This window comes from Blastocatellia bacterium (assembly GCA_035275065.1).
Classification (GTDB): domain Bacteria; phylum Acidobacteriota; class Blastocatellia; order UBA7656; family UBA7656; genus DATENM01.
The window spans coordinates 57,672-167,892 of the sequence record DATENM010000028.1; the positions used below are offsets into that span (position 1 = coordinate 57,672).

The window sequence follows — 110,221 nt, forward strand, 5'->3', positions numbered from 1 at the left end:
CGTGACATCACTGCGTATCATCTGCCCGCTCGCGGCCCGTTCGCACGCCTCTCTAAACCAGACGCGCGCCTGAGCGTCATAGTTCCACCATGAATAATCCCAGAACTTTTCGCTGTCGCTTGCAATCGGCTGTATGCCGCCGGCTTCCAGGGGAGCGTGGCTCATTTCAATGAGCGTCCCGTCAGGTGCCAACACGGCCACGAACGTCAAAAGCTGGTTGAGGACATTTCGTAGCTGTTTCTCGCCGCCCGGCATGGCCGCGATAGCCTGAAGGCTGGCGGTGACATCTTCATGTGCGACCAGAACTCGAAGCGCCTTGCCGAGCCCGGCCGAGTCGAATTGCGCCGCGCGCAGCAGCGCCCAGTGCGGCGTTAGCGGACCGGCGCAATAACATTGCTTTTGAAACACCGTCATTTCGCCCATCAGAATCTGTTGAATACCTTTAGCTATCTCATCCGCCTCATCCGTAGCCCCCGCCACCTCTTGCCAGGCGTCGACGTAATTCATTCCGCGGCGGTCGGCTTTAATCCCGGAACGCTCGGCGTAGCGCTCCCAGGCTCTATTCACATGAAGAATAGCCCCGGTCTCATCTAGTACCGCCAGGCTGGTCGGGTTGACATCTAAAATTGCCTGCATGAGTGCCTCTGCCCAATCAGGGCTTTGCTCACGCGCCCCGGCTCCTATGCCCGAAGCAGGCTGAGCCGATGCCTGGCCCTCACCTTGCCAGTGAGGAGTAATGGTCTGCTTTTTAATGGACAAGACTTGCCGCAGTTGATCTTGCACCCTGAGTCGAGGCAAGACAGTCTTTTGCTGTAGGCGCTTCGTCCTCCTCAAGGACTTATGGCGCAGGGATCCCGCCAATCGCTCATCGTTACGAAACATCTTTATACCTCCTTCGTAACACCTGGCTACATTGGTGGTATAGGGGCATACCTGCAGCGTACAAGGCAACAGAGGGACGGGCTTTTTCTTATTAAATTGTTTGAAGCCGCCTCAACTATGCACTCTCTAGCTAACCCGCCTCGGCAGGGGTAGCAGAGCCATTTGATTCCGGCAGGATTTACTTAAGCAACTAGCGTACACAAAGCAATTTGAGGCGGTTAGCGCAGGAATTTCATCCATTTGGAAGATAACAGGCCCGATAAATGGTAGGTGAATCCCTAGAAGGAATAAAGGGAAACCCTTAAATCAGCGGAATACCGCGGGTACTGCGGTATTGCACGGCGTAGAGGAATCCCTTAGCCCGCAGAATCCTGGAGAATCCCGCGGATGCCGTTGGATTTCGCGGTATGAAGGAAACCCTTAAATTCGCGGCTTTCCTTAGCAGTTCCCGAGCCTTGCCAGCGTCGTGAAACGCGCGGCTGAGCGGATTTCAACACCCACGGAAGGAAATAAACGCAAGGTTTGCGCCACCGTCGGTCGAGGTTGCAGGTCTTATCCGGCGAGGGCCAAAGTCATCCGAGCATATATCAGCCAGCAGCCAATCTTTCGGGAGAATGAGCGGCGGGCGCCGCGCGGCAAAGCTTCATAGCTGAAGCCTGCCGCGCGCGGCGGGCCAGGACTTGCGTCAGTAATGAGCTTAGCGATTGGGAGTGGCGACAAGTATGCTGCCGCCTTTGTCTGTCGATTTTTGCTTGCCGAGGCCGGCGTGGTATTCGTAGACGAAAGCCTTGAGCGTGGCGTGGCTGACCAATCCTTTTTCAAATTGAAACTGCTTCATCTCGGTGAAAGCCTGATCGGCGCTCCAGTCGTTGTGCATCATTCGGTAAACCGCCGTCATCACGCCCGTGCGGTGGCGTCCACCATGGCAGTGAACAAATACCGGCTGATTGGCCGGGTCATCGACAATCTTAAGAAAGGTTCCGACCTGTTGCTGATTCGGCTTGTCTTTGGTGTTCATCTTGATCCGGTAGAACTTCATTCCGGCGGCTTCGACCAGTTGCGCTTCTTTGGCCTCGCCCTCTTCTTGTAGATCGATCACGGTCTTGACGCCGAGCGCGGCCAGTGCCGCATAGTCCCGCTCTTGCGGCTGAGCGCCGCGAAAATAATTATCGTTAATACAGCCGAAATTCTTAATTTGAATCGCTGCCAGTTTTTCACGCCGGGGGGTCTCGGCAAACACGCACACCGAAAGCGCCAGGATGACTACAGCCATCAGGGCACGATGTCCATTCGTGATTTTATGCATACTACACCTACCTTAGAATCTGAAATGGATCTTTGTTTTGGCGCGTGGAATGTAAAAGATGATACTCCGGGCGACAAAACAAAGGCAAGGAAATTCGCTAGCGGCTTTTCGGACGAGCTTGCTCAGTGAACCGGGTCGGCGGCGCGCGGCGGGCAAGTTCGTTGCCCCATTCACCCAATAAAATGGGCCGACAGCGACATGAGGCAGAGCCAAACGGGGCGCTTTACTTCAAGTTCTGGAGCTGGTTGATGCGGGCGCGCAAGGCGCGCAGGTAGATGGCCGTTTCTGTCTGGTCGAAGCCGCCGGCGCGAAAGGCGTCCGACAGTTGTTGATCCGAAAGGCGGGCCAGGAGATTGCCCATCCAGCGGGCGTTCTCGACGCGCACCCCTTCGAGGGCGCGACCGGCCCGCTGCCGCTTCTCGTGAAACGAAACGACGCCCTGCGACACACCGGCGATGAAGCGATGCTCGGCGAAATCTTTTGGACGACCTTGCGTTCCGGCGGGCAACTCTCCCCATAGCGGCAGGCTGGTGAACCACTTTCCCGTCGAGCCGAGCGTCGCGCCCAGATCGCTCACGTAATAAATGAGCCTGGCGGGGTCGTTGCCATTCTTTTTCGAAGGCCGCACGATCTTGTTGTTGAGCGTCTTGAGATCGAAATTATTCAGCAGCGCCATCAGGACCTTCAGGCCGTCCAGCTCGCGCGTCCCGACGAAGGGGTTCGAGTCCCAGGCCCAGCGCTCGACCTTCTTGAAGCCATCGTTATCGCGTTCGAATCGGACATCTTCTATGGCGTCATCGCCGTACCCTTCGATGTGGGCGCGCTTGACGAAGTAATCCTGATCCGTGTGAAAGCCGACGGCCCAGACGATGCGGCTGGCGACAGTTTCGGGCCGGGCTTCCGGCCCAAACTTCACGACCCAGCGGCGACCCCGGCTGTCTTCGACATCGATCTTCTTCCAATGGCCGGTGGGGTGTTTCTGAACAAAAGTGAAGCGGGCGGACAGGTCCGGCTCGCCTTTCTTGCCGCCGGTGCCGTAGAAGAGGTCGCGCTGCTCAATGTCAAAGGGGTCTTCCCACATCACCGCTGAGCCGATCACCGCTTCCCCGGCCTCAGGCTTCTGGAGGTCTTCTTTCGTCGGCTTCTGCGGCGCGAGCCGCGCCGCTTTCTGTGCGCCGAGGTCGGACGGCGGGCCGCCGGCGGCGGTCGCGCCGATCATCAAGCACAGGGTCAGAAGCGTTGCGATGATGCTTTGCTTTTTCATGCTCGCCGGCATGCTTTCAAGATCGTCGTCGGCCCGCCCCTAGAAGGCTTCGCCGACGCCCATCGACAGGGTGTGGCCGACTCTGCCGATGCCGTAATCGATGCGGAAGTTGATCGGGTACTTTTTCGTCAGCCGGAAGCGCAGGCCGGCGCCGCCGCCCGGCAACAGGTCATCGAAGGCCATGTCACTCAATTGCTTGCCGACCCAGCCGACGCCGCCAAAGCCGACTACCCCCAGCCGCTCGGTCAAGCCGATGCCCAGAAGCTTCGGCAGTTGCACACGGTATTCCGCCTGCGTCGCCCACATGCGGCGATCCTGGAAGCGGCCCGCCGTGTAGCCGCGCACGTAGTTGCGCGCCCCGTAAAGGCAGAGGTCATAAAACGGCACGCGGTCGCCGGCGGCGGCGCAGCCGAGCGCGCCGAAGGCCAGCACCTGGCGCTCGCTCAACCCGTGATAGCCTTCGAATCTCACCTGGTAGACTTGATAGTCGAACTTGCTGCCCAGCGCCTTTAAGAAGAAGTCGCCGCCGACATTCAAGATCGTTCCCCCGGTCGGATAAAACGTATCATCGCGGGTGTCGCGCTGAAGGTGCGGCCCGATGGCGACCGTTCTCGTGCTTAACAGGCCGGCGACCGCCGCGACAATGTCCGCCCGCAGTTGGTCGTTCTCTTCCGGCAGGCCGCGCGACTTCAGGTGGCTGAAATCTATCCCGGCATTCATCTGGCGCAGTTGAAAGCGCGGGCCGAGGTAAACATGCTTAGCGATGCGAACCAGCGTCTGCGCGCCGAAGCCCTTGCCTTTGATGTTGATCGGCAGGAATAGGCCGCGGGCGCCGGCGAGCTTGCCGACGCCGTAAAAATCCCAGTTGACGTTGCCATCGGCGATGCCGGCGACGACTCGATACTTGTCCTGCTTGAGGTGAAAACTGCCACCGACCAGCGCCCCCCAACTGCCATTACTGGTATACATGCCGACCGTGCCAAAGAACGAAGGCGGCGTGAGCTTATCTTCCTTATTCATCCTGAAGACGTAACCGACCACCCACTGGAGCCCGGTGCCAAGGGCCGGGCTGGAGATCGGATATGGCGCGATGACCAGCTCGCCGTTCTTACTTTGTCCGTTGTCCGGGCTCCCCGGCGCTTGCGTCGTCGCCGCCGCCGCTTGCTCTGTGGAAAGAGAAGGTTCAGAAGTGACTTTCTCGGCCTCCTGTTTCTGCTGCGCTTTCGCCTGTGCCCATGACGAGATCGGCATGGCCAGCGATAAGCCCATCGAGCAAACGAGAATGAAGGAGTATCTTGCGAATCGTTTCATAACGCCCCCGGTTCTTACTGCTTATCATCCGCTGGTGTTTGCAGGGTCGCTCACGCTCCAGCGATAATGCCGGTCAGGCTCGATTGTATCGGATGATTGCCAGGCCGATAACTGTCAGTTTTGACAGTGACCGACTACAAAAGACGGCGTTGTGAGGATGTGGCGATGGCGGTTTGCAAATGCGATTAGCCTGAGCTACGAAGGCACGAAGACTCATGATCGCTTTTGTGTTTCCTGATCTCATCATGCCTTTGTGGCGCTTCCCCTGGCTAAATTCATCTGCAACCGATCCGGGGCAGAAGTTTGTCGGTCGGGTGGCGCGCTCACCGCTCAGATTCAGTCCGCCGCCCGACCCGATATCTGACCCGATAGGGCGGGTGCCTTGGTTTCCGTACGTGATGGACCCGACACCACAGCGGGCGCGAAGGGGAAACAAACTTTGAAGGTCGCCCCCTGCCCTTTGCCGGGACTGAGCGCCATGATCTTGCCGCCATGTTTTTCGACCAGATGCCGCGCGATAGCCAGTCCTAGCCCGAGGCCCTCCTGCGCGGTCTGGGTGCGTCTCTCTTGCCGGAAGCGCTCGAAGACATAGGGCAGAAAATCGGCGCTGATTCCCTGGCCGCTATCGCTCACGGTGATCTCGACGCCGCCCTCCGAACGTCTGAGCCGGACTTCGATGTGGCCGCCGTGCGGCGTGAACTTGATGGCATTCGACAGCAGGTTGGTAAAGACTTCTTCCAACTGAACGGGATCGCCGATGATCGAGGCGGCAGGCGTTTCGATGTGGGAGGTCAACTGGATCGTCTTCGCAAGCGCCTGTGGGGCCATCGTCTCGATGGCGTCTTTCATGATCGGCACCAGCGCAATGGATCTGGCGTCATCCCAGAGGTCGGTGCGCTGCTTTCTCGAAATGGCGAGGAGCTGGTTGAGCAGCCGGGCCTGGAGCCGCCCGTTACGCCGAATAACTTCAAAGCCCTTCAACATCGCTTCGTCGGAGGGCGCTCGCCGGCACAGCAGTTCGGCCCAGCTAAGAATGATCTGGCTGGTGTTGCGTATTTCGTGCGCAATCATCGCCAGGGATTCATCCTGATTCCAGGTGTTGCTGCCTGACGGATCGTCCTTCAGCTGTTTAGAGCGTGACTGTTGTGCCATCGTCCACCTTCCCGAAATGCCTAATCTGACAAGGGCCTGACTGCATGTGAAAAATGCCGCGAAAACCGGGCGCTAACGGAATTCAGCATGACTGCGCGCTTTGGAGCGCCCGGTGGCTAACTTGGCAAACAACCGCAGCCAGTCCTCGCGCGTCGCCAGGCGAAGATTCATCCCGTTGGGCATGACGACGAACTGCGCAGGCCGTTTCTGCTTGAGTCGAATCTCGCGGTCAAGGGCGACATCATGAGCGCCGGGCTTATCGCCCTGCGACAGGTAATCGAGGCCAAGCGCCAGCCGGGCGTGCGCTTCGGCCAACTCGTGAAAGGTCATCTGAGCCATCGGCATCAGGCGCCAGTTTTCGAGGTTGAACCAGCAGACATCTGTGTCTATGGCGACCATTGAATCAAACCCCTGCGGCGGGCATTCCCTGTCGAGCTTCTGACCCTTGGGCCGCAGGGGATTGATGCGGCTGTCAAATCGGTTGTCGAGATTGAGCAAGCCATAGTGACTGATGCCGCCGGCCCGCGTCGGGGCCAGCGGGCCGACGTAGAGCAAGATGCGGTATGGCCCTCCCGTCAACTCGGCCAGAAGCCGCAGCCCCTCATCGGCGCGCACGAATGACGCGACGCGCGCCCGCTGGTCAGCAATGGTTCCCGACGAGCCTCCCGCGGCACTGGCCAGTACCGTCAGGTCGAACGTAACCTTGCCCTCGCCGTCTAGCTTGAGCAGCCCCGCCGGCTGGTTGCCGGCCATCCAGTGCAGGTGTGTGAGCCCCCCGGCCGTATTCCCGGAAAGCCAGAGCCCGCCGGGTGCCGCCGTTCCCCTAGCGGCGACATCGGCGAGCCCTAGCAGCGCCGGGATGGTGCCTGCCGACGCATTCGCGTCGAGACAGGGCTGATCCGTAGGCTGAAGTGATAAACCGTCTGCCGATCCGTTCTCGCTTGTCTGAGCACACGCCAAAACCGCTTGCGCCATTAAGGTGAAGACCACCCTGAGCAGCGTCGTCAGTCTCCGCTTCACGATATGATTGAATCTCTCGGACATCGCTGTTCCCCTTGTCTAGCGCCGTTTTCGATTGCGTTTGCCATTAGCGCAAGCTAACCGCTTGCGCTACACCCGAATGAATACCGCTCTAGCGCCCAATGTTTCGTAGTAACCCAGATCACGCGGGTGACAGACTGAACGCCTTTTATTTCTTCTGTCGCCTGCCACCGCGCGTGTCTGGTTATGGCGGCGCTTAGTACCACCCGGTGACCGAGGCGACGTTGCTCTGAGAGGCATCGGTTGTCCCGGTGGCCGGCGTTGGATTGGTCAGGGAGTCGCCCTGCTGCTGCGCCATGCCGCATCGGGGGGCCGCAGCCAGGCCGTCGACAACCGCCATAGCGGCCAGCGTGACGGCCTTCCGTGTTAACGCTCTCTTCATCCTGATGCGGCCTTCCATTGTCTCTACCTTCCGCCGTTCATTTGAGGAGCTAGTCGCGCTATTGGGAAACCTTCAGGCCTAATAAGGAGGGCGATCAAGCGCCCAGAGCCGACCTTTGGGTTGGCCTGGCGGCTATGATTCGAGCGCAAAGGCGCTCACCTTCACCGCCCGGCTCTACGACTATCGAGGTTCATTGTATTGAAGGAACACAGGGGAAATAACTGTCAAAACTGACAGGCGTCGCAGAAAAAAAGTGAGAACCGGCGATAGAGCGTGTCTGAAAAGTCCCTTAGGGACGCGATGTTTATCGTTACAGGCATGAAAAAGAAACAAGCCCCGTAGGAGCGCAATGTTGACATTGCGCTCCTACGGGGCTTGATGAATAAACCGACCCGTGACTATAAATATCATGCTCCTAACGGAGCTGACTTTTCAGACACGCTCTAACCGACGCCGATGAGAGGGAGGCGGGCAACAAGCAGGCCGAGATTAGCGCGGGTCGCCATCTGGCAGGGCGAGCAAGGCCGGCGGTGCGCCGTCAGCGTCGCCTCTGAGACGGGCAGACGCTCGTCCCACCTTGCGCTACACCCGATTGAAATCCGCTCTAAGACGAGTCGCCGGCGCGAGCGCCGAAAGCCGCGGCGGACGAGGACGGCGAGACGAATTGCCGACCGGCCAGCGCTTCGCAAATCGCCTGGCGCAAGTCTGAAAGCAGTCGCGGCTTCAGCACGTAGCCGATTGCGCCGGCATCCAATGCGGCCTCCAGAAAGACCGCTTGTGAATGCGCCGTCAAGAAGATGATCTTGGTGATTGATCCGCGCCGCCGAAGGCGAATCGCCGCTTCGATGCCGCTCAACACGGGCATCGCAACGTTGACCACACAGATATCGGGCTTCAATCGGGGCTCGGCTTCCAGTAAGGCCGGGCCGTCACTGACTGTGCCCACGATTTCGAAATCCCGCTCCAGGATGCGAACGATAATCGCCCGCATCTCTCGGTGATCTTCTGCTACTAATAAACGGGGTCGTGCCATGCCTGTTTACCTCTCGGTTGGAAATGACGCTGGTAGAATCGGGGGCGCGCCGCGATGGCATGCCTGCAAAACGGAGGGGAGGCAGTACTAGGTTACCGTTGACGGCCCGGTGTGACTACTGTCAAAAGTGACAGGTCCGAAAAAAATTGCCGGGCGCGGCCCGCTACGCCTGCCCTGCGGGCGCTTGCGGTAGCGTGTAACCGATCTAGAGCGGTTTTCATTTGCGTTTGCCATGTAGCGCAAGCTAACCGCATTGCGCCACACCCGATTGAAATCGGCTCTAAAGGCTGATCCGGGGAATCTGGCGGGCTTGCTGATGCGGCAGGAAAGGCACAATCACGGTGGCTTCGCTAAGGCTTCCCATTCATACCCTTCTGTATTCCGAGTTTCGCCATCCGCGTGCGCAGCGTGCTCGGGTTAAGTCCCAGAACCCGCGCCGCGCCTTTCGGCCCTTCGATCCGCCAGTCGGTTTGTTTGAGGATGCTGAGGATGTATTGGCGCTCCATCTCTTCGAGGGTCTGCCGCGACGAAGACAACTCGACCACCTGCGGCCTGCTGAGATCATGGGCCAGGCGCAGGGTAGTGTCTTTGGTATTGACCATGGCTCTCTCGATGACGTTGGCCAACTCCCTGACGTTCCCCGGCCACGGGTAATCTTGCAAAGTCCTGAATGTCGCCGGCGTGATGCTGGTGATAGTCTTGCCCAGTTTCTTAGAGAACTGGCGCACGAAGGTCTGGACCAGCAGGGGAATGTCTTCTTTGCGCTCTCGAAGCGGCGGTATGGTGATGGGGAAAACGTTGAGGCGGTAAAACAGGTCTTCGCGGAATCGCCCCGCCTTGACTTCCATCTCAAGGTCGCGGTTCGTCGCGGCAATGATTCGCACGTCCACCTTGATGGTCTTGCCGCTGCCGAGGCGCTCGAACTCGCCCTCTTGCAGCACGCGCAGCAGCTTGGCCTGCAACTCCAGCGGCAGGTCGCCGATCTCGTCCAGGAAGATGGTGCTGCCATTGGCCAGCTCGAAGCGGCCGAGCTGGCGGGCCGTGGCACTGGTGAACGCGCCCTTCTCATGGCCGAACAGCTCGCTCTCGATCAGCGTCGCCGGCAGCGTGGCGCAGTTGACCTTGACCAGCGGCCTGTTCTTCCGCAGGCTCGTGTTGTGCAGGGCGCGGGCGACCAGCTCTTTGCCGGTGCCGGTCTCGCCGCTGATGAGGACAGAGGTGTCGGTGGCCGCCACCTGTTCGACCTTGAACAAGATGGCGCGGATCGCCTCGCTGTTGCCGATGATCTCGTCGAAGTTGTGTTCGAGGAGTATCTCTTCTTTCAGGTAAATATTCTCCGCCTCAAGTTGCGCCTTGAGCTCGCTCACCTGGGCGAACGCCTCTTGCAGTGCGGCCTCGGCGCGCTTGCGGTCGGTGATGTCATGCAGCACTGACAGCACGCGATCTTTGCCCTCAAGCACAATATGTTTTAAGCTGGCCTCGACCCAGAACTCGCGACCGGACTTATGCCTCGCCGGCCATTCAAAGTGCTGCGGCTCGCCGGCGCCGGCTTTCCTGATCAACTCTTTGGCGGCCTCTTCGGTGTAGGGCGGCTCGCCGGCGCTCAGGACCTCGGCGGAGTATTGGATGGCCTCCTCTTCGGTGACGCCGAACATCTCGCACATTCTCTGGTTGACGGCAATGATCTCGGCGGTCTCTGTGTCGTGGATGAAGATGGCGGCGTCGACGCCGTGGAAGATTTCGCGGTAATTGACCTCCGACTGCTTGAGCGCTTGCTCGGCTCTCTGGCGGTTGGTGATGTCGCGCAGGATGACGGTGTAGAACTTCTCGCCCTTCAGCTCGGTTTGCGACACGGAGGCTTCAATGGGGAACTCCTCGCCGTTGACGCGCCGCCCAAAGATGTTGCCTCGCGTCCCCATAAAGAGGCTGACGATGCCTGACTTTCCGAAATCACGGACACGCTCTGCATGGCTTTCGCGGAAGCGCTCCGGGACGAATTGGATGATGGACTGGCCGGTCACCTCTTGCGCCGAGCAACCGAACATCTGTTCAGCCGCCGCGTTGAAGAGGACGATGCGCTGGGCTTCGTCAATGGTGATGATCGCGTCCATAGCTGAGCCGATGATCCCGGCCAACTGCGCCTGGCTCTCGCGCAGTGCCGCTTCGGCCCGCTTGCCGGCGGTGATGTTGCGCACGACGGACAAGAACTGGTTGCCTTCGGTCTGAGTGATGCGCGCCTCGAACCAGAGCATCTCGCCTTGAATGGGCAGCGTGTACTCAACGACCTGTAGCTCGCCGGTCTCGGCGGCGCGCTGGAAACAAGCGGCCATGACTTCGCTCAGCTCTGTCGGCAGGACGTCCCACATCGACTTGCCGAGGAATTCGGCGGGCGGGGCGAGCAAGTCGTCCGCATACCGGGCGTGGTAATCCAGGTACGTGCCGTCAGCGGACTGAAGAAAGACCAGGTCCGGCAGCGCCCGCAGGATGGCGAGGTTCCGCTGTTCACTCTGGTGCAGCGCCTCTAGCGCGCGCTCGCGTATGCTGATGTCTATGGTGACGCCACGCATGCCGACGACCTTCCCCGCCCCATTCAGGATCGGCGTGACGTGCGCCTCGGCCCAGAGTAAGCGCCCGTCTTTGGCCCGCCAACGAAATTGAAAGAGCCGCTCCTTGCTGCCTGCGAGAAATGCCTTGCGCTGGCGCATGAATATTTCGCGGTCTGCCTCATGAATAATTGATTGAATGAAATTGGGGGTGGACAACCACTCCTCGATGTTATAGCCGAGCGCCTTCTCGGCATAGCTGTTTACGAAGTCTATCCTTGATGTTGTGCTGTCAGGCTCGAACCTCGTTTCCCAGACGAGGCCCGGCACGTTCGCGAGCACATTCTCCAGCCTCTGGCGCTCCTCTTCGGCGACCTGCGCCAGGCGGCGGCTTTCTTTTTCGGCCTGCCGGCGGCGGGCGCGCTGCAACAGCAGCGCGGCGATGAGCACCCCCTCAAGAAGGGCCACGACGATAAAGAAGCTGACGTACCAACGGTAGAGTTGCCAGAAGGTCGGTTCCCTGAACTCGACCGTGCTACCTGGAGGCAGATGGCGCTCGCTGATGCCCCAGCGCCGCAGCGCCCGCCCGTCAAACATCAGAGCGTTGGGCGCGTGTTGCAGAGGGATGTCCTGTGGACGCTCACCGTTGAGGACGCGCAGCGCCAACTGGCCGAGACTGGCGCCGTCAGCGTCGAAATCCATCAAGCTGCCGCCGACGATGCCATTGCCGAAGTGCGTTTGCGCGGTCCCGTAGACGGGGGCGCTCGAAACCGAGGCGAGCGAAGAAGCCTGCTCCGGCCCGGGAAAGCTCTTGCCGGCGCTGTCCAAAAAGAGGGAGAGCAAAATCACGATGCTCTTTGGCGGCAAGGCGGCCACCTTCTGCCGAAATTCCTCCATCGTCAGGTCGGTCAGGTAGGTTATCTCCTGCTTGCCTTCATACCTCGCGAACTCCTGCCGAGCCTCTGACAGAATGAACTTGTCCAGGCCAGCGCTGCCGGCGACGACGAAGATATTCTCAGTCTCGGGCTGTAAAGCCAGGGCAGTCTCCAGCGTCTTGCGGTAGTCGGACCTTGACCGGACCCCCGTGACATCTGGGTCAAGGTGGCGGGCGGTCTCTTCGTCTCCAGCCAAATAGTAAAAAATGATCGGCGTACCGGGTAGTAGCTTATCCCGGTTATTCGCCACTATCCGTAACGCCGGAGGCCCATACGCGATAATCAGATCGATCTTCTCCCCTTCATACTTGCGCTTCAGAAAACGGACCAGCTCCTCGGCATACTTCTCCTCGGGAAACCGATAGGCGTCCATAGCCTCCTGGTAGAATTGGAAGCGGTCCGATGAATTATTTCTGAAGGTGCTGCGGAGGGCCTGACTCACCCTGGCCGGGCCGGGAAGCGTGAGGTCTTCCGAGGAAACGATCAGCACTTTCTTCGGCGTTTCGTCTTGGGCGGGCTGCGCCTCTGCCGCGCCAGCCGCAGTTAGCGACAGCAGGGTCACGAGCAAGGCAAAGACAAAGATCAAGCGACATGGAGGCCAGGGCATGAACTGGGGAGTTCGTTTATTCATTAGCCCACCTACTGTGGAAACTACCTGGTGAACGGCTGAAGGTCGGGCCGCGTTAAGTCGTCACACAGTCGCCTGGGGGCTAGCGAGTCGGATTGACATGATGCCGAAAGTTTCTATAACTGGTTCGGCTGCTTGAGCCAATTCGTGTTGGACACCGCTCACGTTCAGTTTTGGAACTTGGCTTCCCTGGAAGATGGACTACTGAACGCAAGAGACCACGAAACGGCAACAGCGGCAATATAACATAGGGTGAAACCCCTATGCCACAAAAAACGCCGCCGCAACCGCCTCACATTGGTCTGAGCTTTTTTCAGCATAATTGGAATATGTCTTATATTTTTGATTAGCAAACAGGACAGTCGAAAGCCGATCACCCTTCCCCCATTGCTGACGATTTCTTACCTCAGAGCAGTTTTCGATTGCCCTACATCCAATTGAAAACCGCACTAGATAATGGCCCGGAGGACGGGCAAAACTCGTCAGCCATGCGTTTGGGAGCGGCAGACGAACTTGCCACTCCCTCTTCGTCAAACTGCCTTTCGGGCCGGTGGGCACGGGTCCGGCAATGAGCGTTGGTCATTTTTCAAATGCGAAAATGGTATTGAAATCACTCTTCATGCTGACGACGGTCCAGCCGCGCGCCTGCGCCGCCTTCATCAGCTTATCGGTGTTCTCTTCGTAGGCGAATTCGCGCTCGCCATCGTCGTGCCGCAACACCAGATTCAGGAAGGGATGATTACAGCCGGCGGCCATCATCATCATGGCAAGATCGCCATTCGTATTCCCCGCCACGAAGATGGGCCGCCGGCCGATGTGCAACTGAATGTTTTCGGCTTTCCCCGCCTTTTCGTTGAAGATATCGATATTCGACTTGCGGGCCAGATAGCCGCCCTCCGGCCCCTCTTTGAACTCATACTCCGGCGTCGTGCCGATGACGCGGTCGCGCGGAATCTCGTAGACCGATTCCGATAGCTCGCGGACGAAATCGGCTCCATAGTTGGTCACGATGTAAATCTTGAAATCATGCGCCCGCAGCAGCGCGAGCAACTCAAGCATCGGCTGGTAGGCAACCTCGGTGAACGGCCTTTTGAACTTCGGGTGCTTCGCCGTCTTCAGGAAGTCGCGGACAACCGCGCCGAACTCCTCGACGGTCATGCTGCCGTTGGTTACCCGCAGCAGGTCGAGCATATTCCACATGTTCTTCAAGGACTCGGCGAGGTCTTTGTCGTCGTCATCGAGAATGAACCGGAAAGGCTCCTGGTATTTCCAATGCAACCGCAGCTCGGAATCCTGCCTGGCGATGGCTTTGACGCGCTGGCGCGCAAAGACCATCTGCGGTTGATTCTCATAGATGGGCCACTCGCTCGACAGGGTGCCGCCGTCGTCGAAGGTGGCAATGCGCTCTTCGGGCCTGACATAGCCGGGGCTTGCCTTATCGGTCACCTGATGGACAAAGCTGAGAACCCGCGTCTTGGCCTGGCCGTCTCGCCACGAAGGCAAGGGATCGTTATGCTCTTGAGCCTGCAACCGTGTGGGAACGGCCAGCGCGATAAGCATCATGGCTGCCGCCAGGCCGCGCGCGGCGATGGGCCATCGTTGAGCGTTCATCTCTCTTACCTCCGCTGCGCCGCCTCTGGTCGCAGGCCGCCCTGGCATACGGCCAGTTGCGCGATCACGGATATGTCCTTGCCGGCCAATTGCTGCGCCAGCAGCAACGCCCGGTCATAGTCGGCGCGTGCCAGCGATGTCAAAGAACCGGCCAGACCCGACCGTAATGACCCCTCGGGCTCGGCATCGAGCGCACAGGGAATGTCTTGCTCAGGATTGAACGCCTGGGCTTCGCCCGCAACAACCGCGTTTAAGGAATTCACGGCTTCCTGCATGGCCGCAAAAGCGCGGGGTGAATCGAAGGGCGCAAAGCCCGTCACGATGGCCAGCAGCAACCGGGCGCGCGCCGCCGGTCGCTCGATCTTTAGCGCCTCAAACTCGGCCAGCTCCAACAAGCTCTTCGCGCCGACGCTGTTGCGCAAAGCGGAAGCGGCTTGCGCTAACCTGACGAGCAGCTCGGTCTTGGCAACTTTGTCGGCTAACAGCGGGACGATCTGCATGGCTTCCTGATTACGAGCTTTTGACAACAGCCGCCGGGCGACGGCGACGAGCACGCGGTCACGCATCTCCCGGCTGGCAATGTTTGTGGCTGCCTGTTGAGCGGCTTGCAACTCGCCATTGGCTAACCACCCGAAGGCCGTTTTCGCGTAAAGCTCGTCACGGTCGCCCGGCTCTGCGCTCTTGCGCGCAGCCTGCTCAATAGCGTCAGGCTGAATCGGCGGCGTCGGACGAACATCGCCGGCGGGGCCGGAGGTCTGTTCAGCCCCCAACTCTGCGAGTCGGGGCCGTATCTGCGCAGCGCGTGCCGGCAGATAGCGCGGCAATAGTTCCAGAAGATACTTGCCGGTGCAGTAAAGCTGGAAGGACGAATCAGTGGCGTCCCGACGAAGCGATTCGACCTGACCAACTCCGTCGCCGCTCATCACCAGATCGCAGGCGAGATTGAGGAAGCGGACGACGGCGGCTCGCGGCGGGCGGTCTTTGTCTGCCGATCCGACCGCTGACATCAAATATAGACTGAGCGTGTGGGCATCATTGGGCGAGATACGTCGGCTGTGTTGCAGATAATCGACCGCGTCGGAGAAGAGCTGATCGGCAAGCGCCGGGTCGCGCTCGTCAAGGCGCATCAGCAGGCGATCAAAGTATGGCGAGACGCCGATTGCAAGACTCATCCTGGCGAGCGCCAAGGCGCGCTCTTTGTCCACTTCAGCCATCTGCATCGCCACACTCACCAGCAGCTCGCGGCTCTCGGCCTCAAGTCGGCCCTGAACGGCGGCCCACGGCGGCAAGCCTGCGGATGGCGTGCGGCGCGCCCCCTCATTGCTGACAGCGGCAGAGGGGAGGACAAATGAGCGGGCCAGCGTATCGGCCATCTCCGGGTCATAGATCACAAGATGGTCGAGGAACTCAACTCTGAGCTGTTGCCTGCGGGCCGCGTCAAACGCCGAAGCCGGCTGGAAATCAATCGGCGAGCGCATTAGCGGTTGAAAGGCACGCCGAAAAATGGCGCGGGCCTGTTCGCGGTCGTAAGGCAAGAGCAGCAGGCCCGCCCACGCTTGAGCGCGCGCGGCGACGACGGCATCTGATGAAAGCTGTGCCTGGTCAGCCATCTGGACGATCAATTTCATTACCTGATCTTCATGGCGGCTGGATGCGGCAGGCGGATTGGGCGAAGCATTGGGCGAGCTCGCACCCATAACCGCCATGAAGAAGATCAACGAAATCAACTGAACGCTGCGCCAGGCGCGGGCGATATGCCGACGGAAGGCCAAACCGGTCGTTTGTATTAAGGGACTGGTCATCGGTCACCTCCTCGTTCCTTCGCCCTATCAGTCGGTGCCTGCTCCCTCAACCCCGTTAGCCGCGCCGGTCGTCCTGGCCGCGCTCGGCAAGCCTGCCGGTCAGCGCCGGCGACCACCGCCGCCGCGAAAGCCGCCGCCGCCGCCGCGGAAGCCACCGCCGCCTCTGGAAAAGCCGCCGCCGCTGAAGCCGCGATAGCTCCCGACGTTACCGCCGCGGTTTTTGTTGTACTTTTTGAAATCGCTCGTGCGTTTGGAGCCTTCGAGACGGGCGGCGCGGTCGCCTTCAAGCTGCTTGTAGGTCGAGCGGTCCAGCTTCGTGTTGTCGCCGCGGTCCTTTAATGGGTTGACTTGTTCGGGCCTCTGGACCTGATCCCAACTGCCGTTCTCCCACTTGCTCCAGTTGCCGCTGTCGTCGCGGCGATAGACGTTGCCGTCGCGCCCGGCATAGACGTTATCCTCGCCTTTGCCGACAAAGCCGCTGCCGTCTTCGCCCTTGCGACGGATCATCGCGCCATTTTCGGTGCGCGTCGCGCGGGTCGTGTTCCCTGTGCGGTCGTTCGTGAAGCGTTTGGTTTGCGCCCACTGATCGCCCCGCTTCACGGCGGTCGAGCCCCAACTGCCGTAGACGCCCGACCCCTGGCGCGTCGAGGCAAAGCTGCCGGTGCGCGGATTCCAAACTTGCGCCGCGCCACGCGCCCCGTTCGGCCCCCAGGCCATCGCCCCGCGCGCATAGGTGCCGGTCGAAGGGTTGTAGCGCGCGCCGAACCCGATGCCGCCATATGGGCCATAGATTCTTCCGGCGCTGCCATAAAAACCTGTCACCGGGTTATACCAGGAGCCGTAGCCGTAGGTCCTCAGCGGCGGGTAATAGATGGGGTAACCGCCGCCGTAGCCATAGTACGGGTCGTAGTACCAGCCCGACCCCCACCACTCGCAGCCCCAGGCCGTCATCATTCCCCAGTAGCCCGCCATCGCAGCGTACTCTACCCACTCGTCGTCCTTGTCCTCGTCCTTGACGGTGACGTAGGTGACGTTATGCGACGGCGAGCTGATCGGGATTTCATAGATCTCGCCGGGCACCGAGCTGGCCACCGTCCATGCGCCCGTCGGGCTGCTGCCCATGAACCAGACGCCGTCGAAGCACATGTAATACATGTCACCGACCTTGATGATCTCCTTGTCGCTGTTGATGGCGCGGGCGAGCGAAGTCGTTTCGATGGGCTTGAACTGCGGCTCGCCATCGTATAGCACCTGTGGAGCTTTAAGCTCATTTTTATTGACGCGGGCGGTCTGCGGCACTTGCGCCAGCATGACGGCCTCGGCGGCCTGACGGGTGCCGGGCACCGAGGCCAGCACACGCGAGCGCGGATGTTCGAGCGGGATCATCTTGAAGTCGGGCGGCAGATTCGGCGTCGCAAAAGTCCAGGGCCCGGTAAAATCAGGTGCCGTGAACCAACGGCCTGCAACCAGGTAGTAGACCGGGCCGTTCTCGCCGAGGCGAAAGAGATCGCTTTCGGTGTTGCTCACCCACAGCAGTTTCGTGCCGGCTCCCGAGACCAGAAAGTATTTCGGCTCGCCCTGGAGCGCGATCAACTCGGCGGGCTGCGAGCTGACGAAGACCGTCGGCACGGGCCCCGTGTGCTTGCTCTTCAGGTGGTTGCGCACCTCTGTCCAGTTCTCTTCATTCGGCAGTTTCTTGAAGCTCGAAGGCAGCTTGTCGGCCGCCACCCACGGCCCTTTAATGTCGGAGGCTTGCAGCCAGGTCGCCTCATCGCGCAGATAAAAGGTGGAGGTCGGCCCGTATTGGAAGAGGTCCCAGTTGGTGTTGACGGCGAATTTCAAATCGTTTTCTCGAATGGGACTCCAGATGGGATCGCCGTCGATATTCAAGAGGATGGCGGGCGTCTTGCTGAAGAAGACCGTCGGCGGATCGGCTTTGATGCCGGGGACATTCTTGGGAATGATGCGGCTCTTGTCGAGCGCCGCCAGCACGCGGTCCAGCGCAATCACACGATCATAGTCGGGGATGGCCTTCTCGACCTCCGAGACGATCTCGCGCGTCTGCTCTTTCGCAAGCGACTGAAAATTCGCCTCGGTGATCTTGAGCACAGAGAAATTGACGAGGCGGTCTGCTAAGGAAACCTGTGTGTCCGCCTCGATCTTGAGGGTGCCGCGCGCCGGCTTCTCGACATCGCCGGTCGGGATGTACGAGACCGCCGCATAAGCGACCATGTGCTTCTGGTCGTCCCAGCTCGCGGCCTGTGGCTGATAGATCGTAAAGCTGGCGCCGCTCGGCGCTTTGTAGTTCCGCGGCCAGGGTTTTTCGACCTGCGGCCGTACGGGCGCGGCGGCAGCCTGCGGCGCAGGGGACGCAACCGGCGTGGGCGGCTGCTGCGCGAAGCCCGGCAGCGCGGGAAAGACACTGATCAGGCTAACGACCACAAGGGGAATCCATACTCGTTTCATAGCAATCTCGCTTTCCTTGTCCTATTGCCGGCAGGTTGAAACCTCGGCTCGCCTGCTTCAACGACAGACCGCAAGAACACAAGAACGGAAAGAACCGCCTCGCCAATTGGGCGAATCGCCGGGCCCAGATGCCGGCGATCCGCCCGGCCCCTGCGGAATCTACTTGCGCCGCGTCACGCCCATAACCTTGGATGGAAAACTCCCGAAGTTTTCCAGCTCCAGTCGGAGTTGCTCGGTCTTTTTGTCGGCCTCGATTTTGACCTGGGCCAGCCCAATGAAGGTGCCGGAGCCGCGCCCCTTCTCGTCGAAATAGATTTCGATGATCGAGAAGGGATAGTCGAGTGAGCGATTGCCGCTGCGAACTTCCCAAAAATTCTGCCAGCGCTCGAAGGCGGCGATGATGCGGCGTTTGCCGTTGACCTGCGCCTCGCGGACGACGAGCAGGTCACGGCGCGTCTGTCCGGTGGCGGCGATAAAGCCGAGGTTGTTCTTGTGAACGGCCTTCATGAAATCGTCCTGGCCTTCGCGGGCGAGGACGTTCAGATACTTCCCCGCCTCCTCGTCATTCGTCCGCGCCGTCAACGTCATAGTGAAGCCGATGGTTGCCATCCTGCCGTTCGTGTTGACGATGGTTCCCGTATAGACTTCCTTGGGATAGCCCTCTTCATTGTTTCCCGTCAGCTTCTCTTGCGCCGCCGCTGATACAGACAACAGCGAGCCGCAAATCAGTAGGAGGAGTGACCTGACCATTCGTTTCATCGCAAGCCTCGCTTTCACAACAGGTCGTCAGACAAGCGTGGGGCCGCTGAATGCTGCCTCGCGCCGCGTGCCTAAAAGCCTGCTCCACAGTCATTATATGGAGGGTCGAAGCGAGCCGGTAACTGTCAGTATTGACAGGACGTGTGCAAGAACCTGCGGCAAGGTTCGAGTCAAAGGCTTTCCTCTTGAGGGTCAGTTGGTGATTAAGGCGTTGGCGATGGTGCCGCCCAACGGAATGAATGCCGCTTCGACGATCAGCGGCTAACGGACGATGACCACCTGCCGCCCGGCGATCAGGGCGGCGATGATCCAGACGAGGAAAGGCACACTTCCTACTTCAAGCCGGCCATCCGGCATTTCGTGTGAGCTGCCGCCGGCCCGCGCGGCTACGATATATTTGCGATGCCTTTGTTGACGAGCAGTTGAATCTCGACGCGCCGGTTCTTGGCGCGACCTTCGGCGGTCGTATTCTCTGCCGCCGGCTTATCCTCTCCATAGCCAAAGGGCTGAACCAGCCGCTGCAAAGGCAGGTTGTGCTTCGTCACCAGGTAACCGATGACGGCGTTGGCGCGACGCTCACTCAGTTTGCGGTTGGCGGCGGTATTGCCGGTGGTGTCGGCGAAGCCGACGACCGCCACGACCCATCCCTTGGTGTTCTGAGTTTTGACCCAGGCGGCGGCGGTGTCAATTGTAGCCTTGCCTTTCGGGCCGAGAACCGACGAGCCTGTGGCGAACAGCACGGTGATCGTTCGCACGGGATCGTAATCGTCGAGGCCGTTGATACGGTTATGCGCCGAGGCGGCGGATTGCTTCGCCGCCTCGGCGGTGAGCTGCGCCTTCTTGGCGGCGGCGGCATTCTCCTCGCTCTCGCGGGCCAAGCGCCGCGCTTCTTCTTCGGCGGCGGCGAGGCGCTTGGCGTTATCTTCAGCAAGTTGTTCAACAGGATCAACGCGTGCCTTGAGCGCCTGCGCGGTCCTCAGGTCATCTTCGTCAAAGCGGATTTTGTCGGCGACGATCTGGCCCTGCGCGTTGCCGACGCCGCTGACTTCCAGGCGCAAGCCGCGCAGGATATAGCTGACGCCATACGCTTTGCCGCCGCGAAAGACGCCTTTCTTGTGGGTTTTCACGTCGGTATTCGGCGTCAGCGCCACCTCGCGCTCGACGCCCGTCTGATCACGAAAGGTGAATGAGTCGGCGTGGCGCTTGATGACGATGCCGATGATCTTCACCTGTTGCCCGTTGGGAACGGATTGTCTGAGCGAAATCGTCGCGGCCTGCGCACGGCCCGCCGGATTGCCAGACCCCATCAGCGCCCGCCCGCCCGCGATCAGCACGAAGGCGAAGGCGATTGCCGCCAACCACCTGATAATCTTTTTAGTCGTCATGGCCGCTCCTTCTCGTTGGGTGAAGGTCGAAGAGGTGGTCAGTTGCGTTTCGGTTTACCGTGAGCCAAGCAGGCAGATGATTCATCGGAAGATCAAGCCGCAACGTTTAACCACTCAAGCATTACCTCTCGCCTTCAGCCGGTTGCTGCTTTCTCAGCTCCGGCCTCAAGCTGGATTCCCAGCCGAGGCTCTGCCCTCGATTCTATGACCGGCGGCATACGGCGGAAACTGTCAAAACTGACAGCCTGGAGCGGTTTTCAATCGGGTGTAGCGCAATCTGTTAGATTGCGCGAGACAGTGCGCAAGCTAACAGATTGCGCCACAACGCAAACTCAATCGAAAACGGCTTCAGGCGGAAAAAAAGAAAGCGGCGACGATAGGCTTGCTTACAATGTCGGGCTGGCTGGGCCGACTGTGCCTCTGAGCGCGGTTGCCTGAGCCGCCTCCGCCTTCGGACCGTGCAGGCGTCGCCAGCTCAGGTAGGAGAGCGACATGATGGCGTTCACCATGAGGTAAAGCAGTAACGCCGCCAGTACGAGCCGCTGTTCGGGAAAGCAGGCGCCGGCGATGGCCAGCGCCACCGCCGGGTGCCGCGACGAGGTCGAGAGCGCCAGCACGACTTGCTGTTCGGGCTTCGGGCCGCCGAGCAGGTGGCCGGCGGCCAGCCCTAGAACGGCGAACGCCGTGATTGCCGCGAGCGTGCCGCCGCCGAGCAGCGAGACGGTGGCCGGCGACACAACGATCGGGATGGGCAGAAAGCTGACGCCGAGCATCACGATGGCCAGCCGCGATACCGGCGGCGCAATCCGCGCCGCAACCGCGGGCGCGCGATGTCGAATCAGCATGCCGGCGGCGAGCGGCACCATCACCGTGAGCAACACAATCTGCGCCACCGCCGCGGGCGGCACCTGCGCCGGCACATCAAAGGCGCTCGCACAGACCCAGACGCCGATGGGCACGAACAGAATCGCCAGCGCCGCCTCGGCCACCAGCAGGCTGAAGGTGAACGGGACGCCGCCGCCGGCCTTGAGTCCTTGCTTGGGAAAGAAGGGAGGGGCGGGCGAGAGCGAGAGCGCCACCAGCACGACTTTCACTGCCGGGTGCAGGTCGAACAGCGCGACCAGCGCCACCGTCACCAGCGGCATGACGACGTTCATCGCCAGCAGCGAGCGCAAAAACAGCTCCGCCCTGCGCCACAGATAGGTGAGATCATGAACCGTCACGTCGAGACCGAGACCGAAGACCAGCAAGACAATGCTCGCTTTCAACACCAGCGATGTCAGAGTCGCCAGTTTCATCAATGATGCTCCGCGCGTTGGTGTTTTGGTAAGCCGTGGATACTCACCGGAGGCAATACTCAAGTCCATCCTACAGGCCATCGGCAGCGGCGAATACTGTCAGCTTTGACAGGCGGGAGATAATCCGGCGGCCTTCGCCGGCACTGTCAATAGTGACAGTACCGGCTCACGGCCAGCGGCAATAGAATATGGCCGTCCGATGCTGCGAGCCGGAAGGGAACGAGTCGGGTGGTGAAGAAGTTTTCAAAGGCGGTAGGGAATGGGGCGCTGGCGCGAACACGCCTCGTCCTCGACGCGCTCCTGTTGATCGCCCTGATCACGCTGGCGGTCACGGGCTTTCGCCAGCCGCAGCCCCAGCAGGCCGATGTCATTCGCCCGGACCAATCCGCCGACGCTTTTCCCGGGCAGGCCCGCTATGCGCAGGCCAGGATCAAAGATCAGGGTGATTTCAAGCTCTGCTACGAACCCCGGATGACGCCTTGTCCGGGGGAGGCAACCCCGCGTGTCGCCATCCATCAGGCGGCCATCGAGTGCATCGTTGATTCGCTCAACGAGCGAATGGCGCTCCCCTATGACATCACTATCACCTTCAAAGAATGTGACGGGCCGGACGCGTCGTACGACGACGCCACGCATCAGGTTACTGTCTGTTACGACTTGATTGATGATTACTACGAGCTGTTCTCCACAGAGATAAAGGATGAGGCCGCACTCGACGCGGCCGTCAAAGGGGCGCTCGCCTCGGCTCTGTTTCACGAGCTGGGGCACGCGCTCATGGACGCCTGGAATCTGCCGATCACCGGCAAAGAGGAGGACGCCGCCGACCAGCTCTCGACGCTGATTCTCATCGAAGAGACCGAAGAAGGCGAGCAGATGGCGCTCGACGGCGCGCTCGCCTTCAAGCTTTACGCCGCGCTCGACGGCGGCGAAGAGAAAGCCTACTGGGACGAGCACTCGCTCGACGAGCAAAGGTTCTATGGCATCCTCTGCATGCTCTACGGGCATGACCCTGAAAAATACGAGCAAGTCATTAAAGACGGAACGCTGCCGGCGTCGCGCGCCGAGATGTGCAAAGACGATTACGCGAAGTTGAAGAAATCCTGGCAGACGCTGCTCGCCCCTTTTGTGAAAACCTCGCCGGAAAGCGTCGCCAAAATCCGCATGCGCTGACCGTAAACGCCGCTGTCCCGACATTCGACCGGCTCAATCGCCCCACCCATCTTGAGCGGTTTTCGATTGCGTTAGTCCTGTAGCGCAAGGCGGTTAGCTTGCGCAGTGACTCGCGCAAGCTAATAGCTTGCGCTACACCCGACTGAAAACTGCTCTGGCCGCTCAGGCAAAGGGTGGGGCCGATTTTTTTCGCCGAAACCTGTCACATTTGACAGTACCCTCTGCCGCCCACCGCTTTTATCATTGGGGTCGGCTAGCCGTTGTCGAACCCGGCTGAGCACGGTCGAAGGCCGGTCGGATCGTTAGGTTTAAGAGGCTTGTATCGCATCGCTCGCAATCAGATTTTGTTAAGGCACTCAGGCTGATCTGCACTCACAACGCCAGAGGCGAGAGGCAGCGCCGCCGCACGCTGCTGACTTGAGCGGGAGCCGGGTGGAGAGTCGTTCCGAAGCGTCCGGGTATTCATTGTCCTGATCGACCTCAGGAATTCGGGCAAGCTTAAGCAAAGCGGTCAAGAGGGCGCGGCAGCCTCTCGGCCTCGGTCACGGATCGAGCCACGCTCGCGACAGGAGTTGAAGATGAACAGTCTACTCAGATGCAGAATTATGGCTTCCGTAGTGGCGGCGCCGGCGCTGGCGGCAGTGCTGATGAGCGCGGCGTGTAAGGGCAAAGAGATCGCCAAGGTGGGCGCTGACGTTACGGTGCCCGCCGTCGTCGTCTTCGACGTACCGCAACGCACGGTGCCAATCTACAGCGAGTTCGTTGGCCAGACGCGCGCACAGGAAACCGTCGAGCTGCGCGCCCGCGTCGAAGGCGTGCTCGAAAAGATTTACTTTCAGGAGGGGCTGCCGGTGAAGAAGGGCGACCTGCTCTTCACGATTGATAAGCGCCCCTTCGAGGCGGCGCTGCAATCGGCCAAAGCGATCCTCGCCAAAGCCGAGTCCGACCTCGCGCAGGCGCGGCAGCGCACAGACGTGCTCAAGGCGCAGGCCGAGTTGGCCGACGCCGAAGCCGTGTTGAGCAAGACCGATCAAGACCTGGCTCGCGTCCGACCACTGGCTAAAGAGAAGGCGGTCACCGAGCTTGAGCTGGACGCCGCCATCGCCGCCCAGAAGTCGGCCAAGGCCAACGTGGATGCCCGGCAGGCCAATCTCACCAACCTCGAAGCCTCTGTCAAATACACCATCGAGCGCGCCGCCGCCGAAGTCTCTGCCGCCAAGGCGCGGGTGACTCAGTCGCTTCTCGACCTCAGCTATTGCAGCATCACCTCGCCGCTGAGCGGCATCATCGGCTTTAAGGCCGTTGACGAAGGGAATCTGGTCGGGCGCGGCGCGGCGACGCTGCTGGCCACGGTATCAGTGGCTGACCCGCTGCTGGTGGACTTCAACCTCAGCGAGATCGATTACCTGAAACTGACTGACCCCGCGACGACTCGCCAGCGGGTCGGCAGCCTGAGATTCGAGATGATCCTTTCCGACGATAGCGTCCACCCGCATCCCGGCTCCTTCAAAGTCATAGACCGCACGGTTGACCCGACCACCGGAACCATGAAGGTCGAATGCAGCTTCCCGAACCCGAAGAGCTACCTGCGGCCCGGCCAGTTCGCCCGTGTGCGCGTCGCTGTCGCCGAACGCGAGCACGCCATCCTCGTCCCGCAGCGCGCCATTCAGGAGCTGCAAGGCGCCAAGACCGTGCTGGTCGTTGACGCCGAAAACCGCGCCGTGTTGCGGACGATCACCGTCGGCGACCGCTTCGAGAATTACCTGATCGTGCTCGAAGGGCTTAACCCCGGCGAGCGCGTCATCGTCGAGGGCATGCAGAAGGTGAGGCCGGGCGGCGAGGTCAAACCGTCAACCGCGCCCGCCGCCGGGGAAGCCACCCAGCCGACGCAGGGGAATTGAGTCATGGCAAACTTCTTCATCCGGCGGCCCATCGTCGCTATCGTCATTTCTATCCTGACCGTGATGTTCGGCAGCGTCGTCATCCGCGGGCTGTCGATTGAGCAGTATCCCTTTCTTGCGCCGCCGAACATCCGCGTCACCGGCACCTATCCGGGCGCGTCCGCCGAGGCCGTCGAACAGTCTGTGGCGACGCCCATCGAGCAGGAAGTAAACGGCGTTGACCGCATGATCTACCTGAAGTCGTCGAATACCTCGGACGGCCGCATGTTGCTGGACGTCAATTTCGAGGTCGGCACGGATCAGGATACCGCCAACGTGCTGACGCAGAACCGCGTTTCGACCGCCGCCGCGCGATTGCCGGCGGAGGTCAACCAGCAGGGTGTCACCGTTAAGAAGCAAAGTCCCAGCATCCTGATGGTGATCTCGCTCTTCTCGCCGAAAGATGCCTACGACGCCAACTTCCTGATTAACTACTGCGGCATCAACCTGCGCGACCAGATTCTGCGCATCCCGGGCATCGCCCAGGTTGATCTGTTCGGCGGCACCGATTACGGCATGCGGATATGGATACGTCCCGACCGCCTGGCCAAGCTCGGCCTGACGCCGTCGGATGTAATTTCGGCGATAAAAGAGCAGAACCTGCAAGCGCCTGCCGGCAAGGTCGGCGCCGCGCCGACGCCGAAAGATCAAGAGTACACCCAGACGCTGAGCGCGCCGGGCCGGCTGGTGACGACCGAAGAGTTCGAAAACATCATCATCCGCCAGACGGCGACCGGCGCGGTGGTGCGCGTCAAGGACATCGGGCGGGCAGAGCTTGGCTCGCAGGATTACAACTCCTTCGGGCGGCTCAACGGCAAGCCGGGCGGCGCGATGGCCGTCTACCTGCTGCCGGGCGCCAACCAGCTCAAGGCTGCCGAGACCATCTACGAAACCCTGGGTCACGCAAAGACGCTCTTCCCGCCCGACATGGATTACAAGATCGTCTACGACACGACGCCGGCGGTCGAAGCCTCGATCCACGAAATCTTGAAGACCTTCGTCGAGGCGTTGATCCTGGTGACGCTGGTGGTCTTCATCTTTCTGCAAAACCTGCGCGCGACGATCATCCCGATGATCACGATCCCGGTCTCACTGATCGGCACGTTCATCTTCTTTCCGATGCTGGGATTTTCGATCAACACGCTGTCGATGTTCGGCCTGGTGCTGGCCATCGGCATTGTCGTTGACGACGCCATCGTTGTGGTCGAGGCGGTCATCCATCATCTTGAGCACGGCATGACGCCGAAGGAGGCGACCGTGCAGGCGATGAAGGAAGTCTCCGGCCCGGTCGTCGGCATCGCGTTGATTCTGTCGGCGGTCTTCGTGCCGGTGGCGTTGTTGGGCGGGCTGGTCGGCAGCATGTATAAGCAGTTCGCGCTGACCATCGCTATCTCTGTGCTGCTGTCGGCCTTCAACGCGCTGACGCTGACGCCGGCGCTCTGCGCGCTGATGCTCAAGTCGCCGAAGCCCATGCGCGGGCCGCTCGGCGCTTTCTTCCGCGGCTTCAACCGGGTGTTTGACGTGACGACGAATGGCTATGTGAAAACGTCGCGCCTGCTCGTGCGCCGCGCCTTCCTGACCATCATCATCGTCGCCGGCGTGGCGGTCGGCGCGGGCTACTTCGCGCGGCAGATCCCCGCCGGCTTCATCCCCGACGAAGACCAGGGCATCTTCGGCGTCAACGTCCAGCTCCCGCCCGGCGCGTCGCTTGAGCGCACCAGTGTCGTGCTCAAGAAGGTCGAAGAGATTCTGGCGAAGACCGAAGGCGTAGACTCTTACCAGACCATTGGCGGCTATGGCGTGGTGACGAACACCTATCAGCCGAACTACGGCTCGCTCTTCGCTCGGCTTCATCCCTGGGAGGAACGCAAAACCGCAGAGTTGAAAGTTAAAGGCGTCATGGCAAAGCTCCAGCGCGAGTTCGCCGACATCCCCGAAGCGGTCATCTTCCCGTTCAACATCCCGACCCTGTCGGGGTTCGGCGCGGCCTCGGGCTTCAACTTCCTCATACAGGACCGCAGCGGCACGATGACGGTTCAGCAGCTCGGCGAAGAGATGCGCAAGTTCATCGCCGCCGGGCGACAACGGCCTGAGCTTGGCAACCTGTTCAGCTCGTTCGACCCGAACTACCCGCAGGTCAAAGTCGAGCTCGACCGCGAGAAGGCGCGCACGCTGGGCGTCCCGGTCAACGAGGTATTTCAAACCATGTCGTCGGCAATGGGCGGCGCCTTCGTCAACGACTTCAACCGCTTCGGGCGGCTCTATCGCGTCTACGTCCAGGCCGAGGCGGCGAATCGATTAAAGGCGGAAGACATCGGCAGAATCTATGTGCGCTCGCAGACGACGAACTCGATGGTGCCGCTGTCGACGCTTCTGACCATCACAGACATTGCCGGGACCGAGCTGACGACGCGCTTCAACCTGCTGCGCTCGGTCGAGCTTCAGGGATCGCCGGCGCGCGGCTACACCTCCGGGCAGGCGCTGGCGGCGCTTGAACAGATCTTTGCCGAGACCATGCCGAAAGAGATGGGCTTTTCCTACTCGTCGCTCTCTTACCAGGAAAAGATCGCGCCGCCGCCGGGGCCGACTCTCATCCTCGCCCTCCTCTGCGTCTTCCTGTTGCTGGCAGCCCTCTACGAGAGCTGGCGGCTGCCCTGGGCGGTGCTGCTGGGATCGCCGCTTGTGGCTCTGGGAGCCTTTTTCGGGGTGTGGCTGATGGGCTACGACAACAACGTCTATGTCCAGATCGGTCTGGTCATGCTGATCGGTCTGGCGGCCAAGAACGCCATCCTGATCGTCGAATTTGCCAAGGCCAAGCACGAGGAAGGCGTGGAGCTGGAAGAGGCCGCCTTGACCTCTGCGCGGCTGCGCTTCCGGCCCATCCTGATGACCGCCTTCGCTTTCATCCTCGGCGTCGTGCCGCTGATGCGAGCCAGCGGCGCGGGCGCGGGGGCGCAGAACGTGATGGGCACGGGCGTCTTCTGGGGCATGCTGGTCGCCACCTTCCTGGGCGTCTTCATCATCCCCGGCAACTTCACCTTCGTCGAGAGCCTGGGCCGGCGCAAGCACAAGGCCATAGAGACGCCGCAAACGCCGTCGCCGCCCGCCGTGGTCATCGCCAAGGCTGCAAGAGGTGAACACCCATGACTAAGCGATTGTTTGTCTTGCTTATCCTCTTCAGCTTTGCGAGCGCCTGTACGGTCGGCCCCAAGTATCAGCGACCGCGGGTGCAGACGCCGGCAGTCTATCGCGGCGTTGCCGACCCGGCGGCCCAACCCGACCCGCAATCGCTCGCCGATGCCAAGTGGTTCGAGGTCTTCAAAGACGATCAGCTCCAGCGGTTGATTCGTGATGCGCTCGCGAGCAACTACGACCTGCGCGAAGCGGTCGCGCGCATCAACGCCGCCCAGGCCAATTACGGCATCACCCGCTCCGAGCAGTTCCCAACGATAGGCGGCAGCACCGATGCGACGACGAGCCGCATCTCAAAAAGCGGCTCGGTGAACCTGCCCGAAACCTTACCCATCCAGCGCGACCGCACCTTCGGCGGCGTCCTGCTCAACCTGCTGACCTTCGAGGTTGATGTATGGGGCCGTCTGCGGCGGGCGACCGAAGCGGCGCGCGCCGAGTTGCTGGCGAGCGAAGAAACGCGCAAAGCCGTTATCACCACGCTGGTCAGCGACGTGGCGACGGCTTACTTCAACTTGCGCGAGCTGGACTACGAGCTTGAGGTGGCGCATCGCACGCTGACGTCGCGCCAGGAGTCCCTACGCATCATCAAGCTGAGGCAAGAGCGCGGCGTGTCGAACATGCTCGAAGTGCGGCAGGCCGAGCAGCTCGTCTACAGCGCGACGGAGGTCATCCCGGCGACCGAGCGCGCCATCGAGCAGCAGGAGAACTTTATCAATTTCCTGCTTGGCAAAAACCCGGCAGGCGTCGCCAGAGGGCTCGGCCTGACCGAACAGCAGATGCCGCCGGCAGTGCCCGCCGGCCTGGCCTCGGACCTGATCGAACGCCGCCCCGACATTCGCGCCGCCGAACAGAACTTGATCGCTGCTAACGCAGAGATCGGCGTCGCCAAAGCGGCGTACTTTCCGCGCATCACGCTGACCGGGTATCTGGGCTTCGAGACCGCGCAGCTCACCAGGCTGTTCAGCGGTGACCGCAGCCTCTGGGCGTTTACGCCGGAAGTGACCCAGCCGATCTTCACCGCCGGTCGCCTGCGCTCGAACGTGCGCCTGACGAAGGCCCAGCGCGAGATTTTCCTGATCGATTACGAGCGCACCATCCAGAATGCCTTCCGCGAAGTGTCGGATTCGCTGGTCGCTTATCGCAAGGTCAAAGAGGTGCGCGCGCAGCGCACGCTGTTGGTCGAAACGCTTCAAGACCGTTCGCGCCTCGCCTACATGCGTTACAACGGCGGCGTCTCGAATCTGCTTGAGGCGCTCGACGCCGACAGGGACCTCTTCGACGCCGAGCTGAGCCTTGCCCAGGCGCACCGTGATGAGCTGTTGACGGTGGTGCAACTTTACAAGGCGCTCGGCGGCGGCTGGCAGCTATGAAGGAACGAGGCGACAAAGGCCCGCGGCTCGATGGCTCGGAAAGGAAACGCAGATGTTTCGTTGACGGCGCGAGCCAGCGGGATCACTGGAGGAACTGTAGCGATGAGTTTTGCTCTTGAAGAAAGCGAACCGATTCCCGCCGCGGTCAGACGCCTGGCCATCGAGCAGATCGCCCTGGCCCAGAGCCATCTCGGCACGGCTTCCGGCAACCTTAACGAAGCGGTTCACGCGACGCGGCAGTGTTTGAAGCGGCTGCGGGCGCTGGTCGCGCTGGTGCGCGGCGAGCTGGGCGGCAAGGTATTCGAGCGCGAGTGGAATTGTTATCGCAGCGGCGGGCGCTTGCTTGCCGGCGGACGGGATGCGGCGGTCGTGGTCGAGACTTTCGATGCGCTCATCCGGCGATATGCCGACGAGCTTGACCCGGAGTCATTCGCCGCCGAGCGCGCTTTTTTGGAGCAGCGCCGCGACGCGCGGCTCAAGATCATGGTCGAGGAGGGGGCACTACAAAAGGTCGCGGAACTGCTGGCCGCGGCGCGCGACCGCGTTGATGGCTGGCCATTGAAGCATTCAGGCTTTAAGGCGCTAGGCGACGGCCTGCGGCGCTCGTACGGCGCTGGCCGTCAGGGCCAGCGCCGCGTCATCCGGCACCCCAGCCCGGCCAACTTTCACGACTGGCGGCGGCCCGCCAAGCTGCTGTGGCATCAGTTACAAATCATCACGCCCATCTGGCCACCGGTGCTGAACGCCCATGCCGGCGAGTTGCGCAACCTGTCCGATTGGCTGAATGAAAATCACGACCTCGACGCCCTGCGTCAGCCGGCGCTGTGGGCCGAGTTTGCCACGCCACCGCGCGACCCGCAGGCGCTCATCGCCTTAGTTGACCGCCGCTGCCGCGACCTCGAAGCCCAGGCCGTGCCGTTAGGGGAGCGGCTCTACGGCGAGCGCCGGCGCTGGTTTTGTGCGCGGCTTGAGCGTTACTGGCAGGCGTGGGAGCACGCCGAACAGAGCGCCGCGATAATGGCCGGCGCGGCCGAGACAATGGTTGTCGCGGCGGCGGCGGCGCTGCCGCCGATCTTACGAACCTTACCGGAGCATGCATGACTGAAGAGACTATCGAGACCAGGGCCTTTCAACGCGCCGCGCTGAGCAGCGAGTCGCATCGCATCATCGGGCTGCTGTGGATCCTCGGCGCCTTGATGATCGCCGTGATCGCCAACAACATCGCCAGCGGGCAGACGGCGCTGCTTTACGTGCAGACACTGGCGCTCGGGCTGACCATCGCCTGCGAGATTTTCACGCTGGCGGCGGTCAATCGGGCGCTGCGCACCAACGAGCGCGTGCCGCGGATCATCTGGCTCATCGACGTGTTGATCGATAGCGGGCTGCCGACGCTTGCCCTGCTGCTGCTCATCAACAGCCGCTACATGGACCCTTACCAGGCGCTGGTCGCGCCCGCCGTGCTTCTCTATTTCCTATTCATCAGCCTTTCCACGTTGCGGCTCAATCCGAGCCTTTCCGTTTTGACGGGCCTGCTTTCGGCTCTGGGCTATCTCGCCGTCAGCGCCCACGTGGCGGGGCTGTATTCAGGGCCGGATGCCGGCTCGTCCGCTATTCCACTGGTCACGTTCATCTACGCCGGCTTGATCCTGATCGGCGGCATCGTCTCGGCGGTCGTCGCCAGCCAGATTCGCCACCACGTTTTCGCCGCGTTGCGCAAGGCCGAGTTGCAGAGAGAGCTAGAGCGTGTGCATAACGCCCTCGACATCGCCCGCTCGATTCAGCAGGGCCTGCTGCCCAGTCGCCAGCCGGACCTCGGCGGCTTCGAGCTGGCCGGCTGGAATCAGCCCGCCGAACAGACCGGCGGCGATTACTTTGATTGGCAGACGCTGCCGGACGGGCGGGTCGCCGTCAGTCTCGGCGACGCGAGCGGCCACGGCATCGGGCCGGCGCTGGTCACCGCCTCGTGCCGCGCTTATGCACGGGCCAGTTTTCTTTCCGGCGGCACAGACGGCCTGCTCGACAGACTCAACCGGCTGCTGGCCGAAGACCTTCCCGCAAACCGCTTCGTCACCTACGCGGTCGTCCTTCTCAGCCCCTTCGGCTCGCATGTGAAAGTCCTCTCCGCCGGCCAGGGGCCAATACTCTGGTATCGCCATGCCGACGACAAGATCGAGAATCTTGAGGCTCAGGGCATCCCCCTGGGCCTGATGACCGGCGTCAAGTATGGCCGCGCCAGCGAAGTCCGTCTGGCGCCGAACGACCTGCTGGTGCTGGTTACCGATGGCTTTTACGAATGGGCGAACCCCGACGACGAAGAGTTCGGGCTGGCCCGGCTGGAAGCGGTCATCCGCGAATGCCGCGACTGCCCGGCTCAGGAAGTCATTGTGCGCTTGCGTTCAGCCGTCGCCAGTTTCTGCCGGGGGACCGAGCAGATGGACGACTTGACCGCGGTGATCCTCAAACGCAAACCGGCATGACGCGAGTCAGCAGCCGGCGCCCGCAGGCCAGGCGAGCCACCAGGAGGTTGCAATCATGAGCAAGACCACTTCAGTTCCGAAAGAAGATGCGTTGCAGACCGTTTCTCGATTACTCGACATCGGCAAGCTCGACACGCTTTACCGCGACCTTTACCTGCAAAGGGCCTATGAGTTGATGGAGCCGTCGCTCTCCTACGCGCACTACACGCAGATCAAAGAGAGCCTCGCCTCGCTCGGATGGGTCGAGCGCCAGTTGAAGGCCGCCGTCGAGCGCGGCGACTGGGCGAAGACGCGCGAGCTGACGGAACGGGTCCGCGCCCTCAAAGGGACGGCGGCGGCGGGCGGCGACCGCATGCGCATCGCCGCGACGCTTTACGAAGAGGCGGCAGACATCCCGATTGATCCCTTCTCGCCCGGCCTGCACGCCTTCGTCGGCGGCTCGACGCAGCGGCTCCAGCAGATGCAGGATCAGGCCATCGAGCAGCTGGCGACGCTTCAGCGCCTCGACCCGGCCCGCAAGGATTTCTACAAGCGCCGCGGCAGCGCCTTTCAAACGCTTTCGGTCAAAGCGCCCGCCGCCGACCAGCCTCAGGAGAAGAAGCCGACCGTCACCGCCGCGCAGCTTCAGCAGCAAGCCCTTGAGGCGCTCGAATCCGGCAACCTCTCGCAACTCGATCAGGTGGCGCGGCAGTTGATGGAGAAGCCCACCGCGGAGGAAGCCAAACAGGAGCCCGCCGAGATCAAGCTGGCCGAGGCCGCGGAACTCGGCGACGACCTGCTCTACGAGTTTTCGCCGGCGACGCTTGCAGCCGCCAGCCGCTTCGGGCTCGTGCCGGCGCGCACCGCGTCGCGCCGCCAACTGGCTTATCTCATGCCGCACCGCTGGCAGCCGCAGTTCCTGAAGGAAGCGGTCAAGCTGAGGTCGAAAGATCAGATCGAGCGGCTGCCTTACCCTGCCGACACCGCCGACCCGCAGAAGGCGGCCATCGAGTTCTTCCTGCTCAACCCGTTCATTACTTCGGGCGGCACGCGCTACGAGGTCTGTCTGGTCGTCGAAGACCTGCTGCTTGAGGACTTCGACGAGCCGGAGCCGAAGACGAAGCTGCCGCGCACAGACTTGTTGGCGGCGCTCGGCCTTGAGAGCCGCTGGGGGCTGTCGCGCATAGACATCGAGAACGCGCTCGTCCGGCATGGCCCGCGCCTTCTGCGAGACGAGCTGGCGCTCGACCCCGAAGCCTTCCGCCTGGTGGCCATACCGGCAGACCTCTACACGCATCTGGCCGCGAGCCACGGCTGGGGGCAGCAAGAGATGTGGACGCATTTCGATGGCTACCGCGTGCGCGAAGACGGTAAGTTGCACGCCCTGGCCGGGGGCGACCAGCGATTCGGCGGCACCCACGACGTGGTCAGCTTTAACCCGGCTTACACGCAAGAGAAAGTGCTGGCGCGCTTCGCGGTCGTGCAACGCCGGCGGATGATGACCTGGCACCGGAATTGACTGGCCAGCCGCGCCGGTAGCGCAAGGCGGTTAGCTTGCGCGAGTCCTGGCGCAAGCTAACCGCCTTGCGCTACTTGGCAAACGCAATCGAAAACCTCTCTAAGGAGATCCGTGTGAAGCAAGATGATGATGTCATAGAAGTGCGCGAGCCGTTTGAATCGGGTCAGGCCGCTGCCGCCGCGCCGGCGATGGCGACGACCACTTCTTCCCTTTTCCGAGTGGATATTGCGGCGCGCTCACATCCGGGCAACCTCGCCCGCCTCAACGAGGACCACTACCTCGTCGTGCGCGTCGAGCGGTCTCTGCAAACCGTATTGTCCAACCTGCCTGAGTCTATATTGCCGCGCCGTTTTGACGAGACGGCTCACGGGATGTTGGTCGCTGACGGCCTTGGCGGGATGCCTGCGGGCAACGTCGCCAGCGCGGCGGCCATCTCTAAGCTGGTCGAATTGGCGGTGAACACGCCCGACTGGATCATGCGAATGAGCCGGCGAAAAGCGACGGTGGTCAAGCAACGGATGGTTGAGCGCTTCCGCAAGGTGGATGAAGCCCTGCGGCAGAACGCCGACGACGAGTCGGGAATAACCGGCATGAGCACCATAACGGTGGCTTTAAGCCTCGGCCCCGACCTTTTTCTTGCGCACCTCGGCGACTCGCGCGCTTATCTGCTGCGCGGCGACAAGTTCCGCCAGTTGACGCGCGACCACACGCTGGCCCAGGCGATGATTGACGCCGGCATTGGCGAAGCGGAAAACGCCCTGGTGCGCGGCATGCGCCGGGTGTTAACAGCGGCGCTCGGCATGGCGCAGGCGCAAGTCGAGCCGGAGGTCCAGCATCTGCAACTCCAAGATGGCGATCAGTTGCTGCTTTGCACAGACGGCCTCATCGAGGCTATAGACGAGGGAGTGATCGAGTCTATCGTGCGTCGCGCCGGCTCAGCCGCCGAAGCGTGCGAAGGGTTGATCGAGGCCGCCCTGAACAACAACGGCGCTGACAACGTCACCGTCATCGTCGCGCGCTATGGCTTCCCGCAACCCGCTTGAAGGCGACCGCCGCGAGACCCGGCGCGCGCCGGGTTTCGGTTATCGGCAGGCGGCTATGGCTCGCCGCTGCTAGCCTGGCTTCGCAGGGTTTGGCAGAGGGCCATGTCAGTTGATGGGGGATGAGCCGGGCTTCAGCTCGTAGGCAATTAACAGCGTGTGGCAGCGCGCGCAGTAGTAGCAGAGCCAGACAGCGTCCGGTCGTCGCTGAACATAAACCGCGCTCACATGCTTTTTTTCCTGCGCCACGTACTGCGTCTTCTCGTTCAACACGAACGCGCCCAGGTGCGCGATGTCTTTGTCCTGGTATTTCCAGATCGCCCCCTCGTCATTGAAGCCGATGAACTGGACAGGCAGTATCTTCAGCTCCTGCCATAGCTCGTAGCCGTCGTGGCTACAGGCCCTGGCCGCCGGCTCTTTCGCGCTCGGCAACTGTTGCCCATGCGCCGCCGCGAAGGCCAGGATAAGAATTGCCATCAAGGCGAGAAGTAGTAAACGTTTAAACATGGCCAACCCTCCTTGTTCAGCAGTTGTCCGCGCCCTCGGCTTCCCGGTTTAAGAGCGCACACTCTAATTGATGATGAGCCCGGAGGCTGGCGATTCGTACTGTCATCTCTGACAGCCGGCGGGTGATAAATTGACAGGTGAGTTTGCCGCCACCGGCTCGGCGGAAAACGTTCAGGTCAGGAACCGGACGCGGCCCGATGCGCCTGCCGCCGTTCTACGGCGCGAGGTAATCGATCTTTGCATAACAGCTCGCGTCTCCCATGATGAAGACAAAGTCCTGAGTGCCGATCATCACATGCGCGATTCCCTCGGGCTTCATCTTTTTGTCGAGCGGGGTCTGCAATTTCGGCCTCGCGCCTTCCCTGGTCTGATTGCCCTCGCCGCTCCAGGTCCAGAGCGTGAAGTCCGTCTTTTTTTCGGTTTCAGGAGCGCCGCTGATAATCAGGAAAGCCCGCAAGAGGGGGTCATACTCCATATCACGTATGGCCTGGCCGTTGAGGTTTAGCTGGATGGCGTTCGGCTCATCCATCTCCAGGTTTTCGAGCGACAGGGGTGCCAGGCGGTCGCGTAGTTTAAGCGGCACGATTAGCGCATTGCCGTTGAGGAGCGGGCCGCGCAGGCCGAGCAGTATGCGCGGATGCTGGGGGTCGGGATCAACTGCGATGCCTTCGATGTTCAGCCCCCCCTGAATACTGACCTTGTCCGTCCACGCCTTCAACTCCGGCACATTGTCGAAGAGGAACTTCCTCACCCCCGTCAATAGCACCGCTCTGGAGACCGTCTGCGTCGTCGGATCGAAGTCAAACGAGGCCACGCCTCCCATGGTGTTCGATTCCGGCGTCGCCAGCGCGCCGACTATCAAAAAGTGTGTGCCTAGCTGCGTGATCCCTTCAGGATTCTCGACGCTCACGCCCAGCGGGATGGGCTTGACCGGCCCTTCCTGCTCGCCCAACTCGTTGAGCGGCATGTAGAAGACCTGGTCCGGCTTGGAATCGTCAACAAACAAAACGCCGTGGGCATCGGGAACGGCGGCGACGCCGGAAGCTTCAAACGTCCCGCCGCTGATCCTGCTGTAGCCCGAAGGGCTGGCCAGCTTCTTCGCCGCTTGCGGGCTACCGTAAGCGACCGGCGCGCTCTGCATGCTGCCCATGCGGGTCACCAGGATCGAAATCGTCACGGTCAGAACGACGCTCAGCACCGTAGCGATGATGCCGCCCCAGGCCCTCACCTTGGCCGCCCTGATGCGGTCGTCTTCTATGCTTTTCGCCGGCCTGGTTTTTTTCTTCTTCACTTCGGATTTCCCTTCGCTTGAGGGCGCTTTGGCTTTGGCGGCCGCAGCGCCCTGCCCTTCGGCCTTTGCCTGGTGTTTGTCATGCTCATGTTCTTTGTGTTTCTTCTTGTGCTTCTCTTCCGATTCGCCGTTGGGTGCTGGCACCGCCGCGGCGACCGGTGAACCGTTCTTGCCGTTGTGGCGCTTGTGCGCTTTGCCGCCGTGCTTGAGCCTGAAGGTGATCTGCGACTGGCCGATACGGATCATGTCGCCGTCGGCGAGTTTTCTGGGACTGCTGACCCGCTCGCCGTTGACGAGCGTGCCGCCTTCGTCCGATTCATCGGTGATGATATAGTCGCTGCCATCGGAAGTGAGCATCGCATGTCGGGTCGAGACTTCAGGGTCAAGGACCAGTATCTCGTTGCGCGGCCCCCTGCCGATATGGCTCTCGGCTTGATTCACCTTGCGCTTAAAAGATTCCCCGGTCGGCAGCAAGATCCGCAGTCTCGCCTTCTTCGGGTGCGGCTCCGTATGATGCTTTGACATAAGCCGTGTCTCCTCTCGCCGTAGCCGATCTACGGCGTCATTACGGGCGCTCGCTTCTACCGCCTTCGTGATGACTGACTTGCATTGAAACCAGCCTCGCAATCAGCACGGCGGGAAAGAGCTGTCCGGTGAGCGCTTCGAGCAGGGCCAGGGAGCGCGCCGCCGGATGTACCGCCGTGACATCGCCATAGCCGACGGTGGTCAGCGTCACAAAGCTGAAGTAGACGAGCCTGGACATCAAGGTTGTCTCGTCGCCGCCGGGCGCCGGGTTGAAGGCCGCCGGCGCCAGATGGACGACCAGCCTGTAGCCCCCTGCCCATATCACTCCGAGCAGCAGGTAGACGGCCACCGCGCCCTGAATGTGATGGAAGTTGATCGTGCCTCCGCCGAATACACGCACCAGAATCATTCCGGCCAGCAAGGAGAAAAAGAGAATCCACATCACTAAGCCGGGCACGATCAGCCCTTCGCGCGGCGCGTATAATCTCAGCCACCCGACGACCCCCGTGCCGACCGCAAGCAGGGTGGCCAGTGCCATCACCGTGCGGTTGCTGGCGACCACCGGCACCCCTGAGATCAGAATCAATGAGAAGAGCGCCTGGAGCACGACACTGATAAACCCGCCGCGGTCGCTCATCGGGTAGAGGACGAAAACGACAAGCAGCAGCAGGCCGAGCAGAAGGCTCAGATAACGGTCGGTTTTCCAGAATTGTGAAAGGACCTTGACCGGCATAACCTGTCCCCACTCATGCATAGATGGCAAAGCGCTCAACCGGTCGGTCAAGAGGGGAAGTCACACCGATTCAAGGCGCCAGCGCCGGGATGAAGTAGAACATGAGCGCAATGATGGCATAGACGGTGATCAGTTGAATGCCCTTGTACCAGTTCGACTGGCCATCGCCGCAGACCATCGCGCCGATCAGCACGGCGATAAACAGCGAGCCGATCTCGGCCCGGTTGAATGCCAGGTCGAGCGGCTGCGGCGCAATCAGGTAGCTGACCAGCACGAGGGCCGGCGCGACAAACAGCGCGATCTGTATGCAACTGCCGAGCGCGATGCCGACCGACAGGTCCATCTTCTTCTTGCGCGCCATCGCGATGGCCGAGCCGCTCTCGGCGGCGCCCCCGACGATGGCGAGAAAGACGATGCCGATGAAGACCTGCGACATCCCCATCGCCTTGCCTGTGCCTTCAGCCGCGCCGACGAGAATCTCGCTCATCCACGCCGCCATCACCGACGCGCCGAGCAGGCTGCCGATGGCGCGCGGCAATCCCCACTGCTCCTCTTCATGACTTGCGCCCGGTTCGCTCGCGACGCTGGCAAAGGCGCCGGGGTGCGTCTTCAGCGAGAAGAGCAGGTAAAGCCCATAGGCCAGCAGCAGCAAGCAGGCAACGCTGACGTTGAGCAACTGCTCCTGCCGTATGCTGCCTTCGGGGGCGAAGTAGCGGCTGAAGGCGCTCGGCACGGCGAGGCTGACGGCGGCAAGAAACATCGTCGTGCTGTAGGCGCGCGTCGCCGCAGGGTTGAATCGCTGATCGTGATTGCGCAGCCCGCCGAGCAGGAAGGCCGCGCCGAGCGCCAGCAGCAGGTTGGCGAGAATGGCTCCGACTAGCGCCGCGCGCACCATCTCCAGGTAACCTGCCCGCAGCGCCACCAGCGAAATGATCAGCTCCGGCGCGTTGCCAAAGGTCGCGTTCAGCAGCCCGCCGATGGCGTCACCCGTCCTGGTCGCCAGTTGTTCGGTCGCCCGCACGATCAGCGCCGCCATCGGGACAATCGCCAGCGCCGCCGAAAAGAAGATCACCGGCGCGGGCACTTCGCCGGCATGTTCTAAGGCCACCGTGACCGGCACAAACACCAGCAGCCAGTTCACGCGGTTGCGCAAGAACTGATTGATCGGTGTGCCAAGATGTAATGAAGCGGCGTGACTCATCGGCTCTCCTCCGCAGTGCCCGTCCTTCACGATTCTAGTTTGCGGGGCATTGGTTTGGTACTGGCAGAATTGACAGGCGGGATATTCGAGGTGCCTGCGATTCATCAAAGGAAAGCTTTCCGGTAGTCCGTCGCGTCAGTTTGCATTCAGTCCGGCGGTCTGGAACTGCGCGACCACTCGCTGAATCACTTCGGGAGTGGCCGGCTCGGTTTCTTGAAGCGCGTAGTTGAGCCCCAGCTCTTTCCACTTGAAGCGGCCCAACTGGTGGAAGGGGAGCACCTCGACGCGCTCGACGTTGCCGAGGCCGGCGGCGAAGCGGGCGATCTCGGCGACCTCTTTCGCGCCGTCGGTCAGTCCGGGCACCAGCACGAAGCGCACCCAGATGGGTTTTCGCAGTTTGGCCAGGCGGCGCGCGAAATTGAGTGTCGGCTCGCTCCCCCTTCCGGTCAGGTGGCGGTGGCGTTCCGCGCCCCAGGTCTTGATGCCGAGCATCACCAGGTCAATCGCTTCCAGCTCGGCGTCGCTGAGGCGGTCGCTCAATTCGCCGTTGGTCTCAATCGCGGTGTGGATGCCCATCTTTTTGGCGGCGGCTAACACCTTGACGGCGAAGCGGTCCTGTAAGAGCGGCTCGCCGCCGCTCAAGGTGAAGCCGCCCGACATGATCTTCAGCCCATGACGGTACTTGCCCAGCTCTTCGATGAGGCGCGTGAGCGTCACGGGAATGCCGTTGGTTAACGTCCAGGTGTCCGGGTTGTGGCAGTAGAGACAGCGCCAGTGGCACCCGGTCGTCCACGCCACCACGCGCACGCCCGGCCCATCAACCGTCGAGCCGGTGGTGAAGGAGTGAAGGAATCCCATCTCGCCGCTCGCGAGCGCCTCGCGCACGGTTGTCTCCGGCACACCGTGGCCCAGGTTCACGCGAAGCTCATAGGGGCTTCTCGCCTCAAGCTCTACGACTTTCTGTGGCTGTGCGTCGCTCATGTCGTCACCTGCTCTCCATGGAATGTCCGGTTAATCACATCCATCTGCTGCTCGCGAGTCAGCCGCACGAAGTTCACGGCGTAGCCCGACACACGTATCGTCAGGTGCGGGTAATTCTCCGGGTGATCCATCGCGTCGAGCAGCGTGTTGCGGTTCAAGACATTCACGTTCATGTGGAAACCCGTGGCGCTGAAGAAGGCGTCGAGCATGCCGCGCAGGTTGGCGATGCGGTCTTCAGCGACTCGCCCCAGCCCCTCCGGCACCAGCGTCGCCGTCAGCGAGATGCCGTCGGCAGCATCTCGATAAGGAATCTTGGCGACCGACGCCGCCGAGGCATGGATGCCATGCGTGTCGCGCCCGTGCATGGGGTTAGCGCCCGGCGCGAACGGCTCGCCTTGCCGTCGGCCATCGGGCGTGTTGCCTGTGGCTTTGCCATACACAACGTTCGAGGTGATGGTCAGGATGGACTGCGTGTGCAACGCATTGCGATAGGTCGGGTATTTTCTCAGCTTGTTCATGAACGTGGAGACGACCCACACGGCGAGGTGGTCAACGCGGTTGTCATTGTTGCCGAACTGCGGGTAATCGCCTTCCCGCTGATAGTCGATTATCAGCCCGGTCTCGTCGCGGACCACACGCACCTTAGCGAAACGGATGGCCGACAGCGAGTCGGCGACGACCGACAGCCCGGCCATGCCGAAGGCCATCGTGCGCAGCGGCGCGTAGTCGTGCAGCGCCATCTCGACCCGCTCGTAAGCGTACTTGTCGTGCATGTAGTGGATGATGTTCATGGCGTTGACATAGACAGAGGCGAGCCAGTCCATCATCTTCTCGAACTTGTCGGTCACCGTGTCGAAGTCGAGTCGGTCGCCCTCGATGGCGCCGATGGCCGGCCCGATCTGCTCGCCGCTGATCTCGTCCCTGCCGCCGTTGATGGCGTACAGCAGGCACTTGGCGAGGTTGGCGCGGGCCCCGAAGAACTGCATCTGCTTACCCACCAGCATCGGCGACACGCAACAGGCGATGGCGCCGTCGTCGCCCCACGAGCGGCGCATGATCTCGTCGCTTTCAAATTGAATGGAGCTGGTATCTATGGCCACTTTCGTCGCGAAATTGCGGAAGCCATCGGGCAGGCGTGGGCTATACCAGATCGTCAGGTTCGGTTCCGGGCCGGGGCCGAGATTATAAAGCGTCTGAAGAAAACGGAAGCTCGTCTTTGTCACCAGCGGCCGCCCGTCGTCGCCCATGCCGGCAATTGACTCGGTCACCCAGGTCGGGTCGCCGGCAAACAGCTCGTCGTAATCCGGCGTCCGCAAGAAGCGGACGATGCGCAGCTTGATGACGAAATCATCGATGATCTCCTGCGCTTGCTCTTCGGTGATCGCGCCCGCCGCAAGGTCGCGCTCGAAGTAGACGTCGAGGAAAGTCGAGGTGCGGCCCAGCGACATCGCCGCGCCGTTCTGTTCTTTGACCGCCGCCAGGTAGCCGAAATAAAGCCACTGCACGGCCTCGCGTGCCGTGCGCGCCGGCACAGAGATGTCGAAGCCGTAGGCGGCGGCCATCTGCTGTAGCTCTTTGAGGGCGCGAATCTGCTCGCTCAGTTCCTCGCGGTCGCGGATGCTCGCGTCAATCGACATGGCCGAGTCAAGGCTGCGCTTCTCTGCCTGCTTCTGCTCGATGAGCCGCGCCACGCCGTAGAGCGCCACGCGCCGGTAATCGCCGATGATGCGGCCACGCCCGTAAGCGTCAGGCAGCCCTGTCAGAATGTGCGAGCTGCGGCAACGGCGGACGTCCGCCGTGTAGGCGTCAAAGACCGCGTCGTTATGGGTCTTGCGGTATTTCGTGAACGTCTCGATGACATACGGGTCGGGCTCGTAGCCATACGCCTTCAGCGCGCTCAGCACCATGCGCAAGCCGCCGTTCGGCATGATGGCGCGCTTCAATGGCGCTTCGGTCTGAAGGCCGACGATCACTTCGTTGTCGCGGTCGATGTAGCCCGGCCCATGCGAGGTGATCGAGCTGGGAATCTGCGACACGTCGAGCACGCCTTTGCGGCGCTCTTCCGTAAACAGCGCGTTCAGCCGCGCCCAGAGGTCCCTTGTCCGCTCGGTGGCGCGCGCCAGGAACGCCGCGTCGCCGTCGTACGGGTCGTAGTTCTGCTGAATGAAATCACGGACGTTGATCTGCTTCTGCCACTGCCCCGGCTTGAAGCCTTCCCATGCGGCAGGCGTCTTTTGGCGGGCGATCTCTTGTGCAACCTTAGTAGCCATGATGTTCTCCTTGCTTGTTCGTTTAAGACGCCCTCAACTGAGGCCGAGCAGCGCCCCTGTGTGGCGGGCGATCATCAATTCCTCATTGGTGGGGATCACCCAGGCCGAGACCTTGCTGTGCGGCCCGGAGATGCGCGGGCCTTTGCTGTTGTTCGCCTCTGTGTCGAGCTCGACGCCGAGCCAGCGCGAAGCCTCACAGATGCGCCAGCGAATTTCGGGCGAGTTTTCGCCAATGCCTGCGGTGAAGACCAGCGCCTCAACGCCGCCCAAAACCGCCGCCAGCGCGCCGATCTCTTTGGCCGCGCGGTAGACGAAGTAGTCGACGGCCAGCCGCGCCTGCGGCTCGTCGTGAGCGAGCAGGACGCGCATATCATTGCTGATGCCGGAGATGCCGAGCAGGCCGGACTGCTTGTAGAGAATCGCCTCGACGTCTTTAGGGGAGAGGTTGAGACTTTGAAATAGATAAAGCAGCACGCCGGGGTCAATCGCGCCCGGCCTCGTCCCCATGCATAGCCCGTCGAGCGCCGTGAAGCTGAAGCTGCTATCAACGCTCTTGCCTTCGTTCAAGGCGCAGAGACTGGAGCCGCTGCCGAGGTGGGCGACGATGACGCGCCCGCCAGCGATCTCCGGGGCTTCCTGCGGCAAGACTGAGGCGATGTATTCGTAAGAGAGGCCGTGAAAGCCATAGCGTTGCACCTCGGTTCTGCAGAGGTCGCGCGGCAGTGGAATAACCCGCGCGACCTCTGCAAGGGTGCGATGAAAACTCGTATCGAAGCAGGCGACCTGCGGCACGTCCGGCAGCCGTTCGAAGACCGCCTCAATGGCAGCCAGATTATGCGGCTGATGGAGCGGGGCCAGCGGAACCAGATCGTAGAGTTCGGCCAGCACTTCGCGGGTCACCACGGTCGGGCCGGTAAATTGCGCGCCGCCATGAACGACGCGGTGACCGACGCCCAGCACCCGCGCGCCGCCGTAGCGCGAGCGTAACCAGATGGCCAGGAAATCGAGCGCGTCGCGCCCGTTGCGAATCTCTTCTTGCATCCGCCCATTGCCAAAGGCCCTGCCGTCGGCGTCTTTGACCGACAGGCGCGGTGCGGTGCCGATGCCTTCGATCTGGCCGCGCGCCTCCAGCCGCCAGCTTTCGACCAGGGGCCGGCGATAGACGCAGAACTTCAAGCTCGACGACCCGGCGTTGAGCACAAGCGCATAATCGTCCATGTCAATCTCCTATTGCCCGCGTCGGCGCGCGTGGGCGGCCAGCATGGCGACAGCGCAACTGGCGATGCGGGACCGCACGCTGTCGGCCCGACTGGTGAGGATGATCGGCACTCTGGCGCCCAGCACCAGGCCGGCGCTATCGGCGTTGGCCAGGAAGCTGAGCTGTTTGGCGAGGATGTTGCCGGCTTCGAGGTCGGGCGCCAGCAGGATGTCCGGGTCGCCTGCGACCAGCGAGCGGATGCCTTTGGTCTGGGCCGCCTGCTTGCTGATGGCGTTGTCAAAGGCGAGCGGCCCATCCAAAATAGCGCCGCCGATCTGTCGGCGCTCGACCATCTTGCAGAGCGCGGCGGCGTCAATGGTGGCCGGCATCTTTGAAGTCACGTTCTCGACCGCCGCGAGGATGGCGACCTTCGGCCTGTCGAGGCCGAGTGAGCAGGCCAGGTCAATGGCGTTCTGGCAGATGTCAACTTTGTCTTCCAGCGTCGGGGCGATGTTGATCGCGCCGTCGGTGACGATCAGCACCTTGTGATAGGTGGGGATGTCCATGACGAAGACGTGGCTGATGCGGCGCGCGGTACGCAAGCCGCCTTCACGGGCGACAACAGCGGCCATCAATTCGTCAGTGTGCAGGCTGCCCTTCATCAGAAGTTCGGCCTTGTCTTCGCGAATCAACCTGACCGCTGTTGTCGCCGCCGCGTGGCTGTCCGCTACGTCGATGATTTGAAGTCCGCCGATGTCTACGCCGGCGCTTTGGGCGGTCGCTTCGATGGCGGCGACAGGGCCGACAAGAATGGGCACGATCAGCCCCAGGTGCGCCGCCTCGACCGCCCCTGCAAGCGCGCTGGCTTCGCATGGGTAAGCGACGGCGGTAGGGATTGGCTCCAAATTCTTACAGCGTTCGAGCAGCCGTTCATACTTTCCGGTTCCGGTTGCCTGCTTCATGTCACGACCTCCGCCTGGCCCCGGCGGCCTGCCCGCGGACTGCCGTGCCGGTTTCCTTCAACATCAGAGCGAGGACGAGGGCGATAGCGACACCGACCAGCAGCGGCACGAAGGCCGCCTGGTAATGCGCCAGCTCCATTTGCGCGGCCCCGCCAGAGATGCGATGCAGCAGCCCGGCGAAGACCGGCCCAAGTAACGCGCTGAAGGTGAAGTTGATAAAGTTGATGACGCCAGTGGCCGTGCCGCCATACTGCGGCGGGTTGGCTTCTTTAATTATTGTATAAGGAATCATGGCCGCTCCCGACGCCGTTCCGGCCACAAGCCCGAGTAAATATGGCGGGAAGGCGTCGGTGCGACCATAGAGGATCCAGGCCATGCAGGCCAGGAGTACGATAGCGCCTGTGATGATCACAGGTTTGCGCCGCCCGATGCGGTCTGAGATGAAGCCGAGCAAAGGGCAGCCGATAATCCAACCGAGCGGGACGGTTGCCGAGCGCATGACCGCTTCGCCGTAATCGAAGCCATGCCCTTCCTGCAAAAAACGCACGCCCCAGATCATGTCAGCGATGGTCGTCGGGATGAAAAGCAACCCCGAGATTAACCCGCACAAGATCGACTGCGGGTTCTTGAAGACGACGGCAAAGGCGGCGTTGGCGCTTTTCAGCCAGTTGTCGGGCGGGCGCGGCATTTCGTCCTTCGGCAGAAGCAGAAAGAGCAGCCCGCCGATCAACAATCCGCTTATGCCCATGCCGACCCAGAAGCTGCTCCAGGCCATGCCCCCGCCGATCAGCGGCCCGACAACGAACTGCCCGGCTGAGCCGCCGGCCATGCCGAACATCTGCGTCGCGCCGATCAAGGTGGCGGCGACCGAGGCGGGAAAGTTTTTGGTGGCGATGTAGATCGCGCCGACCAGCGCGAAGACGCCACCGGCCCCTTGCAGAAATCTGCCGATGCTGGCGGCGGCGGGGCTGCCCGTGGCAAACAGCAGCGCTCCCAAACCAACCACCACCGCCGCAGCCGGCAGCAACCGCCGTGGCCCCAGCCGATCCATCGCCGCACCGGCGACCAGGCTGAAAGGCGAATAGCCGTAGTAGAACAACCCGACAATCGAAGCGACGCCCAGGGCGCTGAGGCCGAAGGCTTCCGACAACTGCGGCATCATGACCGCCGGCGCCGAGCGCAGCGCGTACTGGTAGAAGTAATAGACCGCTGCCAACAACCAGGCGACAGTGGCCATCCTTATCCCGGTGTGCGCCGTGGGCTTGCCGATCAGTGCGGTCGTTGCTGGCGCTCCCATTACAGATCTCAGTCCTTTCGCTCTGCGGAGCCTTGCCGCTTCCATAGAGCCTGCTCGATCAGCAGAGTGTCACGGAGACGGCAAGTCCGGCCTCGCTGGTCTCTTTGTACTTGCTGTTCATGTCCTTGGCGGTCTGAGCCATCGCGGCAATCGTTGCGTCGAGATCGACGCGATGCCGCGATGCGATCTCATTACTGGCGATAACCCAGGCGGTCCAGGCCTTGACGGCACCGAAGGCACATCGCTCAATGCAGGGAACCTGCACGAACCCTGCGACCGGGTCGCAGGTCATGCCTAGATGATGCTCAAGCGCCGACTCCGCCGCATTCTCGACGACCCGGGGAATCGCGTCGTGCGCCGTCGCGACCAGTGCCGCGGCCATCGCCGACGCAACGCCGATCTCCGCCTGGCAGCCGCCCTCTGCGGCAGCCAGCGTCGCGTTGTGCTTGCACAGGTAACCAATCGCCGCCGCCGCAAGCATGCCCTGGCGAATCTTCTCTTGCGGAAGCTTGCGGCCTCCCTCGCCCAAGCCGTAGACGAGGGCCGGCAGGACTCCGGCAGAACCGCCTGTCGGCGCGGTGACGACCAGGTGACCACGCCCGTTTTCCTCCGACCCCGCCAGCGCGTACGCCGACAGAGCGCCGATGCCACGGTCTGACTGGAACTGGTCATCCATGGCTCGCTTATAGACGGTCGCCGCCTTGCTTTGCAGCTTGATCGGCCCAGGTAACACACTGTCTTCCGGCGCGCTGAGCCCCGACTTCACGATGGCCACCATCGCGTTTGTGATCTTGTCGATGAAGGCATAGACCTCCTGTTCGCTCCTTCCGGCAATCGACATCTCGTTGGCCAGGATGACTTGCGCAATCGACAAGTTGTTTTTCTCGGCGTGTTGCCGCAATTCCGTCATCGTCGAGAACGGGTACTTGGGCGGGTTTTTCTTGGGAGGCGTGTAGCCTTTCCACTCGATGAATCCGCCGCCCACTGAGTAGTACTCCTGCTCGAGCAGCACCTCGGTTCCGGCCAGGAGTTTGGCCGTCATGGTGTTCGGATGTGGGAAGTCGCCTTTGGGGGCGTCGTAGATGATGTCCTTCAGGCTCACATTAAAGGTCGTGGTGCCGAGCTTCACAGGAAACGTCTGGTCAGGGTTGTCGCGGAGGCTATCGAGAAATGCGGGATCGATGGTTGCCGGTTCTTTCCCAATCACTCCTGCCAGCGAGGAGCGCTCCGTGCCGTGCCCTTTGCCTGTGGCGCTGAGGCTGCCGTAAAGGTGAACTTTCAATCCTGTCGCCTTCGCGAGTTTGTCCGCGGGCAGTTTGGTACAGCGCTGGTAGAAATCGTAGGTGATGCGCATTGGGCCGATGGTGTGCGAGCTCGAGGGGCCGGGTCCCACTTTGTAGAATTCGTCCAGCGTCGTCATCACAGGCCCCTTCGCTTGCTTCACGACATTCAGATTGGAATCCAGCTTCGTCGGCGTCCCCGTGGCGATCAGCGGCGCCCCCGTGGCCCGCTCTGTTCTCTGCTGGGCGGAGATACTGTGCCCGGTAATCAATGCCGTCGCGCCGACCACGGCGCTTCGCATCAAGAAAGTACGGCGATCCATACCATGTGGAATCTCTTGAGAAATCAGCTGGTCCGAGCGGCTAAGCGGATCTTGCTGATCGGCTTCCTCTAAGCGCTCGCTTGCGCTGGGCTCATCATTAAGCATCTCGACTTCTTTAGACATGTCACTCCCTCCTTTTTCAGAAACGTGCTTAGTGGCGCGCGTCACATTCTGAAATTCCGGTTCTGGTCAGCATTTCCTCATCGCGAGCGGAGCTGGATTTGCGATGAACCAATCTCCTTCGCAGGGCAGGCGCGTCGGCTACGGCTCTTTGACAGGACTCCATGTCTTGTCCGGGTTGAAGAGTTCCATCTGCTTGAAGGCGGTTGCGGTATTCGGCCCGAAGTCCTTCTCATAGACGACGCCGTCGTGACTGACCATGAAGGTCTTGACGCCGGTGACGCCATACTGGGCGGGCGCGGCCACCAGCGCGAATCCGCCGATCATGACGCCTTTGACGACAAAATCCATTCGCCCCATCGGCGCAGCAGGCCCCTGCCCTTTAAGCACCTTGAACATGTAGCCGTGGAAAGGCTGCGGCTGACCCGTGTTCGTGTAGCCCTGTTGAATGGCGCGGGCGGCATTCTCGCCTACGGGGCCGTCCCATGTGCCATCGGCGTTCTGCCAGGCCAGGCCGTCCTGTTTGCCGGGCGTGGCGATGATGCGCTGCGCGTATTCGTTGACGCCATAGCCTTCACGTTTCTTCAGCGCGTATTCATGCTGCGCCTCGACATAGCCGCGGCATATCTCAATGACATCCAGCTCGTTGCGGCCAACGCGACGGTAGAGGACTTCCTGGCGGCCTGCCTTCGAGTCGAAAGACCAATGGCCCGCCTGTCTGACGATGGGGACAGGGAATGGCCAGTTATCCTTGCCGACGTTGAGAAACGCGCGGTTTGGGAGACGGCGATTCACAACCACATTCTTCTGCTCGCGCGCCAGCGCCGCAAAAGCCGTAGCCTGTTCGCGGTCGCGGGCCGCCTCGCCGGTCGAGATAATGTCATGGCCGTCAGGGCCGAGAATCGCTTCGAGTGCGGCGACATCATACTTTTCCGCCGCGTCAATGAGCGCGTCGGCGGCCTGTTGTGGTGTCGCAAACGTCCTGGCTTTCGCCGCCGCCTTCTTCGCAACCGTCTGTCCCGCCGCGACCAGCGCCAGCAGACACAGAAGGGTGATCAGGCTTCCGGCCCACAGGAGCCTTGAAAGAGCCGAATTCCGAGTTGACGATTTCATGTTGGTTCTCCGGTTCATGTTCGTTACCTCCTGCGGCCGCCGCCGCCGCCTCTGGACCCACCCCCACCTCTCGACATGCCGCCGCCGCCGCGCGAGCCGCCGAAGCTGGAAGAACCGCGGCTGCTGCTGGCCCGCGCGCTTGAGCCGCTGAAGCCGCCGCCGCCGCCGAAGGCGCTGCGACTGCCGCCGCCGGAGCTGCGCGAAAGGTCACGGCTGCCGACGCGATCACCACCGCCGGATCGGCTACCCAGACCGCCACTACTGGAAGAGCGGTCACTCACGCCGGGGCGGTCACTGCCACGGCCTGAACTGCTGCGGTCAGTCATGCCCGCCGTGCGCGAACGGTCACTGGCCCCGCTTGTGCGCGACCGATCACCGGCCCCGCTTGTGCGCGAGCGGTCACTGACGCCTGCGCCAGCATTGCTGCGATCACCGCCGCGACTGCGGTCTGTGCGGTCACCTGCGATACCAGAGCGCGGGCCGTTATCTGTTCCGCCGAGGCGGCTGCGGTCGCTCACGCCCGGGCGTGAGCTGCTGAGGTTGCCGCCTTGCCGCCCGATCTGCTGCCGCGCATTTGACTGACGATTGCTCAGCGAATCGCCGCGCGCCGTGCCGCCATAGCGATTCGCCACCCTCTGGTTGGCGTAGGGAGCGCCGCCGCGGTGTGTCGGGTTGTGCTGCCATCGGTTACCATTGCCGATGTTGTTGCGGTTGCCGCCGTTGATGTTGCTGTTGCGGATGAAGTTATTATTGTTGTTGATGTTGATATTGTTGCCGCCCCAGCCGCAGTTCCATCCCCAACCGCCGCCGCCCCACGCCGCGCCCATCGCCCAGCCGACGCCGAACGAGATGGCGCTTGCGGCGACGATGCCCGCGGGGTATGACGGGTAGTAGATCGGCGGGTAGGGATAAACCGGCGGGCCATAGACGTAGGTCGGATCATAAGACGGCACATAGACCACCTGCGGGTCCGACTGTTCGATGACGATGACCGACTTGCTCTCAACCACCTGCGTCTCGACCTTCTGCTGCGGAGTGGTTTGCAGCGCGCCGGTGCCCTGCGCCTTCTGGCGCATCCGTTGAATGGCGTCCATCACGTCGCTCTGCTGCGCGAGGAAGGCGTTGCCGAGGTCGGTGGTCCATTGAAGATCATCGGCCAGCCGCTTGACGACATCCGGCAGCACCGCCATGGCCTGAATGCTGGGGTCCCAGGGCTGTTTCGCCGCCGCGTCCGCCAGCGCCTTCTCCTTCAGCCCTTTGTTTTTATCCAACCACTGCTGAAGCTGGACGATTTCCAGCGGATAAGTCGAGGCTACGAGCGTCTGGCTGAGCAGCGGGTCGGGGTAGAGCGCGATGGGGGCAACCAGCGAATCGAGCTGGTCGGGCGGAATCAGTGCCGCGTCCTGAGTCGCCACGTTTGTCGCCACGTTGACCGCCGGGGTCGCCGGCAGCGGCGCGCTCTTGGCGCAGCAGATTTGCCCCGGCGTCAGCAAAGCTGCGCATAAAATTGCGACCGAGTACCGGATGAATGCTCTAGAACCTGATCGAGTGCTTCCTCGTTTCATCTTGAACCTCCTTATGATTCCCGCCGGGCTGCTTCTCCGCCCGCCCGGGCCGCATCCTCAACGTGGCGAAGGATGCGCGATCCTGCGGCACTGTGACGCGCCTTGATGGTTGCGCTGCGCGGGTCGCGGGCGAAGTGGCCGGCGCGGAATCACGCAGCCAGTTTTTGCCCGGAAATATCATGTCGATTACTAAAATCGCCGCCACAACGAATGCGCGTCGCATAGTATCCTCTCGTCTAGCTCTCGACCAGCGAGGGCTCGACCGTTATCCACCTGTCCATTTCATATCCTCGTAGAACGGGGGGGCACCTGGAGACTTAGGCGACGGCTGATGCCCGTTCTCATCGCTGCTCGGCGTCGAAGGCGGCTGTACGCTGCGCCCGACTCTGCTGGCGAGGCCGTTGCCGGGGCCGTTTAACTGTGCCCCAGCTACATTGTATGGAGTGTCAACCCGAGTCAGTAACTGTCAGAATTAACAGCTAGACCAGAAAGAATTGACTAGAGCGGTTTTCAATCGGGTATGGCAAACGCAATCGCAAATCGCTCCGGTGCGGTCAGTATTTTGTTGAGCGGCGCCACTGGCGCGCGCTTTTTCCGACGCCCTCATCTGCGGCCTGGCTGCGACGGTGGGGGCTCCCGATGCCCCCGCAGGGGCCTTTGGCTTGGCATCGGGAGCCGTGGAGGGAACAGCCCCAGTAAGACGCGACTCTAAAGTGGTCACGCGTTCCTGGAGATTTCGAGTGAGCTGCAACAGCTCGAAGCACTCGCTGTCGGTGAGGGACGCTGTGTCGTTCGCGGATTCGGTCGCGCAGCCAGCTTCGACGGGCGCTCGATGGTCGGCGGTCGCCGGCTGAGCCAGGCCGAGCGCGGGGATCATTGGCGATATGAAAAAAAAGGCGGCACCGAGCAACGACCGTTGATGCCGCCCCGAGGGTTCGCGCAATGACAGACAATCGATTGCCATTTCAGTCTTCATTCCCGGAATCGGGATTTGTCCTCTGAACTGGTAACGGGTCAAGGTTGAACCGTCCTTTTCATACCCACCGGACGCGGAGAGAACACATTGTAATCCAGCTTACTGACGATGTACTCAATGACCTTCTGCGCTTTGACGCTGTTGCCGGCTTCGTCCAGCCGCGGCGCGAAGCCGGCGATGGCGCCCTTGCCGGGGATCACCGCGACGATGCCGCCGCCGACGCCGCTCTTGGCCGGCAAGCCGAGGCGCCAGGTCCAGCCGCCTGAAGCGTCATAAAGCCCCATCATCGTCGAAAGAATGTAGGGAATGTCCTGGCGCTTGATTACCTGCTCGCCCGTCCTGGGATTGACGCCGTTGTTCGCCAGCGTCGCGCCCATGCGCGCCAACTGCTCGGCGTTCACCCCGACCGAGCATTGCCTGGTGTACACGTCGACCGACTCGAAGGGATCGGCGTAGATGCGCTCGTACTTGGCCAGCAGCATCGCCAGCGCCTTGCTGCCGGCGTTGGTCGCCGCTTCCGACTTGTAGACATCCTCGATGAGCGACAGGTTGTCGCCGGCGGCTCGGCAATAGAAGGCGAGTATCTTGTTCCACTTCTCGTCGGCGTTCTTGCCGGAGATCAAACTGGTCGTGGCGATGGCACCGGCATTAACCAGCGCATTGCCGATGTGCGTCGGCATGTCGACGACGGCCAGCGCCGAGTTGAAGGCGCGGCCCGTCGGCTCAGAGCCGACCCGATGAATGACCTTGTCAGAGCCGAGCTCTTCTATCGCCAGGGCAAGCGTGAAGACCTTCGAGATCGATTGGATGGGGAAGGCGTAATTCACGTCGCCGAGCGTGAAAACCTGGTTGTCGGTCGTCACCACGGCGATGCCAAACAGCCTGGAATCAACCTGCGCGAGGTAAGGGATGTAGTCGGCGTTCTTGCCGCTCGTATCGCTCTTGAACTTTTCGTAAGCCTCGCGCACCGCCATCTCAACCCGGTCGCGTCGGGGAGCGACCGGGTTGATTTTTTGCCCCGGCGTGGAAAGCGGGGCAAAGGCGGAATTCACCGCGATGAGCAACGCCACCAGAAGCCTGTTTGTGCGCCTTCTTGTTGCTGACATGATGCTGCCTCGTGAGCCCTGTCTATTGACTCAACAGGTCGCTCGCCGTTTACTCGCTGGCTTCAAAAGCTGAAGGCTTTCGCAAAGTTGTATTTGAACGAGAACTGGATGCGGTAATCGTTCGCGGCGAAGCCGTCGCTAAAGTTTTCGCGCCGGCCATACTGAAACTCGCCGCCCACCATGACGTTGTCGTAGGGGTAGAAGAGCAGGTTGCCGAGCGCATAGTGACCGCGATGATAGGCATTGGCCGCTTGCCCGTCGGAGTTCTCAATGTTGATCATCGAATAGCCGAGGGCGCTGCTGAAGCGCTTGCTCCAGGTGTGATCCAGGAACGTTGATAGGCCAAACACCGGCAGGGCGACGCCTTTAATAGGCCGCGTTGGGTCCAACGGGTTGAGCCGCTTGATACCGATGTCAACCGGCGCGTCATTCATGTAGTTTTCAATCCCTTCACCATAAGTAACCTGGAAGCGGCCGACGTCGTTCTTGCCAAATTTGGGGGCTGAGCTGACAGAGACTCCCCAGCCGACGGCGCTGCCGCTGAAATCAAACTGGTCGTTGGTTATGTCTACCCATCTGATCCTTCTGACGATTCCAGCCAACTGCACATGTCCCCAGTCGCGCGTGAAGCGCACGTTACCTGTGAGATCGGGCAAGTCGAACTTGGGCCGGATGCCTTGTAACTCGATGCGGTCTGCGAACACCCCCTGATCGCCGCTGGCACCCGGACGCTCGAGGGCGAGGGTCACGGAGTTGTTGCCTTTGAGCGGCATCCAACGAAGCTGTATGTTGCGGAACCAGACCAACCCGTTCGGGCCCCAGTATTCGAGCGAGTTCGGGTAAGCATCGGTGTCCCCGAAGACGGTCCAGTACTGACCGGCGCCGAAGTGCCCCAGTTCGCCATAGGCGTGGCGCAGGCGGAAGGTCGTTTGCCCCGCATCAACGCCGCTGCCGAATAGCTCAAACTCGAAGGTCGTCTTTAACTCGCCCAGCGGGGTCGCCGTGGTTGATTTGACCCCCAGGCGACTCTGCCTGACGCCGAAATAGGTCTTGCCATCGGGGGCGAACTCATCTTTGAAGGATGGCAACTTTGTGATACGAAGCGTGTCGAACCAATCGGGATGGATCTGTTTGAACTCGTAGCCCATGTCGAGCATTGCGAATCCGTAAACCTGAAAGCTGTTCTCCGTTCCCTTATCCTGGCCTTTATTGCTGTTATTGCTGTTTGCCGGGGGCGGCTCGGTTGCCGGCGGGGTGACCGGCGGAGTGGGCCTGGCAACGGCGGGGGCGATATGTGGCTGCTCAATCTCGGATAATTGCGATTTTAACTCCTGAACGGTTTGCTCCAACTGCTTGAGCCGGTCTTTTAGTTGTTGAACTTCCTCGCTCGCCTTTTGCGGTTCCTGGGTCTGTGCGGCGACCGATTGCACCGCGAATGCCAGCAGCGCAATGATCGTAAAGGTGCCGCCAGCTAATAACACACTGCGCAATAGACGAGCTAATTCCATACTTCCTCCCTGGGTGCCATCCGCTAGATGGCTCGAAATCATCGGGGATGAGTGTAAGGTGATCGCGCAAGACGCGTAACTGTCAAAACTGACAGGCGGCGCCTGAAAATAACCGGGGATGATGGGCGGGATTAAATCGCTCACATTTGTGCGGGGATCAGCGAACGAAAAAAACCGACGCCAGCTCTCGCTCAGATGTTGCACGAGAGATGATGTCGGTTTTTCGTTCGCTGGCTCTTCAGCCGTTAAAGGACGGGGATTTCTTATGACGCGTCCGGTACGCCCGTTGAATCGAAGACAAGCACTTTGCTGCTGAACACCAGCCGCTTCAGGACTCTTGTGTTGTCGGGCAAGCTAGACATCTCAATCTTGCGGTCCGGACTTTTTTCAAGAACGAGCCGGGCCGGAGCTGTGGCTACGGTCTTTCCTCCTTTAATGAAACTGACCTCTACGACAGGCCCGTCCCCAGTCCAAGCGACGTGGTAGAGGCCGGGTTTCAACACCACATTGCCGACCATTATTGGATACTCGAAGCTGATCTCTTTACTGGTGGCGAACGCCGGTGCGGCGAGCGTCAGTAGCGACGAAAGCATCGCCGACAGCACCAGCGACAACAGTATTACTCTATGTTTCGTTCTCACGTAATTTTCCTCCTTGAAGTCTCGTTTCAGGCCAATCGACAGACGCCTGGCAAGATCGCTCTTGTCAATCAAGGCATCTTTTGTTCTGACTCATGACTATGGTATTCGGTCGCCGGGCGGAGCATAACTGGAAGTTTTGACAGGGCGAGGAAAAAGCGACCGTGTGCAGGCGAGATGCGATATCTAAAACGCCGCGGATAACCGATTAGGTCGCGCCGTGGGGGATTGCACGGCACGACCTAATCGGTTGACTGGCTCAGGTGGGTTCGTTGGAGGCACAGCTAAGCTGTGGCCTTCATGACTGCCCGGCGTATCTGAGTGAGACGCCGTAGTCGCTCGGCGAAGGCGAATTTCTCTGCAAGGCAACTCTCAAGCAGTGCGCCAACACTATAATGGCCTGTTGCATCGGCTGCCGCGATGAGCGCCATATACTCACCGATGCGAAGATGTAACAGAGCATTGGTCCTGGCCAGGATGAACAGATGCCTCGCGTCTACCGGCTGTATCTCACCGAGTTGCGCGCGGAAGTTTTCAACAAACATCTCCAACATGCGTCCGTTGAGCAACACAGGCTTCTCGCCGATGAGCTTGAAGCTGGCGCTGAACGTCTCGGTAATTTTGTCGGATAGGAAGACTCGCGCTTCGAGAGCCTCCTGGATGTCCCGATCCTGGACGAAGGGAACTAGTTCTTGGAAGAACTGGTTGGCCCTCTCCGCACCCTGCCACAAATCGCTAAGCAGCAGGACGAAGAGTTCCTTCGAGTTACTGACCTTCATTTTCCCCTCCTTTCGTTAGGCCACCTGAACCAGTCAAAGCTCGAACCCCTGGCTGGTCTGCGTGCGCTTGCCGCCTCGCCTCATCGGCTTTCAAAGCGCCGAAGGCTTCGAGGGCGGCGACACGGATAAGCTTTTCAATTGTGCGGCACGTCCGCATAATAGCCCTCTCTGATTTTCGGTTTGAGATAGGTGTATTCAAGATAGTGGCCGAGCACCGCCCGCGCGTCGGCCAGGATCACGCGCTCGACGTTCGGGATGAAGGCGTCAAAGGCGATGGGGATGCCGTTGGCGGCGAGCGCCGCGGCGATCCGCTGGATGTCCGCTTCGCCGTTCATCATGAATCCGAAATGGTGGTGGCGGATGGCGAAGCCTTCGGCGGGAAGCAAGTCGCGGTAGATGTCGTCGTCGCCGCTCAGCGGATGAATCAACTCGATCTGTAGCGGCCCGGCAAAGGCATGCGCCTGGTCCATCAACATCGCCGGCATGCCGGGCAGCGATGAGGTGCGGCGCGAGATGCGAAACTTGCTGACCCCGTAGCGTTCGGCAAATTCCTGCGTGGCCCGATCTATGTTCGTCGTGACGTAGCCGATATGGTATGGCTCAGACAGGGACAAGTACAGGGATGGCGGTGGCATCGAGAATTGCTCTCTCTTCATTCTCTGCTCTCCCCTTCGCAGGCGTTTCGCGGCAGCCCGCGTGTAGGTGACGGTTGCCCGTCTCGGCATCTCGTCCTGTTCTTCGAATACCCACATCGTTGTCGCGTACCTTTCCTAGCCCGGCCAACTCCTCCTGAAATGACTGCCCTACTATTGAGCCTATCGAGATTGGCGCAGGCGTGGAACTGTCACTATTGACAGACGGCACGAGTGAGAGGGGACGGCGGCGACAAGGCGGGCGTCCGCCCGTCGCGCGCGGGCCGTGGGCGTGGCGCCGCGTGCTCGGCCAGGGGACTGGCCCTGCGGCCTACGCCGCTTCGCGACTTCCGGGGGTGGTCAGCGCCGGCCCTTGCTTGAGCGCCAGCAGCTCGGCCAGTGGCCCGGCCAACGACCTGACGGCGGCGGGCCGGTTGATGCGAATGTAGCGCAGCAGCATGCCGAGGTCGGATGGGGTCAGATCGTCAAAGCCGGCCGCGGCGATGCCGATGATGAATAGTGTCGAGCCGACTTGCACACCGTGCCGCGCCAATCCGTTCAGCAATCGCCGCCGCCACACCTGGCGGGTGGCTTCGTCGAGCGTTGAGAAAGCGCTCTGCACTTGATGGCGCAGGTCGTCGGGGGTAAGCAAGTGTGCGGCAACCGGCGCCTGCGGCAAGGGCAGGCTGTCGTACACCACCGGGCATGTGAGGACGTGTCTCTTTTTCAGCATGGGGCACCTCCGGGCGAAGGCGGCGCCGGCAGCTCGAAGTCATCGGCTAGCGGTTCCGGCACCTCCGCCCGTGTCGTTGCGCGAATGGTCACGGTCGGTTCATTTCCGTGATTGTCATTTCTGCTGGGCTAGCGATCCGTCGCGTCCGGGCAATCGGAGCAGCAGCGTCGTTGCGCTGTGCATTAGAGGAGACCGGGTACTGAAGGGGGTCAGTACTCGATCTCCTGGGGGAGCGACGTCAAGCATGCACGGGACGGCCATTGACATGCGGGCTTTACGTCAATGGTTAAGATCGGGATCATTCCTATGGCCCAGGGCACCCGATCTCCTGGTCGCCCAACAGCCCACCTCACTTGCTAGAGGCTGAGACCGGCTCCTTGGCGGCCAGCCCCTTGCTGACGAGCAGCTTCACTTCGGCGCGGCGGTTCTGCATGCGTCCGGCGCGCGTCTTGTTGTCGGCGATGGGGTTCGTCTCGCCGCCGCCATACGGGTCGACAATGCGACGCGGCGCGACGCTGCCTTTGGCAATCAGATAGTTTCTGACGGCCTCGGCACGCGCCTCACTCAGCCGGTAGTTGGCCGACGTCGCGCCTTCGGCAGAAGCAAAGGCAGCCACTTCGACGACGTAGCCTCTGGAGGCAAGCACCTTCGACGCAAACTCGTCGAGCTGGGCCTTGGCCTCCTTGGTCAGCACGGCGCTGCCGGCCTTGAAAGTCACGGTCAGCGCTTCGGCGGTGTCAAAATCGTCAATCGCCGCGATCTTCTCGTGGGCGCTGACGGCGATTTGACGCGCCGAGGCGGCATCGGTCTTGGCCGCGTCAGCCGTGCTCTGCGCCTGATCCGCACTGGACTGCGCCTTATCGGCACTGTCCTGCGCCGCCTTCGCGGCGTCCCTCGCGCCGGTTGCGACGGTGGTCGTCTCGTCTAACTGCCCCGCCATGCGGTCCTGTTCTTTCTCTATAGGGACGGCGCGGGCGTCAACGGCCATCGCGGCTTTGAGGGCGGTGTCATGGAAGCGGATCCACTTGGCGACCAGTTCGCCCGCCTCGTTGCCTTTTCCTTTAACTTCCAGCGTCAGGCCGATCAGCAGCGCGCCCTGGTTGTGGGTCTTGGCGCCGCGGAAGACGCCTCTGCGGTGCGTCGTGATGTCGGTCGCGTTGTCGATATGCACGACGGTTTCGGCCCCGGCCATGTCACAGACGGTGATGGTGTTTTCGCTCGCCTTAGTCACATTGCCCTTGATCCTGACCGATTGGCCATTGGGAATGGCGCGGACGCTGGTGCCCTTTGTCACCCTGCGTGGGCGCACTGCGTTGGCTTGGTCATCCTGCCCGAAAACGACTTGGGCGGAAACCGCCAACAAGATGCCCAGGAGCATCGTGTAGAAGAATGTGTGTCTTGTCTTTTCGATCATATGAGTAACCCTTTTTCCTTTCTTCCAGATCTTCCAATCCCGGTACGGTTCACCGAGCTTTGCCTCGCAACCCTCGCACTGATCTCCAGGTCAAATCAGTGCCGTTCAGATGGCGCTTGCTTGGCCATCCTAGAAAAATTCTAAGACCGGCCTCGGGGGGTGAATACTGTTACAAGTGACAGGATTGCGAAGAAACAAGTGACAGGGTTGCAATCAGCCAGGCACCACGTCGCGGCGCGCGCATCGCCCCGTGACGCAAGCGGCAAGCATGCGCCTCGCGGCGCGGCTGTCAGTTTTTTCACCGACCCCTGTGAATACTGACAGTATCTCTTCGATCAGGGCCTCTTTAGACTTTCTTCAGGAGTTATGCAGTTGAGCGTGGAAGAATCTGCCGACTGCCTACCTTCCCCTGGTGGGGATTGCAGATTCCAACTGCCTAACTCCTCTATCACTCCGGACGCTTGAATATAAGAGGACGCTTGAACGCCACCGGACGGTTTGCGGGCCGCGCGGGCGACCGCCGCAAGCCGCTTCAGCTCACGACGCTGTAGACCGTTGCGGGCCCGCAGCAAGGAAACAGAGGAGAGGCCATGAGATATGTAACAGGCAGGGCGCTCAATCTCGGCGGCTGCGTCATTGCGGTGATGCTGCTGATGCTGTCGACTGCCGCGGCTCAGAACCGCGGGCAGTACATCCTCGGGACCACCGGTCTCAACTCAGGCGTGCAGCCACGCCCGGGCTTGAGCTATACCAACATCTTCACGCTTAACACCGGCGGCCAGCTCGTTGACGCGGGCGGCCAGGAGCTTGCCGGCCTGCGCACTCCCGGCCTCGCCGTCGATCAGAACATCTTCGCCTACACGACCGGCTTCAAGATTTTCGGCGGCAGCTATGGCGTCAAGCTGGACGTCCCGATGGCTGACGGCGCGATTGCGATGAGCCGCCCCGGCGCGCGCTCGGTGGCCCCGGCGCTGTCGGATATTTATATCGAGCCCTTCAATATTGGATGGCACCTGCTGACCGCCGACCTGCGGGTGGCCTATGGGTTCTTCGCCCCGACGGGGGCAAACCGTGTCACCTCGGATTACTGGGGGCATGACATCACGGCAGCCGCCACCGTCTATTTAAATGAGAAGAAATCAACCTCCTTTTCTTTGAACGCCATCCTCGAGCTGCACCAGAAGAAGCGCCATCAGGATGTCCGGGTGGGGAACAGCCTGAACGTGGAGTATGGCGTTGGCTCTGTCGTCCCTGTGGGCAAAGAGGCAAAGACCTTTCTGCGTCTGGGGGTCGTCGGCTACCTCCAGTGGCAGCTCGCCAGGGACAGTGGCCCGAACATCCCCGTGCGTACCGACAACCCGCGCGACCAGGTCTTCGCCGTCGGGCCAGAGGTCGGCGTGACCGTCTCGCCGTGGAAGGCCAATCTCTTGTTCCGCTACGGCAAAGAGGTCTATGTCCGCAACCGCGGTCAAGGCCAAACCTTCGCCGTCAGCTTTTCAAAATACTTCTAAGGGTGTTGCCGGTCAGGGCGAGTAAATCAAGGCAAAACGGAGGGGCGCTATGTCCAACGGTGATCACAATGCCGCAGGAATGGTAAGGCACAACCGGCTGACTTCAGCCGCGATTGAGACACGCCGGAACGGCGGCCCTGGCGGGACCGTTCCGGCAGCCACCCCTTCGACCAGGCCGCGCGGGCCGAGCCGGTTCTCGCGACTCTTCCACCACCCGGCGCTGCGCCTGGGCGTCTGCCTGATCGGTCTGATCTTAGCGCTGCTCGTCCCTAGCCGGTTGCTGGGCCAGGACCACAGCTCCCTCTTATCGAATATGTTTGAAGGCAAGTCAGAGGAGGTTCAAGTCGTCGGCTGGGTTCAAAAGGTCATGACGATGAGCTTCCGGCTGGCGCTCGCCGCCTTGCTCGCCACCTTGCTGGCGTTCCGCCCGCGCCGCGCGCTACCCATTTCCCACCGCGACCCGTACGTAACACAAACCCACATCCTGCTCGCCGTGGTGGCGGCGGCGCTCATGATGATTGTCGCAGACAATGCGGTGCGCGCCTTCGGGATATTCGCGGCGGCGTCGCTGGTTCGCTTTCGCACCAACATTCGCGACCCGAAAGAGATCACCGTGTTGCTGATCAACCTGGGCATCGGCCTGGCCGCGGGCGTCGGCCACTGGGACCTCGCCATTGGGCTGAGCCTGTTCGTCTTCCTCCTGCTTCAGCTGCTTGAGCATTTTGAATCGGAGCAGGCGCTGCGGGCCATGGAGCTGAGGGTGAAGACGCACCACGTCGACGCGACAGACCAGGCGCTCAGAGAGATGTTCGAGAGGAATCATCTGAAGGTCGAGGTCCGCACGCTCAACCTGGAAGACCCAAAACATCCCCTGGGAAAGATCGTCTACCGTATAGACGTGAGCCCGGCCTTCAGCACCGACCAGTGGGCCGAAGAGATACTGGCATCGGACCCCTTGAATATCGATAGCATTGAATGGCATCAGAAGAAGATGTCTTCTTATGTCTATCGCTAGTCGGTCGAAGGCGGCCAATCCGGCAGCGGCGATCATGTTCAGCGCCCGACTCCGAGTCGGCACCGCCGGCAGCGTTACGCCATGCAACGGCAAGCCGGGGTGCGACAGTTATGGCGACGCTGCTTTGTGGTGACGCTTCGATGAGTGGAACGCCCCGGCGTGGTCGCCGCGCCGGGGCAACGGATGAGGCTGACACCATGTCCGGCTTAATGAGTGTCAAAATGTTTTGTTTGCTTCTGGGCTTCTCGTTCTGCCCCGTGGCGCTGGCGCAAGACGGGCGGCGCGCCCTGCCCGACCACGGGCTGACCCCTGGCGACGCCGCCGAAGTGACGGCAGCCGATATTTGTAAGGTTGAATACGAGAATCCCGACAGCAATGTGCCGACCGTCTTGAAGCATCGGGTGTATAGCCGGTATCGCGTGAGTCGGTACGAGGTCGGATATAATGTTGATCACCTGGTGCCGGTGAAGCTGGGGGGGACGAATTCGATAGAGAATCTCTGGCCGCAGCCGCTTTCGGGCGAATGGGGCTGGCATAGAAAAAACACGCTTGAGCAGAGGTTGCGTAAGCTGGTTTGCAGTGGGAGCTTGCGCCTTGAACAAGCGCAGCAAGAGATCGCAACGGATTGGATCAGCGCCTACAGAAAGTATGTCGGCGAGCCCCGGTAGAGAGAACCCAATTAGTCATGACCGGCCGGCGGTTGCCGCCTCAGAGGGGGGTCCGCTACTACGCAAACAACAACCGCTTTCCGACACGAATCGTTCCACGAAAATGACAGCTATTGAAAACCACGCCCGGTAGCCTTCGCAGAAGGCGCTGAGTTCCAGACCACACCTGAAAATGCAGCCCGCTTGAATTCAACATCACTGATGATTCCTTTCATAAGGTGATGTTGTCCATTCCGCCGTTTTCAACGGCTTCATAGTCGTGCCTGAAAAACTGTTCCGATGAGCCAAAAGTAGACTTCAAATGGCTACTTTTTATTTTCGCTGGGCATGACTCAGAGTTACAACCGCTTGAATTTTTCGGCGCGGTGGCATATAACCGCGAATGCCCACTCAATCAGCCGGGTTCTGATCTGCGCTATTTTCCAATTGAATAAAAACGAACAAGCGGGCGGGCGTAGGGAGCAAGAAGCCTGCCACAGAGTCGTGTGCCGCTCAACACCCTATCAGGTCAACACAAGGAGAGTCCCATGAGAACCAAACGCGCTTTACGTATGCTTCGCCACCCGGCATTGCCACTGGCCCTGGCGCTGCTGGCGCTGCTCCTGCCCATGACGGCGCGGGCGCAATCGCAAGCCACAACCGGTGTCATCGAAGGCATCGTCTATGACCAGAACACCGCCGTCGTCGCCGGCGCCACGGTCACCGTCAAGAATAAAGACACAGGCTTTGAGCGCACGGCGACGACCGACGACAACGGTCGCTTCCGCGCCGTGCTGCTGCCGCTCGGCACCTACAGCCTCGACGCGCAGAAGCAGGGCTTCACCCGTGTCGTCCGCGAGAACATCGAATTGGCCGTCGGCCAGACGCTCAACTTCAACCTGACAATGCAACCGGCGGGCACCAGCGAATCGGTCACCGTCACCAGCGAAGCGCCCATCGTCGAGACGACGCGCGCCGAGCAATCGACGCTCGTCGACAAGCGCTCGGTCGAGAACCTGCCGATCAATGGGCGCGACTTCACAGGCTTCATCAAGCTGGCGCCGACCGTCTCTATCGTGCAAGGCCCGGACGGCGCAGAGATCACCATCAACGGCCAGAAGGGCATTCAGAACAACATCTCGATTGACGGCTCGGACGCCAACAATCCCTTCTTCGGCGAACAGCGCGGCGGCCAGCGCCCGCAGTTCACCATCTCGCTCGAAGCCGTCAAAGAATTTCAAGTCGTCTCCGACGGCGGCTCAGCGGAATTTGGCCGCTCGTCGGGCGGCTTCATCAACGTCGTCACCAAGTCGGGCACCAACGCCTTTCACGGCTCGGGCTTCGGCTTCTACCGCGCCGAAAAGCTAACCGCGCAGAACCCCGACGCCGTGAAAGCGCAGTTACCGACGGACGACTTTCGCCAGTACCAGTTTGGCGGCAGCTTCGGCGGCCCCATCAAACGCGACCGCGCCTTCTTCTTCGTCGCCTATGACCAGAACGCCGGCAACAGCAAAAAGCCGAACCGCATTGACCCGGTGCTGGCCAACATCTTCGCGACGCGCTTCAATGACCCGAACGAGCAAGGCGTCATCGAGCGCACCAACGACGCCAACGCCCTGATCGGCAAGCTGGACTGGAACGTCAACGCCAAGAATTTGCTGACCGTGCGCCACAACTACAGCCGCGCCGAGCAGGTCAACGGCACCTTCGACGTGCCGACCTGGGGGACGAGCGCCAACGGCCGCGAGACCGACAACTCGAACGCTTTCATCTCGCAACTGGTGACGACCTTCTCGCCGTCGCTGTTGAACGAGTTCCGCTTCCAGTACGCGCGCGAAAACCGCCCGCGCTTTTACGACGGGCCGGACCTGCCCGACGTCGCCATCGCCGGCAACGACCCGGTGACCGGCGAGTTCACCGCCTTCCGATTCGGTCGCCCGTTCTTTTTGCCTGTGCCCGAAACCGACACGCGTTTGCAGTTCACAGACAACTTCTCTGTGCTGCGCGGCGCGCACTCGTTCAAGTTCGGTTTCGATTTCAACCGCACGCACACCAGCCAGACCTTTATCGGTTTTGGCCGCGGGCGCTACATCTTCGGCTCGGTGCAGGGATTTCAGAACTACCTGAACAACCCGGCGAACTCAAGCGACCTGTTGCTCTACTTACAATTCGCCCCCTTAGGCGGGCGCACCGTCGAAGAGGCGGGCACGCAAGCGTTCACGCAGATCGAGCCGGAATTCTACGTGCAGGACAAGTGGCAGCCGCGCTCGAACCTCTCCATCAGCTACGGCCTGCGCTACTACGCGCAGATCGAAGACCAGCCGATCCTGCCGTTAGACCAGCGCCGCTATGGCCAGTTTGTCGGCACGGCGGGCTTCCCTTCCGACGGCACGATTCCTTCAGAGAAGCGCGGCTGGCAGCCAAGGTTGGGCGTCTCTTGGGACCCGACCGGCAGCGGCAAGACGGTGATTCGTCTGAACGCCGGCATCTTCTACGCGCGCATACCTGGACTGGTGCTTGCGGGCGCGCGCAACACGGACGGCTCGATTGCCGGCAACATCTTCACGTGCTGCGGCCTGCCTTTCTTGCCGACGCCGCCGGCGAACCTCGGCATCTATACGAACACGGCGTTCTTCTCGCCATTCAACCCGGACGTGACCGTGTTCGACCAGAACTTCCGCAACCCGCGGACGCTGCAATGGGGCGCTTCAATCGAGCACGAGGTCGCCAAAGACCTGACGCTGACGTTCGGCTTCAACTACGCGAACTCGGTCCATCTGACGACCTTCATCAACCGCAACATCCCGGCCTTCATCGGCCACACGGCAGCGGATGGGCGCAGGCTGTTTGACGGCCCGCAGCCGTTCGCCAAGGCAGACGGTTCGGGCATCGGCGCGCTCAAAGACACAGATTCGTCGGGCCGCTCGCTCTACCGCGGCTTCGTCTTTTCGGCCAACAAACGCTTCAGCAACCGCTTTCAGTTCCAGGTCAATTATGTGCTGAGCTGGGACTATTCGAACGACGACAACGAGCGCGACCCGTTCACGTTCCGCTACGCCGACGTGACCAATTTCAAGCCGGAGTACGGCTTTTCGGACCGCGACCAGCGCCACCGCTTCAACGCCTTCGGGGTGTTCGATATCCCGTATCACTTCATCCTGACGGCGATCTTCCAGGCGCGCTCGGCGCAGCCCGATTCCATATTGCTGCCGAACGACGCCAACGGCGATGGCAACACGCTCGACCGCCCGTTTGTCGGAGGCAGTGATATCGGGCGCAACACCATCCGCAAGCACAATCAGTTTTACTCGTTCGACTTTCGCTTCAGCCGTGTATTTAAGCTCGGCGAGCACGCCCAGCTTGAGCCGATTGTCGAAGTCTTCAACCTGTTCAACAACACCAACCTGATCTCTGTGCCGCGCCCGCTGTTGTTCAACTTTGACGGCACGGTGCGCTCAGGGTTTGGCGATCCGCGCCAGGCACAGCTCGGCCTGAAGCTGCGCTTCTAAAGAAGGCAAAAGGCAAAAGGCAAAAGGCAAAAGGTCGGCAGAGGAGTCAATAGATAGGATCGTTCGCTCCCGTCACCCACGTTTGCCTATCTTTTCAATCCGGCTCCGCCACTTTTGCCTTTTGCCTTTTGCCTTTTGCCTTGCGTCGCTCCTGCCGTTTGTCAGATTATCCTTGACCGTCGCGTCCTGCACGCTCACACTGAAAGCGCACCGCAGCCGAGTTACACTGATTGCCCCCGCGCCGGTGCCGCTCAGGGTGCAACACCATGTTTTTCATTCTGATTATTTTTGTGATTGCCTTTGCGGGAGCGGCGGCGCTAGCCTTCGCGGTCTACCGCCAGGGCCGCGCGCTGCCGGGCCGCGCGGCGCAAGCCGAACTGCCGCGCCAGCCGGTGCTGCTCTTTGCCGACGAGTCGAATGAGACCGATTCACCGGCGCCGCCGCCTGCGCCCGACGCTTCATTGATTGAGCGCGCACGGCAAGGCGACTTGAACACCCTGCGGGAAGCGCGCCACGAGGCGCAACTTTATCAGGACGTATTGAACACGCTGATCGATGTCTGCGAGCGTCAGGAGCGTATCGCCACGCTCGTCCGACAACTCGCAAGAAGCGACGATCTGCGCGCCAACGTCCGCTTGGCCGAGCAGGTCATCAAGGCGTGGCAAGCGGCGCCGGATCGTCGCTCGACCGTTGACATGCTGCACATCGCCGGGCTCGCCGATGATGCCAGGACCTATCGCCGGGCGGTGAATCTGGCCATCGAGGCATTCCAGAATGGCCGGCTCGCCGGCTTTTCGGCGGACGAATTGCTCGCGCTGCTTGAAAGCCAGTTCTGGCTGCTCAACACCGAGGCGCAGCGCGGCGGCGACGGCTTCACTTTGAAACAGAGACTGGCGGAAGCGCGCCGCGAGCTGGCTGCGGCCGCTTCCGCAAAGTAGCCGGAACCACATAAACACTTTGCCAGCTTGTGAGGTTCGATTATGAAAATTGACGCAAACCTTCTGCCCTGGATCATCCTCGGCGTCATCGCCTTCATCATCCTGCTGACCATCTTGCGGCGCATCTTCGTCAACGTCGGCGCCCGCGAGATCGCCATCAAAGAGCGCCGCTACTTTGGCCGGCGCATGCCGCCCGGTCGCGTCGTCGCCACCGAAGGCGAGGTCGGCATTCAGGCCGATGTGCTCAAGCCCGGCCTGCACCTGATCAAGTGGCCTTTCGAGAAGGTCGTGCGCAAAGTGCCGCTGATCGAGATCGGCTCCGACGAGATGGGTATCATCGAAGCCGTTGACGGCGAGCCGAACCCGCCCGGTAGAATTTTCGCGCCTGACCGGGCGCAGAACGCGCACAACAACTTTCAGGACCCGATTGCCTTCATCAAACAGGGCGGCGTCAAAGGCATCCAACTGCGCACGCTGCCGCCGGGCCTGTGGCCGATTCACCCTTACCTGTTCCGCGTCTCGGTCGCCAAAGCGACCGTCATCCCGCAGGGCAAGGTCGGCATCGTCACGACTGCCGACGGCGCGCCGCTCGATGGAGGCCGGCTGCTCGGCAAGGCGATCAAGGGCCACCGCAACTTTCAGGACGCCGAGCTGTACATCGCTTCCGGCGGCCACAAAGGCCCGCAGGTCGAAATCCTCACGCCCGGCACCTACCGCATTCTCACCGACTCGGTGCCGCTCGAAGGCGGGCAGGAGCGCAAGCTCGGCCTGTTCTTCATCCGCCTCTATGACGCGACGGTGATCAGCGAAAACCAGATCGGCCTGGTCGAAGCCCTGGACGGCGCGCCGCTCAACCCGCGCGATTACGTCGCCGCGCCGGTCGAAGGCCACGACAATTTCCAGGACGGCAACCAGTTCATCAATGCCGGCGGCCAGCGCGGCCCGCAGAAAGACATCCTGCTGCCCGGCACTTACTACATCAACCCGATGCAGTTCAAAGTCATTCCTGAGACGGCCAAGGAAGTGAAACCCGGCGAAGTCGCCGTCATCGTCTCGAACGTCGGCAAAGATCCCGGCGAAGACGTGCGCCGCGCCATGGCCGCTAAGATTCGTGAGCGATTGGAGCGCGAAGAGGCCGAGCACATCAATCAGGCGGCAGCGCGTCTCGACAAGCTCGACGATGAAGACCGCACGGTTGCAGAGATCAAGCAGGAGTTGGCAGCTGTAGACCCGGCGGATCGGCGTCTCGATCAAGGCGCGCACGAAGCCTACGTCGTACCGGACGGCTATCGCGGCATTCAGGAATCGGTCGTCGGGCCGGGCCGCTACTACGTCAACACGCTGGCGGTGACGCCCATCGTCATCCCGACCACCAACCAGACCGTCGAGTGGACGGCGGGCGAAATGACCAACACCTTCAACCCGTTCGAGGTGATCTCGAAGGACGGCTTTACGATGCAGCTCGAAGTGCGCGTCGTCTTCCGCGTCAAGCCCGAAGACGCGCCCTTCATGGTCGCCAAGATCGGCTCAATCGAAAAGCTGATTCAGAACGTCATGCACCCGCTGATCGATTCGATCTTCCGTAACCAGGCGTCCGAGTCTTCGGCGATGGCCTATCTGCAAAACCGCCACGAAGAGCAGGAGCGCGCCGAGGCTCGCGTCCGCGCCCACCTGTTGAAGTATCACGTTGACGTGGTGAACGTTTTGATTTGCCACATCCGCTTGCCCGAAGAGTTGATGAAGACGCAGACCGAGAAGATTCTGGCCGAGCAGAAGCAGAGCATGTTCAATGCCCAGCGCGAGGCCGAAGACAGGCGCATTCAACTGGAAAAGACCAAGGCGCACGCCGACAATCAGCGCGACCTGATGGCGGCAACCGTCGGCGTCGAAATCAGTGGCAAGCGCGCCGAGCAGCGCAAGGCCGAAGCCGATGGCGAGGCGCATTACATTCTGGCGACGGGCCGCGCCGAGGCCGAAAAGGTGCGGCTGATGGGTGAAGCGCAGGGCGTCGCTTACGCCGAGCAGGTGAACGCCATCGGCCCGCAGGGCGTGGCGATGGTCGAAGCCTTAAGAGTCATCGGCGAAAAGGGTGTGCGCATCACGCCGGACGTGCTGGCGTCGGGCGGCGACAGCGATGGCACAGGCAACATCGGCACGCTGCTGTTGTTGAACCTCTTCCGCGAGCGCTTGCAGGTCGGCGACGGCACGGACGACAAAGCCGCTAGCAACGGTGGATTGCAAGCGATGGCCAAACGGTAAGCGCGCAGTGTGGCGCAAGCTGTTAGCTTGCGCCACATCCAGACGATTCGCGCCGTCGGCTGCCGATCAGGTGGCCGGCGGCGTTTTGATTTCGTAGAGCTGCGCTGTCGTGACCGCAACGCCCAACAGCTTGAGGTAGAAGAAGAGCTGGTGCTTGTGATTGATGAAGTGCTCAAGGTTGGTGAGCAGAATCGTCAGCGCGGCCTCGCCCGCTGGAACAAAAACTGTAGGCCAGCGGCGCGCCAGGTCTGCATCATCGAGTGTGGCGAAGCCTTCGCGGAGATGCGCCAGGTAATCGCTCAAGCGCGCGGCGGCTTCTTCGACACCGCAGCGATGATTGACCGGCAGGCCGCGCAGTCGCTCGAAACCGGCAAGCTCCTGCGGCTTGAAACGGTAAAGCGCGGCACAGAACCCGGCGGCGGCTTCGAGCAGATGACCGAGCAGTTGATTCAAGCGAAAGGTGTTGGCCGCCGGCTGCCATTCGAGCTGATCGGCGGGGACGATGGCTACCAGAGCGATGGCCAGCTCGAACTGCTGCTCGATCTTTTCAAACAGCAGCGATGTAAGCGCCGTGGTATCGCTCATGGCTTGCCGAAGAGTTTCTCTTTCAGCTTGCCCGGCAGCCCCAGAGCCATGTCGCCAATAGGCAAGGTGCCGCTGAACGACGTCTGCATCTTGCGTGTGAAGAGGCCCAGCAGCGGCACATCGAATTCGACGGCCAGCTCATAATTCAAATTCAGCCCATCGGCAATCGTGCGCCAGGTGACGCCGGGCAGCGCCGCCAGATTCACCGTCAGCGGCAGGTCTACGGTGACAGAAGATTCGGCGGGCACGTTGATGGCTTCGTCGTGATGGCCTTCGGCGGCGTCGTGATCGTTCAGCTTGAGCCGGTAGCTCGCCCCTTTGATGATGAATGCCTGGCCGGGATTTTCTATCTCAATCGTCACCATCGTGTCGGCGACCAGACTGGTCACGTCGAGGTGCTTGAGGGCGATGCCCTTCAGCTTAATTGCCGGCTGTTTGTCTGCGGCGCGCGCCACGCCGGCTAACGCCAGGATCAGCAATAATGCGCCGGAGATTTTCAGTTTCAACAGCATAAGCTAACGGCTTTAGTTCCTGTTTACCCAACCCAGTATAGCACGATTATGACTGAGAGCCGCCTGCTAGACTTCGCCATTCGGAAGTGATATAGCTTACCCGGCACATAGGTTGAAAGCTTATGGCAGACACACAATCGATTCAGGAAAAAGCTCGCGAGATTATCGAGCGCGCCCGACGAGAGCAAAGTAAGGAGCTCGAACTTGCAGACTATTGGTTGGGAGGCAAATTGGAGGAGATTCCCGATGAGATTTTTGATCTTCATCATCTGGAGACTCTGAGTCTATATGGTCAGAACATCCGCGAGGTGCCGGAGCGGATTCGCGAGCTGGCGAATTTAAAGCAATTGAATCTTATCGGGAACCCTATTGAGAAAGTTCCTGATATTCCAGGGCTGGCCTTGGACTGGAACGGCTACCTGCGATGCCGAAAAAATTTGTCACGCCAGAATGTGACCTGGATTTGGATAGGTATTGATGACAAGCCATCTCTAGCTATTGAGCCACAGCTTCAACGGGAGCTGGCTCTCCTGCCAAATCTGCGCAATCTTTCTCTCATTCCATACAATTTCTTGGAGGGCAAGATCTATAGACCAGCGCGAGAAATACTTGACCTCATCGATCATCTCGGCCAGTTTCACCTCCTTGAAACCTTGGGGTTCTACAAGGTCGCACTTAAAGATATGCCTGCCGGAATCCGCAACTTGAAGAGCCTGCAAGAGCTCTCTATTTCAGAAGCAGGAATTGGGGAAGTTCCTGATTGGTTAGGGGAGCTTCGTCATCTCCGTTACCTCGGTCTTTCGAGGAATGATCTCAGAACTCTTCCAGCTTCGTTAGCAAATCTATCTGAACTCGAATCAATCGATCTGAGCAATAACCGATTCACGGAGATTCCAGAAGTCGTGTTTCAAATAAGGAACTTGCGCGGCCTGAGCCTTTTCCGTTTCAAAGATAGCAGAAGCTCCATCAAGCAAGTTCCTGCCAAAATTCTACAACTGCAAAAGCTTGAGCACTTCAGCGTATCCGGCCAGCCTATCGAGACACCGCCGCTGGAGGTTGTTAACAAAGGCGTTGAGGCAATCAAGAACTATTGGCGTCAGCAGCAAGAAACCGGCATCGATTACCTGTGCGAAGCGAAGCTGATCATCTTGGGAGAGGCCGGCGCCGGAAAGACGACGATTGCCAAGAAGATCAAGAACCCCGACTACCAACTGGAGTCGCAGGAGCCTTCGACCGAAGGCATTGACGTGATCCGCTGGAGCTTCCCAGCCGCCATCCGCGTCAAGCGAGATGCCGGAGAGGAACTGCACCAGACGGACTTCAAGGTCAACATCTGGGATTTCGGCGGGCAGGAGATTTATCACTCTACCCACCAGTTCTTCCTCACCCGCCGCTCGCTTTACGTCCTGGTGGCGGACGACCGCAAGGAAGACACAGACTTCAATTACTGGTTGCACGCGGTCGAGCTGCTCAGCGACCGCAGCCCGCTGCTGATCGTTCAGAACGAAAAGCAGGACCGCCAGCGCGACATAGACATCGGGAACCTGCGCGCCCGCTTCCCGAACTTGCGCGATGCCTTCCGCACCAACCTGGCGACCAAACGCGGCCTCGTTGAACTTGAGCGTGCAATCCGACAAGAGCTGGAACGCCTGTCGCACATCGGCACGCCGCTGCCTAAGACCTGGGCGCAAGTCCGAACCGCTTTGGAAAACGACCCGCGCAACTACATCAGTCTCGACGAGTACCTGGCGATCTGTCAGGAGAACGGCTTCAAGAGGCGCGACGACAAGCTGCAACTGAGCGGCTACCTGCACGACCTCGGCATCTGCCTGCACTTCCAGGACGACCCGGTGCTGAAGAATACCATCATCCTCAAGCCGAAGTGGGGCACGGATGCCGTGTACAGCGTGCTCGACGACCGCACGGTGCTGAACAACCGCGGGCGGTTCGGCCCGGATGATCTGGCGAGGATATGGTCTGACGAACAGTACGCCTCCATGCGGGACGAGCTGTTGCGCCTGATGATGCGCTTTCAGCTCTGTTACCAGTTACCGGACACCGAAGCCTACATCGCCCCGCAACTGCTCTCGCCGACCCGCTCGGCTTACGAATGGGATAACCGGGACGGGCTGGTTGTGCGCTACGATTACGACTTCATGCCGAAGGGCATCCTCACCCGCTTCATCGTGGCGGTCAATCACCTGATCGCCGACCAGAGCCTCGTCTGGAAGTCTGGAGTCATCCTGGCACGTGAAGGCGCGCGCGCCGAGGTAATCGAAGACTACCCGCGGCGCAAGATCACTGTGCGGGTCAATGGCGCGGACTCGCGCGGCTTACTGGCGATTGTGGATGATCAATTGGAGCGGATTCACGCCGCTTTCCGCCGCCTGAAATACGACAAGTTCTTACCCTGCAACTGTGAGGTCTGCCAGACGCGCGACGAGCCGTTCGCCTACCCGCTGAGTGAGCTGAAGGACTTTGCGGCGCAGGGCGACAAAATCCAATGCCGTGTCAGTCGGAAGCTCGTTGACGCCGGCTACCTGATCCGAGACGTGCTGCCTTCGGCGGCTCGTTCATTCCGGGAATTCGCGGGCCAGCCGCTCGGCTTTCGTCACGAGACCGGCCCGCCTGTGGAGCCCGCGCCGCGCAAGGAAGTCTTCGTCTCTTATGCGTGGACAGAAGAGAGCACGGCCATCGTTGACCAACTCCAGACAGCCTTTAAGGGGCGTGATATCGTTCTCGTCCGCGACAAAAACAATATGCAGTACAAAGATTCCATCCGTGATTTCATGCGGCGCATCGGTCGCGGCAAAGGCATCGTCGTCGTGCTATCGAAGAACTACCTGGAGTCCAAAAGCTGTATGTTCGAGATGACCGAGATCGCCGAACGCGGCGACATCCGTGACCGTGTATTCCCAATCGTGCTCGAAGACGCAAAGATTCACCATGCCATTGATCGCTTGCGCTACATTAAGTTCTGGGAGCAGCAAAGGGAAGAGCTCGATGCCGAGATGAAGGAAGTGAGCGGCGAGTATCTTCAGGGCATCCGTGAAGAGCTCGATCTCTTTGCCAAGATCCGCAACACCATCGCGCACATCGTCGACACCCTCAGCGATATGAACGCGTTGACGCCCGAGCAACATCAGGGAGCAAACTTTGGCTCGCTCTTGCAAGCACTGGAAGCTCGGCTGGCGGACTAAGAGTCCGCTTGACGCCCCCTGCCCGATTAATTGACTTCGCCTGCGGAAGTGGATAGACTCGCTTGCCGCAAACCGCTTATGAATCGCAGAGACTCGCTCAAAGGGCTGGGCTTACTGGTCGGGGGAAATCTATTGGCCCCCTCGCTGCTCGCCAGCTTTTTACAAACCGCCACCGCGATCAAAGAAGGAAAAGAAAAATGGCAGCCGCGCTTGCTCTCTGCCGAGCAGGCCGCGCTGCTGCCGGAACTGGTCGAAGTCATCATCCCCACGACCGATACGCCGGGGGCGAAAGCGGCGCTGGTTCATGTCTTTGTTGATCTGTACGCCGCCGACTGTTATCCGAAGGCGCAGCAGGAACTCTTCCTCAAGGGGTTGGACACGCTCGACGACGTGAGCCGCAAGCAAGCGGGCCGCGCCTTTTTGAAATTATCCGCAGCCGAGCGGCTCGGCCTGCTCAAACAGTTGGAGAAGGCGAGCTGGGAAAGCAATGAAGCGGTCGAACAGTCCTTCGTTCGCATGTTGAAGAACCTGACGCTGATGGGCTTTTTCTGCTCGCAGCCCGGCGCCACCAGGGCCGCCGAGTACCAGCGGTCGCCCGGCCCCTTTGAAGGTTGCACGGACCTCAAGCCCGGACAAAAAGCCGACGCGCTGCCGTTCATCTAAGCCTCGATTGGAGACGCACACTGATGTCCGCAAAAGACGCGAACACCTATGACGCCATCGTCGTCGGCTCCGGCATGTCGGGCGGCTGGGCGGCAAAGGAATTGACCGAGAGGGGCTTGAAAACCCTCGTCCTTGAACGCGGACGCCACGTCGAACATATCAAAGATTACCCGACCGCCGATAAAGACCCCTGGAATCTGCCATACGGCAACGAGCTGACCGTCAGAGATCAGGAAGAGTATTTCATTCAGAAGAAAGTCTACAACTTTAAGCAGGACACCAAGCACTTCTTCGTCAAAGACACGGATCATCCTTATCAGCAGATCAAGCCCTTCAACTGGATGCGCGGCTATCAGACTGGCGGCAAATCATTGATGTGGTCGCGCCATTGTTTCCGCTGGAGCGACCTCGACTTTGAAGCCAATGCCAGAGAAGGCATCGGCATTGACTGGCCCATACGCTACCGCGACATCGCGCCCTGGTATGACCACGTCGAAGAGTTCGTCGGCGTCAGCGGCGAGAATGCCGGTCTCGCGCAACTGCCCGACGGGCGGTTGCTGCCACCGCTGGAGATGAACTGCCTTGAGCGCCATGTGAAAGCGCGCATCGCCGATCACTACAGGGATCGCCGCATGATCGTCGCCCGCGTCGCGGTGCTGACCCGCCCGCACAATGGCCGCGGCCGCTGCCGTTCGCGCAACATGTGCGCCAGGGGTTGTCCCTACGGCGCATACTTCAGCAGCAACTCGGCGACGCTGCCGGCGGCGTCAAAGACCGGCAATATGACGCTCAGGCCCTTCTCCATCGTTCACAGCCTGATTTATGACGCCGAGAAAAAGCGCGCCACAGGCGTCCGCGTCATCGATGCCGAAACCAAAAAGACATATGAGTACTTTGCCCGGATCATCTTCCTCAACGCCGGGACGTTGAACACGACGCTGATTCTGATGAACTCGACATCGAGTCATTTCCCCGAAGGCTTCGCCAATTCCAGCGGCGTCCTCGGCCACTACCTCATGGATCATCAGGAAGCGGGCGGCGCCATCGGCGTCTACGATGGCTTTCAGGATAAGTATTACCGTGGCCGCAAGCCCAACGGCATGTACATTCCGCGTTTCCGCAATCTCATAGACAAGCGCGCGGATTACCTGCGCGGCTTCGCCTATGAAGCTTATTCGGGGCGAGAAAACTGGCAGAGAGGTTTCTCCCGGCTAGGGATGGGCGCGGATTTCAAGAACGAGATGGCGCGGCCCGGCGCGTGGTCTATGCTGCTGGTCGGTTATGGCGAGTGTCTGCCTGACGACAAAAATCGCGTCACGCTGAACAAAGACGAGCGCGACCAGTGGGGATTGCCGACGCTCAACCTGGACATGCGATACGGCGAAAACGAGTTGACCATGCGCAAAGACATGCAAGCCTCAGCCGAAGAAATGCTGGCGGTCGCCGGATTGAAGGAGATCAGATCTTTGCAGTTGGAGCCAGTCCCCGGCGGCTGCATTCATGAGATGGGCACCGCGCGCATGGGACACGACCCGAAGACCTCTGTGTTGAACCGCTTCAATCAATGCTGGGACGCACTGAACGTGTTCATCACGGATGGCTCTTGCATGGTCTCGACAGCCTGCCAGAACCCGTCGCTGACTTACATGGCGTTGACGGCGCGTGCCTGCGACTACGCCGTGCAAGAGCTGAAGCGCGGCAACCTTTAACCTCCAGCCTGAACGATCACACGTCGAAGTACATCTGGAATTCGAGCGGGTGCGGGCGCATGCGCACCGGGTCTACTTCCTTCTGGCGTTTGTAACTAATCCAACGCTCGATCAGCGCCTCGCTGAAGACGTCGCCTTTGAGCAGGAAGTCATGATCGGCTTCGAGCGCGTCGAGCGCCCGGTCGAGCGAGCCGGGCAGCGTCGGCACGTTCTGCAACTCCTCCGGCGACAGGTCATAAATATCTTTGTCTAACGGCTCGCCCGGAGCGATGCGGTTCTGGATGCCGTCGAGCCCCGCCATCATCATCGCCGCAAACGCCAGATAAGGATTGCACGACGGATCGGGGAAGCGCACCTCAAGCCGCTTGGCGCCCGCCGACTGCGAATACATCGGGATGCGGATGGCCGCCGAGCGGTTGCGCCGCGAGTAGGCCAGATTGACCGGCGCTTCATAGCCCGGCACCAGCCGCTTATAACTGTTCGTCGTCGGCGCCACCAGCGCCGCCAGCGCCGCCGCGTGCTTGAGGATGCCGCCGGCATAATGCAACGCCATCTCGGAAAGCCCGGCGTAACCATCACCCGCAAACAGCGCGCGGTCGCCTTTCCACAGCGACTGGTGACAATGCATGCCGCTGCCGTTGTCGCCAAACATCGGCTTCGGCATGAAGGTTGCCGCCTTGCCGTAATAGAATGCCGTGTTCTTGACGATGTACTTGAAGACCATGACGTTGTCGGCGGTGCCGAGCAGCGTATCGAAGCGGAAATCGATTTCGCACTGACCGCCGCTAGCGACTTCGTGGTGATGCATCTCCGGCTTGAGGCCGACGGTTTCGAGGTTCTGCACGATGTCCGAGCGCAGGTCGTGCAAGGAATCAACCGGCGGCAGCGGCACGTAGCCTTCTTTGTGACGCACGCGGTAGCCGAGATTGTCTTCCGGGCGGCCCGAATTCCACAGACCTTCCGCCGAGTCGAAGCGGTAACCGGCGCTGTTCGCCTCGTTGTGATAGCTGACGTGATCGAAGATGAAGAACTCGGCTTCGGGGCCGAAGTAACAGGCTTCGGCGATGCCTGTGAAGCGCAGATAGCTTTCGGCGCGCGCCGCTACCGAGCGCGGGTCGAGCTGGTAGCCTTCCTTGGTCAGCGGGTCAACGACATTGGCAAACATGGTCAGCGTCGGCTCTTCAAAAAAGGGATCGACCCAGAAGCGCGAAGGGTCGGGCATCAACAGCATGTCCGATTCGTTGATTGACGCCCAGCCGCGCAGGCTCGACGCGTCAAAGCCGATGCCGGAATCGAACGTCGCTTCGTTGAACGCGCCGATGGGGATCGTCACGTGATGCCAGGTGCCGGGCAGATCCGTGAAGCGCAGGTCAACGAATTTTATCTGCTCGTCAACCGCGTACTGCATGACTCGTTTGGGATCCATTTTCGTCGCTCCTTTGTCCGTCGTGCGGGATATGAATTTAATGGCGTGCGTCTCTAAGCAGTCAGCATAAGGCAACGAAGTGACAAGTGACAAGTGACGAGTAGAAAGTGATGAGTGACGAGTAGAAAGTGACGAGCGATGAGAAGGTGCTTGGGATACCGCGCTTGCCGTACCCATCACTCATTACTCATCACTCATCACTTTCCTGAGTCTCGTAGGATTCGCTGCCGATGGTTTCGTAGAGCGTGGCGGCTTGCGCTTTCGCGGGAGGTTTCAGCGGTACAGTGGCGACCCGCACTGTAGTCAGGCGCCCGCGCTGGCGGATGACGATCTCGTCGCCGACGCGGACTTCGCGGGCGCTCTTGGCCGGGGTGCCGTTCAGGCGCACCGCTCCGGCTTCGCACATCTGCTGCGCCAGGGTGCGGCGCGGCACCAGGCGCGAGTACTTCAAGAAGAGATCGAGGCGCATCTTTGGCGACGCGGCGAAGGCGCGACGCGGCGGCGCGGCGATGAATTGCGCAAGCCCGGTGGCGGCCTCAAGCAATCAATCGCCGCGCCGCCGCGTCGCCGCGTCACTCCTTCTGGGCTTTCGCCTGCGCCGGCAGGTAGCCTTTGGCGACTTCGACGAAGGCGTCTTCGCGCAGCTTCTTCAGGTACTTTTTGCGCGCCTCTTCGGCGCGATCCATGGTCGCGGCGCGGGCGACCATCTCCTGTACTTCTTTATCGTCGTAGGGGCGCACGGTGGCGGCTTTGAGGGCGTCTACGCGGATGATCTGGAAGCCGTCCTGCACGCGGATCGGCTCGGTCACGTCGCCGGCCTTCAGCGACGAGACGGCGGCGGCGATCTCTTCTTTCAACTCGTCGGGACGGAAGGTGCCGAGCTTGCCATCCTGGGCGCGCGAGGCGCGGGTCACCGGCGTGTTGGTCTTGACCGCTTCCGCAAAGTTGCCGCCGGCGCGCATCTCGGCGACGACCCGGCGGGCGCGCTGCTCGACTTCAGCCGCCGTGTGGCCTTCGAGCGGGATGAAGATTTCCGACAGCGTCACCTCACCGGGGACAACCAGCTTGTCTTTGTTCTTCTCGTAGAAATCGCGCTTCTCTTTTTCAGACAGCCGCTGATAGATCGGCACCAGCACTTCGCGCTGCACGACGTACTGTTGCTGCAAGCGGCGGCGCAACGAGTTGCGAGCATTTTCGGGGTCAACCCCCTGGTTGCGCATCGCCTGTTCTAACTCGGCCAACGTCTTGAGCTGGCTCTCCTTCATGATCTGCAACATCTGCTGGTTGACTTCGGCCTCGACGTCAATGCCGAGCTCTTTGGCTTTCTGTTCGAGCAGCAGGTCTTCGATCATCATATCGAGCACGGTCGGGCGGAGCTTCTCAAACTCGGCGTTGACCTCCGCCTCGCTCTTGCCCTGCATCTGCCGGCGCAGCTCTTCTTTGAAGGATTCGAGCGACGCCAGGTAATCGGTGCGCGTAATAATGTCGTTATTGACACGGGCGACGATCTCGTTGACGAGTTCGGCCTCCTGGGCGCGCGCGGCGGTCGCAAGCCCCAATATGCACGCCAGAGCTAAAGCAGTGACTACTAATTTCATACTGCACATCCTCTCAACAGTTAATGACGAACGTTGAAGAATGAATGATGAGTGAGAAAAATCTTGCCCTCTTAATTCACCCTTCGTCATTCATTGTTCATCGTTTGATTCGGGCTGGTTGCGTAAAGTTCAATTATGCCTGAGTTGGCCCGCGTATGTGAAGCCTAGAGTGGCGTCGTTGATCTGAATGCTGGCTTTTTCGAGCATTTGCGCGAGCGCCGCGTCAATGGCCTGTTGATTCCTTTGCGCGATCAGCTCCTCTGTGAGCCGGGCGCGGCGGTCGTCGAGCTGGGCGCGGCGCTCTTCGGGGGCGTGCGGCTGGATGCGCTGTTCGAGCTTGAAGAGATGAAAGCCATAGCCCGATTCGACGACCGGGCTGAGGTCGCCGGGGTGGAGCGGTTTAATTGCGTTTTCGAGAATGTCGGGCAACTGCCCTTCGTCATAGCGGCTGAGGCCGCCGGCTTCGGCGTTCGGCGCGTCCGAGTGCAGCCGCGCCAGCGCCGCAAAATCACGCTTGCCCTCGGTCAGCTCGCGGCGCAAGCGCTCGGCCTCGTCGCGCGTCTGCACGCGAATCTCGCGCACCAGAAAGCCGGGCCTATCCGTCAGCCGCGACTGGTTCTGTTCAAGGTATCGCTGCGCTTCTTCAGGCGTCACGCGCACGTTACGCAGCACGACCTGGCGGTAATACTTATCGATGAGCAGGTCACGCCGCATCTCTTCGCGCGAATCGCCGGCGGCCAACAGCGCGCGCAGTTGCGGGTTCTCTTGCGCCGCCTGCTCGACTTCGACCTCGGCGACCGTCAGCCCCGCGCGCTCGGCTTCGGCGAGCAGCAGCCGGCGGCGCAAATATTCGTCGAGCATCTGGCTGCGCAACAGGTCGGCGCTATCATTGCCGGAAACTTCGCCGAGCTTGGCCGCCACGAAATGCTCGAACTCGGCGCGGTGAACCTCTTCGCCGTTGACCGTGGCAATGACCGGCGAGCGATCCGCGTTCTTCTTACAGGCTGCCGCCAGCGCCAGCAGGCAGCAAATAAAGATGACCAGCTTGCGTCCCATGCACAGGATGGTTTAACAGGTCGTGCGGCTGATTTCAACGCCGGCGCACCCACCGCGCGGCGAGGGTCGCTGTGACCGCTCGACCGCGCGACTTTCAAGCGCCCGGACGAATTTCCGCTGCTCACGGCTCCCTCTGGGCGCGCTTGCTTCGCCAACCCCACACGCGGCTGCCCGATGCCGCCGCGTCGTTTGGGTTCAGCGAAGATGGCTGTGCCTGCGACTCAAGATGGTCGCTGGTGAGTTGCGGCGGCTTGACGCCAAGGCGCTTGCCCGCAAAGGTGGCGCAGCAGTCCCCGAACAGCAGATGGCCGTCGAGGTCGTAGACGTTGATGTCGACGACGCCGGTGAATTGGTCGCCGGCGCTGTTCAGCGTGACGGTGGCGTGCTCTTCCTCGCTGGCGACTTGCTGAAAGTGCTCGTCGAAATCCTGTAGGAAGTAGGTGATCGTAAATTGCGATCCGCCGGCGTGCTCCCCTTTGCGACCCAGGACCCGCTCGAAGCCGGGCAGGCGCTCAAAGTGGACGCGGTGCTTGATGGCAGCATTCAGCAGGCGGCGGGCCGCGTGCGGGTGACGTTGCGGCTGTTGCAGGTCGCGGACGGCAAGGCGCTATGGACGTATCAATGCGACGAATACTGCACAGACCTCTTCGCCTTGCAGGATACCATCTCGCAGAAAGTGACCGAGGCGCTGGCCCTGAAGCTGACCGGCGACGAGCGTACACGGCTGCTGAAACGCTACACCGACAACGCTGACGCCTACCAGGCTTATCTCAAAGGCCGCTACTACTATAATCGCATCAACGAAGACGACCTCAACAAAGCGGTTGAGTCCTTCCAGCAGGCGCTCCGCCTAGACCCTGACGACGCGCTGGCCGATGCCGGACTGTCGGCGGTTTACGCCTGGGGGACGCAGTTTTACTGGCGTGCGCGCGAGGCCATGCCCAGGGCGCGCGAGATGGCCGAGCGGGCGCGGGCGCTCGACGAGCAACTGGCCGAGGCGCATGCCGCGCTTGGGCGCGTGTATGCCTATTATCACTGGGACTACGCGGCAGCAGAGCGCGAATTCAAGCGCGCGCTTGAGCTCAACCCCGGATCGGCTGACGCGCATTTGTGGTATGGCGAATACCTCGCTTTGATGGGACGCTTTGAAGAATCCGTCGCCGCGATGAAACGTGCCGCGCAGCTCGACCCGCTGACGCCCTTCGTGGTGATTCATCCGGGATTCCCCTCCTACCTTGCGGGTCGCTACGACGAGGCGATTGCCTACGCTCAGAAGGGACTCGAAATAGACCCGAACGTGCGGATGATCCACATTGACCTCGGCCTCTGTTACGCGATGAAAGGGGACGCTGTCAGGAGCATTGCCGAGCTACAGCGGGCGATTGAGTTAGGCGACCACAGCCCGGCGGCGCAAACCAATCTCGCCTTCGCCTACGCGCGAGCCGGCGACCGCGCCACCGCCCAACAGAAGCTCAAGCAAGCCCTGAGCTCGGCCAACGGTTACGTCGTGCCCTACTTTGTGGCGACCGTCTACGCCGCGCTGGGCGACCGCGAGCAGGCGTTCGCGTGGCTGGAACGGGCTTACACTGAGCGCAGCAATTACCTGGCATGGCTGAAGACCGACCCGCGTTTGAATGACTTGCGCGCCGACCCGCGCTTCGCCGACTTGTTGCGGCGCGTCGGATTCGTGCAGTGAGTGAATCGTGTCGCTGAGGGCGCTTCGCCGTTGCGCTCGCCGTTCAACGCAAGCGGTCGAGCAGGGCGCGCACCTCGGCAAAGATGGTCGCGTCGTCCGCGGCGGCAATCTGGACGCGCAGCACGCCGCTCGGCGTGAAGCTCGCCGCGCCGGCAGAGACCAGCGCAATCAACTTGTCGGGATCAATCCTCGCCCCTTCGGAAAACTTCACCGCCAACCGGTCGCCTTCACGGTCTACAGACAGGACGCCGAGGCGCGAGGCTTCGCGGCGCAGGCGCGAATACTCGAAGAGGTTCTCGACCGTTTCAGGTATCGGCCCATAGCGGTCGGCGGTCTCGGCGTGGATGTCGGCAAGCTCGGTTTCGCTCTCCGCCGACGAGATGCGCTTATAGGTGCGCAGGCGCTGGCTCATGTCGTAGATGTAATCTTCCGGGATGCGTATGTCTATGCCCAGATTGATCGCCGCCGAGACCTCGTCTTCAATCGGCTCGCCCTTCAGCTCGCGCACCGTGCGTTCGAGCATCTGTGTGTAAAGATCAAAGCCGATGGCATCGATGTGGCCCGATTGCTGGCCGCCCAAAAGGTTGCCGGCGCCGCGCAATTCCAGGTCGAGCGCCGCGATGCGGAAGCCCGCGCCGAGGTCGGAAAACTCGCGAATGGCCGCCAGCCTGCGGCGCGCAATCTCGGTCAGGCTCTCTTCGGACGGAATCATCAGGTACGCATAAGCGCGGCGGTTCGAGCGCCCGACGCGACCGCGCAACTGATAAAGCTGCGACAGGCCATACTGGTCGGCGCGGTTGATGACGATGGTGTTGGCGAGCGGAATGTCTATGCCGTTTTCGATGATCGTTGTCGCCACCAGCACGTCCAGCTCGTGACGAATGAATTTCATCAGCACGTCTTCGAGGGCGCGCTCATCCATCTGCCCGTGGCCGACGCCGATGCGCGCTTCCGGCACCAGCCGGGCGATCAGCTCGGCGATGGTGAAGATCGTCTCGACGCGATTGTGGACCAGGAAGACCTGGCCGCCGCGTTGCAGCTCAAGCTCGATGGCCGAGCGGATCACGGCTTCCGAGAACTGCACGACCTGCGTTTGAATTGCCAGCCGGTCGCGTGGCGGGGTTTCGATCACCGACATATCGCGCAGGCCCGCAAGCGACATATTGAGCGTGCGCGGAATCGGCGTCGCCGACATGGCAAGGACATCAACTTTTTTGCGCATCTGCTTGATGCGCTCTTTGTGAGCGACGCCAAAGCGCTGCTCCTCGTCAACGATCAGCAGGCCGAGGTCTTTGAAGCGAATGTCTTTCGACAGCAAGCGGTGTGTGCCGATGACGACATCAAGCGCGCCGGCCTCTAACTGTTTGACGATCTCTTTCTGCTCTTTCGTCGAGCGGAAGCGCGACAGCATCTCGATGCGCAGCGGGAAAGCGGCAAAGCGTTTCTGAAAGGTCTTGAAGTGCTGAAAGACCAGCACCGTGGTCGGCGCCAATACGGCCACCTGCTTGCCTTCCATCACCGCCTTGAAAGCGGCTCTCATAGCCACTTCCGTCTTCCCGTAACCGACGTCGCCGACGATCAGGCGGTCCATCGGCTGCGGGTCTTGCATGCCGGCTTTGACGTCTTCGATGGCGGCTTCCTGGTCGGGCGTCAACTGGTATTCAAAGGCGTCCTCGAACTCGGCCTGCCAGGGCGTGTCGGTGCCGTAGGCATGGCCGACGACGAGCTTGCGCTCGGCGTAGAGCTTCAACAGCTCTTCGGCCATGTCGCGCATGGCGCGCTTGGCCCGCGCCTTGGTCTTCTGCCAGCTCAAGCCGCCGAGCCGGTCGAGCGGCGGCTTGGCGCCTTCGCCGCCTGAAAAGCGCTGCACCAGATCGAGCCGCTCGACGGGAACATAGAGCTTGGCGCCTTCGGCAAAGGTCAGCAGCATGAACTCGCGCACGTCAGCCTGAGCGCGCTCGATGCCGGCGGCGACGTTGCCGGTGGCGGCGCCGGCGGTCGTCAATTGCTTGAGCCCCTGGAACTGGCCGATGCCGTGATCGATGTGAACGACGTAATCGCCGACCTTCAAGTCGCCGAGGTCGGAAAGAAACGCCGCCGCCTTGCGCTGCTTGCGCGCCCGTTTGGGCTGCGTGCGCGCCAGCGGCGTGCGCTCGGTTTCGCCGAAGACATCGCTCTCGGTCAGCACTTCGAGAAACGCCGCCGGCAGCGTGAAGCCGTTGGTCAGCTTGCCGACGGTCGCAATGCGGGTCGCGGTGAGCGCCGCGCCCGGCTCGCGCTCGCGGCGGTTGAGCGACGCGAGCAACTCCGCGGTGATCTCGTATTCGCCGAGCATTTCGCGTGTGCGCTCGGCAAGTCCCAAACTCGGCATGACAAACAGCGTCGTGCGCCCCGTGGTGTCGTTCTCAAGATCGCGCGCCAGTTCATGCACGCGGCCGTGATAACGGCGCGGCGCTTGCGAAAGGATGGTGATGTCGGGCGTCTGGTCGTTGACCGAAAAGAGAAACAGGCTTGCCGTGCGCTTGCGGCTCGCCGCAAAGCTCTCTTCAAGCTGCGCGCTCGCCGCTGTCGGCTCGTCCGTCTGGCGAATGATGGCCGGCGCGTCGTTGATCGTCAGCGCGTCGATGCGAAAGCGCTCGTCGGTCGCCGCCGCGGCGCGGCCGAGTAAGCGCATCTCGATGCGCGTCGCTTGATCGAAGCGTGCGCGCAGCTCTTCGCCGGTCAAAAAGAGCTTGGCCGGCTCTAAGGCCAACTCGCCGGCATCGTCGGCCTGCGCGAAACGCTCGTCGAGATAACCGAGCAGCTCCGAAGCGCGCTTGTCGATCTCTGCCGGCTCGTCAATCACCAGCACCGCGTCTTTGATGTAATCAAACACCGAGCTGGTCATCGGGCGTGTGAGCGGCAACAGGTACTCCCAGCCGGGGAAGGCTTCGCCGCGCGCCGCGAACCCCAGCCGCGCCCGCAAGTCGCGGCGAAAGCGGTCGCCCTCCCAGTGGCGTTCGGCTTCATCGGCCCACTGCATAAACTCTTGGCGGCGCACCGCCAGCTCGCGCATCGGCACGATGAGCGTTTCCGCCACTCGGCCTACGGAGCGTTGCGAGTCGGCGTCGAACTCGCGGATCGAATCAACCGTGTCGCCGAAAAACTCGATGCGGTGCGGCGCGTCGTGCGCCGGCGAAAAGAGATCGAGGATGCCGCCGCGCAGACTGAACTCGCCGACCGCGCCGACCGGTTCCTGGCGCACATAGCCGCTGGCGATCAGCAGATCAACGATCAGCTCGGGCGGCATGTCTTCGCCGACGCGCAAGCTGATGCTTGAGGCTTTCAGCAAGTCGGGCGAGATGGTGCGCTCGGCGAGCGCGCCGACTGAGGTGAGCAGGATGCGCGCTTCGCCGCGGGTGGCGCGGTAGAGCGCCAGGGCGCGCTGTTCCAAAACTTCGGCGTGCGGCGAGGTGCCATTATAGGGATCGGTTTCGCTGCCGGGGATCGTCAGCACCGCCGTCTCGCACGAGTTCACGCCATTGAGCGCGCAATAAAAGAATTCGATGTCGGCTTGAAACTCTTCGACTTCGCGGTTCGAGCGCGTCACATAAACCAGGCGTCGCGCCGTCAGCCGTTCGAGCGCCGCAAGCACCAGCGCGCGGGCGCTGCCCGTCAGTCCCGAAACCACGACGCTCGGGCGACCGGCGCGGATTTCGCGCACCACCTCATTCAACTCGCCTGAAGCGAGCAGCGAGCCGAACAGCTCGACGTAATAAGTTTCGGGCGGGACGTTGATAGCCATAATGTGAAGGTTGATTGTAGCAAGCGGCGAATCAGTGAGGCAAAAGCGGGCGGCGAATCCGCTTTTGCCAGAGCGCCGGCGGCGATATGATCATGGCAGCGGACTATTGATCGAGGTAGAGCATGTTATTTCTCTGGACAGCGCTGGCGGCTATTTTTCTTCTCGTCCTCAATATCGTCTTTATCAAGTATTTTTATTGGGGGCCGGGCGGCAAGCCGCCGTCGCGTGAAGACGAGTCAAAAAAGACAGCCGCGCCGCCGCCTACACGGCCCAAATGGTAAAGCCGGATTGATGATGCTGAAACCGGCCAGGCGGCGACCGTCAAGATAACGGCCCTGTGCGTTGACGCGCGCGGGCGAGTTTGTTATGACTTGCTGACAGCTTCACCAGCAGAGGAGAAAAGCGATGAAAAATCTGAGCGACCGCGTCGCCATCATCGGCATGGGCTGCACAAAATTCGGCGAGCATTGGGACAAGAGCGAAGAAGACTTAATCGTCGAAGCGGCTTATGAAGCCTTCGCGGATGCCGGCGTCGAACCTTCGCAGATCGAAGCCGGCTGGGTCGGCACGCTGACTTCGGGCATATCGGGCCAGGCGCTCTCAAGGCCGCTAAAGCTGCAATACATCCCGGTCACGCGCGTCGAGAATATGTGCGCGACGGGGCAGGACGCGCTGCGTAACGCGGCGTTTGCGGTCGCCGCCGGCGCTTACGACGTGGCGCTCGTCGTCGGCTTCGAGAAGCTCAAAGACAGCGGCTACTCAGGGCTGCCCGGCGCGGCTTCGACCGTCATCGGCGCGGGCAACACCGCACCGGGAGCCTTCGCATTAGCCGCCAACCGTTACTTTCATCGCTATGGCGCGGACAAAGAAGACCTGGCGCGAATTTCGGTGAAGAACCATTACAACGGCGCGCGCAATCGCAAGGCGCATTTTCAAAAAGAGATCACCCTTGAGCAAGCCATGAAAGCGCCGATGATTGCTTCTCCGCTCGGCCTGCTCGACTGCTGCCCGACGACCGATGGCGCGGCAGCCGCCGTCATCACGCGCACAGAGCTGGCGCCGCAGTTCACCAAAGATTTTGTGACGATCAAAGCCATGGGGCTGGCGGTCGGGCCGGGCACAGGAAGAGTGGACACCGATTTTGACTTCACGAGCTTTCCCGAAACCCGCATGGCGGCCAAACAGGTTTACGATCAGCTCGGCATCCGCGACCCGCGCAAAGAGATCAGCATGGCCGAAGTCCACGACTGCTTCTCGATCACCGAGATGATCATCTATGAAGACCTCGGCTTCAGCGAGCCCGGCAAAGCCAAAGACGACATCAAGGCGGGCGCCTTCAGTTTGCAAGGCGATCTGCCGGTGAACACCGATGGCGGCTTGAAGTCGTTTGGCCATCCCATTGGCGCCAGCGGCTTGCGCATGCTCTACGAGATTTATCATCAACTCCTCGGGCGCGCCGGCGAGCGGCAAGTGAAAGACATGAAGGTCGGGCTGGCGCACAACCTCGGCGGCAATCCCGGCTCGTTCACCTGCTCGATCATCGCGCTCGGAAATGCATAAAGAAGAAGTCAGGAGTCAGGAGTCAGAAGTCAGAATAAGCGCAGGCCGGTGTGCGCCGACTTTCTTCTTCATTCTGACTTCTGACTCCTGACTCCTGACTCCTGATTCCCTATGGCCTACCTGCTGAACGACGAAGAACAACTGATGCTGGCGACCGTGCGGCGCTTTCTTGAGCGCGAGGTCGCGCCGGTCGCAAGCGAGCTTGAGCATCGCAACGAATACCCGACTGCCATCGTCGAGCGCATGAAAGAGCTCAACCTCTTCGCCGCCAACGTGCCGGAAGCCTATGGCGGGCTGGAGCTGAGCTACACCGTCTTTGCCATGATCTTTGAAGAGATTTCGCGCATCTGGATGGGGCTGGCGGGGATACTCGGCACGCATACGGTATTGTGCGACGTGCTGGCGCGGTTCGGCACCGCCGAGCAGAAGCAGCAGTACCTGCCGGTGATGGCGCGCGGCGACAAGCGCGGCGCCATCTGTCTGTCAGAGCCGCACGCCGGCACCGACCTGCAAGCCATCAAGACGACCGCCGAGCGTCGCGGCGATGACTATGTCATCAACGGCTCGAAGATGTGGATCACCAATGCGCGCCGCGCCGAGCTGTTGTTGATCCTGACAAAGACCGACGCCAAAGCCGAGCCGGCTTATAGCGGCATCAGCGCCTTCATCGCCGAGAAGGGCGGGCCGGGCCTGACCGTCAGCCGCGATATCGATAAGCTCGGCTACAAGAGCCTGGAAACCTGCGAGGTGCTGTTTGAAGAGTTCCGCGTCCCGGCAACGAACCTGATCGGCGGGCGCGAAGGCGAAGGCTTCCGCCAGGTGATGACCGGGCTTGAGGCCGAGCGTTTGAACGTCGCGGCGCGTGGCCTGGGCGTCGCCCGCGCCGCGTTTGAAGAAGCGATTCGCTACGCGCAACAGCGCCGCACCTTTGGCAAGCCGATCTCCGAGCATCAGGCGATTCAATTGAAGCTCGCAGACATGGCGACACACATCGAAGCGTCGCGGCTGTTGATCTATGCGGCGGCGGAGAAGAAAGATCGCGGCGAGCGCTGCGACCTGGAAGCCGGCATGGCTAAACTGTTCGCCACCGAGACGGCGCAAGAGTGCGCGCTCGAAGCGATGCGCATACTCGGCGGCAACGGCTACGCCAAAGACTTCCCCGTCGAGCGTTATTACCGCGACGCGCCGCTGTTGATCATCGGCGGCGGCACCAACGAATTGCAGCGTCTGGTGATCGCCAAGAACTTGCTCAAGAAGTATTCGATCAAAGGTTCATAACTGGAACGACCGCCGGTCAGCCCCGCTTGCTCGGCTGCTCCCGCCGGTAGAGAGACGGGCGCTCATAACCCTCCGTTGTAGTTTGCCTTTCACTGCCGCTATAATCCTGCCGATTCAACGCCCGGCGAGGAGCGCCCAATGGCAGCCGAAGATGTGCAGAAACAATTCGATGTGTTCATCTCTTACAGCCACAAGAATGCTGAATGGGTGCGCGATGTGCTCGTTGCCCGTCTGAAGCAGGAAGGTATCACGGTTTGTATTGATGAAGAATCGTTCGACATCGGCGTGCCGGCGCTGGTGAATATGGAAAACGCCATTGCTGCAAGCCGTCGCACGTTGCTTGTGCTAACTCCCGCCTGGGTCGCAAGCGACTGGACAAGGTTTGAGAGCTTGCTGATTCAGCACACTGATCCCGGCGGCGTGTTGCAATGTACGCTGCCTTTATTGCTTGAGCAGTGTGACGTGCCCCAGCGAATTGGCATATTGACGCGCGCGGATTTCACCGGCAAGGCAGATGTCGAAAGAGAATTTGCCAAATTGTTTGACGCCATTCGAGGCAAACGCCGGTTGTCAGGCCCAGAGACAAAGAACTCAGTAGAGGAAGAAAAGACAAAAGCGGGTTATGCACGGGTCAACTCGGCAGTGCCGCGCCCGCCTGCTGTCGGATTCGTCGAGCGTCACCACAAAGACGGCAGCGAAATCGTCGCGCGACTAGAGGACGAACTTGCGCCCGCAAAGAATCAACTGGTTGTCTTGTGGGGCGATGGCGGTGTTGGCAAGACAACGATTGCGGCGGAAGCAATGCGACGGATGAACCGTCTGTTTGCCGGTCGCATTGTCTGGACGAGCGCCGTCGGTCGTCAGGACTACTCGCTGTCAACGCTGCTTGATGAGGTCGCCACGCAGTTGGACCACGCGGAATTGCGCAAACTGGCGCTTGCGCCGAAGAAAGAAGAAGTGCCAGCGTTGATTGCTTCGCTGGATGGCGCGGCGATGATCGTCCTGGATAACTTTGAAACCATTGCGCCCGCCGAGCAAAAGCTTTGCGCCGAGTGGCTGATGCAGCACGCGCCCTGCCCTGCGCTCATCACGACGCGCGAGCGCATCAACGGCCCACGTAACCTTTCGATTGATGTAATGTCATCTGCGGAAGCGCACGAGTATCTGGATAAGCTGATTGCGCAGACGGCCAACCCGCAGACGTTTGCAGGCATAGACCACAGCCGCATCATTCAGGCAGCCGATGCCAATCCGCTTGTAATGCAGTGGGTGATCGGGCAGATCGAACTGGCGCAGCATCCGAACGATGTGTTTGATGAGTTGGCGCAAGGCGGCGGCGATGCGGCAGACCGCGTCTTTGACCGGTCGTTTAACCTGCCACAGTTGGGCGACGACGGGCGCGATGTGCTGCTGACGCTTTCGCTTTTCGTGCCGAGCGCATCACGCGCGGCGCTGGCAGAGGCCGCCGGATTCGGTGATGACCTGAAGCGAGTGAGAGAGGCGATAAGGCATCTGGCTAGACTCCGGCTGGTAGAAACGACGGAAGCGGGCGAGCGGTTGGTTCTTCGGGGGCTGACGCGCAGCCTGGCCAGGGCACGTCTGTCGAAAGACAGCCGGGCGGATGAATTCCGCCGACGATACATTACTTATTTTGTCGGCTATGCCAAATCGCATGCGAAAACATCGAAGGAAGATTTCGACGCCCTTGAAGCGGAACGAGAGAATGCGCTGGGCGCGCTTGAATCAGCTTTCGAGTTAGCAGAATGGGAGGCGGTAATGCAGATTCGCATCGCACTGGAGGAGTTCCTGGACACGCGCGGGTATTGGAATGAAGCCATAGGATATGGCCAGCAAGCATTGGCGGCGGCAAGACGGGCAAAAAATGATGGGCGCATCGGGATGTTTAGTCACAACATCGGACGCATCTACAGTAATCGTGGCGAATACGATCAAGCCCGCCGCCTGTACAACGAAAGCATGGAGATCAAAAAGCGGCTCGGCAACCAGAGAGGGATTGCTATTACCCTGCATCAATTAGGAAGGCTTGCGGAGCAGCAAGGCGAGATCGAGGAAGCCCGCCAGCTCTACAACGACAGTTTGGAGATTGCAAAACGGCTCGGCAACCAGAGCGGTATTGCTATCACGCTGCACCAGTTGGCAATGCTTGCGCAGGAGCAAGGCGAGATCGAAGAAGCCCGCCGGCTCTACAACGACAGTTTGGAGATCAAAAGGCGGCTCGGCAACCAGAGAGGGATTGCGTTGACAACGTGGGGTCTAGCAAACCTGGCTTTAGGCGCTGGCTACCTTGACGAAGCCAGAAAAAGTTATAAGGAAGCCTTGGATATATTCGATGAGCTTGGCGACCAGTACAATACTGCCGGCGTTTTACATCAGTTGGGTAGGCTCGCAGAAATTGAAGGCAAATACACAGAAGCTAGCCGACTATTTCATGAAGCCTTGGATATCTTTGAAAAACTCAAATCGCCGAATGCGGCAATCACGCGGCGTTCGTTAGAGAGGATACAGGGCAAAGCCTGAGCCAGAGCCTCAAGCTATATCATTCCATCGCCAATCGCCAAATCGGCAGGACGTTCAGACAGGGGGATGTTGCTCGAATCATCTGAACCGGCGGGCGGCGCTTGACACGCACTACGGCAAGGCTTATAAGCCATTACCGCAATCCGTATTCATCACATCGCTTCACACGGGAGGGATTATGCTCGCTCGTCACCGAGTCGCCATCACTATCGTTGCGCTCTGTCTGCTGGTCAGCGCCTCGCAACTGGCTCACGCCAATGGCTTCACGCTCGAACAGGTTCTGTCGTCGCCGTTCCCGTCCGACCTGATTGCGTCGAAACAGGGCGACAAGCTCGCATGGGTCTTCGATCATCTGGGCCGGCGTAATGTCTGGATCGCCGAAGCGCCCGCCTTTAGCGGACGCCAGCTCACGCATTACAGCGCCGACGACGGGCAGGAGATCACCGAGCCGGTCTTTTCACCCGACGGCAACTGGATCGCTTACGTGCGCGGCGGCGAGGCCAACAGCGACAAAGACATTCCCAATCCGACCAGTGACCCGGCGGGCGCGCGCCAGGAAGTCTGCGCCGTCAACGCCCGCACCGGCGTCGTGGTGAAGATGGGCGAAGGCAGCGCACCGATCTTTTCGCCGCGCGGCGATCAGGTCATCTTCACCAGCGAAGGCCACCTCTGGTCGGCAGCCTTGCCCGTGCCGCCGCGAAAGACCGCCACGGAAGCGAAAAAACTCTTCGAGATTCGTGGCCGCGTCGAATCGCCCGCGTGGTCGCCGGACGGCTCCTTGCTGGCCTTCGTCTCTGAGCGCGGCGATCACAGCTTCATCGCCATCTTCAATCCCAAGCAAGCGAGCATACGCTTTCTTGAGCCGAGCGTAGACCGCGACATCGAGCCGCGCTGGTCGCCGGACGGGCGTAGCCTGGCTTACATTCGCGTCTTCAACGTCGCCGACGTGTATTCAGCCGACCGCGAGCGCGTGCTGCCCTGGGCCATCCGCGTCGTTGATCTCGCCAGCGGCAAGGGGCGCGAGGTCTGGCGCTCGGGCGAGGCCGAAGCGGATTCGTTTTCGCGGTTGACGCTCGGCAATGACATCCTGCAATGGGCGGCGGGCGACCGACTGGTCTTTGCGTCCGAGAAAGACGGCTGGGCGCACCTCTACGCCGTCGCGGCGACGGGCGGCGCGGCGACGTTGCTGACGCCCGGCGCTTACGAAGTTGAAAACGTCGCATGGTCGCCCGACCGCTCGTTTATGGTGGTGGCGGCAAACAAAGCCGACATCGATCACCGCCATCTCTGGCGCGTCAACGTCGCGGGCGGCGACCTTCAAGGGATCACTACGGACAACAGCATCGAGATGGCGCCGGTCATCGCCGGCGGCGGCCAGCGGCTCGCCTTCCTGCACGCGACGGCCTTCTACCCGCTCCTGCCTTACATCGCCGACATCAAAGGCAAAGGCGCCAAAGCGCTGGCGGGCGATGCCTTGCCGAGTGATTTTCCTTACAATAATCTGGTTGCGCCCGAAGTGGTGATTTTCAAAGCGGCGGACGGCCTGGAGATTCATGGCCAGTTGTTCAAACCCAAAAACCTGCAAGGCCGCGCCCCGGCAGTCGTCTTCATGCACGGCGGGCCGATTCGCCAGATGCTCCCCGCCTGGCATTACAATTACTATTACCATAACGCCTACGCGATGAATCAGTACCTGGCGAGTCGCGGTTATATGGTCTTGTCGGTGAATTATCGCAGCGGCATCGGCTACGGTCGCGCCTTTCGCGAAGCCAAGCATCGCGGGCCGCGCGGCGCCAGCGAGTACCAAGACGTCGTCGCCGCCGGCAAGTATCTGAAAGCCCGCGACGACGTGGACGGCAAACACATCGGCCTGTGGGGCGGCTCGTATGGCGGCTATCTGACGGCGATGGGACTGGCGCGCGATTCCGACCTGTTTGCGGCAGGCGTTGACCTGCACGGCGTTCACGACTGGAGCCGCCGGGTCGGCGCATCGCCGTGGGCGACGGGCGATCTGGTCAAGCTGGGCCGCGAATCATCGCCGCTGGCGTCGGTCGAAAAATGGAAATCGCCGGTGCTGTTGATTCATGGCGACGATGACCGCAACGTCGCCTTCAATCAAACGGTCGAGCTGGTGCGCCGCCTGCGCGAGCGCCACGTCGAGTTCGAGCAACTGGTCTTTCCCGACGACGTTCATGACTTCCTGCGCCATGAAAACTGGCTGCGCGCTTATCACGCCGCCGCAGACTTCTTCGACCGCAAGCTGAAGTGAACGGGCCGGCTTACTCGCGCCTTGCCGCAACGCGCAGGCGGCAATAGTCGGCGTACCAGGTGCCATCGCGGAACAGTGCGGGGCGCAAAGCGTCTTCGACGGCGGTGATAATCTCGGCGTGCCGCTCGGCGGCAACATGGCTCATAAAGTGATCGCTGAAGACCGCCAGCCAGTCGCGTAAGCCTGCCGCGCCGCCTTCAAGCGCCGTCGGGCGCGCGAACCATGCGGCAAGCGTCACCCTGAAGCCGCTGCCTTCGAGCAGCAAAGCATACTCGCCGACGGTCGGGAAGTAATAGTAAGGTTCATCACTGACCGCGTAGCCGGCCTGTTGGATGGCATGACGCAAGGCGGTTTCGATGCCGCGGATGTTGCCCTGACCGCCGAACTCGGCGACGAAGCGCCCGCCGGGTCGTAACGCCTGATAGATGGAAGCGGCGACCGCCCGCTGGTCCTTCATCCAGTGAATCGCCGCGTTTGAAAAGACCGCGTCGAACGGCTCGTCGAAACGCAAGTGCTCGGCGAAGCGCAAGCGCTCGGCGTCGGCGACCTCGAATCGCAGGCGCGGATAATTCCGCCGCGCCGTCGCAATCATCTCCGCCGAGCGATCAAGGCCGATGGCTTCGGCGCCGCGTGCGGCAATCTGCGCGGTCAGGTGGCCGGTGCCGCACCCCAGATCGAGAATGCGCTCGCCCGCTTCAGGCGCGAGCAATTCAATCACCCCCGCGCCGTGCTTCCAGACGAATGAATAGGCGTCGTCATAACGCGACGCATCCCATTGTTTGTCTATCGATGACATAAACGAACTGACCGACGACCGACGACCGACGACCGTTGTTCTGCGGCGGTCATCGGTCATCGGTCGGCTTCACAATCCGCCGGCGACTTCAAGCACCTGGCCTGAGACATAGTCCGAAAACGGCGAAGCGAAAAAGAAGATCGCGCCCGCGGCCTCTTGAGCGGTGCCGGCGCGGCCCATCGGGATCATCGGCGTGGTGCGCGAGAGCCGCTCGCCGGGGATGCCAAGCGCAATCTCTGTGTCGCCGCGATGAATCGTTTCGCCCTTCTCTTTGGCCTGCGTCAGCCGCGTATCGATGCGCCCGAAAGCGACGGCGTTCACTTGAATGTTGAACTGGCCCCATTCTTTGGCGAGGGTTTTGGTCAATCCGATGACGCCGGCCTTGCCCGAAGCATAGTTCGCCTGGCCGGCATTGCCGCGCGTCCCCGAAGTCGAGCTGACGTTGATGATCTTGCGGGCGCGCGCCTCGCCATGCTCCGTGTGCTCGCGCTTGGCGGTCTCGCGCAGATAAGCCGAGGCGGCGCGGATGATGCGAAACGGCGCCGTCAGGTGGACGGCCAGAATGGCTTCCCATTGCTCGTCGCTCATCTTGTGAATGACGGCGTCCCAGGTGTAGCCGGCGTTGTTGACGATGATGTCGAGGCCGCCGAACTGGTCCACCGCGCCGCTGACGATCAGATCGGGAAAGGCCCGGTCGGTGACATCGCCGACAACGCTAATGGCTTCGCCGCCTGCCGCGTGAATGGCTCCCACAGCCTCTTCGGCGGGGGCGGGGTCAATATCGCTTAAGACGACGCGCGCCCCGTGAGCGGCGAACAGCTCCGCCGCGGCGCGCCCGATACCGCGCCCCGCGCCGGTGATGATGGCAACTTTTCCTTCAAGCAATCGCTCCACGTTCTGGCCTCCTGTCGAATGAGAAATGATCGCGCCGAGTCTATCACAGCATTGCCCAATGTTCACCGCTCGAATATGATTTGTCTTCAGAAACTCAACCGGAGAGACGAATTATGAAAGGCATTGTTCTGGCGGGCGGACTCGGCACCAGGCTGTCGCCGTTAACTCGAATTACGAACAAACATTTGCTCCCTGTTTTCGATCAACCGATGATCCACTATCCTATCCGCTGTCTGGTCGAAGCCGGGATCAAAGATATTCTCGTCGTCACCGGCGGCAATAGCGCCGGCGACTTTTTGAAACTGCTGCGCAACGGCGCCGAGTTCGGCCTCAGCCGTATTCATTACGCTTACCAGGAAGGCGAAGGCGGCATTGCGGCGGCGCTAGGGCTGGCCGAAGACTTCGCCGACCGCGAGCCGATCTGCGTCGTCCTCGGTGACAATATTCTCGAAAACAGCATCGCCGGCTTCGTCAAAAAATTCCGCCACCAGGGCTCGGGCGCAAAGATTTTGTTGAGCGAAGTGTCCGACCCGCACCGCTTCGGCGTGCCGGTGATCGAGGACGGGCGCATCCTGCGCATCGAAGAGAAGCCCGCCGATCCGAAATCGCCTTACGCCGTCATCGGCGTCTATATGTATGACAACCGCGTCTTCGACATCATCAAGACGTTGAAGCCGAGCGGGCGCGGCGAGCTTGAGATCACCGATGTGAATAACCAGTACATCGAGTGGGGCGACCTGTCGTGGGATATCATTGAGGGATGGTGGACGGACGCCGGCACCTTTGACAGCCTGCTGCACGCTTCGAATCTGGTCGCCGAAAAGCGCGACGCCAAAACCACCCGCGGCGCCAGCGGCAGTTAATGGCGAATGGACTCTCAAATGCCAAAGATTAACCGTTGATGGAAGAGGCAAAAATGTCTTCGCTGACTTCAAAAATCCTGGATTGCTCAGAAGAGAGGCGCTGGATTGCAGAACATCGTAAAGCGTATGCGGGCCAGTGGGTAGCGCTCAAAGGCCATCGTCTGTTGAGTCACGGAATGGATGCTAAAACGGTTTACCAGGAAGCTCGAAAACTCGGCGTTGAATCTCCGGTTGTTGTGCAGATTGAATCTCCTGATGAATTACCGTTTGGAGGGTGGTGATCGATGCACACCCTCGACTTTCAAACCCTACATCTTTATGAGCCTACCAGCTCTGGAATCACCATCCCTGTTGAGTTAAGTGTTGGGCGGGAGCGCGTGACAATTTCAAATGCCAAACTCGACACGGGCTCAAGCTTCTGCTACGCCTGTTCTCTTCAAAGATCACGATTTTTATCCTGCGGCTTGCCGTGTGATAGAACTTCAGTCGAGGCCGCAGTGGTCTCGGCTCCGAGCCACGAGTCGAGCACCGGCTCGTTCTGATTGCTCACCGCATCTTCAATCTGAGCCAGGGCGGCGGCGCGCATCTGGCGCTTGATGCGCCCGAAACTGGCGCGCGGCAACCCGGCCATCTCTTCGGCAATCTCTCTGGCCCGCGCCAACAACTGCTCCGCCGGCTGCAACTCGTCTATCAAGCCTTGCTCAAGCGCCTGCCGCGGGTTGACGTTGCGCGCCAGCAGCACGGCACGGCGCGCCGCTGGCCTCGACAGTTCGCTCTGCACAACCGCCATCGGCGCGACGGGAAAGACGACGCCGACGCGCGCTTCGGTCAAACCAATTTTGTAATCGCCCGCCGCCGCGATGCGGTAATCGCAGCAGAGCTGGACGATCACGCCGCCGGCAATTGAATGGCCGTTGACCGCGGCGACGACCGGCAGCGGCAGGCCATACAATCGCCCGACCATGCGGTTCAACTCCATAGCCAGCAATCGCTGCTCGGCGGCGCTGTAGGCGGGCACGGCTTTCAAGTCCAGCCCCGCGGAAAAAAATCGTCCCGTGCCGGTGACGATCAGCGCGCGAATGTCGCCGTCGGTTTCGAGCCCGGCAAAGGTGTCCGCTAGCTCCGTCAGCAACTGCAAATCCAAGGCGTTCGCGGGCGGGCGATTGAGCCGCAGGGTTGCGATGCCGGCGTCGGTTTCAAGCTGAATCATTTCGCTCATCGTTCCACTCACTCATGCCGCAGCGCGGTGATGGGGTCGAGGCGCGCCGCTTTCATCGCCGGCCACAGGCCGAAGACCAGGCCGACCGTCACCGAGCCGAAGAAACCGAAGGCCGCCGCCCACAGCGGAATCACCATGTAGAGCGCCGGCACCAGCAGCGTCACCAGCTTCGCAAAGCCCCAGCCGATCAACAGGCCGGCCAGCCCGCCGATCCCTGTCAGCGTCACGGCCTCGGTCAAAAATTGCCAGATGATGTCCGCGCGCTTAGCGCCGACCGCTTTGCGGATGCCGATCTCTCGGGTGCGCTCGGTCACCGCCACCAGCATGATGTTCATCACGCCGACGCCGCCAACGATGAACGCCACCATAGACATGATGATCATCACGACAAAAACCAGCCGCACGATGTCGTCAAAAGTTGAGATGAACGATTCGGGCGTGCCGACCTCGAAGTTGTTCTCCTGCGCGAGCGACACGTTGCGGCGGCGGCGCAACACCTGCTCGATGCCTCGTATGCCTTCCTGCATTCGCCCTTCGCGCATGCGGACGATGATGAAGTGATCGTCAACGGTCGGGTACATCTTGTGGAAGGTGTGATAGGGCACAAAGACGTCGTTGTCTTCCTGGTTCTCGGAGCCGAACGGGCCGGCCTTCTGCTTCTTGACGGTGCCGACGACGGTGAACTCCTGGCCGCCGACGTTGATCGTTTTGCCGATGGGGTCTTCGCCGGGAAAGAGCGCTTCGACCATGTTGAAAGCCAGCACACAGACATACGCGCGATGCTCGTTCTCAGAGTCGGTGAAATAGCGGCCCTCGTCGACCGGAACGTTCATGACCAATTCGGCGACCGGGAAGTTGCCGACCAAGCGCGTGCGGCGGGTGACGTGATCTTTATAGCGCGATTCGGGCGGCAGCGGCGGCACTTCGCCGGGCATCGGCAGGCCGTAGATCAGGCCGGCGTAAACATGCTCGACCGCCGCCACTTCGTCACCGATGGCCTGCGCGTCGTCGAGCGTCAGCGGCTTGCGGTTGAGAACTTCGGCAGGCGGGCGGCTGGTCATAATGAACGGGTAGCGCCAGATGTAGACGTTGCGCGTGCCGAAGCTCTCGGCCTGATCCAGCACCGACTGGCGAAAGCCGTTCAGCACCGCCGCCATCGCCACAATCACCAGCACGCCGATGAAGACGCCGAGGATGGTCAGCGCGGCGCGGAACTTGTGCGCCGACAGCGTCTCCATCGCCAGTTGCGTGTTCTCTTTGATGCTCGAAAAATTCATAGCCGGTGTTGGGTGTTGGGTACTGGAGCGGGGCGCGGGATTCTACCTCTCCCTAACGCCCGACACCCAACACCTATTTTCATTCGGAACGAAGCGCCTCAATCGGGTCTAAGCGCCCGGCGCGGCGGGCCGGGTAGATGCCGAAGAAGACGCCGATCAGCGTGCAGAGCGCAAAGGCCACGAGCGGCGCCCACAGCGGGAAGGCGCTCGGCAGCGGCGTGTAGGTTGCCATCAGCCACGAGATGGCCGCCGCGATCAGCACGCCCGCCAGGCCCCCCGCGCAGCACAAGACGACCGATTCAACCAGAAACTGGTTGACCACGTCCTGCTGCCGCGCGCCGACCGCCTTGCGAATGCCGATCTCCTTGGTGCGCTCGACGACCGAAACCAGCATGATGTTCATGATGACGATGCCGCCGACGACCAGCGAAATGCCGACCACGAACAGCGACACCAGAAAGATGTTCGTCGTCAGCATGGCGAACAACTGATTGACCCCCTCGGCGGTGATGACGCCGAAGTCGTCGTCTTCATGATAATTGAGCTTGTGCAGCGTCCGCATCTGGAGCCGCACCTGGTCTTCGGCCTCCTGCATCTCGCCTTCGCGCGCCTTGATCGAAATATTCACCGTGCGCCGCGCCCCATAGTTTTTCTGATAAGTCGAAAGCGGCACCTTGACGTAATTGTCCTGCGAGAAGCCAAAGACCGAGCCGCGCCGCTCGCCAATGCCGACGACCGTGTACCACTTGTCGTCTATCTGTACCTCTTTGCCGATGGGGTCGAGGCCGGGAAAGAGCTTGTCGGCGATGTCTGCGCCGATCACCGTGACGGGGCGCGAATGCTCGTCTTCCCATTCGACGAAGTTGCGCCCGGCATCCACCTTCTTGCCTTCGATGTCAAAGATGTTCGGCGTCATGCCGCCGAGGTCAATGGTGTCGAGCGACTGCTTGCCATAATGGACGCGAACTTCGCGGTGGGTTTCGACGCCGATGGCTTCGCAGGCCGTGCAGGCGCGGCGCAAGCGCTCGGCGTCCGCGGCATGGACTTCCGGGTTGCGGCGGATGGCTTCGATCAGCTTGTCGAAGTCGGTAATGATCGGGTACTGCGTGATGACGAAGGTGTTCGGCCCGAAGTTGGATATCTTGGTCTTCCAGTAAATATCCATGCCCTGAATCAGCGAGATGACGGCGATGATCGAGCTGATGCCGATGGTGATGCCGAGCAGGGTCAGGAACGAGCGCAGCTTGTTGGCGCGCAGCGAATCAAGCGCCACGCCGACATAATCAAAGAAGCGGGCATGGCCCTGGCGCGCGTCGCCGACGGCGCTTTGACCGGCGTTCGTCACTGGGGCGGAAGTCGTCGCCATAACATTCACAACCGTTATAACCGGCAGCCGGGTTTGGGTCAATCGGGGCGCAGGCCATCAGGGCTTACGAGGTGCGACGCAAAAAAGTTGAGCCATTTGCAAAAACTTGTCTCACGCATCGTCGCATACGCCGCCAGCCTTTACAATACCTCGGCGGGTGTGCGATTGTACCCGCACCTTGAGACATTCGGCGGTTGTCACACCCGACAGCAGAGCTCACAGATGCGCCGCGCGAAGTGGCGACAACCGTTAGAGAGCGCGAGATGAACATCGTCGAAGGGCTGCGCCAGATTGCGGCCTCTAATCCCGAAAAACTCGCCGCCATCTGCGGCCACACGCGCCTGACGTTCGGGCAGACCGCCGAGCGCGTCAACTGCCTGTCGAACGCGCTGGCCGAGCTTGGCATGACGGGCGGCGACCGCGTTGCGGTGCTGGCGCTCAACTGCCACCGCTTCTTCGAGCTCTATTACGCGGTGCCGCAGATGGGGGCGGTGATCGTGCCCATCAACTTTCGCATCCCGCCCGCCGAGGTCAAATACATTCTCGACCATTCCGGGGCGCGGGCGCTTGCGGTTGACGAGGCGCTAACGCCGCTGGTTGATCAGATTCGCCCGCGGCTTGAATCGGTCGAACATTTCATCTCAATCAGCGACACGCCTCGGCGTGAGTATTTGAGTTATGAAGCGCTGCTGGCCGACGCGTCGCCCGATTATCCGGTGGCGCCGCTTGCGGGCGACGAGCTGCTCGGTCTGTTCTACACTTCGGGGACGACGGGAGAGCCGAAAGGCGTGATGCTGACACACGCCAATGTCATCGCCAACGTCCGGCACATCGAAGCTTCGGCCAGCTACAGCTCCGAAGAAATCTACCTGCACAGCGCGCCGATGTTTCACCTGGCCGACGGCGCGGCAACCTTCTCGAACGCCAATCGCGGCTCGACGCAGGTCTTCATCCCGCGCTTCGAGCCCGTCGCGACGCTGACGGCCATCGAGCGCGAGCGCGTCACGCACGCCTTGCTGGTGCCGACGATGATTAACTTCGTGCTGCAAGTGCCGGACCTTGCGGATTACGATCTATCGTCGCTGCGCTACGTCACCTATGGCGCGTCGCCGATTGCCCCAGAGGTGTTAAGGCGAGCGATGCGCGCTTTCGGTTGCGACTTTGGCCAGGGCTATGGCCTGACGGAAGCCGCGCCGCTCTTAACCGTGTTGAGCGCCGACGATCACCGCCGCGCCATCCAGGGAGACGAGCGCTTGCTCGCCTCGTGCGGCAAACCGGTCGCGGGCGTCGAGGTGCGCGTCGTGAAGGTAGACGGCAGAGACGTAAAGCCGGGCGAAGTCGGCGAGATCATCGCCCGCGGCCCGAACATCATGCGCGGCTACTGGCGGCGCGATGCCGACACGGCAAACACCGTCATTGACGGCTGGCTGTACACCGGCGATCTGGCGACGGTTGACGAGGAAGGTTATCTCTACCTCGTTGACCGCAAGAAAGACATGATCATCACCGGCGGCGAGAACGTCTTTTCGACAGAGATCGAGGCGGCGCTGTACGCTCACCCGGCGGTGAAGGAAGCGGCGGTGATCGGTGTGCCCGACGCGCAGTGGGGCGAGGCCGTCCATGCCTGCGTCGCTTTGAAAGACAATCACGACATCAGCGCCGATGCGTTGATCGAATTCTGCCGCCAGCGACTGGCCAGTTACAAAGTGCCGCGCTCAATTGAAATCATCGAAGGCGAGCTGCCGAAAGGCGGCACCGGCAAGATATTGAAGAAGCAGTTGCGCGAACGCTACTGGCAGGGCCGCGAGCGGCGCGTCGGCTGAACCGTGAGCCATCATTCTTAATCAGATAGGGAGACCGAAACAGATGAACCTGACCTTAACCCCTACCCGTTTTCTTGAGCGCGCCCGCCAGCTATTCGCCAACAAGGTCGGCATCGTTGACGGCGACGTGCGGTTGACTTATGGCCAATACGCCGAGCGCTGCGACCGGTTGTCGAACGCGCTCGGCCAGCTCGGCATCCGTCGCGGCCAGTGCGTCGCGTGGCTCGGCTACAACAGCCACGAGCTGCTCGAAGCCTATTATGGCGTCGTCCAGGTGGGCGCGGTGCTGCTGCCGCTCAACATTCGACTGACGCCGCAAGAGCTGACGTTTATCCTGAATGACGCCGAAACCGTGGCGCTCTTTTATAACCGCGACTTTGCGCCGCTGGTCGAGGCATTACGTCCGCATGTGCCGGGCGTGAAGCATTACGTTGCGCTTGAGCAGGGAACTGGTGATGCATATTACGAAGACTTACTTTCGGCTGCCGAAGCCGATTTCACGCCGCCAACGGACATCAAAGACGACGACCTCGCCGAGTTGTTCTACACATCGGGAACTACTGCGAATCCGAAGGGCGTGATGATGACGCACAGGAATTTATACCTGCACGCCTTGCAGGTGATGGCCGGCTCGGCGATCAAAGACATCAACGTCCAGCTTCACACCATCCCGCTCTTCCATGTCAATGGCTGGGGCACGCCGCACACGATCACCGGCGGCGGCGCGCGCCATGTCATCGTCCGTAAGTTCGATCCGACCGAAGTGCTCGACATCATCCAGCGCGAGCGCGTTACACACTTCTCGATGGTGCCGACGATGGCGGTGGCGCTGCTCAATCACCCGAAGGTTGCCGATTACGACCTGTCGAGCGTCGAGTTCGTCGGCATCGGCGGCGCCGCCTCGCACGCCGGCCTGATGCGCAGCATCGAAGAGAAGCTCGGCTTTCGCGCCTACGGCGGCTATGGCCTGACGGAGACAACGCCTGTGCTGACTTTCTCGTACATCAAAGAACACCTGAACGACATCTCTGAAGACGAACGCTACCGCCGCCAGGCGATGGCCGGTTATCCGATGCCCGGCGTCACCCTCGACATTTTCGATGGCAACGATCAACCCGTCGCGCACGATGGCACGAGCGTCGGCGAAGTCGTCGTCCGCGCAGACAACGTCATGGCCGGTTACTGGAAGCAGCCCGAAGATACCGCCAATGTCATGCGCGGCGGCTGGTTCCACACGGGCGACATGGCGGTGATTGACGAAGAGGGTTACGTCTTGATCGTTGATCGCAAGAAAGACATCATCATTTCGGGCGGCGAAAACATCGCTTCGATTGAGATCGAGACGGCAGTCTACGCTCACCCGGCGGTGCTGGAATGCGCGGTCATCGCCATCCCCGACGAGAAGTGGGGCGAGGTGGCGAAGGCGCTGGTGGTCGTCAAGCCCGGCCAGTCGCTGACTGCCGACGAGCTGGTGGCGCATTGCCGCGGCAGGCTGCCGGGCTTCAAGGTGCCCAAGTCGGTCGAGTTCTTCGAGGCGCTGCCGAAAGGCGGCACCGGGAAAATCCTCAAGAAAGAACTGCGCGAGAAGTACTGGGAAGGCTACGAAAAGCGCGTGCATTGATAGGGGGCTGCTCATGCGTAGATCGAATCACTGCTCACCGCATAACGCCTGGATAACTTCGGCGTTGCTGGTTTGCTTTCTGACCGCTTCGGCATTCGCGCAAGCGACGAAATCGCCGAGCAGCGGCAAGCGTAACAATCGCCTCGTCATTCGCAATGCGATGGTGGTTGACGGCAACGGCACGCCGGCTTCGGGGCCGAAAGACATCGTCATCGAAGGCAACCGCATCACCGAGATCGCCAGCTTCGATCCCATCTCGGCGATGCAAGGCACGGCGCGGCGGCCCGCGGCGGGCGACGCCGAGATCGACGCGACCGGCAAGTATGTCCTGCCCGGCTTGATCAACCTGCACGGCCACATTCAAGACGAGCGCGGCGGCGTGCCGATGCCCGTAGAGTATTGCTGGAAGCTCTGGCTCGCCAACGGCATCACCACGGTGCGCGAAGTCGGCGGCACCTTGCAGAAGTCGCTCGCCTGGCGCGAGCAGAGCCGCAAAGGCGAAATCACCGCGCCGCGCTTTTTCATCTACGGCGTTTATAATAACGCGCCGACGCCGACGACCGCTGAAGCCGCACGCGCACGCGTCCGCGAGTTGAAAGCGATGGGCGTTGACGGCATCAAGTTCTTCGCCATAGACCGCGACCTGATGGCGGCGATGCTCGACGAAGCGCACAAGCAGGGCTTGCGCACCGCGCATCACTCGGCGGTCGCCGAAACTAATGCCTGGGACGACATCAAATTCGGCACGACCAGCATCGAGCACTGGTACGGCATCCCCGACGCGGCGATTGTGAGCGGCAGGCAGAACTTTCCGGCGAGCTACAACTACGACAACGAGGTGGATCGCTTCCGCTATGCCGGTCACCTCTGGCGCGAGGCCGACGCCGAGCGGCTGACGAAAGTGCTTGACGCGATGATCGCGGCAGGCGTCGCGTGGGACCCGACGCTCGACATTTACGAAGCCAGCCGCGACCTGCTGCGGGCGCAGAATCAGCCGTGGTTTCAAGAATACCTGCACCCGGTGCTGGAAGAGTTCTTCCGCCCGAACCCGAAGAATCACGGCTCATACTTTCTGGGCTGGACTTCGACGGATGAGACGTTCTGGAAGGAAAATTACCAGATATGGATGCGCGCCGTGCGCGAGTTCGCCGAGCGCGGCGGCCTGGTCGGCGCCGGCGAAGACGCCGGCTTCATCTATCAGATGTACGGCTTCGGCTTGATCCGCGAGCTTGAGCTGCATCAGGAGGCGGGCTTTCATCCGCTGAAAGTGATTCAGCACGCGACCGGCAACAACGCGAAGATTCTCGGCGAAGAAGAGCGCCTGGGCCGCGTGCGCGCTGGCTTTCTGGCGGACTTGATCGTCGTCAATGGCAACCCGCTTGAAAACCTCAAGGTGCTTTATGCGACGGGCGGCGACGAAGTCCGCGATGGCCGAACGGTGCATACGGGCGGCGTCGAATGGACGATCAAAGACGGCATTCCCTTTCACGGGCCGACGCTGATGAGAGAGATCAAAGAGATGGTCACGAAAGCCCGCGGCGAGCGCGCCAGCAAATCGGCGCGGCAGTAATGAAAGCGGTTTTCTTAGGTGTAGCGCAAGGCAATCGAGAATTGCTCCAGGCTACTGGCTGGCGCTTTCGAGTTGAAAGAGCCGCTTGAAATTCGCCGTGGTTATGCGGCCAATCTCTTCGCCCGACAGCCCGCGCAGCGCACCGATGGCGCGGGCGGTTTCGACGACATAAGCCGGCTCGTTGCGCCGACCGCGAAAAGGGACGGGCGCGAGAAAGGGCGCGTCGGTTTCGATGAGGATTTTATCGAGCGGCAGGCTGCGCGCCGTCTGCCGCAAGTCTTCGGACTTCTTGAACGTGACGACGCCGGAAAACGAAATCAGAAAGCCCATCTCGACCGCCGCTTCGGCAAACCTCTGTGTGCCGGTGAAGCAGTGGATGATGCCCGGCAGACCCGCGCCCACCCATTCTTCCCGCAGAATCTCTAAAGTATCATCTTCGGCTTCGCGTGTGTGAATCACCGCCGGCAAGCGGCGTGAGCGGGCCATCTGCAACTGCCGGCTGAAGGCGTGGCGCTGCGCCTCGCGCGGCGAATTGTCGTAATGATAATCGAGGCCGATCTCGCCCCAGGCGATGACCTTCGGGTGCGTGGCCAGCTCGGCAAGCCGCGCATAGAGCGCTTCGTCGAGCAGGCGCGCTTCGTGCGGGTGGACGCCGACCGTGGTGTAGATGAAGTCGTATTGTTCAGCAATCCGAAACGCCGCCGCGTGCGAGTCTTTCGCCACATCGCCATTGCCGACGGCGACGATGATCTCGATTCCCGCCTCGACGGCGCGGGCAATCATGGCGCTGCGGTCGCCATCGAAGTCTTCGCTCTCGACGTGCGCGTGTGAGTCTATAAACATAATCCGTCTCTCGCGAAGCAATGATAACATAGGCGGGCGGCGGCATCTTGCGCGGCGATCACGGACGGCCGCTTGACTCTATACTGCGGTACAGGGTGCAGAATCAATGAAGGCGTGAAGGGAGGGCGGATGCGAATCGGCGAAGTCGCGACGCGCGCCGGAGTCAGCGTGCAGGCAGTGCGCCTGTACGAGCGGCGCGGCATCCTGAAGCGTGTCGCGCGCCAGCGGTCGGGATACCGCGATTACACGCCCGACACGGTGGCGCTCGTGCGCTTCGTCAAACAGGCGCAGCAGCACGGCTTCACGCTCAACGAAATCAAATCGCTGATTGATCTGCGCGGCACACAGGGCTCCGGCACCGGGCAAGCGCGCCGGCTGGCGGAAGCCAAGGTGGCGGCGCTCGACGCGCAAATCAACCGGCTCAAAGCCCAGCGCGACGCCATCGCGCACGGGCTGGGTTGCTGCCAGTGCAGCGAGATGTTTCCGCTGTGTTTGCTCGCGCAATCGGGCGCGCGCGATTCGCGCAGCGAGTGAACGGAGGCCGACATGAAAAGACGGACATGGCTACTGAAAGTCGCGGCGCTCGCCTTGGCGCTGCCGCAAATCGCTCTCATCATGGCGTCGGCGCAGGCTAGTGAGGCGTATAGGCCCACTCGGGGAGAGGCAAAGATGAAGGCGCAAAACAAAGCGGCAGATGAACAGCCCTTCTTTTGCAACCTGTCGGCGCTTGATGCCGGCCAGCGAAAACATCATCGCCAGTTGACGGCGCGGCTGCGCGAGTCGGTCGAAGAGGTGCGCGAGCTGGCTGATGGCTATGGCTTTCGCCTGGCGGCGGACATCGCCCACATCAATCTGGTCGCTGAGTGGGTCTCACTGGAGCGTTTGTGCTGCCCGTTTTTCGCCTTTCAAATTGATGTCGGAAGCGAAGGCCGGCCGCTCTGGCTACGCATCACCGGGCGCGAAGGGGTGAAGCCATTCATGCAGTCCGAGTTTGATATTAAGTGATCGGGCGCTGATCATCAGCCGGGGATGAAACGCTCGACATTCGCGCCGGCATGGTGGATTGGGCGTCGAGCCCCCACTTGAAGACGGCCTGCATCAGCGGCAGCAGGCGATGACCGGCGACCGCGTTCATGAAGAAAAGCTCATGCTCACGCTCGACCTCCGCCATGCGGCGCAGCGCGGCAGCAAATTCCGTGAGGCCGAGCGCCTCTGCATGCGAAGCCGCCTGCACATACTCATCAACATTGCCGTGTTCGAGCCGGCCCGCAAAGTACATGGGCAGGAATCTCCCCGTGCAATGACAGCTCAGGCCGATGACGCGCCCGATGAGCCAGAGTTGCGCTTCCAGGCGTTTGATGGGGGACGCGCCGAGTTGTTCTAGCATCCGGCCAACGGCTTCGCGGTGCGCCCACTCTTCGCCTTCGATCTGCCGGATTCGCCGGCGCTCCGTCGCTTGTTGCACAGAGCGCCAGTGGCCGCGGTACGCATAACCGGCGGCGCATTCGCCCGAATAGGCGCGTTGCAGGATGTGGATGAGTTGCTGGCGGTGCAGGCGCGTGTCCATACGGCTCGCCTCCTCGATGCGAGTATAACGAAGCGCACGGACACGCGCACTTGAGTGACAAGTGACAAGTGACAAGTGACAAGACTTTGTGATGCGGCGTGCCGGTAACCGTTCAGAGGGCGCACTACTCTTGTCACTTGTCACTTGTCACTCGTCACTCTCTTAGCTGGAGCCGAAGGTGAAGCCGCTGCCACCGCCACTCGATTGCGATGGGAAGAAGGGCTTCATCAACCCGGCGAAGGCCGCGAGGTTGCGCGTCTGGATCAACAGCTCGCCCGGCCCCATGAATTCGGCGACGATGCCTTCGCCGCTAGTCATGCTGCGGAACCAGCCGGCGGCAGCTTTGCGCAAGGTGTACTGCGTGGTGCCTTCCCAGGCCACCAGATGGCCGGTGTCAACGACGTAGCGCTCGCCCGGCCCTAACGTCTTGCGATGGATCGCGCCGAACGACGAGACCAGCAACAGCCCGGCGCCGCGCACCTGAAGGACGAACAGCCCTTCGCCGCCGAAGAACGATTTGGCGCCGCCCCACTTGGTATCAACCACGAGGCTGCCATCGCCGGCCAGGTAAGAGCTCGCCTGCACGAAGAACATCTGATTGTTCATCTCGATGGCGGCGATGTCGCCGGGCGCGCCCGGCGCGAAGGTCACTTCGCCGGGGCCGCCGCGCGCCGTGAAGGTCGAAACGAAGGCCGACTCGCCGCCCACCGCGCGCTTGAGCGCGCCCATCAAACCGCCTTTCATCTGCGACTGCAACTCGACGTTGCCCGACATCGAAACCATCGCGCCGGCTTCGGCCTGTATCGACTGCTCGGGTTGCAGCTGCACGACGGCCAGCGAGAAGGCCGGCTGGTGCAGAATCTCGTACTGGTAGCCGCGCCCGGACCCGCGCCCGTCGGCGTCTATGTGTATGCCCTGGCCGGGAGGGTAGCCGGGCGGTGCGCCGCCATAGTTCGGCTGGCCCTGATTATAATTCGGCTGGCCCTGGCCATAGCCCGGCGGCGGGCCTTGCTGATAACCGGGCGGCGGCGGCGGCGGGTAACCGGGTGGCCCCTGTTGATACCCCGGCGGCGGCCCTTGCGGGTAGCCCGGCGGCGGCGGCGGATAATTCGCCTGCGCGTCGGGCGCACTGATCGGGCTGCCGCAAGAGGTGCAGAACTTCGTGTCCGGCGAAACCTCCGTGCCGCATCGTTGACATCTCATAATGACTCTCCTTGTAGATTAATCGTCACTCGTCCGCCTATGGCTCCATCTCTCACATGAGGCTGACCGGGTCAACTTCGATGGCGATGGAGCGCGGGTTCGCGCCGCGCGCCAGCATCTTCGTCATCGCCGCGTCCAACGCCTCGCGGGCGCGAACGCGGCTGCGCGCTTTGATCAACACCTGAAAGCGGTGCTCGCCCTTGATGCGCGAGATGGGCGCGGGCGCGGGCCCCAGCACGCGCATCATCGAATCGCCGGCCGCCTCGCGCAACGCTTTAGCCAGGTCGGTCGCCGTGTTGTTAGCCCGGTCGAACTCTTTGTCATGCACGCAGATGTTGATCAGCGCGTTGAACGGCGGGTAATGCATCGAGCGGCGGAACTCGATCTCGCGCCGGTAGAACTCGTCGTAATCCTGCGCCTTCGCGCAGACCAGCGAGTAGTGTTCGGGGTGGTAGGTCTGAATCACCACGCGGCCCGGCCGGTCGCCGCGCCCGGCGCGCCCCGCCACCTGCGTCAAGAGTTGGAACGTGCGCTCGGCGGCGCGAAAGTCGGGCAGGCACAGCCCCGCGTCCACGGAGATGACGCCGACCAGCGTGACGTTGTGGAAGTCGTGGCCTTTGGCGATCATCTGCGTGCCGACGACCAGATCAATCGAGCCGGCGGCGAACTCCATCAGCAGGTGTTCGAGGCTGCCGCGCCGCCGCGTCGTGTCGCGGTCAATGCGGGCGATGGACTTATCCGGGAACAGCTCGCGCAGCTTGGCTTCGAGTTGCTCTGTGCCTTCGCCGACGTATTGAATGTATTGCCCGTCGCAGGTCGGGCAGACGCGCGGCGCGGGCCTGACGTAGTTGCAGTAGTGGCATTGCAGGCTCTGGTTGTAGCGGTGGTAGGTCAGCGTCACGTCGCAGTTCGGGCAGTGGATCGCGTCGCCGCACGAGCGGCACATTGCGAACGACGAGTAGCCGCGCCGGTTCAGCAGGACCATCACCTGCTCGCCGCGCTCGAACGTCTCGGCCATCGCCGCCTTGATCTCGTCGGAAAACGTCACCTGCTTGCCGTGCCGCTTGAAGACTTCGCGCATGTCAATCGTCTCGACCGCCGCCAGCGCGCGGTTGCCATAGCGCGTGTCCAGCCGCATGTATTCGTACTTACCCGTGGTCGCGTTGTGAACGGATTCGAGCGACGGCGTCGCCGAGCCGAGCACGACGATGGCCCTGGCGTCGTGGGCGCGCATGATGGCCGTGTCGCGCCCGTGGTAGCGCGGCGTCTCGTCCTGCTTGTAGGAAGTCTCGTGCTCCTCGTCAACGACGATGACGCCGAGGTTTTCAATCGGCGCGAAGACGGCCGAGCGCGTGCCGATGACGACGCGCGCCTCGCCGTCCTTGATGCGCCGCCACTCGTCCGTGCGCTCGCCCTCGCTCAAGCTCGAATGCAGGATGGCGACGGCGTCGCCGAACAGGGCGCGCAGGCGGCGCGAGAAGACCGGCGTGAGCGCGATCTCCGGCACCAGCATCAGTGCGCCCTGTCCCCGCCGGGTCGCCTCGCGCATGGCGCGGATGTAGATCTCGGTCTTGCCGCTCCCCGTGACGCCGTGCAGCAGGAAGGTCGCGTAGCGCCGCTCGTCCAACCGCGCGACGATGCGGTCGAGCGCCGCCTGCTGGTCGGCGTTGAGCGTGACGAGATTCAGCTCCTGCTGCTCGACGTGCGAGAGCGGGTCGCGGCGGACTTCGCGGGCGAAGACTTCGACGAGGCCGCGCTTCTCCAGCGTCCGCACGACCGACGCCGACACGTCCGCCATGTCGAGCAAGTCGCCGAAGGCGAGCGGCTCGTCGCTCTCTTCCAGCGTCTCGATGACGCGCTGCTGCGCGGGCGTCGGCGCGTCGCCGTTGCCCCCCTGGAAGGCGTGCGGGGTGAGCCGGACGGCGTTTTGCAGCTTGGGCTTCAGACGGCTCTCGCCGACGCGCTCGGCGACGCGCACGAAGCCCGCGCGCTCAAGCTGACGGATCAAGGCCGACGTGTGTGATTTCGAGAGGCGGCGCTCCAGCTCGCGCGAGCCGAGGTGCCCGTTCGTGGCGACGAGTTCGAGGGCTTGCAGCTTCGACGAAGACCAACTGAATCCGGCCGACACCTGCGCCAGCGCCGCGCGGCCGGCCTCGGTGATGGTCAGCACTTGTTCGGTGGCGACGGTCGCGCCGGCCGGCAGCGCCGTGCGCAGGCACTCGCCCCACGGCGCGTGGTAGTAATCGCTCATCCACTTCGTCAGGCGCAGGATGTCGGGCGAGATGATGGGCGACTCGTCCACGAGTTCTTCAACGTCTTTAATGTCGCTCGCGGCGAGTTCGCCGGCCGGCTCGGCGTGCAGGGCGACGATGAAGCCGGTCAGCAGCTTTTTACCGAACGGCACGACGACGCGGCAGCCGGCGTGCGCGCGCTGCGCCATATCGCCCGGCAGCCGATAGCTGAAGGTTTGCCTGACGTGAACCGGAACCGCGACCTCTGCGAACATCGCCGGGATTGTACACGGCGCGGTGGCCAGTTGTCAGTGGCCAGTTTTCAGTTTCGAGTTTTCGGTTGTGTATCGCCGCGGTTTTTTGGATAGTTGTCCGTATGAGTCCAATAAAACCACTGAGCGAAGTCATCAGGCCGACGACCCTCATCGAAGCGCCGCGGTTGTCGCGGCGGCTCGGCGTGCGGTTGACGGTTGCCAGCGAGACGTTTCAATTCACCGGCAGCTTCAAGTTCCGCGCCGCCTACAACCTCGCCGCGAAGGTGAGCCAGCAGAAGATCGTCACCGCCTCTTCGGGCAACTTCGGGCAGGCGATGGCCTACGCCTGCCGGCTGCTCGGCAAGTCATGCACGGTCGTCATGCCGGCCACGTCTGCGCGCGTGAAGGTGGACGCCGTGCGCGAGTTCGGCGGCGCGGTTGACCTGATCGACGTGCGCGAAGTCAGCCGCGCCGCGCGCGTGGCGGCGCTGGCCGAGGAGAACCCTGACGCTTACGTCGCCAGCGCCTATGACGACCCGCTGGTCATCGAAGGCAACGCCAGCCTCGGCGCGGAGCTTGCCGCCCTGCCGGACGAGTTTGACGTAGTGGTCGCGCCGGTCGGCGGCGGCGGCCTGAGTTCGGGACTCATCAAGGGCTTGCGCGAGGCGGGGAGCGCGGCGCGCGTCATGGGCGCGGAACCGTCAATCGCTAACGACGCGGCGCGCTCGTTGCGCGCGGGCCACATCGTCACCAACGAGGCCGAGCCGCAGACCATCGCCGACGGCGCACGCACCGTCAGCGTGGGCCGACACAACTGGGCGATCTTAGAAGCCGGCCTGGCGCGCATCGTCGAGGTGCCGGAAGAGAACATCCGCGAAGGCGTGCGACTGTTGTACGGGTTGGCCAACCTGAAGGCCGAGCCGACCGGCGCGCTCTCCGTCGGCGCGCTGATCACTGAGCCGGAGTTGTTCCGCGACCGGCGCGTCTGCTGCGTCATCAGCGGCGGCAACGTGGACGCGGCCGTCTACCGCGAGATTCTTGCCGAATAACGGACGACGCCGGCCCGTACTCATTGCGGGCCGGCGTCACCTGCCAATATCAACCTGATGTCGATCTTCTCAATTGAGCCGGGCACGACCGGGGCGTGTCTCGCGCCTCTTGATCCGTTTTAGTGTCGTGCGCGACGCATGCAGTCGTTGCGCTCGCGGCGCGCTTCGTTCATGCGTATGCGGCGCTGGCGGTAGGGGAGGCCGCGCGCCGAGCGAACCGCGTCCCTGTAGGTAGCTTCACACGCCCTGTACTCT

General features: G+C 61.4%; 81 protein-coding genes (1 of these 81 running past the window's edge). 31 read left to right on the top strand and 50 right to left on the bottom strand.

Annotated features, from left to right (window positions below; genetic code table 11):
* The 15 genes from VJ464_05240 to VJ464_05310 form a co-directional block, all read right to left on the bottom strand.
* Window positions 1–882, bottom strand: the 5' portion of a protein-coding gene (locus VJ464_05240; GenBank protein HKQ04512.1) for a PAS domain-containing protein. It extends 801 nt beyond the left edge of the window; only the first 882 of its 1,683 coding nucleotides appear in the window; its start codon is at window positions 880–882; its stop codon lies off the left edge, out of view.
* A 697-nt stretch (window positions 883–1,579) separates the two neighbouring features.
* Window positions 1,580–2,155 carry a tyrosine-protein phosphatase gene (locus tag VJ464_05245; protein ID HKQ04513.1) on the bottom strand — a complete coding sequence of 192 codons (576 nt, stop codon included), beginning with the start codon at window positions 2,153–2,155 and terminating at the stop codon, window positions 1,580–1,582.
* Between the two features lie 256 nt (window positions 2,156–2,411).
* Window positions 2,412–3,452 (bottom strand): hypothetical protein, encoded by a 1,041-nt coding sequence (locus VJ464_05250; protein HKQ04514.1) that lies wholly within the window; start codon window positions 3,450–3,452, stop codon window positions 2,412–2,414.
* 39 nt (window positions 3,453–3,491) lie between these two features.
* Window positions 3,492–4,763 carry a BamA/TamA family outer membrane protein gene (locus VJ464_05255; protein ID HKQ04515.1) on the bottom strand — a complete coding sequence of 424 codons (1,272 nt, stop codon included), beginning with the start codon at window positions 4,761–4,763 and terminating at the stop codon, window positions 3,492–3,494.
* Window positions 4,764–5,099: 336 nt separating this feature from the next.
* Entirely contained in the window at window positions 5,100–5,915 is an 816-nt protein-coding gene (locus tag VJ464_05260; GenBank protein ID HKQ04516.1) for a HAMP domain-containing sensor histidine kinase, read from the bottom strand.
* A gap of 72 nt (window positions 5,916–5,987) precedes the next feature.
* Complete coding sequence (locus VJ464_05265; protein ID HKQ04517.1) at window positions 5,988–6,959, bottom strand: hypothetical protein; 972 nt, start codon at window positions 6,957–6,959, stop codon at window positions 5,988–5,990.
* Between the two features lie 193 nt (window positions 6,960–7,152).
* The gene (locus VJ464_05270) at window positions 7,153–7,338 is read right to left on the bottom strand and encodes a hypothetical protein (protein HKQ04518.1); all 186 of its coding nucleotides are present in this window, start codon (window positions 7,336–7,338) and stop codon (window positions 7,153–7,155) included.
* Between the two features lie 604 nt (window positions 7,339–7,942).
* The gene (locus VJ464_05275; protein ID HKQ04519.1) at window positions 7,943–8,371 is read right to left on the bottom strand and encodes a response regulator transcription factor; all 429 of its coding nucleotides are present in this window, start codon (window positions 8,369–8,371) and stop codon (window positions 7,943–7,945) included.
* 350 nt (window positions 8,372–8,721) lie between these two features.
* The gene (locus VJ464_05280; GenBank protein ID HKQ04520.1) at window positions 8,722–12,480 is read right to left on the bottom strand and encodes a sigma 54-interacting transcriptional regulator; all 3,759 of its coding nucleotides are present in this window, start codon (window positions 12,478–12,480) and stop codon (window positions 8,722–8,724) included.
* Window positions 12,481–13,056: 576 nt separating this feature from the next.
* On the bottom strand, window positions 13,057–14,088 hold the full coding sequence (locus tag VJ464_05285) for an HAD family hydrolase (GenBank protein HKQ04521.1): 1,032 nt from the start codon (window positions 14,086–14,088) through the stop codon (window positions 13,057–13,059).
* A gap of 5 nt (window positions 14,089–14,093) precedes the next feature.
* Complete coding sequence (locus VJ464_05290) at window positions 14,094–15,890, bottom strand: hypothetical protein (GenBank protein HKQ04522.1); 1,797 nt, start codon at window positions 15,888–15,890, stop codon at window positions 14,094–14,096.
* A 99-nt stretch (window positions 15,891–15,989) separates the two neighbouring features.
* Window positions 15,990–18,356 carry a hypothetical protein gene (locus VJ464_05295; protein ID HKQ04523.1) on the bottom strand — a complete coding sequence of 789 codons (2,367 nt, stop codon included), beginning with the start codon at window positions 18,354–18,356 and terminating at the stop codon, window positions 15,990–15,992.
* 159 nt (window positions 18,357–18,515) lie between these two features.
* On the bottom strand, window positions 18,516–19,115 hold the full coding sequence (locus VJ464_05300; GenBank protein ID HKQ04524.1) for a hypothetical protein: 600 nt from the start codon (window positions 19,113–19,115) through the stop codon (window positions 18,516–18,518).
* A 386-nt stretch (window positions 19,116–19,501) separates the two neighbouring features.
* The gene (locus tag VJ464_05305) at window positions 19,502–20,500 is read right to left on the bottom strand and encodes an OmpA family protein (GenBank protein HKQ04525.1); all 999 of its coding nucleotides are present in this window, start codon (window positions 20,498–20,500) and stop codon (window positions 19,502–19,504) included.
* Between the two features lie 386 nt (window positions 20,501–20,886).
* Entirely contained in the window at window positions 20,887–21,798 is a 912-nt protein-coding gene (locus tag VJ464_05310; protein ID HKQ04526.1) for a Na+-dependent transporter, read from the bottom strand.
* Between the two features lie 231 nt (window positions 21,799–22,029).
* Between VJ464_05310 and VJ464_05315 the strand changes: the two genes are divergently transcribed.
* The 8 genes from VJ464_05315 (at window position 22,030) to VJ464_05350 (ending at window position 34,488) form a co-directional block, all read left to right on the top strand.
* Window positions 22,030–22,968 carry a DUF4344 domain-containing metallopeptidase gene (locus tag VJ464_05315; protein ID HKQ04527.1) on the top strand — a complete coding sequence of 313 codons (939 nt, stop codon included), beginning with the start codon at window positions 22,030–22,032 and terminating at the stop codon, window positions 22,966–22,968.
* 605 nt (window positions 22,969–23,573) lie between these two features.
* Complete coding sequence (locus VJ464_05320; GenBank protein HKQ04528.1) at window positions 23,574–24,869, top strand: efflux RND transporter periplasmic adaptor subunit; 1,296 nt, start codon at window positions 23,574–23,576, stop codon at window positions 24,867–24,869.
* A gap of 3 nt (window positions 24,870–24,872) precedes the next feature.
* On the top strand, window positions 24,873–28,055 hold the full coding sequence (locus VJ464_05325; GenBank protein HKQ04529.1) for a multidrug efflux RND transporter permease subunit: 3,183 nt from the start codon (window positions 24,873–24,875) through the stop codon (window positions 28,053–28,055).
* Window positions 28,052–29,470, top strand: coding sequence for an efflux transporter outer membrane subunit (locus tag VJ464_05330; protein HKQ04530.1), 1,419 nt, complete (start codon window positions 28,052–28,054; stop codon window positions 29,468–29,470). The genes VJ464_05325 and VJ464_05330 overlap by 4 nt, the downstream gene beginning before the upstream one ends.
* A gap of 102 nt (window positions 29,471–29,572) precedes the next feature.
* Window positions 29,573–30,571 carry a CHAD domain-containing protein gene (locus VJ464_05335; GenBank protein HKQ04531.1) on the top strand — a complete coding sequence of 333 codons (999 nt, stop codon included), beginning with the start codon at window positions 29,573–29,575 and terminating at the stop codon, window positions 30,569–30,571.
* Entirely contained in the window at window positions 30,568–31,947 is a 1,380-nt protein-coding gene (locus VJ464_05340) for a SpoIIE family protein phosphatase (GenBank protein HKQ04532.1), read from the top strand. The genes VJ464_05335 and VJ464_05340 overlap by 4 nt, the downstream gene beginning before the upstream one ends.
* A 55-nt stretch (window positions 31,948–32,002) precedes the next feature.
* Window positions 32,003–33,445, top strand: a complete 1,443-nt coding sequence (locus tag VJ464_05345) for a hypothetical protein (protein ID HKQ04533.1) — start codon at window positions 32,003–32,005, stop codon at window positions 33,443–33,445.
* A gap of 113 nt (window positions 33,446–33,558) precedes the next feature.
* Window positions 33,559–34,488: a PP2C family serine/threonine-protein phosphatase gene (locus VJ464_05350; protein ID HKQ04534.1), complete on the top strand. Its 930-nt coding sequence runs from the start codon at window positions 33,559–33,561 to the stop codon at window positions 34,486–34,488.
* Window positions 34,489–34,593: 105 nt separating this feature from the next.
* Here VJ464_05350 and VJ464_05355 read toward each other — a convergent pair whose 3' ends face one another.
* From VJ464_05355 to VJ464_05445, 19 genes are all read right to left on the bottom strand, one after another.
* Window positions 34,594–34,992 carry a hypothetical protein gene (locus tag VJ464_05355; protein HKQ04535.1) on the bottom strand — a complete coding sequence of 133 codons (399 nt, stop codon included), beginning with the start codon at window positions 34,990–34,992 and terminating at the stop codon, window positions 34,594–34,596.
* A gap of 214 nt (window positions 34,993–35,206) precedes the next feature.
* Window positions 35,207–36,808: a DUF3616 domain-containing protein gene (locus tag VJ464_05360; GenBank protein HKQ04536.1), complete on the bottom strand. Its 1,602-nt coding sequence runs from the start codon at window positions 36,806–36,808 to the stop codon at window positions 35,207–35,209.
* 40 nt (window positions 36,809–36,848) lie between these two features.
* On the bottom strand, window positions 36,849–37,541 hold the full coding sequence (locus VJ464_05365; protein HKQ04537.1) for an ion channel: 693 nt from the start codon (window positions 37,539–37,541) through the stop codon (window positions 36,849–36,851).
* 70 nt (window positions 37,542–37,611) lie between these two features.
* Window positions 37,612–38,742 carry a calcium/proton exchanger gene (gene cax, locus VJ464_05370; GenBank protein ID HKQ04538.1) on the bottom strand — a complete coding sequence of 377 codons (1,131 nt, stop codon included), beginning with the start codon at window positions 38,740–38,742 and terminating at the stop codon, window positions 37,612–37,614.
* Between the two features lie 135 nt (window positions 38,743–38,877).
* A complete protein-coding gene (pflA, locus tag VJ464_05375; GenBank protein HKQ04539.1) occupies window positions 38,878–39,723 on the bottom strand; it encodes a pyruvate formate-lyase-activating protein in 846 nt (281 codons plus the stop codon).
* Window positions 39,720–41,993, bottom strand: coding sequence for a formate C-acetyltransferase (gene pflB, locus VJ464_05380; GenBank protein HKQ04540.1), 2,274 nt, complete (start codon window positions 41,991–41,993; stop codon window positions 39,720–39,722). The genes pflA and pflB overlap by 4 nt, the downstream gene beginning before the upstream one ends.
* 33 nt (window positions 41,994–42,026) lie before the next feature.
* Window positions 42,027–43,211: an acetate/propionate family kinase gene (locus VJ464_05385; protein HKQ04541.1), complete on the bottom strand. Its 1,185-nt coding sequence runs from the start codon at window positions 43,209–43,211 to the stop codon at window positions 42,027–42,029.
* A 9-nt stretch (window positions 43,212–43,220) separates the two neighbouring features.
* Window positions 43,221–44,153, bottom strand: a complete 933-nt coding sequence (locus VJ464_05390) for a phosphate acetyltransferase (protein HKQ04542.1) — start codon at window positions 44,151–44,153, stop codon at window positions 43,221–43,223.
* Window position 44,154: 1 nt separating this feature from the next.
* Window positions 44,155–45,450 carry an MFS transporter gene (locus VJ464_05395; protein ID HKQ04543.1) on the bottom strand — a complete coding sequence of 432 codons (1,296 nt, stop codon included), beginning with the start codon at window positions 45,448–45,450 and terminating at the stop codon, window positions 44,155–44,157.
* A gap of 58 nt (window positions 45,451–45,508) precedes the next feature.
* Window positions 45,509–47,176 (bottom strand): L-serine ammonia-lyase, encoded by a 1,668-nt coding sequence (locus tag VJ464_05400; GenBank protein HKQ04544.1) that lies wholly within the window; start codon window positions 47,174–47,176, stop codon window positions 45,509–45,511.
* Between the two features lie 138 nt (window positions 47,177–47,314).
* Window positions 47,315–48,304 carry a DUF2950 domain-containing protein gene (locus VJ464_05405; GenBank protein ID HKQ04545.1) on the bottom strand — a complete coding sequence of 330 codons (990 nt, stop codon included), beginning with the start codon at window positions 48,302–48,304 and terminating at the stop codon, window positions 47,315–47,317.
* Window positions 48,305–48,309: 5 nt separating this feature from the next.
* Window positions 48,310–49,779, bottom strand: coding sequence for a DUF3300 domain-containing protein (locus VJ464_05410; GenBank protein HKQ04546.1), 1,470 nt, complete (start codon window positions 49,777–49,779; stop codon window positions 48,310–48,312).
* 1,086 nt (window positions 49,780–50,865) lie between these two features.
* Window positions 50,866–51,933 (bottom strand): glutaminase A, encoded by a 1,068-nt coding sequence (glsA, locus tag VJ464_05415; protein HKQ04547.1) that lies wholly within the window; start codon window positions 51,931–51,933, stop codon window positions 50,866–50,868.
* A gap of 62 nt (window positions 51,934–51,995) precedes the next feature.
* Complete coding sequence (locus tag VJ464_05420; protein ID HKQ04548.1) at window positions 51,996–53,441, bottom strand: DcaP family trimeric outer membrane transporter; 1,446 nt, start codon at window positions 53,439–53,441, stop codon at window positions 51,996–51,998.
* 263 nt (window positions 53,442–53,704) lie between these two features.
* Window positions 53,705–54,082: a hypothetical protein gene (locus VJ464_05425; GenBank protein HKQ04549.1), complete on the bottom strand. Its 378-nt coding sequence runs from the start codon at window positions 54,080–54,082 to the stop codon at window positions 53,705–53,707.
* Window positions 54,083–54,363: 281 nt separating this feature from the next.
* Window positions 54,364–54,858: a DUF892 family protein gene (locus VJ464_05430; GenBank protein ID HKQ04550.1), complete on the bottom strand. Its 495-nt coding sequence runs from the start codon at window positions 54,856–54,858 to the stop codon at window positions 54,364–54,366.
* 134 nt (window positions 54,859–54,992) lie between these two features.
* Window positions 54,993–55,514, bottom strand: coding sequence for a VOC family protein (locus tag VJ464_05435; protein HKQ04551.1), 522 nt, complete (start codon window positions 55,512–55,514; stop codon window positions 54,993–54,995).
* Between the two features lie 307 nt (window positions 55,515–55,821).
* Window positions 55,822–56,223, bottom strand: a complete 402-nt coding sequence (locus VJ464_05440; protein ID HKQ04552.1) for a hypothetical protein — start codon at window positions 56,221–56,223, stop codon at window positions 55,822–55,824.
* Window positions 56,224–56,572: 349 nt separating this feature from the next.
* Window positions 56,573–57,637: an OmpA family protein gene (locus tag VJ464_05445; GenBank protein ID HKQ04553.1), complete on the bottom strand. Its 1,065-nt coding sequence runs from the start codon at window positions 57,635–57,637 to the stop codon at window positions 56,573–56,575.
* Window positions 57,638–58,227: 590 nt separating this feature from the next.
* On the opposite strand from VJ464_05445, the gene VJ464_05450 reads away from it, so the two are divergent.
* The 6 genes from VJ464_05450 to VJ464_05475 all read left to right on the top strand — a co-directional run bounded on the left by VJ464_05450 (window position 58,228) and on the right by VJ464_05475 (window position 67,516).
* On the top strand, window positions 58,228–59,148 hold the full coding sequence (locus VJ464_05450) for a transporter (protein ID HKQ04554.1): 921 nt from the start codon (window positions 58,228–58,230) through the stop codon (window positions 59,146–59,148).
* A gap of 49 nt (window positions 59,149–59,197) precedes the next feature.
* A complete protein-coding gene (locus VJ464_05455) occupies window positions 59,198–60,163 on the top strand; it encodes a DUF4956 domain-containing protein (GenBank protein ID HKQ04555.1) in 966 nt (321 codons plus the stop codon).
* Window positions 60,164–60,384: 221 nt separating this feature from the next.
* Window positions 60,385–60,831, top strand: coding sequence for an HNH endonuclease signature motif containing protein (locus VJ464_05460; protein HKQ04556.1), 447 nt, complete (start codon window positions 60,385–60,387; stop codon window positions 60,829–60,831).
* 527 nt (window positions 60,832–61,358) lie between these two features.
* Entirely contained in the window at window positions 61,359–64,319 is a 2,961-nt protein-coding gene (locus tag VJ464_05465) for a carboxypeptidase regulatory-like domain-containing protein (GenBank protein HKQ04557.1), read from the top strand.
* A 266-nt stretch (window positions 64,320–64,585) separates the two neighbouring features.
* Window positions 64,586–65,257 (top strand): hypothetical protein, encoded by a 672-nt coding sequence (locus tag VJ464_05470; protein HKQ04558.1) that lies wholly within the window; start codon window positions 64,586–64,588, stop codon window positions 65,255–65,257.
* A 42-nt stretch (window positions 65,258–65,299) separates the two neighbouring features.
* Window positions 65,300–67,516 carry an SPFH domain-containing protein gene (locus VJ464_05475; protein ID HKQ04559.1) on the top strand — a complete coding sequence of 739 codons (2,217 nt, stop codon included), beginning with the start codon at window positions 65,300–65,302 and terminating at the stop codon, window positions 67,514–67,516.
* Between the two features lie 66 nt (window positions 67,517–67,582).
* Here the strand turns inward: VJ464_05475 and VJ464_05480 are convergent, their stop codons facing one another.
* Both VJ464_05480 and VJ464_05485 read right to left on the bottom strand, forming a co-directional pair.
* Complete coding sequence (locus VJ464_05480) at window positions 67,583–68,101, bottom strand: DinB family protein (protein HKQ04560.1); 519 nt, start codon at window positions 68,099–68,101, stop codon at window positions 67,583–67,585.
* Window positions 68,098–68,613 (bottom strand): LEA type 2 family protein, encoded by a 516-nt coding sequence (locus tag VJ464_05485; protein ID HKQ04561.1) that lies wholly within the window; start codon window positions 68,611–68,613, stop codon window positions 68,098–68,100. Before VJ464_05485 ends, VJ464_05480 begins: the two co-directional genes overlap by 4 nt.
* A gap of 902 nt (window positions 68,614–69,515) precedes the next feature.
* Here VJ464_05485 and VJ464_05490 point away from each other — a divergent pair.
* The 3 genes from VJ464_05490 to VJ464_05500 all read left to right on the top strand — a co-directional run bounded on the left by VJ464_05490 (window position 69,516) and on the right by VJ464_05500 (window position 74,185).
* A complete protein-coding gene (locus VJ464_05490; protein ID HKQ04562.1) occupies window positions 69,516–71,813 on the top strand; it encodes a COR domain-containing protein in 2,298 nt (765 codons plus the stop codon).
* A gap of 78 nt (window positions 71,814–71,891) precedes the next feature.
* On the top strand, window positions 71,892–72,476 hold the full coding sequence (locus VJ464_05495) for a gluconate 2-dehydrogenase subunit 3 family protein (protein ID HKQ04563.1): 585 nt from the start codon (window positions 71,892–71,894) through the stop codon (window positions 72,474–72,476).
* Window positions 72,477–72,499: 23 nt separating this feature from the next.
* Window positions 72,500–74,185, top strand: coding sequence for a GMC family oxidoreductase (locus VJ464_05500; GenBank protein ID HKQ04564.1), 1,686 nt, complete (start codon window positions 72,500–72,502; stop codon window positions 74,183–74,185).
* Between the two features lie 16 nt (window positions 74,186–74,201).
* Here VJ464_05500 and glnA read toward each other — a convergent pair whose 3' ends face one another.
* From glnA to VJ464_05520, 4 genes are all read right to left on the bottom strand, one after another.
* On the bottom strand, window positions 74,202–75,611 hold the full coding sequence (gene glnA, locus VJ464_05505; GenBank protein ID HKQ04565.1) for a type I glutamate--ammonia ligase: 1,410 nt from the start codon (window positions 75,609–75,611) through the stop codon (window positions 74,202–74,204).
* A 190-nt stretch (window positions 75,612–75,801) separates the two neighbouring features.
* Entirely contained in the window at window positions 75,802–76,155 is a 354-nt protein-coding gene (locus tag VJ464_05510; GenBank protein HKQ04566.1) for an RNA-binding S4 domain-containing protein, read from the bottom strand.
* A gap of 28 nt (window positions 76,156–76,183) precedes the next feature.
* The gene (locus tag VJ464_05515; protein ID HKQ04567.1) at window positions 76,184–77,209 is read right to left on the bottom strand and encodes a SurA N-terminal domain-containing protein; all 1,026 of its coding nucleotides are present in this window, start codon (window positions 77,207–77,209) and stop codon (window positions 76,184–76,186) included.
* 129 nt (window positions 77,210–77,338) lie between these two features.
* Entirely contained in the window at window positions 77,339–78,265 is a 927-nt protein-coding gene (locus VJ464_05520) for a peptidylprolyl isomerase (protein ID HKQ04568.1), read from the bottom strand.
* Between the two features lie 226 nt (window positions 78,266–78,491).
* Between VJ464_05520 and VJ464_05525 the strand changes: the two genes are divergently transcribed.
* Both VJ464_05525 and VJ464_05530 read left to right on the top strand, forming a co-directional pair.
* Window positions 78,492–78,698, top strand: coding sequence for a hypothetical protein (locus tag VJ464_05525; protein HKQ04569.1), 207 nt, complete (start codon window positions 78,492–78,494; stop codon window positions 78,696–78,698).
* Between the two features lie 18 nt (window positions 78,699–78,716).
* Window positions 78,717–79,961, top strand: a complete 1,245-nt coding sequence (locus VJ464_05530) for a tetratricopeptide repeat protein (GenBank protein ID HKQ04570.1) — start codon at window positions 78,717–78,719, stop codon at window positions 79,959–79,961.
* 43 nt (window positions 79,962–80,004) lie between these two features.
* Here the strand turns inward: VJ464_05530 and mfd are convergent, their stop codons facing one another.
* A complete protein-coding gene (gene mfd / locus VJ464_05535) occupies window positions 80,005–83,745 on the bottom strand; it encodes a transcription-repair coupling factor (protein HKQ04571.1) in 3,741 nt (1,246 codons plus the stop codon).
* A gap of 405 nt (window positions 83,746–84,150) precedes the next feature.
* Between mfd and VJ464_05540 the strand changes: the two genes are divergently transcribed.
* The 4 genes from VJ464_05540 (at window position 84,151) to VJ464_05555 (ending at window position 91,390) form a co-directional block, all read left to right on the top strand.
* On the top strand, window positions 84,151–85,305 hold the full coding sequence (locus tag VJ464_05540; protein ID HKQ04572.1) for an acetyl-CoA acetyltransferase: 1,155 nt from the start codon (window positions 84,151–84,153) through the stop codon (window positions 85,303–85,305).
* 111 nt (window positions 85,306–85,416) lie between these two features.
* Window positions 85,417–86,583, top strand: a complete 1,167-nt coding sequence (locus VJ464_05545; GenBank protein HKQ04573.1) for an acyl-CoA dehydrogenase family protein — start codon at window positions 85,417–85,419, stop codon at window positions 86,581–86,583.
* A 138-nt stretch (window positions 86,584–86,721) separates the two neighbouring features.
* Window positions 86,722–89,121, top strand: a complete 2,400-nt coding sequence (locus VJ464_05550; protein ID HKQ04574.1) for a tetratricopeptide repeat protein — start codon at window positions 86,722–86,724, stop codon at window positions 89,119–89,121.
* A gap of 178 nt (window positions 89,122–89,299) precedes the next feature.
* A complete protein-coding gene (locus VJ464_05555) occupies window positions 89,300–91,390 on the top strand; it encodes a prolyl oligopeptidase family serine peptidase (GenBank protein ID HKQ04575.1) in 2,091 nt (696 codons plus the stop codon).
* A 10-nt stretch (window positions 91,391–91,400) separates the two neighbouring features.
* Here VJ464_05555 and VJ464_05560 read toward each other — a convergent pair whose 3' ends face one another.
* A complete protein-coding gene (locus VJ464_05560) occupies window positions 91,401–92,246 on the bottom strand; it encodes a methyltransferase domain-containing protein (GenBank protein HKQ04576.1) in 846 nt (281 codons plus the stop codon).
* Window positions 92,247–92,255: 9 nt separating this feature from the next.
* The gene (locus VJ464_05565) at window positions 92,256–93,080 is read right to left on the bottom strand and encodes an SDR family NAD(P)-dependent oxidoreductase (protein HKQ04577.1); all 825 of its coding nucleotides are present in this window, start codon (window positions 93,078–93,080) and stop codon (window positions 92,256–92,258) included.
* Between the two features lie 113 nt (window positions 93,081–93,193).
* Here VJ464_05565 and VJ464_05570 point away from each other — a divergent pair, with 113 nt between their 5' ends.
* Both VJ464_05570 and VJ464_05575 read left to right on the top strand, forming a co-directional pair.
* Complete coding sequence (locus VJ464_05570) at window positions 93,194–93,943, top strand: sugar phosphate nucleotidyltransferase (GenBank protein ID HKQ04578.1); 750 nt, start codon at window positions 93,194–93,196, stop codon at window positions 93,941–93,943.
* Between the two features lie 38 nt (window positions 93,944–93,981).
* Window positions 93,982–94,224, top strand: a complete 243-nt coding sequence (locus VJ464_05575) for a DUF5678 domain-containing protein (GenBank protein HKQ04579.1) — start codon at window positions 93,982–93,984, stop codon at window positions 94,222–94,224.
* Window positions 94,225–94,379: 155 nt separating this feature from the next.
* On the opposite strand, the gene VJ464_05580 is transcribed toward VJ464_05575, so the two are convergent.
* The 3 genes from VJ464_05580 to VJ464_05590 form a co-directional block, all read right to left on the bottom strand.
* Window positions 94,380–95,162 carry an enoyl-CoA hydratase/isomerase family protein gene (locus VJ464_05580; GenBank protein HKQ04580.1) on the bottom strand — a complete coding sequence of 261 codons (783 nt, stop codon included), beginning with the start codon at window positions 95,160–95,162 and terminating at the stop codon, window positions 94,380–94,382.
* Window positions 95,163–95,170: 8 nt separating this feature from the next.
* Window positions 95,171–96,439 carry an ABC transporter permease gene (locus tag VJ464_05585; protein ID HKQ04581.1) on the bottom strand — a complete coding sequence of 423 codons (1,269 nt, stop codon included), beginning with the start codon at window positions 96,437–96,439 and terminating at the stop codon, window positions 95,171–95,173.
* Between the two features lie 79 nt (window positions 96,440–96,518).
* A complete protein-coding gene (locus VJ464_05590) occupies window positions 96,519–97,805 on the bottom strand; it encodes an ABC transporter permease (GenBank protein ID HKQ04582.1) in 1,287 nt (428 codons plus the stop codon).
* Window positions 97,806–97,999: 194 nt separating this feature from the next.
* Here VJ464_05590 and VJ464_05595 point away from each other — a divergent pair, with 194 nt between their 5' ends.
* From VJ464_05595 to VJ464_05605, 3 genes are read left to right on the top strand one after another with little or no spacing between them, the layout of a single operon-like run.
* Window positions 98,000–99,628, top strand: a complete 1,629-nt coding sequence (locus tag VJ464_05595) for a long-chain-fatty-acid--CoA ligase (protein ID HKQ04583.1) — start codon at window positions 98,000–98,002, stop codon at window positions 99,626–99,628.
* 43 nt (window positions 99,629–99,671) lie between these two features.
* The gene (locus tag VJ464_05600; GenBank protein ID HKQ04584.1) at window positions 99,672–101,249 is read left to right on the top strand and encodes a long-chain-fatty-acid--CoA ligase; all 1,578 of its coding nucleotides are present in this window, start codon (window positions 99,672–99,674) and stop codon (window positions 101,247–101,249) included.
* Between the two features lie 13 nt (window positions 101,250–101,262).
* Window positions 101,263–102,819, top strand: coding sequence for an amidohydrolase family protein (locus tag VJ464_05605; protein HKQ04585.1), 1,557 nt, complete (start codon window positions 101,263–101,265; stop codon window positions 102,817–102,819).
* Window positions 102,820–102,870: 51 nt separating this feature from the next.
* Here VJ464_05605 and VJ464_05610 read toward each other — a convergent pair whose 3' ends face one another.
* Window positions 102,871–103,662 (bottom strand): TatD family hydrolase, encoded by a 792-nt coding sequence (locus VJ464_05610; protein HKQ04586.1) that lies wholly within the window; start codon window positions 103,660–103,662, stop codon window positions 102,871–102,873.
* 129 nt (window positions 103,663–103,791) lie between these two features.
* Between VJ464_05610 and VJ464_05615 the strand changes: the two genes are divergently transcribed.
* On the top strand, window positions 103,792–104,196 hold the full coding sequence (locus tag VJ464_05615; GenBank protein ID HKQ04587.1) for a MerR family transcriptional regulator: 405 nt from the start codon (window positions 103,792–103,794) through the stop codon (window positions 104,194–104,196).
* 135 nt (window positions 104,197–104,331) lie between these two features.
* Complete coding sequence (locus tag VJ464_05620; protein HKQ04588.1) at window positions 104,332–104,667, top strand: hypothetical protein; 336 nt, start codon at window positions 104,332–104,334, stop codon at window positions 104,665–104,667.
* On the opposite strand, the gene VJ464_05625 is transcribed toward VJ464_05620, so the two are convergent.
* The 3 genes from VJ464_05625 to priA form a co-directional block, all read right to left on the bottom strand.
* Window positions 104,660–105,229 (bottom strand): ferritin-like domain-containing protein, encoded by a 570-nt coding sequence (locus VJ464_05625; protein ID HKQ04589.1) that lies wholly within the window; start codon window positions 105,227–105,229, stop codon window positions 104,660–104,662. The genes VJ464_05620 and VJ464_05625 overlap by 8 nt on opposite strands.
* 162 nt (window positions 105,230–105,391) lie before the next feature.
* On the bottom strand, window positions 105,392–106,432 hold the full coding sequence (locus tag VJ464_05630) for a TIGR00266 family protein (protein HKQ04590.1): 1,041 nt from the start codon (window positions 106,430–106,432) through the stop codon (window positions 105,392–105,394).
* A gap of 52 nt (window positions 106,433–106,484) precedes the next feature.
* Entirely contained in the window at window positions 106,485–108,938 is a 2,454-nt protein-coding gene (priA, locus tag VJ464_05635; GenBank protein HKQ04591.1) for a primosomal protein N', read from the bottom strand.
* A gap of 101 nt (window positions 108,939–109,039) precedes the next feature.
* Between priA and VJ464_05640 the strand changes: the two genes are divergently transcribed.
* Entirely contained in the window at window positions 109,040–109,966 is a 927-nt protein-coding gene (locus tag VJ464_05640) for a threonine/serine dehydratase (GenBank protein HKQ04592.1), read from the top strand.
* The last annotated feature ends 255 nt before the right edge of the window (window positions 109,967–110,221 follow it).

Coding starts and splice junctions, on each gene's coding strand:
- VJ464_05520 (HKQ04568.1), bottom strand. CDS start 78,265: ATGGGACGCAAGCTGGTCATCTTTATTTGCTGCCTGCTGGCGCTGGCG.
- VJ464_05340 (HKQ04532.1), top strand. CDS start 30,568: ATGACTGAAGAGACTATCGAGACCAGGGCCTTTCAACGCGCCGCGCTG.
- VJ464_05300 (HKQ04524.1), bottom strand. CDS start 19,115: ATGAAACGAATGGTCAGGTCACTCCTCCTACTGATTTGCGGCTCGCTG.
- VJ464_05305 (HKQ04525.1), bottom strand. CDS start 20,500: ATGACGACTAAAAAGATTATCAGGTGGTTGGCGGCAATCGCCTTCGCC.
- VJ464_05640 (HKQ04592.1), top strand. CDS start 109,040: ATGAGTCCAATAAAACCACTGAGCGAAGTCATCAGGCCGACGACCCTC.
- VJ464_05450 (HKQ04554.1), top strand. CDS start 58,228: ATGAGATATGTAACAGGCAGGGCGCTCAATCTCGGCGGCTGCGTCATT.
- VJ464_05385 (HKQ04541.1), bottom strand. CDS start 43,211: ATGGACGATTATGCGCTTGTGCTCAACGCCGGGTCGTCGAGCTTGAAG.
- priA (HKQ04591.1), bottom strand. CDS start 108,938: ATGTTCGCAGAGGTCGCGGTTCCGGTTCACGTCAGGCAAACCTTCAGC.
- VJ464_05500 (HKQ04564.1), top strand. CDS start 72,500: ATGTCCGCAAAAGACGCGAACACCTATGACGCCATCGTCGTCGGCTCC.
- VJ464_05620 (HKQ04588.1), top strand. CDS start 104,332: ATGAAGGCGCAAAACAAAGCGGCAGATGAACAGCCCTTCTTTTGCAAC.
- VJ464_05400 (HKQ04544.1), bottom strand. CDS start 47,176: ATGTCTAAAGAAGTCGAGATGCTTAATGATGAGCCCAGCGCAAGCGAG.
- VJ464_05485 (HKQ04561.1), bottom strand. CDS start 68,613: ATGCTGTTGAAACTGAAAATCTCCGGCGCATTATTGCTGATCCTGGCG.
- VJ464_05335 (HKQ04531.1), top strand. CDS start 29,573: ATGAGTTTTGCTCTTGAAGAAAGCGAACCGATTCCCGCCGCGGTCAGA.
- VJ464_05255 (HKQ04515.1), bottom strand. CDS start 4,763: ATGAAACGATTCGCAAGATACTCCTTCATTCTCGTTTGCTCGATGGGC.
- VJ464_05280 (HKQ04520.1), bottom strand. CDS start 12,480: ATGAATAAACGAACTCCCCAGTTCATGCCCTGGCCTCCATGTCGCTTG.
- VJ464_05625 (HKQ04589.1), bottom strand. CDS start 105,229: ATGGACACGCGCCTGCACCGCCAGCAACTCATCCACATCCTGCAACGC.
- VJ464_05470 (HKQ04558.1), top strand. CDS start 64,586: ATGTTTTTCATTCTGATTATTTTTGTGATTGCCTTTGCGGGAGCGGCG.
- VJ464_05250 (HKQ04514.1), bottom strand. CDS start 3,452: ATGAAAAAGCAAAGCATCATCGCAACGCTTCTGACCCTGTGCTTGATG.
- glsA (HKQ04547.1), bottom strand. CDS start 51,933: ATGTCAGCAACAAGAAGGCGCACAAACAGGCTTCTGGTGGCGTTGCTC.
- VJ464_05310 (HKQ04526.1), bottom strand. CDS start 21,798: ATGAAACTGGCGACTCTGACATCGCTGGTGTTGAAAGCGAGCATTGTC.
- VJ464_05545 (HKQ04573.1), top strand. CDS start 85,417: ATGGCCTACCTGCTGAACGACGAAGAACAACTGATGCTGGCGACCGTG.
- VJ464_05295 (HKQ04523.1), bottom strand. CDS start 18,356: ATGAAACGAGTATGGATTCCCCTTGTGGTCGTTAGCCTGATCAGTGTC.
- VJ464_05440 (HKQ04552.1), bottom strand. CDS start 56,223: ATGCTGAAAAAGAGACACGTCCTCACATGCCCGGTGGTGTACGACAGC.
- mfd (HKQ04571.1), bottom strand. CDS start 83,745: ATGGCTATCAACGTCCCGCCCGAAACTTATTACGTCGAGCTGTTCGGC.
- VJ464_05585 (HKQ04581.1), bottom strand. CDS start 96,439: ATGAATTTTTCGAGCATCAAAGAGAACACGCAACTGGCGATGGAGACG.
- pflA (HKQ04539.1), bottom strand. CDS start 39,723: ATGAGCGACGCACAGCCACAGAAAGTCGTAGAGCTTGAGGCGAGAAGC.
- cax (HKQ04538.1), bottom strand. CDS start 38,742: ATGAGTCACGCCGCTTCATTACATCTTGGCACACCGATCAATCAGTTC.
- VJ464_05325 (HKQ04529.1), top strand. CDS start 24,873: ATGGCAAACTTCTTCATCCGGCGGCCCATCGTCGCTATCGTCATTTCT.
- VJ464_05405 (HKQ04545.1), bottom strand. CDS start 48,304: ATGAACCGGAGAACCAACATGAAATCGTCAACTCGGAATTCGGCTCTT.
- VJ464_05555 (HKQ04575.1), top strand. CDS start 89,300: ATGCTCGCTCGTCACCGAGTCGCCATCACTATCGTTGCGCTCTGTCTG.
- VJ464_05630 (HKQ04590.1), bottom strand. CDS start 106,432: ATGAGATGTCAACGATGCGGCACGGAGGTTTCGCCGGACACGAAGTTC.
- pflB (HKQ04540.1), bottom strand. CDS start 41,993: ATGGCTACTAAGGTTGCACAAGAGATCGCCCGCCAAAAGACGCCTGCC.
- VJ464_05615 (HKQ04587.1), top strand. CDS start 103,792: ATGCGAATCGGCGAAGTCGCGACGCGCGCCGGAGTCAGCGTGCAGGCA.
- VJ464_05550 (HKQ04574.1), top strand. CDS start 86,722: ATGGCAGCCGAAGATGTGCAGAAACAATTCGATGTGTTCATCTCTTAC.
- VJ464_05245 (HKQ04513.1), bottom strand. CDS start 2,155: ATGGCTGTAGTCATCCTGGCGCTTTCGGTGTGCGTGTTTGCCGAGACC.
- VJ464_05460 (HKQ04556.1), top strand. CDS start 60,385: ATGTTTTGTTTGCTTCTGGGCTTCTCGTTCTGCCCCGTGGCGCTGGCG.
- VJ464_05495 (HKQ04563.1), top strand. CDS start 71,892: ATGAATCGCAGAGACTCGCTCAAAGGGCTGGGCTTACTGGTCGGGGGA.
- VJ464_05455 (HKQ04555.1), top strand. CDS start 59,198: ATGTCCAACGGTGATCACAATGCCGCAGGAATGGTAAGGCACAACCGG.
- VJ464_05525 (HKQ04569.1), top strand. CDS start 78,492: ATGGTCGCTGGTGAGTTGCGGCGGCTTGACGCCAAGGCGCTTGCCCGC.
- VJ464_05465 (HKQ04557.1), top strand. CDS start 61,359: ATGAGAACCAAACGCGCTTTACGTATGCTTCGCCACCCGGCATTGCCA.
- VJ464_05570 (HKQ04578.1), top strand. CDS start 93,194: ATGAAAGGCATTGTTCTGGCGGGCGGACTCGGCACCAGGCTGTCGCCG.
- VJ464_05265 (HKQ04517.1), bottom strand. CDS start 6,959: ATGTCCGAGAGATTCAATCATATCGTGAAGCGGAGACTGACGACGCTG.
- VJ464_05345 (HKQ04533.1), top strand. CDS start 32,003: ATGAGCAAGACCACTTCAGTTCCGAAAGAAGATGCGTTGCAGACCGTT.
- VJ464_05275 (HKQ04519.1), bottom strand. CDS start 8,371: ATGGCACGACCCCGTTTATTAGTAGCAGAAGATCACCGAGAGATGCGG.
- VJ464_05600 (HKQ04584.1), top strand. CDS start 99,672: ATGAACCTGACCTTAACCCCTACCCGTTTTCTTGAGCGCGCCCGCCAG.
- VJ464_05270 (HKQ04518.1), bottom strand. CDS start 7,338: ATGAAGAGAGCGTTAACACGGAAGGCCGTCACGCTGGCCGCTATGGCG.
- VJ464_05480 (HKQ04560.1), bottom strand. CDS start 68,101: ATGAGCGATACCACGGCGCTTACATCGCTGCTGTTTGAAAAGATCGAG.
- VJ464_05475 (HKQ04559.1), top strand. CDS start 65,300: ATGAAAATTGACGCAAACCTTCTGCCCTGGATCATCCTCGGCGTCATC.
- VJ464_05580 (HKQ04580.1), bottom strand. CDS start 95,162: ATGAGCGAAATGATTCAGCTTGAAACCGACGCCGGCATCGCAACCCTG.
- VJ464_05260 (HKQ04516.1), bottom strand. CDS start 5,915: ATGGCACAACAGTCACGCTCTAAACAGCTGAAGGACGATCCGTCAGGC.
- VJ464_05610 (HKQ04586.1), bottom strand. CDS start 103,662: ATGTTTATAGACTCACACGCGCACGTCGAGAGCGAAGACTTCGATGGC.
- glnA (HKQ04565.1), bottom strand. CDS start 75,611: ATGGATCCCAAACGAGTCATGCAGTACGCGGTTGACGAGCAGATAAAA.
- VJ464_05420 (HKQ04548.1), bottom strand. CDS start 53,441: ATGGAATTAGCTCGTCTATTGCGCAGTGTGTTATTAGCTGGCGGCACC.
- VJ464_05390 (HKQ04542.1), bottom strand. CDS start 44,153: ATGAAGCAGGCAACCGGAACCGGAAAGTATGAACGGCTGCTCGAACGC.
- VJ464_05590 (HKQ04582.1), bottom strand. CDS start 97,805: ATGGCGACGACTTCCGCCCCAGTGACGAACGCCGGTCAAAGCGCCGTC.
- VJ464_05330 (HKQ04530.1), top strand. CDS start 28,052: ATGACTAAGCGATTGTTTGTCTTGCTTATCCTCTTCAGCTTTGCGAGC.
- VJ464_05435 (HKQ04551.1), bottom strand. CDS start 55,514: ATGAAGAGAGAGCAATTCTCGATGCCACCGCCATCCCTGTACTTGTCC.
- VJ464_05560 (HKQ04576.1), bottom strand. CDS start 92,246: ATGACCGATGACCGCCGCAGAACAACGGTCGTCGGTCGTCGGTCGTCG.
- VJ464_05360 (HKQ04536.1), bottom strand. CDS start 36,808: ATGTCAAAGCATCATACGGAGCCGCACCCGAAGAAGGCGAGACTGCGG.
- VJ464_05290 (HKQ04522.1), bottom strand. CDS start 15,890: ATGACCAGTCCCTTAATACAAACGACCGGTTTGGCCTTCCGTCGGCAT.
- VJ464_05285 (HKQ04521.1), bottom strand. CDS start 14,088: ATGAACGCTCAACGATGGCCCATCGCCGCGCGCGGCCTGGCGGCAGCC.
- VJ464_05365 (HKQ04537.1), bottom strand. CDS start 37,541: ATGCCGGTCAAGGTCCTTTCACAATTCTGGAAAACCGACCGTTATCTG.
- VJ464_05515 (HKQ04567.1), bottom strand. CDS start 77,209: ATGAAATTAGTAGTCACTGCTTTAGCTCTGGCGTGCATATTGGGGCTT.
- VJ464_05445 (HKQ04553.1), bottom strand. CDS start 57,637: ATGATCGAAAAGACAAGACACACATTCTTCTACACGATGCTCCTGGGC.
- VJ464_05395 (HKQ04543.1), bottom strand. CDS start 45,450: ATGGGAGCGCCAGCAACGACCGCACTGATCGGCAAGCCCACGGCGCAC.
- VJ464_05575 (HKQ04579.1), top strand. CDS start 93,982: ATGGAAGAGGCAAAAATGTCTTCGCTGACTTCAAAAATCCTGGATTGC.
- VJ464_05430 (HKQ04550.1), bottom strand. CDS start 54,858: ATGAAGGTCAGTAACTCGAAGGAACTCTTCGTCCTGCTGCTTAGCGAT.
- VJ464_05355 (HKQ04535.1), bottom strand. CDS start 34,992: ATGTTTAAACGTTTACTACTTCTCGCCTTGATGGCAATTCTTATCCTG.
- VJ464_05605 (HKQ04585.1), top strand. CDS start 101,263: ATGCGTAGATCGAATCACTGCTCACCGCATAACGCCTGGATAACTTCG.
- VJ464_05540 (HKQ04572.1), top strand. CDS start 84,151: ATGAAAAATCTGAGCGACCGCGTCGCCATCATCGGCATGGGCTGCACA.
- VJ464_05320 (HKQ04528.1), top strand. CDS start 23,574: ATGGCTTCCGTAGTGGCGGCGCCGGCGCTGGCGGCAGTGCTGATGAGC.